The 114,373-nt window shown below is 57.0% G+C and carries 112 protein-coding genes, 3 tRNA genes and 2 pseudogenes (1 of these 117 cut by a window edge); 47 read left to right on the forward strand and 70 right to left on the reverse strand.

The window, feature by feature from the left end:
- The 6 genes from BM029_RS06795 to BM029_RS06820 form a co-directional block, all read right to left on the reverse strand.
- On the reverse strand, positions 1 to 1,294 hold a 1,294-nt coding region (locus tag BM029_RS06795), incomplete at its 3' end, for an IS1182 family transposase (RefSeq protein WP_092433889.1).
- Positions 1,295 to 1,540: 246 nt separating this feature from the next.
- Complete coding sequence (locus tag BM029_RS06800; RefSeq protein WP_092433895.1) at positions 1,541 to 2,083, reverse strand: PaaI family thioesterase; 543 nt, start codon at positions 2,081 to 2,083, stop codon at positions 1,541 to 1,543.
- 87 nt (positions 2,084 to 2,170) lie between these two features.
- Entirely contained in the window at positions 2,171 to 2,977 is an 807-nt protein-coding gene (locus BM029_RS06805) for an oxidoreductase (RefSeq protein WP_092433898.1), read from the reverse strand.
- Positions 2,978 to 3,018: 41 nt separating this feature from the next.
- Entirely contained in the window at positions 3,019 to 6,087 is a 3,069-nt protein-coding gene (locus tag BM029_RS06810) for an efflux RND transporter permease subunit (protein ID WP_092433901.1), read from the reverse strand.
- Entirely contained in the window at positions 6,084 to 7,193 is a 1,110-nt protein-coding gene (locus BM029_RS06815; RefSeq protein ID WP_092433903.1) for an efflux RND transporter periplasmic adaptor subunit, read from the reverse strand. The genes BM029_RS06810 and BM029_RS06815 overlap by 4 nt, the downstream gene beginning before the upstream one ends.
- Positions 7,194 to 7,276: 83 nt before the next feature.
- Entirely contained in the window at positions 7,277 to 7,894 is a 618-nt protein-coding gene (locus tag BM029_RS06820) for a TetR/AcrR family transcriptional regulator (RefSeq protein WP_061542328.1), read from the reverse strand.
- A 100-nt stretch (positions 7,895 to 7,994) separates the two neighbouring features.
- On the opposite strand from BM029_RS06820, the gene BM029_RS06825 reads away from it, so the two are divergent.
- From BM029_RS06825 to BM029_RS06830, 3 genes and pseudogenes are all read left to right on the forward strand, one after another.
- Positions 7,995 to 9,455, forward strand: a complete 1,461-nt coding sequence (locus tag BM029_RS06825) for an efflux transporter outer membrane subunit (protein ID WP_092433906.1) — start codon at positions 7,995 to 7,997, stop codon at positions 9,453 to 9,455.
- Positions 9,456 to 9,489: 34 nt separating this feature from the next.
- Positions 9,490 to 9,675, forward strand: a pseudogene (locus BM029_RS25565) (LysR family transcriptional regulator); the annotation flags it as partial.
- A 45-nt stretch (positions 9,676 to 9,720) separates the two neighbouring features.
- Entirely contained in the window at positions 9,721 to 10,389 is a 669-nt protein-coding gene (locus tag BM029_RS06830) for a nucleotidyltransferase domain-containing protein (RefSeq protein WP_139217206.1), read from the forward strand.
- A 63-nt stretch (positions 10,390 to 10,452) separates the two neighbouring features.
- On the opposite strand, the gene BM029_RS06835 is transcribed toward BM029_RS06830, so the two are convergent.
- Positions 10,453 to 10,962, reverse strand: coding sequence for a GNAT family N-acetyltransferase (locus BM029_RS06835; protein WP_211482450.1), 510 nt, complete (start codon positions 10,960 to 10,962; stop codon positions 10,453 to 10,455).
- Between the two features lie 266 nt (positions 10,963 to 11,228).
- On the opposite strand from BM029_RS06835, the gene BM029_RS06840 reads away from it, so the two are divergent.
- From BM029_RS06840 to BM029_RS06855, 4 genes are all read left to right on the forward strand, one after another.
- Positions 11,229 to 11,510, forward strand: a complete 282-nt coding sequence (locus tag BM029_RS06840; protein WP_092433911.1) for a KTSC domain-containing protein — start codon at positions 11,229 to 11,231, stop codon at positions 11,508 to 11,510.
- 99 nt (positions 11,511 to 11,609) lie between these two features.
- Positions 11,610 to 11,879, forward strand: a complete 270-nt coding sequence (locus BM029_RS06845) for an acylphosphatase (protein WP_092433917.1) — start codon at positions 11,610 to 11,612, stop codon at positions 11,877 to 11,879.
- A 232-nt stretch (positions 11,880 to 12,111) separates the two neighbouring features.
- Positions 12,112 to 12,753, forward strand: coding sequence for a thiopurine S-methyltransferase (gene tmpT, locus BM029_RS06850; RefSeq protein ID WP_092433920.1), 642 nt, complete (start codon positions 12,112 to 12,114; stop codon positions 12,751 to 12,753).
- 128 nt (positions 12,754 to 12,881) lie between these two features.
- Positions 12,882 to 13,736: an NAD(P)-dependent oxidoreductase gene (locus tag BM029_RS06855; RefSeq protein ID WP_092433922.1), complete on the forward strand. Its 855-nt coding sequence runs from the start codon at positions 12,882 to 12,884 to the stop codon at positions 13,734 to 13,736.
- Positions 13,737 to 13,779: 43 nt separating this feature from the next.
- Here the strand turns inward: BM029_RS06855 and BM029_RS06860 are convergent, their stop codons facing one another.
- Positions 13,780 to 14,601 carry a ParB N-terminal domain-containing protein gene (locus tag BM029_RS06860; protein ID WP_092433925.1) on the reverse strand — a complete coding sequence of 274 codons (822 nt, stop codon included), beginning with the start codon at positions 14,599 to 14,601 and terminating at the stop codon, positions 13,780 to 13,782.
- Positions 14,602 to 14,908: 307 nt separating this feature from the next.
- Here BM029_RS06860 and BM029_RS06865 point away from each other — a divergent pair, with 307 nt between their 5' ends.
- On the forward strand, positions 14,909 to 15,352 hold the full coding sequence (locus tag BM029_RS06865) for a cupin domain-containing protein (RefSeq protein WP_092433927.1): 444 nt from the start codon (positions 14,909 to 14,911) through the stop codon (positions 15,350 to 15,352).
- Between the two features lie 20 nt (positions 15,353 to 15,372).
- On the opposite strand, the gene BM029_RS06870 is transcribed toward BM029_RS06865, so the two are convergent.
- Positions 15,373 to 16,050: a methyltransferase family protein gene (locus BM029_RS06870; protein WP_092433930.1), complete on the reverse strand. Its 678-nt coding sequence runs from the start codon at positions 16,048 to 16,050 to the stop codon at positions 15,373 to 15,375.
- Positions 16,051 to 16,379: 329 nt separating this feature from the next.
- On the opposite strand from BM029_RS06870, the gene BM029_RS06875 reads away from it, so the two are divergent.
- Both BM029_RS06875 and BM029_RS06880 read left to right on the forward strand, forming a co-directional pair.
- A complete protein-coding gene (locus tag BM029_RS06875) occupies positions 16,380 to 16,913 on the forward strand; it encodes a GNAT family N-acetyltransferase (protein WP_092433933.1) in 534 nt (177 codons plus the stop codon).
- Positions 16,900 to 17,802: a LysR family transcriptional regulator gene (locus BM029_RS06880; RefSeq protein WP_092433937.1), complete on the forward strand. Its 903-nt coding sequence runs from the start codon at positions 16,900 to 16,902 to the stop codon at positions 17,800 to 17,802. Before BM029_RS06875 ends, BM029_RS06880 begins: the two co-directional genes overlap by 14 nt.
- A gap of 63 nt (positions 17,803 to 17,865) precedes the next feature.
- Here BM029_RS06880 and BM029_RS06885 read toward each other — a convergent pair whose 3' ends face one another.
- Both BM029_RS06885 and BM029_RS06890 read right to left on the reverse strand, forming a co-directional pair.
- Positions 17,866 to 19,086 (reverse strand): MFS transporter, encoded by a 1,221-nt coding sequence (locus tag BM029_RS06885; protein ID WP_092433940.1) that lies wholly within the window; start codon positions 19,084 to 19,086, stop codon positions 17,866 to 17,868.
- Positions 19,083 to 20,303, reverse strand: a complete 1,221-nt coding sequence (locus BM029_RS06890) for a serine hydrolase domain-containing protein (protein WP_092433945.1) — start codon at positions 20,301 to 20,303, stop codon at positions 19,083 to 19,085. Before BM029_RS06890 ends, BM029_RS06885 begins: the two co-directional genes overlap by 4 nt.
- Positions 20,304 to 20,414: 111 nt before the next feature.
- Here BM029_RS06890 and BM029_RS06895 point away from each other — a divergent pair, with 111 nt between their 5' ends.
- The 6 genes and pseudogenes from BM029_RS06895 to BM029_RS26560 all read left to right on the forward strand — a co-directional run bounded on the left by BM029_RS06895 (position 20,415) and on the right by BM029_RS26560 (position 24,211).
- Positions 20,415 to 21,368, forward strand: a complete 954-nt coding sequence (locus BM029_RS06895; RefSeq protein WP_092433949.1) for a LysR family transcriptional regulator — start codon at positions 20,415 to 20,417, stop codon at positions 21,366 to 21,368.
- Positions 21,369 to 21,433: 65 nt separating this feature from the next.
- Positions 21,434 to 21,778: a zinc ribbon domain-containing protein YjdM gene (locus BM029_RS06900; protein ID WP_092433950.1), complete on the forward strand. Its 345-nt coding sequence runs from the start codon at positions 21,434 to 21,436 to the stop codon at positions 21,776 to 21,778.
- Between the two features lie 125 nt (positions 21,779 to 21,903).
- Positions 21,904 to 23,199 carry a TAXI family TRAP transporter solute-binding subunit gene (locus BM029_RS06905; protein ID WP_244544947.1) on the forward strand — a complete coding sequence of 432 codons (1,296 nt, stop codon included), beginning with the start codon at positions 21,904 to 21,906 and terminating at the stop codon, positions 23,197 to 23,199.
- Between the two features lie 387 nt (positions 23,200 to 23,586).
- On the forward strand, positions 23,587 to 23,712 hold the full coding sequence (locus BM029_RS26445; protein ID WP_092414880.1) for a hypothetical protein: 126 nt from the start codon (positions 23,587 to 23,589) through the stop codon (positions 23,710 to 23,712).
- Positions 23,713 to 23,808: 96 nt separating this feature from the next.
- Positions 23,809 to 23,949, forward strand: a pseudogene (locus BM029_RS26555) (hypothetical protein); the annotation flags it as partial.
- Between the two features lie 34 nt (positions 23,950 to 23,983).
- Complete coding sequence (locus BM029_RS26560; RefSeq protein WP_371329098.1) at positions 23,984 to 24,211, forward strand: hypothetical protein; 228 nt, start codon at positions 23,984 to 23,986, stop codon at positions 24,209 to 24,211.
- A gap of 90 nt (positions 24,212 to 24,301) precedes the next feature.
- Here BM029_RS26560 and BM029_RS06920 read toward each other — a convergent pair whose 3' ends face one another.
- The 12 genes from BM029_RS06920 to BM029_RS06975 all read right to left on the reverse strand — a co-directional run bounded on the left by BM029_RS06920 (position 24,302) and on the right by BM029_RS06975 (position 38,063).
- Positions 24,302 to 24,961 (reverse strand): energy transducer TonB, encoded by a 660-nt coding sequence (locus BM029_RS06920; RefSeq protein ID WP_092433958.1) that lies wholly within the window; start codon positions 24,959 to 24,961, stop codon positions 24,302 to 24,304.
- A gap of 182 nt (positions 24,962 to 25,143) precedes the next feature.
- On the reverse strand, positions 25,144 to 25,473 hold the full coding sequence (locus tag BM029_RS06925) for a DHCW motif cupin fold protein (protein WP_092434258.1): 330 nt from the start codon (positions 25,471 to 25,473) through the stop codon (positions 25,144 to 25,146).
- 147 nt (positions 25,474 to 25,620) lie between these two features.
- The gene (locus tag BM029_RS06930; protein ID WP_092433961.1) at positions 25,621 to 26,640 is read right to left on the reverse strand and encodes an XdhC family protein; all 1,020 of its coding nucleotides are present in this window, start codon (positions 26,638 to 26,640) and stop codon (positions 25,621 to 25,623) included.
- 196 nt (positions 26,641 to 26,836) lie between these two features.
- Positions 26,837 to 28,117 carry a c-type cytochrome gene (locus BM029_RS06935; RefSeq protein WP_092433964.1) on the reverse strand — a complete coding sequence of 427 codons (1,281 nt, stop codon included), beginning with the start codon at positions 28,115 to 28,117 and terminating at the stop codon, positions 26,837 to 26,839.
- Positions 28,117 to 28,668, reverse strand: a complete 552-nt coding sequence (locus tag BM029_RS06940; protein ID WP_092433967.1) for a (2Fe-2S)-binding protein — start codon at positions 28,666 to 28,668, stop codon at positions 28,117 to 28,119. The genes BM029_RS06935 and BM029_RS06940 overlap by 1 nt, the downstream gene beginning before the upstream one ends.
- On the reverse strand, positions 28,665 to 31,493 hold the full coding sequence (locus BM029_RS06945) for a xanthine dehydrogenase family protein molybdopterin-binding subunit (protein WP_092433970.1): 2,829 nt from the start codon (positions 31,491 to 31,493) through the stop codon (positions 28,665 to 28,667). Before BM029_RS06945 ends, BM029_RS06940 begins: the two co-directional genes overlap by 4 nt.
- 316 nt (positions 31,494 to 31,809) lie before the next feature.
- Positions 31,810 to 32,661 carry an ABC transporter permease gene (locus tag BM029_RS06950; RefSeq protein WP_092414864.1) on the reverse strand — a complete coding sequence of 284 codons (852 nt, stop codon included), beginning with the start codon at positions 32,659 to 32,661 and terminating at the stop codon, positions 31,810 to 31,812.
- A gap of 59 nt (positions 32,662 to 32,720) precedes the next feature.
- The gene (locus BM029_RS06955) at positions 32,721 to 33,530 is read right to left on the reverse strand and encodes an ABC transporter ATP-binding protein (RefSeq protein ID WP_092433973.1); all 810 of its coding nucleotides are present in this window, start codon (positions 33,528 to 33,530) and stop codon (positions 32,721 to 32,723) included.
- 133 nt (positions 33,531 to 33,663) lie between these two features.
- Entirely contained in the window at positions 33,664 to 34,701 is a 1,038-nt protein-coding gene (locus BM029_RS06960) for an ABC transporter substrate-binding protein (protein WP_092433979.1), read from the reverse strand.
- A 201-nt stretch (positions 34,702 to 34,902) separates the two neighbouring features.
- Positions 34,903 to 35,499: a recombination mediator RecR gene (recR, locus tag BM029_RS06965; RefSeq protein WP_170851012.1), complete on the reverse strand. Its 597-nt coding sequence runs from the start codon at positions 35,497 to 35,499 to the stop codon at positions 34,903 to 34,905.
- A 40-nt stretch (positions 35,500 to 35,539) separates the two neighbouring features.
- Complete coding sequence (locus tag BM029_RS06970; protein WP_092414859.1) at positions 35,540 to 35,860, reverse strand: YbaB/EbfC family nucleoid-associated protein; 321 nt, start codon at positions 35,858 to 35,860, stop codon at positions 35,540 to 35,542.
- 73 nt (positions 35,861 to 35,933) lie between these two features.
- Positions 35,934 to 38,063, reverse strand: coding sequence for a DNA polymerase III subunit gamma/tau (locus tag BM029_RS06975; protein WP_092433984.1), 2,130 nt, complete (start codon positions 38,061 to 38,063; stop codon positions 35,934 to 35,936).
- A gap of 227 nt (positions 38,064 to 38,290) precedes the next feature.
- Between BM029_RS06975 and BM029_RS06980 the strand changes: the two genes are divergently transcribed.
- Positions 38,291 to 39,937, forward strand: a complete 1,647-nt coding sequence (locus BM029_RS06980; protein ID WP_092433989.1) for an isovaleryl-CoA dehydrogenase — start codon at positions 38,291 to 38,293, stop codon at positions 39,935 to 39,937.
- Positions 39,938 to 39,953: 16 nt separating this feature from the next.
- Here BM029_RS06980 and BM029_RS06985 read toward each other — a convergent pair whose 3' ends face one another.
- From BM029_RS06985 to BM029_RS07005, 7 genes are all read right to left on the reverse strand, one after another.
- The gene (locus BM029_RS06985) at positions 39,954 to 41,972 is read right to left on the reverse strand and encodes an alpha/beta hydrolase family protein (RefSeq protein ID WP_092433992.1); all 2,019 of its coding nucleotides are present in this window, start codon (positions 41,970 to 41,972) and stop codon (positions 39,954 to 39,956) included.
- A 244-nt stretch (positions 41,973 to 42,216) separates the two neighbouring features.
- Entirely contained in the window at positions 42,217 to 44,649 is a 2,433-nt protein-coding gene (locus BM029_RS06990; RefSeq protein ID WP_092433994.1) for a penicillin-binding protein 1A, read from the reverse strand.
- Between the two features lie 314 nt (positions 44,650 to 44,963).
- Positions 44,964 to 45,761: an alpha/beta fold hydrolase gene (locus tag BM029_RS06995; protein WP_092433996.1), complete on the reverse strand. Its 798-nt coding sequence runs from the start codon at positions 45,759 to 45,761 to the stop codon at positions 44,964 to 44,966.
- Between the two features lie 135 nt (positions 45,762 to 45,896).
- Positions 45,897 to 47,519, reverse strand: a complete 1,623-nt coding sequence (locus BM029_RS07000) for a DNA internalization-related competence protein ComEC/Rec2 (protein WP_371329089.1) — start codon at positions 47,517 to 47,519, stop codon at positions 45,897 to 45,899.
- 8 nt (positions 47,520 to 47,527) lie between these two features.
- Positions 47,528 to 47,782: a hypothetical protein gene (locus tag BM029_RS26565; protein WP_371329090.1), complete on the reverse strand. Its 255-nt coding sequence runs from the start codon at positions 47,780 to 47,782 to the stop codon at positions 47,528 to 47,530.
- Positions 47,755 to 48,288, reverse strand: a complete 534-nt coding sequence (locus BM029_RS26570) for a ComEC/Rec2 family competence protein (RefSeq protein WP_371329091.1) — start codon at positions 48,286 to 48,288, stop codon at positions 47,755 to 47,757. The genes BM029_RS26565 and BM029_RS26570 overlap by 28 nt, the downstream gene beginning before the upstream one ends.
- Positions 48,289 to 48,349: 61 nt before the next feature.
- Complete coding sequence (locus BM029_RS07005; protein WP_092433999.1) at positions 48,350 to 49,147, reverse strand: TatD family hydrolase; 798 nt, start codon at positions 49,145 to 49,147, stop codon at positions 48,350 to 48,352.
- 176 nt (positions 49,148 to 49,323) lie between these two features.
- Between BM029_RS07005 and BM029_RS07010 the strand changes: the two genes are divergently transcribed.
- From BM029_RS07010 to BM029_RS07030, 5 genes are all read left to right on the forward strand, one after another.
- Positions 49,324 to 50,322: a flavin reductase gene (locus tag BM029_RS07010; RefSeq protein ID WP_170851013.1), complete on the forward strand. Its 999-nt coding sequence runs from the start codon at positions 49,324 to 49,326 to the stop codon at positions 50,320 to 50,322.
- An 83-nt stretch (positions 50,323 to 50,405) separates the two neighbouring features.
- Positions 50,406 to 51,356: a LysR family transcriptional regulator gene (locus BM029_RS07015; protein ID WP_092414786.1), complete on the forward strand. Its 951-nt coding sequence runs from the start codon at positions 50,406 to 50,408 to the stop codon at positions 51,354 to 51,356.
- A 243-nt stretch (positions 51,357 to 51,599) separates the two neighbouring features.
- The gene (locus BM029_RS07020; RefSeq protein ID WP_092434002.1) at positions 51,600 to 52,886 is read left to right on the forward strand and encodes an MFS transporter; all 1,287 of its coding nucleotides are present in this window, start codon (positions 51,600 to 51,602) and stop codon (positions 52,884 to 52,886) included.
- A 91-nt stretch (positions 52,887 to 52,977) separates the two neighbouring features.
- A complete protein-coding gene (locus BM029_RS07025; protein ID WP_092434004.1) occupies positions 52,978 to 53,664 on the forward strand; it encodes a DUF2848 domain-containing protein in 687 nt (228 codons plus the stop codon).
- A 50-nt stretch (positions 53,665 to 53,714) separates the two neighbouring features.
- The gene (locus tag BM029_RS07030) at positions 53,715 to 55,073 is read left to right on the forward strand and encodes an amidase (protein ID WP_092434006.1); all 1,359 of its coding nucleotides are present in this window, start codon (positions 53,715 to 53,717) and stop codon (positions 55,071 to 55,073) included.
- Positions 55,074 to 55,154: 81 nt separating this feature from the next.
- On the opposite strand, the gene BM029_RS07035 is transcribed toward BM029_RS07030, so the two are convergent.
- From BM029_RS07035 to BM029_RS07045, 3 genes are all read right to left on the reverse strand, one after another.
- Positions 55,155 to 55,952, reverse strand: coding sequence for a DUF1223 domain-containing protein (locus tag BM029_RS07035; RefSeq protein WP_092434009.1), 798 nt, complete (start codon positions 55,950 to 55,952; stop codon positions 55,155 to 55,157).
- 101 nt (positions 55,953 to 56,053) lie between these two features.
- On the reverse strand, positions 56,054 to 56,848 hold the full coding sequence (locus BM029_RS07040; protein WP_092434263.1) for an SDR family oxidoreductase: 795 nt from the start codon (positions 56,846 to 56,848) through the stop codon (positions 56,054 to 56,056).
- 29 nt (positions 56,849 to 56,877) lie between these two features.
- Positions 56,878 to 57,213: a 4a-hydroxytetrahydrobiopterin dehydratase gene (locus tag BM029_RS07045; RefSeq protein ID WP_371329094.1), complete on the reverse strand. Its 336-nt coding sequence runs from the start codon at positions 57,211 to 57,213 to the stop codon at positions 56,878 to 56,880.
- A 377-nt stretch (positions 57,214 to 57,590) separates the two neighbouring features.
- Between BM029_RS07045 and BM029_RS07050 the strand changes: the two genes are divergently transcribed.
- The gene (locus tag BM029_RS07050) at positions 57,591 to 57,845 is read left to right on the forward strand and encodes a hypothetical protein (RefSeq protein ID WP_092434017.1); all 255 of its coding nucleotides are present in this window, start codon (positions 57,591 to 57,593) and stop codon (positions 57,843 to 57,845) included.
- 104 nt (positions 57,846 to 57,949) lie between these two features.
- On the opposite strand, the gene BM029_RS07055 is transcribed toward BM029_RS07050, so the two are convergent.
- The 3 genes from BM029_RS07055 to BM029_RS07065 are packed head-to-tail and all read right to left on the reverse strand — an operon-like array spanning position 57,950 to position 61,911.
- The gene (locus BM029_RS07055; RefSeq protein ID WP_092434266.1) at positions 57,950 to 59,350 is read right to left on the reverse strand and encodes an L-serine ammonia-lyase; all 1,401 of its coding nucleotides are present in this window, start codon (positions 59,348 to 59,350) and stop codon (positions 57,950 to 57,952) included.
- A gap of 8 nt (positions 59,351 to 59,358) precedes the next feature.
- The gene (locus tag BM029_RS07060) at positions 59,359 to 60,525 is read right to left on the reverse strand and encodes a M20 aminoacylase family protein (protein ID WP_092434023.1); all 1,167 of its coding nucleotides are present in this window, start codon (positions 60,523 to 60,525) and stop codon (positions 59,359 to 59,361) included.
- A 45-nt stretch (positions 60,526 to 60,570) separates the two neighbouring features.
- The gene (locus BM029_RS07065) at positions 60,571 to 61,911 is read right to left on the reverse strand and encodes a DUF3100 domain-containing protein (RefSeq protein WP_092434025.1); all 1,341 of its coding nucleotides are present in this window, start codon (positions 61,909 to 61,911) and stop codon (positions 60,571 to 60,573) included.
- Positions 61,912 to 62,108: 197 nt separating this feature from the next.
- Between BM029_RS07065 and BM029_RS07070 the strand changes: the two genes are divergently transcribed.
- Together BM029_RS07070 and BM029_RS07075 are read left to right on the forward strand one after the other, a co-directional pair.
- The gene (locus tag BM029_RS07070; RefSeq protein ID WP_092434029.1) at positions 62,109 to 63,047 is read left to right on the forward strand and encodes a LysR family transcriptional regulator; all 939 of its coding nucleotides are present in this window, start codon (positions 62,109 to 62,111) and stop codon (positions 63,045 to 63,047) included.
- A gap of 75 nt (positions 63,048 to 63,122) precedes the next feature.
- Entirely contained in the window at positions 63,123 to 63,662 is a 540-nt protein-coding gene (locus tag BM029_RS07075; RefSeq protein ID WP_092434031.1) for an NADPH-dependent FMN reductase, read from the forward strand.
- Positions 63,663 to 63,680: 18 nt separating this feature from the next.
- Here the strand turns inward: BM029_RS07075 and BM029_RS07080 are convergent, their stop codons facing one another.
- Together BM029_RS07080 and BM029_RS07085 are read right to left on the reverse strand one after the other, a co-directional pair.
- Positions 63,681 to 64,040 carry a DUF1304 domain-containing protein gene (locus BM029_RS07080; protein ID WP_092434032.1) on the reverse strand — a complete coding sequence of 120 codons (360 nt, stop codon included), beginning with the start codon at positions 64,038 to 64,040 and terminating at the stop codon, positions 63,681 to 63,683.
- Positions 64,041 to 64,106: 66 nt separating this feature from the next.
- Entirely contained in the window at positions 64,107 to 64,757 is a 651-nt protein-coding gene (locus tag BM029_RS07085; RefSeq protein ID WP_092434035.1) for a glutathione S-transferase family protein, read from the reverse strand.
- A gap of 369 nt (positions 64,758 to 65,126) precedes the next feature.
- On the opposite strand from BM029_RS07085, the gene BM029_RS07090 reads away from it, so the two are divergent.
- The gene (locus BM029_RS07090) at positions 65,127 to 65,528 is read left to right on the forward strand and encodes a hypothetical protein (RefSeq protein WP_092434036.1); all 402 of its coding nucleotides are present in this window, start codon (positions 65,127 to 65,129) and stop codon (positions 65,526 to 65,528) included.
- An 81-nt stretch (positions 65,529 to 65,609) separates the two neighbouring features.
- Here BM029_RS07090 and BM029_RS07095 read toward each other — a convergent pair whose 3' ends face one another.
- The 5 genes from BM029_RS07095 to BM029_RS07115 all read right to left on the reverse strand — a co-directional run bounded on the left by BM029_RS07095 (position 65,610) and on the right by BM029_RS07115 (position 71,456).
- Entirely contained in the window at positions 65,610 to 65,846 is a 237-nt protein-coding gene (locus BM029_RS07095) for a hypothetical protein (RefSeq protein WP_092434039.1), read from the reverse strand.
- 100 nt (positions 65,847 to 65,946) lie between these two features.
- Positions 65,947 to 67,803 carry a S53 family peptidase gene (locus BM029_RS07100; protein WP_092434043.1) on the reverse strand — a complete coding sequence of 619 codons (1,857 nt, stop codon included), beginning with the start codon at positions 67,801 to 67,803 and terminating at the stop codon, positions 65,947 to 65,949.
- Between the two features lie 559 nt (positions 67,804 to 68,362).
- A complete protein-coding gene (locus BM029_RS07105) occupies positions 68,363 to 69,343 on the reverse strand; it encodes a DMT family transporter (RefSeq protein ID WP_092434046.1) in 981 nt (326 codons plus the stop codon).
- Positions 69,344 to 69,464: 121 nt separating this feature from the next.
- Positions 69,465 to 70,217 (reverse strand): 2OG-Fe dioxygenase family protein, encoded by a 753-nt coding sequence (locus BM029_RS07110; protein WP_092434048.1) that lies wholly within the window; start codon positions 70,215 to 70,217, stop codon positions 69,465 to 69,467.
- On the reverse strand, positions 70,218 to 71,456 hold the full coding sequence (locus BM029_RS07115) for an argininosuccinate synthase-related protein (protein WP_092434051.1): 1,239 nt from the start codon (positions 71,454 to 71,456) through the stop codon (positions 70,218 to 70,220).
- Positions 71,457 to 71,611: 155 nt separating this feature from the next.
- Between BM029_RS07115 and BM029_RS07120 the strand changes: the two genes are divergently transcribed.
- From BM029_RS07120 to BM029_RS07220, 20 genes are all read left to right on the forward strand, one after another.
- Positions 71,612 to 72,565, forward strand: coding sequence for a LysR family transcriptional regulator (locus BM029_RS07120; RefSeq protein WP_092434054.1), 954 nt, complete (start codon positions 71,612 to 71,614; stop codon positions 72,563 to 72,565).
- Positions 72,562 to 73,272 (forward strand): N-acetylmuramoyl-L-alanine amidase, encoded by a 711-nt coding sequence (locus BM029_RS07125; protein ID WP_092434057.1) that lies wholly within the window; start codon positions 72,562 to 72,564, stop codon positions 73,270 to 73,272. The genes BM029_RS07120 and BM029_RS07125 overlap by 4 nt, the downstream gene beginning before the upstream one ends.
- 304 nt (positions 73,273 to 73,576) lie before the next feature.
- Positions 73,577 to 73,825: a hypothetical protein gene (locus BM029_RS07130; protein WP_092434060.1), complete on the forward strand. Its 249-nt coding sequence runs from the start codon at positions 73,577 to 73,579 to the stop codon at positions 73,823 to 73,825.
- Positions 73,826 to 73,840: 15 nt separating this feature from the next.
- Entirely contained in the window at positions 73,841 to 74,785 is a 945-nt protein-coding gene (gene dapA, locus BM029_RS07135) for a 4-hydroxy-tetrahydrodipicolinate synthase (protein WP_092434063.1), read from the forward strand.
- Between the two features lie 118 nt (positions 74,786 to 74,903).
- Positions 74,904 to 75,986: a calcium:cation antiporter gene (locus tag BM029_RS07140; RefSeq protein ID WP_092434066.1), complete on the forward strand. Its 1,083-nt coding sequence runs from the start codon at positions 74,904 to 74,906 to the stop codon at positions 75,984 to 75,986.
- 380 nt (positions 75,987 to 76,366) lie between these two features.
- Entirely contained in the window at positions 76,367 to 77,620 is a 1,254-nt protein-coding gene (gene urtA / locus BM029_RS07145; protein WP_092434068.1) for an urea ABC transporter substrate-binding protein, read from the forward strand.
- 515 nt (positions 77,621 to 78,135) lie between these two features.
- Positions 78,136 to 79,740, forward strand: coding sequence for an urea ABC transporter permease subunit UrtB (gene urtB, locus BM029_RS07155; protein ID WP_092434072.1), 1,605 nt, complete (start codon positions 78,136 to 78,138; stop codon positions 79,738 to 79,740).
- Positions 79,737 to 80,876: an urea ABC transporter permease subunit UrtC gene (gene urtC, locus BM029_RS07160; RefSeq protein WP_092434075.1), complete on the forward strand. Its 1,140-nt coding sequence runs from the start codon at positions 79,737 to 79,739 to the stop codon at positions 80,874 to 80,876. Before urtB ends, urtC begins: the two co-directional genes overlap by 4 nt.
- Complete coding sequence (urtD, locus tag BM029_RS07165; RefSeq protein ID WP_092434078.1) at positions 80,873 to 81,739, forward strand: urea ABC transporter ATP-binding protein UrtD; 867 nt, start codon at positions 80,873 to 80,875, stop codon at positions 81,737 to 81,739. The genes urtC and urtD overlap by 4 nt, the downstream gene beginning before the upstream one ends.
- A 6-nt stretch (positions 81,740 to 81,745) precedes the next feature.
- Positions 81,746 to 82,444 carry an urea ABC transporter ATP-binding subunit UrtE gene (gene urtE, locus BM029_RS07170; protein WP_092434080.1) on the forward strand — a complete coding sequence of 233 codons (699 nt, stop codon included), beginning with the start codon at positions 81,746 to 81,748 and terminating at the stop codon, positions 82,442 to 82,444.
- Positions 82,445 to 82,450: 6 nt separating this feature from the next.
- A complete protein-coding gene (locus BM029_RS07175) occupies positions 82,451 to 83,368 on the forward strand; it encodes an urease accessory protein UreD (protein WP_092434082.1) in 918 nt (305 codons plus the stop codon).
- 52 nt (positions 83,369 to 83,420) lie between these two features.
- Positions 83,421 to 83,723 carry an urease subunit gamma gene (locus BM029_RS07180; RefSeq protein ID WP_092356730.1) on the forward strand — a complete coding sequence of 101 codons (303 nt, stop codon included), beginning with the start codon at positions 83,421 to 83,423 and terminating at the stop codon, positions 83,721 to 83,723.
- A 12-nt stretch (positions 83,724 to 83,735) separates the two neighbouring features.
- Positions 83,736 to 84,047, forward strand: coding sequence for an urease subunit beta (locus BM029_RS07185; protein ID WP_092434083.1), 312 nt, complete (start codon positions 83,736 to 83,738; stop codon positions 84,045 to 84,047).
- The gene (gene ureC / locus BM029_RS07190; RefSeq protein WP_092434087.1) at positions 84,044 to 85,744 is read left to right on the forward strand and encodes an urease subunit alpha; all 1,701 of its coding nucleotides are present in this window, start codon (positions 84,044 to 84,046) and stop codon (positions 85,742 to 85,744) included. The genes BM029_RS07185 and ureC overlap by 4 nt, the downstream gene beginning before the upstream one ends.
- Positions 85,745 to 85,765: 21 nt before the next feature.
- Positions 85,766 to 86,284, forward strand: a complete 519-nt coding sequence (gene ureE, locus BM029_RS07195) for an urease accessory protein UreE (protein WP_092434090.1) — start codon at positions 85,766 to 85,768, stop codon at positions 86,282 to 86,284.
- A gap of 14 nt (positions 86,285 to 86,298) precedes the next feature.
- A complete protein-coding gene (locus BM029_RS07200; protein ID WP_092434093.1) occupies positions 86,299 to 86,979 on the forward strand; it encodes an urease accessory protein UreF in 681 nt (226 codons plus the stop codon).
- 40 nt (positions 86,980 to 87,019) lie between these two features.
- On the forward strand, positions 87,020 to 87,649 hold the full coding sequence (gene ureG / locus BM029_RS07205; protein WP_092434096.1) for an urease accessory protein UreG: 630 nt from the start codon (positions 87,020 to 87,022) through the stop codon (positions 87,647 to 87,649).
- A gap of 73 nt (positions 87,650 to 87,722) precedes the next feature.
- The gene (locus tag BM029_RS07210; RefSeq protein WP_092434100.1) at positions 87,723 to 88,325 is read left to right on the forward strand and encodes a HupE/UreJ family protein; all 603 of its coding nucleotides are present in this window, start codon (positions 87,723 to 87,725) and stop codon (positions 88,323 to 88,325) included.
- A 220-nt stretch (positions 88,326 to 88,545) separates the two neighbouring features.
- Positions 88,546 to 89,418 carry a pirin family protein gene (locus BM029_RS07215; protein ID WP_371329095.1) on the forward strand — a complete coding sequence of 291 codons (873 nt, stop codon included), beginning with the start codon at positions 88,546 to 88,548 and terminating at the stop codon, positions 89,416 to 89,418.
- Positions 89,419 to 89,744: 326 nt separating this feature from the next.
- Positions 89,745 to 90,437: an alpha/beta hydrolase gene (locus BM029_RS07220; protein WP_092434106.1), complete on the forward strand. Its 693-nt coding sequence runs from the start codon at positions 89,745 to 89,747 to the stop codon at positions 90,435 to 90,437.
- Between the two features lie 82 nt (positions 90,438 to 90,519).
- Here BM029_RS07220 and BM029_RS07225 read toward each other — a convergent pair whose 3' ends face one another.
- On the reverse strand, positions 90,520 to 91,413 hold the full coding sequence (locus tag BM029_RS07225) for a DMT family transporter (protein WP_092434109.1): 894 nt from the start codon (positions 91,411 to 91,413) through the stop codon (positions 90,520 to 90,522).
- Between the two features lie 133 nt (positions 91,414 to 91,546).
- On the opposite strand from BM029_RS07225, the gene BM029_RS07230 reads away from it, so the two are divergent.
- A complete protein-coding gene (locus tag BM029_RS07230) occupies positions 91,547 to 91,990 on the forward strand; it encodes an Lrp/AsnC family transcriptional regulator (RefSeq protein WP_092434112.1) in 444 nt (147 codons plus the stop codon).
- Between the two features lie 391 nt (positions 91,991 to 92,381).
- Here the strand turns inward: BM029_RS07230 and BM029_RS07235 are convergent.
- The 26 genes from BM029_RS07235 to plsX all read right to left on the reverse strand — a co-directional run.
- Positions 92,382 to 92,457: transfer RNA gene (locus tag BM029_RS07235), tRNA-Gly, on the reverse strand.
- A 10-nt stretch (positions 92,458 to 92,467) separates the two neighbouring features.
- A tRNA-Cys gene (locus BM029_RS07240) sits at positions 92,468 to 92,541 on the reverse strand.
- Between the two features lie 121 nt (positions 92,542 to 92,662).
- Positions 92,663 to 92,738, reverse strand: a tRNA-Gly gene (locus BM029_RS07245).
- Between the two features lie 113 nt (positions 92,739 to 92,851).
- On the reverse strand, positions 92,852 to 93,454 hold the full coding sequence (gene pgsA, locus BM029_RS07250; protein ID WP_092416341.1) for a CDP-diacylglycerol--glycerol-3-phosphate 3-phosphatidyltransferase: 603 nt from the start codon (positions 93,452 to 93,454) through the stop codon (positions 92,852 to 92,854).
- Positions 93,455 to 93,572: 118 nt separating this feature from the next.
- Positions 93,573 to 95,468 (reverse strand): excinuclease ABC subunit UvrC, encoded by a 1,896-nt coding sequence (uvrC, locus tag BM029_RS07255; protein WP_371329092.1) that lies wholly within the window; start codon positions 95,466 to 95,468, stop codon positions 93,573 to 93,575.
- A gap of 35 nt (positions 95,469 to 95,503) precedes the next feature.
- On the reverse strand, positions 95,504 to 96,508 hold the full coding sequence (gene nagZ / locus BM029_RS07260) for a beta-N-acetylhexosaminidase (protein WP_092434117.1): 1,005 nt from the start codon (positions 96,506 to 96,508) through the stop codon (positions 95,504 to 95,506).
- Between the two features lie 89 nt (positions 96,509 to 96,597).
- Positions 96,598 to 96,990: a holo-ACP synthase gene (acpS, locus tag BM029_RS07265; protein WP_092434125.1), complete on the reverse strand. Its 393-nt coding sequence runs from the start codon at positions 96,988 to 96,990 to the stop codon at positions 96,598 to 96,600.
- 11 nt (positions 96,991 to 97,001) lie between these two features.
- Entirely contained in the window at positions 97,002 to 97,760 is a 759-nt protein-coding gene (pdxJ, locus tag BM029_RS07270) for a pyridoxine 5'-phosphate synthase (RefSeq protein ID WP_092434128.1), read from the reverse strand.
- Between the two features lie 117 nt (positions 97,761 to 97,877).
- Positions 97,878 to 98,768, reverse strand: a complete 891-nt coding sequence (gene recO / locus BM029_RS07275; RefSeq protein ID WP_092434130.1) for a DNA repair protein RecO — start codon at positions 98,766 to 98,768, stop codon at positions 97,878 to 97,880.
- A 10-nt stretch (positions 98,769 to 98,778) separates the two neighbouring features.
- Complete coding sequence (era, locus tag BM029_RS07280) at positions 98,779 to 99,699, reverse strand: GTPase Era (RefSeq protein ID WP_092434133.1); 921 nt, start codon at positions 99,697 to 99,699, stop codon at positions 98,779 to 98,781.
- Positions 99,696 to 100,751, reverse strand: a complete 1,056-nt coding sequence (gene rnc, locus BM029_RS07285) for a ribonuclease III (protein ID WP_092434135.1) — start codon at positions 100,749 to 100,751, stop codon at positions 99,696 to 99,698. Before rnc ends, era begins: the two co-directional genes overlap by 4 nt.
- Before the next feature lie 95 nt (positions 100,752 to 100,846).
- Positions 100,847 to 101,215 carry a DUF4845 domain-containing protein gene (locus tag BM029_RS07290; RefSeq protein ID WP_092416333.1) on the reverse strand — a complete coding sequence of 123 codons (369 nt, stop codon included), beginning with the start codon at positions 101,213 to 101,215 and terminating at the stop codon, positions 100,847 to 100,849.
- 18 nt (positions 101,216 to 101,233) lie between these two features.
- On the reverse strand, positions 101,234 to 102,151 hold the full coding sequence (gene lepB / locus BM029_RS07295; protein ID WP_092434138.1) for a signal peptidase I: 918 nt from the start codon (positions 102,149 to 102,151) through the stop codon (positions 101,234 to 101,236).
- Positions 102,148 to 103,941 carry a translation elongation factor 4 gene (gene lepA, locus BM029_RS07300; protein WP_092416331.1) on the reverse strand — a complete coding sequence of 598 codons (1,794 nt, stop codon included), beginning with the start codon at positions 103,939 to 103,941 and terminating at the stop codon, positions 102,148 to 102,150. The genes lepB and lepA overlap by 4 nt, the downstream gene beginning before the upstream one ends.
- A gap of 488 nt (positions 103,942 to 104,429) precedes the next feature.
- On the reverse strand, positions 104,430 to 104,708 hold the full coding sequence (locus BM029_RS07305) for a glutaredoxin family protein (protein WP_092434142.1): 279 nt from the start codon (positions 104,706 to 104,708) through the stop codon (positions 104,430 to 104,432).
- Between the two features lie 108 nt (positions 104,709 to 104,816).
- Complete coding sequence (locus BM029_RS07310) at positions 104,817 to 106,328, reverse strand: DegQ family serine endoprotease (protein ID WP_092434272.1); 1,512 nt, start codon at positions 106,326 to 106,328, stop codon at positions 104,817 to 104,819.
- 16 nt (positions 106,329 to 106,344) lie between these two features.
- Positions 106,345 to 107,388, reverse strand: coding sequence for a MucB/RseB C-terminal domain-containing protein (locus tag BM029_RS07315; RefSeq protein WP_244544948.1), 1,044 nt, complete (start codon positions 107,386 to 107,388; stop codon positions 106,345 to 106,347).
- Positions 107,375 to 108,007 (reverse strand): sigma-E factor negative regulatory protein, encoded by a 633-nt coding sequence (locus BM029_RS07320; protein WP_092434148.1) that lies wholly within the window; start codon positions 108,005 to 108,007, stop codon positions 107,375 to 107,377. Before BM029_RS07320 ends, BM029_RS07315 begins: the two co-directional genes overlap by 14 nt.
- Before the next feature lie 67 nt (positions 108,008 to 108,074).
- On the reverse strand, positions 108,075 to 108,677 hold the full coding sequence (gene rpoE, locus BM029_RS07325) for an RNA polymerase sigma factor RpoE (protein ID WP_014006857.1): 603 nt from the start codon (positions 108,675 to 108,677) through the stop codon (positions 108,075 to 108,077).
- A gap of 81 nt (positions 108,678 to 108,758) precedes the next feature.
- Positions 108,759 to 109,262, reverse strand: a complete 504-nt coding sequence (locus BM029_RS07330) for a protein YgfX (RefSeq protein WP_092434151.1) — start codon at positions 109,260 to 109,262, stop codon at positions 108,759 to 108,761.
- A 64-nt stretch (positions 109,263 to 109,326) separates the two neighbouring features.
- Positions 109,327 to 110,568, reverse strand: coding sequence for a beta-ketoacyl-ACP synthase II (gene fabF / locus BM029_RS07335; RefSeq protein WP_092434157.1), 1,242 nt, complete (start codon positions 110,566 to 110,568; stop codon positions 109,327 to 109,329).
- Positions 110,569 to 110,598: 30 nt separating this feature from the next.
- Positions 110,599 to 110,841, reverse strand: coding sequence for an acyl carrier protein (gene acpP / locus BM029_RS07340; protein ID WP_038487422.1), 243 nt, complete (start codon positions 110,839 to 110,841; stop codon positions 110,599 to 110,601).
- 178 nt (positions 110,842 to 111,019) lie between these two features.
- Entirely contained in the window at positions 111,020 to 111,793 is a 774-nt protein-coding gene (gene fabG, locus BM029_RS07345; RefSeq protein WP_092434275.1) for a 3-oxoacyl-ACP reductase FabG, read from the reverse strand.
- Between the two features lie 2 nt (positions 111,794 to 111,795).
- Entirely contained in the window at positions 111,796 to 112,728 is a 933-nt protein-coding gene (gene fabD, locus BM029_RS07350; RefSeq protein WP_092434159.1) for an ACP S-malonyltransferase, read from the reverse strand.
- A 132-nt stretch (positions 112,729 to 112,860) separates the two neighbouring features.
- On the reverse strand, positions 112,861 to 113,847 hold the full coding sequence (locus BM029_RS07355; RefSeq protein WP_092434162.1) for a beta-ketoacyl-ACP synthase III: 987 nt from the start codon (positions 113,845 to 113,847) through the stop codon (positions 112,861 to 112,863).
- A protein-coding gene (plsX, locus tag BM029_RS07360; RefSeq protein ID WP_092434165.1) for a phosphate acyltransferase PlsX crosses the window boundary here: on the reverse strand, positions 113,844 to 114,373 show its 3' portion. Its footprint extends 586 nt past the window's final position; 530 of the gene's 1,116 nt are visible here — the last part of the coding sequence; its start codon lies off the right edge, out of view; it ends in the stop codon at positions 113,844 to 113,846. The genes BM029_RS07355 and plsX overlap by 4 nt, the downstream gene beginning before the upstream one ends.

The following is a 114,373-nucleotide window of genomic DNA, read 5'->3' on the forward strand; positions in this document are numbered from 1 at the left end:
ACTTCACGGTTCCAAACACATGCTCCACCGTGCATCGCCTGAGTTTCATCTTGTCGCGGCTGTTGTCGATTCGGGTCTGCATGGTATCGAGCACACCTTCGTGTTCCCAGCGTCTGACTCTGCGTTGCTTCCCGGTTGTGCACTGCGATTTCTGTGGACAGGTCGTACAGTCTGAAGCGATGTAAACGTGGATATTCATGCCGTCTTCAATAGTCGAATGACTATAGCCCAGGCTCTGTCCTGCAGGGCATCTGTACGCGTTGTCTTTGGCGATATAGACGAAGTCCAGTTTGCTGTACCGGCCCTGTGCCTTGCTATTGGAGGTCATGGGCTTGGGGACGTAGGTATTGATGCCCTCCAGTTCACAAGCCCGTATCTCGGTGCTTTTGAAGTAACCCCTGTCTGCGATGGCTTCCAATGAATCATCTCCAGTTGCCTCGCGCGCCTTGAATGCCATATTGGCGAGTTGACCCCTGTCGCTACCGCTGGTGATTACGTCGTGGGCAACAACCAGATGATGTTTGGTATCTACAGCAGCTTGGACGTTGTACCCAACCAGACCCGTGCCAATTCTGCTTGAGACCATGGACCGTGCCTCGGGATCGGTCAGAGAGATTTGACCGTCAGGTTGTTGCGCCAGACGCTCGCCAATATCACGCAACTCCTGCATCTGTTTCTTGAGAAACGCGATCTTGTCTTGCAGCCGCTGCGTGTTCGTCTCTACTTCTGGCTGTTGAGTTCGGTCGGCCGTTTCCAATTCACGCATGTAACGTTCGATGCTCTCATCGACTTGCTTCATTCGTTGTTCCAGCTTGTGCTGCGTGAAGTTCTTGTCACGGTTGTTGACTGCCTTGAACTTGCTGCCGTCAATGGCCACGATGACCTGGGCAAACAACTTGAGCTGGCGACACATGGCTACAAACCGGCCGCACACATTGCGGATGCCAGTGCCATTGTTATGGCGGAAGTCAGCGATCGTCTTGAAGTCAGGTACCAGGCGCCCAGTCAGCCACATCAACTCCACATTGCGCTGGGCTTCGCGCTCCAGCCTCCGGCTGGACTGCAGACGATTGAGATAACCGTAGATGTAAAGCTTGAGAAGCATGGCTGGGTGATAGCCGGGCCGACCTGTTGCAGCAGGTTGCATTCTTTCAAAGCCCAGTTCAACCAGATTGAGTTCGTCTACGAAAACATCAATAACGCGCACCGGATTGTCTTCGCCAATGAAGTCGTCAAGGCACTCCGGCAGCAAGGTCACTTGGTTTCGATCACTGCCTTGGATGTATCGCGTCATCTTCCTGTCTCCATCAATGTCAGTACATTGATATCAACGCGAACCATGCCCTTTGGGACGACAGAATGAACGGGTTTTCACACAGGCTCGACTGGTTGCGGTCGCTGGGCTTCGATCGAGCGCCAATCTGTTCTATGCGGGCTCGGCCCAGGCGGCTACATTGCTCCACTCTTCCGAGCTTTTGAGCCGCTCTGCCGCAAGTCAGCCCGGGGCCACTAGCTTGCAGGCAGCTGGCGCCACTTGCCATCAAGCTATCGGTACGTCGAAGACAAAGCAGGTTGTAGTCGCATGAGCGTATAGCTTGCCTTTTTCGTCTTCGATACGGGCCTCTGCGGTGGCGATTTGTCGGCCAACGTGGATAACCGTGCCGACCGCACGCAACGGGCCGGTCTTGTGCGAGGCTGGCCGCACAATGTTTATGCTGAGTTCGGCCGTCGTGTAGGAACGCCCGGCCGGTAGCGTGGTTTGCACTGCACAGCCCAGAGCTGAGTCCAGGAGCGTGGCAAACCACCCGCCATGCACCGTGCCCAGCGGGTTGTAGTGCTGCAGCAGCGGGATACCTTGGACCACGGCGCGTCCGTCGCCCACCTCCAGCAACGTCATGTTCATGGTTTCGTTCATGGGTGGATACGGCAGCTCGCCAGACATCATGGCTTCGAGAATCTCTCGCCCGCTCTTGCCTGCGAGTTGCTCCATTCTGGCGAGACCAGGCTTGCCGCCGCCTGCAATCGAACGTTGCAGCGAAGCTACTTGCTGAACGCTCCAATCAATGGTCGGTGTTACGGTCATGAAATAATTCCGATAATTAGGTATGCCAGGTTCGGCAGAGCAAAGCCCGTTGAGTTCGGACCTTGACGTCAAAGCAGGGAACCGATTTCAGGCGAGTCCAAATGTTTTCCTGATACCTGCCCCTACCGGGCCAGCTGGCATGAAGCGGCGCAGTTTGGCCAAAAGAGAGGCCTCGACTTTAGGCGTACGGCGCATCTTCCACGCGCCCAAAGCGGCATCGACAATCGTGCTGGCGACCTCATCGGGCGCAGGTGCTTTTTGGACATTTTTTTGAATTGCCTGGGAAACCACGCTGCGCTCATCGTCATAGGCTGAAAGCTGGGAAACCGCATGAGGTGCATTGAGGTCCAGACTGGTCTTGGTGAAGGACGGCTCGACAAGTGCCACGCGGATTCCGAACTTGCGTACCTCATGATCCAAGGTCTCAGACATCCCCTCAACAGCATGCTTGGATGCTGAATAGAGCCCCATGTACGGAGCCGGAAGGAAGCCCAGCACTGAGCTGATGTTGACGATTCTTCCCGAACGTTGCTCGCGCATGTGCGGCAACACCGCTTGTGTTGTGCGCAAGATGCCAAAAACGTTGGTATCGAACAGCGACTGAGCCTCGGCAATCGACGTTTCTTCAGTCGCCCCGAGCAGGGTCACGCCTGCACTATTGACAAGCACGTCAATGCGCTTGGCCTCAGCGATGATGGTCTGGATTCCATGTTGTACTGACGCCTCGTCACGGATATCCATTTCGACCAGCACGACACCAGGTATTGACTGTGCTTTTGCAGTATTGCGTACGGTGCCGAATACTCGGCATCCACGCTTGACAAACTTCTCTGCGGTGACACGCCCGATGCCTGATGACACGCCGGTAATAACGACTACTTTAGAATTCGACATAACAGTTCCTTTTGCATGGGTGAATTGGGATGAACGGCAGTTCAGCTTTGCGAAGGGACTGGCTTGATCTTGAACCAGATGGAATACATCGCTGGCAAGAACACGAGGGTCAGAATCGTCCCTGCCAATGTGCCGCCGATCAGCGTGTAAGCGAGCGTGCCCCAGAACACCGAGTGGGTAAGCGGAATGAAGGCCAGGATCGCCGCCAATGCGGTCAAGACCACTGGTCGGGAACGCTGCACGGTTGCCTCGACAACCGCATGGAATGGACTCAATCCCGCCTGTTCGTTGTGGCGGATTTGCCCGATCAGAATCAGTGTATTGCGCATCAAGATACCCGACAGTGCAATCAGGCCGACCAGCGCATTGATGCCGAATGGCTGCTGGAACAGAATCAAGGTTGGCACCACACCGATCAGCCCCAACGGGCTGGTCAGGAAGACCATGACCATCGCGGAGATCGAGCGCACTTGAAAAATGATCATGAGCAGGGTTATCGCCAGCATGATTGGAAAGAGAGGCAACATAGCTTTTGTCGCTTTGCCTGATTCCTCGATGGACCCTGCCTCCTCGATGCGGTAGCCGTCAGGCAGCTTGTCCATGATGGGCTGGAGCTTCTGGGTGATGGCTGCTGACACATCCGGCGGCTGCAAGCCATCCGCGATGTCGCCCCGGACGGTGATTGTCGGCATGCGGTCGCGACGGCGCATGATTGGTTCCTCCATGCGCACGTCGACCTTACCCACCTGCGACAGGGGGATACGTTGCCCATTGGCGCCAGCCAGCGTGAAGTCCGCGATCTTGGCCGGATCAAGCCGGCTGTCGCCAGCCGAACGGGCCGTGACTTGCACTGTGCGAATGTCCTCACGGACGGCGGTGACGGGCACACCGCTGAGCAAGAATTGCAGTTGCTGCGCCACGGCGCTGGAGGTCAGCCCGACGGCCTGCAAACGGTCTTGCTGCAACGTGAAGTGCAGCATGGGCGTGCGCGTGCCCCAGTCAGCGTTGACTGTGCGCATCATCGGACTGGCATCCATGACCCGTTGCACATCAGTCGCGATACTGCGTAGCTTGTCCTGGTCCGGGCCAGTGACCCGGTAGGCGACCGGAAACGGCGAGTAAGGGCCGAATACGAGCTGGGTGACACGCACGCGCGCCTCAGAGGCGAGGCCGTCGGCGATTGCCTTGCGTAACCGGTTTTTCAATACCTCGCGCTCATCCTGGTTGTCAGTTCGGACCACGATCTTGGCAAACGACGGATCAGGCAATTCTGGTCCCATCGCCAAGTAGAAGCGTGGCGCGCCTTGACCAATATAGGCCGTGACGATCTTCGCTTCCGGCTGTTTAGCCAACCATGCTTCCACCTTCTCTGTAGCGGCGCTGGTCTGGCCGATCGAGGTGCCATAGGGCATCTGCACCTCGACCAGCACTTCGGGGCGGTCGGAGATCGGAAAGAATTGCTTCTTGACCACTGCCATGCCTAGCACTGCCACAACGAAAAGGCCCACTACAGTACCGGCGACCAGCCACTTGCGTGAAATAACGCGCTCCAGCACTTGGCGGAAGCGGTTATAGCGTGGCGTATCGTAGAGTGCATCGTGGCCGCCTTCGACTTTTTTGAGGTTGGGTAGCAGCTTGACACCAAGGTAAGGTGTAAAGACCACGGCGACCACCCAAGACGCGATCAGTGCGATGCCGACAATCCAGAACATGTTGCTGGTGTATTCACCCGCAGTGGAACGGGCGAAGCCATTGGGCATGAAGCCGACGGCCGTCACCAGCGTGCCCGAGAGCATTGGCGCGGCAGTATGGCTCCATGCATAGGCAGACGCGGCGATACGGTCGTAGCCCTCCTCCATCTTTACCACCATCATTTCGATGGCGATGATGGCGTCGTCCACAAGCAGGCCCAGCCCCAGGATCAGCGAGCCCAGCGTGATGCGGTCGAAGTTCTTTCCGGTCGCGGCCATCACGATGAAGACTGCCGCCAGCGTCAGCGGCACAGCCGCAGCAACGACGATACCCACACGCCAACCCATGCTCACGAAACACACCAGCATGACCACCAGCAGCGCGACAAAGAACTTGACCATGAACTCATCGACCGCCGAGCTGATATTGACGGCCTGGTCTGTGACCTTGGTCAGGCCCATACCCTGCGGCATGTCGGCGTTGATCGCACCGACCTCTTTATCCAGCGCCTTGCCCAAGTCTAACCCGTTCCAGCCATCGCGCATGACGATGCCCAGCAGCAGTGCGGGTTCGCCGCCATTGCGGATCATGAAAGTCGCAGGATCCTCATAGCCACGCTTGATCGTGGCGATGTCCGACAGTTTCAATGTGCGACCTTGCGCCACGACCGGCGTATCGCGGATCTTTTGCAATTGATCGAAAGCGCCGTCCAGGCGAATGAACACCTGCGGCCCCTTGGTTTCCACGGAGCCAGCCGGCGTTAGCGCGTTCTGATTATTGAGTGCGGCGAATACTTCCTGTGGGCTGACGCCCAGCGTTGCCAGGCGCTCATGCGAAAACTCGACATAAATGCGCTCAGGCTGCTCGCCAACGATGTTGACCTTCTTTACACCGGGCACGTGCAGCAGGCGCTGGCGCAACGTCTCCGCGTCGCGTACAAGCAGGCGCTGTGGTTCGCCCTTGGCCTTGAGGGCGAATAGGGCAAAGGTGACGTCCGCGTATTCGTCGTTGACCATCGGTCCGATCACGCCAGGCGGAAGGTTGTTTACCTCATCGCTGACTTTCTTTCGGGCTTGGTAAAACTCTCCCTGGACCTCCGAAGGTGGCGTACTGTCGAGCAAGGTCAAGGTGGTGAAGGCCAGGCCAGGTCTTGTGTAGGTCTCGGTACGTTCATACCAGCGCAGCTCCTGCATGCGCTTTTCGATCTTCTCGGCGACCTGGTCCTGCATTTCCTGTGCGGTGGCGCCTGGCCAGGCAGTCACGATGGTCATCACTTTGACCGTGAACGCGGGGTCTTCCGCCCGGCCAAGTTTGAAGAAGGAGATGAACCCGGCCAACGAGATCAGGCAGATCAGAAACAGGGTGACGGAGCGCTCGCGCACGGCGAGCGCCGACAGGTTGAAACGACCTTCGCTCATGGCCGCACCCCCACGGTTGTGGCGGCGACCTGGTCAGCCACACGGACCAGTTCGCCTTCATGCAGCAGATGAGTGCCGAGTGCGACTATCCGGTCATCTGGTTTGAGTTGACCTGCAATGTACGCGCCGTCGTCGTCCAGTCGCTGGACCGCGACCGCCCGCCAGGAAACCTTGGTCGGCTTGCCTTCGATGACCCAGACTCCCGAACCCTTACCCGCGTCGAACAGGGAGCCAATCGGTACCCACAAGCCGCCTTGTTCAGCGGGATGTGCGTCCGGGATCTGAACGGTGACCGTTGTGCCCAATGGGGCGTTAGACATCTCCCCGTCCAGCACATACCGCGCCTCGAAGGTACGTGTTAGTCGGTCTGCGGCATCCGAGAGCTGCCTGAGTTTGGTTGGAACGGTAACGCTCTCTTTGCCAAAGAGCGTGGCTTGGCCGACTGAACCGATGGCAGGGCGCAAGGTTTCCGGCAATTGGATGACGGCCTCGCGGCGTCCAGCATGGGCAACACGTACTACGACTTGCCCCGCGTTGACGACTTGACCGGGTTCGACCAGCGTTTCCATGACGACGCCATCGGAATCCGCCACCAGCTCCGTGTATCGGCTCGCGTTGCGAGCAACTTCGGCTTGGGCTTCGGTCGCATTGAGTTGGGCTTTGGCAGTATCTGCCGCAGCCTTGACCTGGTCGTAGGCTGAAGCCGATATCGCGCCTGTTCCGCGCAGGTCGCGGTAACGGGCTTCATCGTCCGCCGTTTGCTGCGCCCGTGCTCGGGCTGCGGCGACCGCTTCCTGTTGAGCATGAGCGGCAAGCTTCAGATCGACAGGGTCGATGCGCATGAGCGGTTGCCCACGCTTAACGGTTTGCCCCGCGTCCACAAGCCGCTCCAATACCTTGCCAGAGACCCGGAAACCAAGATCGCTTTGTACCCGAGCGGCTACGGTTCCGGTGAACGTACGTGATGCGGCGACCGCGCCCTGAATGGTAGCCGCACGTACCAACGGCGCTTCGGTACGTGGATCGGCTTGCGGTTTTTCGCCACAAGCGACCAGTGCAAACGGCAATGTAGATAGGGCGGCAGAGAAAACGAGGCGGCGGAGCATAGAAATCCCATAAAGAGCTAAACAGGATTTCTATTTTGGGACTAGTGACTAATTATGTCAATGGTCACTGTGATATTTGGCATTTATGGCGATAGACTGCGCAACACCAGATTAGATAGTTGTGCTGGAGCATCATCCGCCGAATCAAAGCTATGCTGCAAAAGCAACGGATTGAGATAGGGGCGAATGACCAAGTAAATCGCCGTCGCCGTTTCATCGAGCGGCGTTTTGCGCTCAAACTCCTCTGTCTCGCGCCCCTGGCGCAGGATGTCCTGCAGCATTGCCTGAATGCGCTCCTCAAAGGCGCGCACCGCCTCCCAACGCTCGGTGGCAGCCGAAGCCGCAATGTCATAGAGCTTGCGATCTTCAAAAAACAGGCGAAGGCATGACTCGACGCCTGTTTTGAACATGCGCCGAAGCTTCTCTGGCGGACGGTCGACTCCGTCAACAGCTGCTCTGACATCCGTTTCGATCTCGTGCAGGCAATTTGCGCAAATCAGTTCGCCAATGGCCTGCTTGGACTCGAAGAACTTATAAATATAGGCTTTGGAAAAGCCAATAGCCTTGGCAAGATCAGAGACGGTGGTCTTTTCGTAGCCGTACAGGCGGAAGTGCTCGGTAGCTGCGACAACAATTTGATCTCGCACTTCGTGATCGACTGGGCCTCGGGCTGGGCCCGGATTAGTGGTTGCTTTGCTCATATTCAACAGCTTACCTCTTCTGTTCGATTTGCACAACGAGTGACTATTTCATGATATAGTCACATCATGATTTCTCCCTTTCACGTCACGGAAGATACCCATGCTACTTAAACGAACTCTCTTCACGTTAGTCGTCGCCAGTCTTTCAGCGGGTTGCGCCGTCGGGCCAGATTACATTCGGCCCGACACGCCCATGCCAGATCGCTACCTTGGTCAAACGGCAGTTGAGCAACGGCATGCCAACGCCACAGCCGATTTCACTGTGTGGTGGGGAAGCTTTGGCGATCCACAATTGACCCACTTCGTAACGCTTGCGCTGGAGCAAAATTTGGATCTTGCACAGGCATCCGCTCGCGTCGCTCAGGCGCGCGCAGGACTCGGAGCCGCAAATGCCGCGCTGCTGCCTTCCGGCAACATCAATGCCCAGGGGGCACGAGCCTACCAGTCGGTTGAAACGCCATTGGGGCAAGTCTTGAATTCAAGGCCCAATTTCGATCGTTACGGCAACGCCTATGAGGCCAACCTCGGTGTAGGCTGGGAGCTGGACGTATTCGGTGGCGTGCGTCGCGGACGGGAGGCGGCACTGGCCGAGTATCAGGCGTCGGAGGCTGGTGCGGCGGCGACACGATTGGCGGTGGCGGCGCAGACCGCTGACATCTACATCAGTATACGTGGACTGCAAACTCGCCTAGATGTTGCTCACAGGCAGGTACAGACGCAACAGGAACTACTCTCAACTATCAATCTGCTTTATGGCAAGGGATTGGCAGCCGAACTTCAAGTGCGGCAGGTCGAGGGTGCGCTCGCCCAGGTGCGGGCATCGGTACCGGTCCTCGAAACAGGGCTGGATACAGCCATGAATGCGCTGGACGTGATGCTGGGCACACCGCCCGGTACACACAGGAAGGAGCTGGCAAATGCTGGCGTTATTCCGGTCGCTCCACAGATCGCATCAACCGGATCGCCAGGTGATTTGCTCAGGCGTCGGCCCGATCTGATCGTGGCCGAACGCCGTCTGGCTGCGTCGAACGCTCGTATCGGCATGGCAATCGCCGAGTATTATCCCAAGCTCTCCTTTAGCGGACTGATCGGCAGCGCGACATCGTTGTCTAGCGGCAACCTGTTCACCAGCGGCGCAAGTCAAGCCGCCGGCGTGCTGGGGCTTCGCTGGCGTCTGTTCGACTTCGGCCGCATCAACGCGCAAATTGACCTAGCCAAAGGCCAGGAAGCCGAGGCGCTAGCCGGTTATCGGCTCGCCGCGCTGCGTGCTACCGAAGATGTGGAAAACGCGTTCTCGGCCCTGGTAAAACGCGAGGATCAGGCCGACATACTCGGTCAGGGTGTGGATTCGCTCAGTCGAGCGAGAGGGGCTTCGTTTGCGGCATACCAAAAAGGGGTCGTCAGCCTAATCGAAGTCCTGCAAGCCGATGAGAATCTGCTACGTGCCTCCGACATGCGAGCGCAAGCGCAAACCGAATCCGCCCGCGCGGCGGTCGCGGCATTCAAGGCACTTGGCGGAGGTTGGCAACCCCAGGAATCCGAAGCGGTAGCTATCAGATAGCAAAGTATGCGCTAGCGGAGATGTAGGAGAATATATGGAACTTCGCCACCTGCGCTGCTTTGCCGCCGTCGCTGAAGAATTGCACTTTTCCCTTGCGGGCGAGCGATTGCGCATCGAGCAGTCGCCGTTGTAGCGGTCTATCAAGGAACTGGAATCCCACTTGGCCGCGCAGTTGTTCGAACGGACGACACGACGCACGCGGTTGACCTGGGCGGGTAGACCAATCCAGCCTGCCTTTCAAGCTGTGGTCGATAATTTGTGCGACATGCTGTGTGATTGCTCGGATTCGTTGATTGACAGCGTGTACTTGCACGGCAGCGTCGCGAGAGGTGACGCCACGATGGGCAGATCAGACTTGGATGTCACCTTGATTCTGACTCGCGAGCCTACATTGCAAGACAATCAAGCAATTGAATCTGTGCGCCTTTCACTGGAAAGTCGACACCCCGAAGTTACAAAGGTCGACTTCGATGTTGGGTACCTGGCAGACGTCCACGCTCCTGAGAATCTCTGTAAATGGGGTTTCTGGCTAAAGCATCATTGCCGATGCGTCTATGGCAATGATCTTTCGAACCAATTCGCTCTGTTTAAACCGTCCCGATTGATTGCAAGAGCGGTGAATGGAGATTTTCCTGATGTGCTGGCTGCCTACGCGCAAAGCATCGAGGCTGAGAAGAATGACATTTTGACCGAACGTCTCAAGAGAGGGGCATCAAGAAAACTCATTCGCGCTACCAACGTACTTCGCCTGGTCGATGCGTTATCCTGGCCTGAATCACTTGAAGAGCATGTCGATCATTTCCTGGTTATATATCCAGAAATGCAGCCACAAATTGCCTTTTTCCTTTGCCAGCAACAGGTGTCGGATAGCGACCAGGGCGATTTCGTCGAATGGCTGCGATTTTTTTCAGCATGGATGCAACGGCAGATATAACAAGCGCCGCGTATGGGCGGATACTCGAGAGTACGTCGATGCTCCCGGTAAGAGATTACTGATTTAGTGCGTACCAATCAGCAAGGCCATCATCAAGATATCCTCATATTTCTCGTCAAGAAATCTAGCGCTCCTCTTAATGCCCTCCTCAACGAAACCATTTTTTCGATAGAGCTCAATCGCCGCTGTATTACTGGCATACACCTCAAGTTCAATGCGGGCAATGCCATTCTTGACCGCTTTTCCAACAGCCTCAGCCAACAATGCTTTACCTACACCCTTACCGCGCCACGATTTAACGACCCCGATGCCAAGTCCGCCTGTGTGCCTGAAACCCAGGCGTGCGAAAGGGATAATGTCACACCATCCGATGACTTCATTTCCGTTCAACGCAACGAACTGTGCATGATTGTTCTTGATGTTGGTCGCGACAAAATCCTGTGCCCACTCAAGCGAGCGAGCTTCCGTTTGCCCCAAATGGATGCGTTCGCGAGCAACTGCATCGAGCGCTTCGCGAAATCCAGGTGCGTGTTCGAGATGGATTGGCTTGACTGTGAATATTGACTTTTCCACGGAGTGTTATGATTTTGAGGATGATTTATCGGGTTCCAGACTATTATGTCTGAACCAGTTTAGTTACCAAAGAGAAAAATTAAATTGGATGCCTAGTGGTCAAAGCCGTTGGCGCTGAACCAAGCGTTACTTTAATTGATGCAGTGAATCAGTAAATGTTTGAACGCGGACATCTGGCTGGAGCTACAACGCTACCCTGCAACCGCGCTCCTGATAGTGGCCATTTCCACTGGAATCCGTAAAATGCACATATACAGGAGGCAATCATGGAAATGAAACGCATCAATGCCGGAAAGCTACGTGCTATCGGATATGAACCGCGAGAGCGTACGTTGCGGGTCGAATTCGACGATGGAAGCGCAATAGATTATTCGGGTGTCGGGAACGAGGTCTGGCGTCGGCTCTCGACCACGGGTTCGGCGTGGAGCTATTACCGCGACAACATAGAAGATGAATTCACAGGCCGTCGAGGTGTCGCGCGCACCGAAAAGAAACCTACCCCCCTCGACGAACTGTTCAAACCTGCCAGCGACGATGCGGAACCTTAAACAACAGGTCGATATCATCTGCCCGCCAACGCGCTAGCAGCCCAAAACGATCATTGGCCGATGAAAACATTTTATTGAAACGACAAAGCGAGACTGGCGATGGCTAAGCGGCTGATGATAGAAGGACGTGTGCAAGGTGTCGGTTATCGCGCTTCCTTTGCCGATAAAGCAGTTGCCCTGGGTCTTTCCGGCTGGGTGCGCAATCGCCAAGATGGCTCTGTGGAGGCCTGCGTTCATGGCGAAGCGGCGGCGATCGAAGCCATCATCCTTTGGGCAAGGCAAGGCCCACCCGCCGCCCTGGTACGTAATGTGACCATTGAGGACGCTACGGAATCCGCACCTGCGGATGGGACATTCAAGATTTTCTGAAACAGTGAATGATTCAAAATCAGTCATTTTTTTCATAAAATCGTAGCGTTGATGCTGGTACTTCAGGCGCCTTTACAAGCTCAGCTACGTCCCTCATTTCATCTGTCTCAAATAAAGCTTGACCTAAAGTTTACTTGAACTTGTATTCTGGCTCTGAACGCAACTTGGAGCATCGTTCAAATCATTAAATTAGCAGCACGTTATTTACGCATCAAGAATTCAAGGAGCCGATATGGAAGCAAGTTTTTGGCATGAAAAATGGGAACGAGGTGAAATTAACTTTCATCAAAGTGAAGCAAACCCGCTACTGACAGAACATTTTGAAAAACTGAATCTGGTAAAAGACAGTCGTGTATTCCTGCCGTTGTGCGGCAAGACGCGTGATATTGCATGGCTGCTTGCGGGCGGTTATCGCGTTGCTGGCGCAGAATTGAGTGAACATGCCATTAACGATTTGTTTAAAGAGCTTGGCTTAGATCCGAAAATATCCAAAATCGGGAATTTGACCCGCTACAGCGCTAAAGATATCGACATATTTGTGGGTGATATTTTTGATGTATCAGCAGAACATCTTGGCCCCACAAACGCGATATACGATCGCGCTGCTTTAGTTGCGCTGCCCTCTGACACACGAGCGCAATATGCATCGCACCTGATAAAAATAACCGGCGCGGCGCCGCAGTTGCTGATCTCTTATGAATACAACCAACAGCTGATAGATGGCCCACCGTTCTCAGTTAACGAGGACGAAGTAAAGCAACACTATGGCGCTACATACCAGGTTAAATCTGTTGAAAGCAGGAATGTCGCGGGCGGATTAAAAGGAAAAGTTGCGTCAACGGAGACCGTTTGGCTGCTCCAAAAAAAACAATAAGTAACGTGCTAAAGCACAATAGTCAGTCAGGCAACCATTGTAAAACAAGCGATGGCACACACCCGAATTGTTCCAATGTTATATTTCAGGATTCCGTTATTCAGGCTTAATTCAAAAGGAAAACGATCATGGCAAACATAGCTTTTCTCGGTACCGGGTTGCTCGGAAGTGCATTCGCGGAGGCCGCCTCAAAACGAGGCGATTCGGTCACTGCATGGAATCGCTCTCAGGACAAAGTTGCAACCCTTGCACAGTTCGACGTGAAGGCAGCTTCAACGCCCGCCGAAGCGGTGCGATCTGCTACAAGGGTGCATATCGTGCTAAAAGATGACGCGGTGGTCGACGAAGTTATTGCGGCGGCCCGTAGCGGGCTTTCACCTGACGCGGTCCTGATCGATCACACCACGACATTGCCGACACTCACTGCCGAACGTGCCGAACGGTTGCGTGCAGCCGGCGTGAAGTATCTGCACTGCCCCGTCTTTATGGGACCGGCGGCCGCTCGCAGCGCTCAGGGCTCGATGATGGTCGCGGGGCCAAAAGCGCTGTTTGAATCGGTCCAGGCGGATCTCGCCAAAATGACCGGGCGTCTCGAATACATGGGCGAGCGCGCCGACCTTGCCGCGGCCAACAAATTGTTTGGAAATGCCATGATCATCGGCCTCTCCGCGACGATAGCTGACATCCTTACCCTGGCGCAGGCTAGCGACGTCAGTGGTGAGGACGCGATCAAGCTGCTTGGGCTGTTTGATTTGAATACGATGGTGGCGGGTCGCGGGCTGAACATGGCAAAGGGTAACTTCACCCCGAGTTTCGAGTTGGCGATGGCGCGCAAGGATGTCCGGCTGATGTTGGAAACCACAGGGAATCGGCCGATGGCGGCATTACCATCAGTCGCCGCCCGGATGGACCAGCTCATTTCAGCGGGACATGGCGCCGAGGATGCCAGCATCATTGGTATCGACGCAGTGCGGCGGCCTTGATTCCCTTGGTCCTTAGGCCGTTCACCAAAATATGCGCAGCGGATTATTGTCCGCTGCGTGCCTCCGAAAGCGCAATCGTCAGGTGCTGCACCTTCTTTTTCAATTGATCGCGCTCTTCGGCGAGTTCAGCAACCAATGATGTCAAACGGTGGATTTCAATCTGATCGGGCGTGGCGTCGCTCGGCGGCGGTTCGCGCTCTGGCTTGGGCGGCAGACGGGCCTCACGCACCTGCCTTGCTGCCTGGCGCAACTCCTTCTTGCCGCCGGCAACAGCCGCTATTTGCTCCTCGCTAGGCAAGGAAGCTACGGCAGCGGCCGCATTGATAGAAATAATGCCCGACTTGACGGCGCCAACCAGTTCAGGCGCGGCCGTCTTCTGGATTTTTTCAATCTGCCCCAGGGTCGCGCTGCTCATCCGCGCGGCACGCGCAACAACCTCCCGGGTCCATGGCGGCTCACTCTCGGACGGGGCAGAGACCTCAGTCCCGTCCGCTTCTGCGGGCGAGCGCTGGGATTGCGTCTGTGCCTGGCGCGCCGATACGATTTCTTTCTTGCGCAATGCAAGCACGCCGCGCTGAAAATCCGATACGCTGCGCCGCCCAAGGTGATTATCGATCATCCACAGATGCACATCTTCCATGGATTGAAACGTCTGGTTCTGCATGGTCTTGAACGGAATCTCATGCTTCTGGCAAATACCGTAGCGGTTGTGGCCGTCCACCAAGAGATCGCCCCACAACACCAGCGCGTCGCGGCAGCCTTCGGATAACAGGCTGCGTTCCAGCGCGGTATATTCGTCTTCGGTCAACGGATCGATATAGGCGCGGAGGTCTTCGTTGATGGTGATAGCGTTGGTGTTGGTCATTGATCAAAAGAAATAAAATGAGGGCGCAGGTAGTGTACGTACCCCTGCAATTTTACGCTAGACGCTAACTCCGCATTTTAAGAGTTCGTACGGAAATTGCGTATTGGCATTGAAGTTAGCGTTTGGCCGAGCACTAAACCTTCCCGGCAGGCATATCACCACCTTGCCACCTTGCTATTTCGATATTCACGGGCTAGTCTCGTATTGCAACAAGTAAAAGCACATCGGCGTGCTTTGCGGCACGTTGTTGATGCTGTTTATGGTGATACGCGCGCCGACAAAAATTTGATCGGACAAGGAGATCGGAATGACGTTAAATGTTGCGGAATCAGCTCAAGAATTGATCCTGATCGGTGGAATCGGCATCCGGTATCTCATTGACGGCACCGCCACTGGCGGCATGGGCGTCTTTGAATTGAGCGTGTCACCGAATTCCAATGTTCCGCCACCCCATAGCCACACGGACAACGAAGAGTGCGTGTATGTGTTGGAGGGCAAGCTTCGGTACTCGGTAGATGGCGCAGAGCGCGACCTGAGCGCAGGAGAGTGGATGTTCACGCCTCGCGGGTCAGTCCATCAATTCAGCAATCCGCACAGTGAAAAAGCCCGGGCGCTGATAGTGTTGACACCCGATATCGGCGCCCAGTATTTTCGCGATGTCGGTTCCATCTTCAATGCGGGCGGCCCTCCTGACCGGGAAAAGCTGCTTGGCGTCATGTCCCGATATGGATTGGTTGCGGCATCGAATTAGCATTTTTTTCCTGTCAAACGCTACCAGACAAAAGGCAGCAAACGGTAGCGAACCTTCCGGCAATAGTCTGCATATCCTGCCAAATTCTTCTGCAAAAATTTTTCTTCATCAAGAAGCCGCCATATAAGAGCCGGCACGAACAATATAAGAACGAACAGCCCCCACCACGAGCCAAGCGCCAGCGGCATGCCTATAAGCAGAGGAAATGCTCCGGCATACATGGGATGCCGCACGAGCGCGTATGGCCCGGTCGAAATCACCTTCTGACCTTCGGCTATCTGAATCGTGGAGGCCGCGTAGGTATTTACCTTGAGCACAATGAAAACCAGGAAAAAGCTGACCAGGATGAGTGCGTCTGCCGCCAGGGATATATATGCCGGCACCGGTGACCATCCGAAGCGATGATCGAATCCGGGAAAAACAAGCAAGCCGATAAACCCTGCCATCGCAAAAAACATCAGGATTTTTTGGACCGGTTCTTTTTCTGCAGTCGGCCCCGCGCTCATGCGCCGCTCAAGGAGCTTTGGGTTTTTGATCGCCAGGTATACCGTGATAGCCGTCGTGTCTCCCACAAAGACAGCCATGAACAACCAGCCCTGCCAGTAATCAATGGTTCCGGCGGATGTGAAAAGAAGAACCGCCATGACGATGGCGCCAAGCACGCTGGATCGAAATGCGCGAAAGTTCAGCCTATTCATTTTTCAATATTTCAATCCGGCCTGCCCCACTGGGCAGAAGTATTATCGTTATGGATTGCCCCGCATTGATATTCAACATAAGAACTCACTGCCGCAGCAACCATCAAGGCGATGGCTATAGCGCTCCAAAGTGTAGACTTCATATCTGCCACTCTTTCATCCTGTCGGATATACCATATTACGCTTCCTGGTTAAATACGCGTGGCCCGGCCATGCAAATCTCAAAATTGCTTTGCGAAGCTATCCGTGGCACGATCCAACACGATCGACTTTGGGTATTGATGACCGCCCTCTCTACAATTTCTACAATTGATAGCCAGACAATCCATATGACCATACTGACCACGCAGCGCCTGCGCCTTGAACCGTTCAACGACTCGCACCTGGCAGGGCTCAATGCCGTCAACCGCGATCCGGAAGTGATGCGCTACATTACGGGAAAACCGGAAACGCTTGAGAACACCGCTGCGGCGATTGCTCGCGTCAAGAAACGCTGGGCCGAATGGGGATTCTCCTGGTGGAGTTTTATCGAGCTTGAGACCGAAGAAATCATCGGCTCCGGTGCCATTCAATATTTAGGAGGGAATACTGCGAATCCATTGGAAATCGCCTGGCGTCTCCGCCAGGACAAATGGCGCCAGGGTCTTGCTTCCGAGGCGGCGCGCCGGATGGCTGCTTTCGCATTCGAGACGGTTGGCGGCGACAGCTTGTGCGCAGTATGCCATCAGGAGAACGCCGGTTCAGCGCGCGTCATGCAGCGCCTGGGAATGCAGTTTCAGGGTATCGAAAGATGGTATGACATGGATACCTCTGTCTACGCCATGACTCGCAGCGATTGGGAATCCGGCCATGGACAGGCTTGAAGCGATGCGCCTCTTCACCCAGATCGTTGATCTGGGTAGCTTTACCAAGGCCGCGGGATTGCTGGAGATTCCACGGGCAACCGCCACCCACGCCATGAAGGAACTGGAACAGCGACTCGGAGTACGGCTGTTGGAACGCACCACCCGCAACGTCAAGCCGACGCTGGACGGCCGAGGCTTTTACGAGCGATGCTGCCGGATCCTGGCGGACGTGGAAGATGCCGAAGCCTCCCTCGACATCAGCTCGGCAAATCCGACCGGTGTGCTGCGCCTGGGTTTGCACGGCACGCACGCGACCCAGATCATCTTGCCGCGGCTGGCTGAATTTCGGCAGCGTTATCCGCGGCTGGACATAGTAATCAGTAGCGGCGACCGGCTGGTCGATCTGGTCGGGGAAGGCATCGACTGTGTGGTGCGGGTCGGCGTACCCAAGGATTCTTCCCTGGTGGCGAAACGGCTCGCCTCCTTGCCTGAAGTTATCTGCGCCAGCCCGGAATACCTGGCCCGCTGCGGCACTCCCCTGCTCCCGGCAGACCTTGGCGCCCATCAGGCGGTCGGCTTTTTCACGCGCAATCATAATATTCAATATCCCTTCACGTTCCTGCAAGACGGTCAGGTAAAAGAATACAAAGCCGGCAGTTGGATAGCAGTCGACAACGCCGATAGCTACACCCAGTGCGCGTTACTGGGATTCGGCCTGATTCAGGTACCGTGCTTCCGGGTAGAAAAATACTTGCAGACAGGTCAGCTGGTAGCGGTATTGAAAGATCAAACCTGTCCCGAGCTGCCTGTTCTGGCGCTATACCCATCCCATCACCAGCTGGCACCCAGGGTCAAGGTGTTCGTTGAATGGGTGTCCAAAGTCTATGCCGACTATTTCTCCGCCTAGCGCTCCGCCTAGCGTTCCACCTAGGATCAATGCAGAGGTTCGTTGTTGCGTTCGTTGTTGCGTTCATTTTTGCGCGCTGGCCGGAAAGCCATGCATCGATGCACGCCACGTCATGAACCCGGCCAGCAGCAAGAGTGGCAACAGCGCCCATGGCAAGCTTGATGCCCCGTAGGTATCCAGCAGCAAACCACCCAGCGCACCGCCGCCGGCGATCGCCAGATTCCACACGGTGACCATCAACGCCTGGCCAACATCCGCCGCCTCGCCGGTCGCATTGGCAGAGGCAGCCTGGAACAAGGTGGGCACACCACCGAAGGCCAGCCCCCACACCCCGACGCTGATGAAGATTGCGGCCGGATTCAGATTCCAGACACCGAGCGCCACCGACGCCAGCATGAAGAGGGCAACGCTAAGCAGAACCAGGCGGCGTGACCAGCGGTCGATGCCGACGCCGATCACCCAGGTGCCAACAAACGCCATGACGCCAAAAACGAACAACACCAGATCGATGCGATCCGACATGCCCGGCGGCGCAAGGAATGGCGCAATGTAGGTGTATAGAATCGTATGGGCCAGCACAAAGGCGAAGGTGACGCCCAATATCGCTTTGACGCCAGGCATGCCGAACACCTTGGCAACCCTGAGCTGGCTGCTGGCAGCCTTGCCGGAAAAATCCGGCACCGCCGATTGCACCCAAACCAGCAGAATCAAGGTCAACAGGCTCATTACGCCAAACGTAAAGCGCCAACCAATCCAGCTAGCGAGCAAGGTACCAAGCGGAATGCCAAGCGACAACGCCAGTGGAGTGCCGATCATGGCTATCGCAATCGCGCGTCCCCTGAGTGAATCCGCCACCATGCGGCTGGCAAAACCGGCCAGCAGAGCCCACAGCAAACCTGCGAACACACCGGCAAACAAGCGTGCAACCATCGTCAGCACATAGTTGTCGGAGAGCGCGGTGATCGTATTCACGATAAAGAAACCGCCGATCGCGGTTTGCAGCAATGGACGCCTGCGCCAGCCGCGCGTAGCGGCAACCAGCGGGATAGCCGCCAGCAAGGAGCCGATGGCGTAAATCGTGACAAGCTGGCCGACCAGCGATTCCGATACCGCCAGATCCTTGCTCATCTGCGTCAACAAGCCGGCCGGCAAAGCTTCCGTGAGAACGGTGATGAATCCTGCCATCGCCAGCGCCAGCAGTCCTGCCAGTGGCAAACCGGTAGCTGCCGTGTTTGCCGCATCCGGCGCAATCGGCTCGATTGTTTGAAACTCGATGGCTTTCATGCTGACCGCTCTGTGATTTGCACAGCGGGTTGGCAGCCATAGACGGCATCTCGCACATCAGTCACGAAACGACCGGACATGCCCTCGTATAAGGTATTGGTAAAGGCAACCACGCTTAGGCCACGAGTACGGTCGACAAACCAAGAGTGGCCGTAGGCGCCGCCCCAGCGCCAGGTGCCGATCGACTCTGGCGAATTTGCTGCGAGCGGATCGCGCAACACAGAAAATCCCAGGCCAAAGCCAAACCCGGGCGCATTCGGAAGTTCCAGATCGCCTGTATGATTCTTTGCCATTTCATCGACCAGCGAGCGCGGCAACAAATCACGGCCGCCTTCACGCAACAGCTCGAGCAGCTGCAGAAAATCGCCGGCGCTGCCAATCATGCCGGCGCCGCCCGACGGGAACGCATGGGCTTGGAGCGCGCGCGCTGGCTGGTAGCGGATTCCCACTGCGCCATCGAAAGGCGAAACGGTATCGGTCTCGTGCATGCGTCGCGGCGGCATACCGTGGCTCACATCGTTCACGTAAGCGCTGCTCAAACGCGCCGGTTCCACCGCAAAAAAAGCGGTGTCGCGCAGAGCCAAAGGTGCAGTCACCAAGCTCTGCACAGCTGCACCCAACGGCAGTTGACAGACACTTTCAATTACTGCGCCAAGGATATCGGTCGCCAGCGAATATCCCCATGCCTTGCCCGGCTGATATTGCAGCGGCACGCTGGCGATGCGCCGTAGATTTTCAGCCAGCGTGATGCCGGATTCATCCATGCCGTCGGAAACGCCGGCCAGGGCATACGGACTGTTCTCATCGGCTTCAAAAAACCGGTAACCCAGACCCGCCGTATGGGACAGCAATTGCCGCACTGTGATTTGCGCTGCCTTGCCGTCCGCCAGACATGGCCGGAACTCGGGCAACCAGCGATCAAGGGTGTCGTCCAGCGCCAGCCGCCCCTGCCCCACCAACGTCATGGCCGCAACGGAAACGATGGGCTTGGAGACTGAAGCCAGCCGAAACAGCGCATCGTCATGCATCGGACGCATGGCCTCGCGATCGGCGAAACCTGTTGCACGGCGGTAGACCAGCTTGCCGTCCTGCGCAACCAGGACTACGGCGCCGACCAGCCGTTGCTCATGCAAAGCTGAATCCAGAGCAGCATCAAGGCGTTTTTGCAGTGCGGCGGATGATTCGAAAGGACTCAGGACTGGGATTCGTGTTGGCATGGTGGCTCCTTCTTTTGTGTGGTTGGCAAATGATAGGAGGCGGTCAATTAAAGATAAACTAGGCTATAGTTCCACTCTATAAGGACATAAATGTCCGTAATCGGAATGCATATGGAAAGCCTGAGTGGATTTGCGGTATTTGTCCAAGTCGCCGAAACGCGCAGTTTTGTCGCCGCCGGCCGCTTGCTGGGCGTCTCGGCATCGGCTGTCGGCAAACGCGTGGCGCGGCTTGAAGAGCGGCTCGGCGTGCGCTTGTTTCATCGCAGCACTCGCAGCATCACGCTGACATCGGAGGGAATGCTCTTTCTGGAGCGCAGCCGACGCGTACTGGCTGAAATTGAGGCCGCTGAACAGGAACTATCGCTTAGCACCGGAGCGCCGCGCGGACGCCTGCGCGTCAGCCTGCCGGCAGTCAGTTCGCTGGTACTGCCGGTGCTGGCGGACTTCATGCTGCAGTACCCGGAAATCGAACTGGATCTTGATTTCACCGACCGCAGTGTCGACGTGATCGAGGAAGGATTCGACGCCGTGGTGCGTACCGGCGAATTGAGCGATTCGCGCCTGTCAGCGCGTTTGCTTGGCTCTTTTGGCGTATTGCTGGCCGGTTCGCCCGACTATTTCGCACGGCACGGCACGCCGCGGAAACCGTCCGACCTTGCCAACCATGCTTGCCTGCATTACCGTTACCCGAATAGCGGCAAACTGGAAGTCTGGCCCCTACGTCGCGCGCCTGACGAAGCCGAAATCGTCCTGCCCACTTCCATGATTTGCAACAATATCGAAACCCGCGTCTGCTTCGCGCAACGCGGACTGGGGATCGCCTGCCTGCCCGACTTTGCCGCCCGCGACGCCATCGCTGACGGCCGCCTGTGCACGGTACTGGACGACTACGTCGAGCGCACTATTGCGTTTCGGGTGCTATGGCCGACCAGCCGGCATGCGTCGCCCAAGCTACGGGTGTTCATCGACTTTCTTGTGGCGCGGATGTTCGTGCAGGAAGCCGGTGAAAAAAAACATCCGGTCCAGGCGGGTAGCGCGCACCCGTCAACGACATTTCAGTCCTGACATCGACATCACACAGTATACTGTCTCACTTTGTATAGCTCTGGCCTTATCCGAAAGAAGACATCATGAACGCTTTACCACCATGCCCGAAGTGCAACTCCGAATTCACCTACGAAGACGGCGGCCTTTTCATTTGCCCGGAATGCGCCCATGAATGGTCGGCCCAGGCTGCTGCAGAATCAGGTGCAGACGGCGCCAAGGTTTACCGCGACGCAGTGGGTAACATACTGCAAGATGGCGATACCGTCACCGTGATCAAGGACCTGAAGTTGAAAGGCTCCGGCGGCGTGGTCAAAGTGGGCACCAAGGTAAAGAATATCCGCCTGGTCGACAGCGATCACGATATCGACTGCAAAATCGATGGTTTCGGCGCCATGAGCCTGAAATCGGAGTTCGTCAAGAAGGTGTAGTTGTGTGGGGAACGGTAGCTCTGCTCCCCAAGAGATAATCGGGTTTTCGAGTCGTCCAACAAAACGCCGCCTGCACACCCATGCCCAGACAAAATCCAGCACTGCATCGTATACACAAAGCCCCCATGACCGCGAAGCGCCTGCGGCTTCTTATCATCGGCGCAATAGTGTTGCTGGCGGCGCTGGGCTGGGGTCTGGTAATCATGCTCAAACCCGCGATCCAGCGCACGATTGTCATCACCGCCGGCGCCGATAAAGGCATCTATAACAGTTTTGCATTGCGCTACGCGCCACTCTTGAAGCGCGAAGGCATTACCCTGGATATCCGTAGCTCCTCCGGCTCGGTGGAAAATTACCAACGCCTGAAAGACCCCGATAGCGAATACGAAGTAGGTTTTATCCAGTCCGGCACCACGACCCCGACCGAAAACGACCAGCTGCAGACCATCGCTGCCGTTTCATATGAACCAATCTGGGTGTTTTATCGCGGCGACACGGTCATCAACCGGCTGGCGCAACTAAGCGGCAAACGGATTTCCATCGGCGTGCCGGGCAGCGGTCTGCTGAAAGTTTCGCGGGTTTTGCTGGGCCACAGCGGCATCAGCGCCGATAACGCTACGCTGCTGGAGATGGATGCCTACAAGGCTTATCAGAATCTTGAAAACGGCCAGCTGGACGCCGCATTTTTTATCGGCCGGCCGGATGCCGACATGCAGCAGACGCTGCTGAACAGCGATTTGAAGTTGATGAGCTTTGCACAGGCAGACGCGCTGGTGCTGAAGTTCCCGTCGCTCTCCAAGATCATTTTTCCGCGCGCCTCGACCAGCGTTGCCAACGATCTGCCGCAAGCCGACGTTACTCTGCTGGCCGCCACCGCACTGCTGGTTTCCAAGGATACCCTGCACCCTGCCCTCACTTACCTGTTACTGGAGGCTGCAAATTCGGCCCACGCCCGTGAAGATTACTTTACCCCGCGCGGGTCGTTCCCCAATCTGAATTCAGATGATTTTCCGATTTCCGATGAAAGCATTCGTTATTTCAAATCCGGCCGTCCTTTCCTGCAACGTTATCTGCCGTTCTGGCTGGCCAGCTTCGTCGAAAGACGCTTGCTGATCCTGCTACCCTTCATGGCCTTGTTATTCGGCCTGCTGCAAGCGTTGCCGCGCATGGTGGAAGCGCGCATGAAAAACCGTCTGGTGGTCTGGTATCGCGAGATCAAATCGCTGGAAGATGAAATATGGGCGACCAAAAACCCCACCAGGGAGCAAGTTGCGCAATGGCGCGATGATATCGAAAGCATTGACGCCAATGCCAGCCAGATACGTATCCCGCAACGTTATTTCCAGGATGTGTATGCGCTCAAACAAGCTATCCGGGTGGTGCGGGAGCGGATTCTCCAGGTAGCCCAAAAAGTCGGGTAATGAATTGATGTTGATTCGGCATGTTCCGACGCCCGGAAGTTGAATGTTCCTCCCGGGAAACTCGATGTCTGAGTTTCCCTCTGTTTTTGAGAGATTCAACATCCTGCTTTTAAAGAACGATGACTTACCCTGTTTCTTTGCTCGCAAAATTACCCCTCTGCAACTAACCCACCTTCCATTGCCGCGCAAACGCGGCAACACGTGCATGAGAGCTCTGATGCATTGAAGTTACGCCTGCATTGACAAGAAAGTTGCTCATTTTCACAAAGCCGTGAGATCGCATACAGCCCGGTAATCAAAACTTACAAGCGATACAAAACTGAATCACCTGCAGAGCGTAACGGGTGGCACCATAATTCTCATGTCATTCAATGAAAAGAGATCAACATGAAAAAGCTCATTAGCTTAGTGGTAATCGGAATTGTTCTCAGCACAGCATTATCCGGATGTATCGTCGTACCGGTTGGTGGTGGCGGTTATTATCACCATCGCGACTATTACTATGGTCGCTAATACGGCGCTCACTCAAAAGGTGTAGACATGAAACGTATTTATTTAGCTGCTGTACTTATCGCTATTAGTGCCAGCACTTTTGTATCAACGCAGGCCATGGCGCAAATCGGCGTTGACATCACCGTTGGGAGACCTCCGCCACCCCCAAGATATGAACCGGTTCCTCCGCCACGATATGGTTACGTGTGGATTCCCGGCTTCTGGGATTGGCGCCACGGCCGGCATGTGTGGGCTGAAGGTCATTGGGAACAACCACGTCCAGGTTATGTATATGCGCACCCTGAATGGCGCCAAGGTCCTAACGGTTGGATACTGCAATCCGGCGGATGGCGTGAAGACCATCGGCGACACGATGAACGTCGTGACCACGACTATCGGGACGGTGACCGGCACGACCATCGGGACGGTGACCGGCACGACCATCGGGACGGCGACCGGCATGACTATCGGGATGGTGACCGGCATGACGATGGAAGATACGAAAATCGTTGAGTCCTGACAGGCGGGCGATGGCGTTGACGTCACAACTGATATCCGGGGACAAGAGCTAAGTAGCGGATGCAGAAAGTGTCGGCAACGCCAATTTTGTTCATTCCAACTTCCACACATACTGCATTCGTGTCGTGGACTGTACCGGCTGGCCATCGGCCATGGCAGGTGTGAAATGGCAAAGACTCCAGGCTTTCAACGTTGCTCTGTCCAGGTCTTTGAAACCGCTGCTTTTTTCAATCGCGGCATCCACCACGCTACCGTCGGCGCCGATAGTCAGCTTCACATTCACGCTGCCCTGCTCTTCATTGCGCAAGGAAGTTCTCGGATATTCCGGCTTTTCGCAATTCCCGGCGACCCTGGCGCTGGTATGCGCCGGCGGGCCAGGCGCCTGCGTTACTGCGGCTGACGGTTGCGCTACAGAGGTAGGCAAATCGTTGGTCGGCGGCTTGACATTGGTTACCGCCGCAATCACGTTTTCCTGGGGCGGCGGCTGTACCTTGACCTCTGGCGGCGGCACGTAGGGCGGCGGCGGTGCAGCGGTTTTCGGTGCTGGCGGGGTAGGTTTGTCTGGCGGCGGCGGTGGCGGTGGTTTGATTTCTTCGATGATCTTGGTGATCACCGGCTCCTGGACGACATCGACGACTTTCCGGGCCAAGCCGGTGACCAGTGCATACACAACCGCTATATGCATCAAAACAACGATACTGACGCCAACCCATTTTCTACCAGGGTCGGTCCCATCAAGCGTGAAATCCATTTAAGGACTCCTGTCTGCCTGCCCGCTCATTCGCTTTTTGCGGCAATCATCTTGTCGACGGCAACGCCCTGCCCGCCGGCACGCTAATTTCTTATCGGATTGCCTAGTTTCATATTAGCATCTTAGCGGCAACAGTAAAGATATCCGCTACAAACTTGCGGCCAGAAGCGTCGCTCAGTCGCTCAGTCGACCACGAACAGCTTGGCGCCGGTCGTCGTAAAAGACCGGTGCGGCTCGGCGTCGTCTGCAACCTGATAGCTCATTCCAGCTTGCAGGAAAAACCTGCGGCCATCTTCCAGTTCGGTGTGCAACTCGCCTTCAAGGCAAAACAGGATATGTCCCTTGGTGCACCAATGGTCGGCCAGATAGCCTGGCGTGTAATCGACCATGCGAACCCGAATCCCGCCGAAGTGACAGGTGCGCCAATACGCCATCCCGGTTTCGCCTTTGTGCTCGGTGCGCTCAACCGTCTCCCAGTCCGTGGTGCCGAACGGAATATCAGTCATCTTCATTTTTTGCCCCTCGCGCTTGTTTGTTTCTTTCGGTTTTACTGCTTCTGCTTCGTAGTCCACTAAGCAGGGTCAGAGTGAAGTTTCGGCGGCAAAACATACCGAAAGTTCACTCTGCCCCGGTTAGTTCGTGCTGCTCGCGGCAGCCAGTCAGGGCCGCTCGACCATCCGCAGATCACTGACGCCGTTGTCGCCGTTAGCGCCAATGGCACAACTAGATGGCGACACAGTCACACTGCCGCGATTGCGCAACATCACCAGTTCGGCCAGTACCGACACCGCAATCTCTGCCGGTGAACGGCTCAGGATAGACAAGCCGATCGGTGCATGCAAGCGTTCGATTTGCGCGTGGCTTAAATCCAGCATCAGCAGCCGTTCCTTGCGCGCCTCTGTGCTTGCCATCGAGCCGATTGCGCCGACATAGAAAGCGTCCGTCTTGAGTGCTTCCATCAGCGCCATATCGTCGACTTTGGGATCATGGCTGAGCGTGACGATCACAGTGCGACGGTCAGGCTTGAAAGTCAGCACGGCATCGTCCGGCATGCCATCCAGCCAGGTCACGCCGTCGGCCTGCCAGTTGCGGCGCTGCTCTTCGCGCGGGTCGTTCAGATAAACTGAAAAATCCAGCGCGGGCGCCATCTGCGCCAGATATTCGGAGACCTGGCCGGCGCCAATGATCAGCAGGCGCCAGCGCGGGCCGAATACCTGCACCAGTTCTTCTTCATCGAAACGTAATGCAAAATCGGCATCGCTGGCTTCGATGCTGGCCTGGCCGCTGCGCATGTTCAGGCGGCGCTGCACCAGATGGCGGCCGGCCACTGCTTCAAGCAACGGCGTCAGCGAGGCGGCGTCGGTCAGCGGTTCGATCACCAACTCCAGCGTACCGCCACAAGGCAGGCCAAAGCGGCGCATCTGCTCTGCGCTGATACCGTAGCGCACCAGTTCGATCTGATGCGGGAAGGCTGCGGAAAAGCGCTGCATCAGGTCGTCTTCGATGCAGCCACCCGATACCGAGCCGGTAAAATCGCCATCGTCCGTTATCGCAAACAGTGAACCAAGCGGACGCGGCGCCGAACCCCAGTTGCGCACTACCGTCACCATGGCTACCCGTTTTCCTTGCTGTAGCCAGCTGACGGCGCTTTTCAATACTTGATAGTCGACTGCGTTCATGGCATACCTGATCTCATTTGATACTTATCAGTGTAGTGAAAAACAAGATCGGCTGCTCGCACGACCTAGGACGTAGGGTGGACACATCGTGCCCACGCGTGACTGCGATAACCGGAGTCCACATCCGTCCGACACCGAATCGGCATGAATGTGAAGTAGCTCCAGCGTGGGCACGATGTGCCCACCCTACGCGTACTTAATGTGCCGTCGTCAGCCGCATCGCCTTGATACGATCCGGCGTGATGTCGGCCGCCCGGCCGCCCCAGGTCGCGCGCAGGAAATTGGTCAATTGCGCCAGTTCCTTGTCGCTCAGCTGGCCGCTGAAAGAGGGCATGTCCTGCAGACTTTCGGTGCCAGGGAATTTTTGCGCCTCGATTCCATCCAGCATCGCTACGATCAAGTTATGCGGATCGGCATTGCGTACCGTCGAATTGCCCTTCATCGCCACCGCCACGTGCGGCTTGCCGTCGCCCTGGAAGCCATGGCAACCGGCACATACAGCTGTGTACAAGCGCCTGCCGGCATCCAGTTCAGTCGCATCTGCGGTGATGGTCTTGACTGGTTCCGGCGGCACCGGTTTGTCGCCCATCAGATAGGTGGTGACCGCGATCAGATCTTCCTTGCTCAGATACTGCGTACTCAGATGCACCACAGGGAACATCTCGCCGTATGCCGAACCCTGAGGGGCGATACCGGTCGAGAAAAAGGTTTGCAGATCCGCGGCAGTCCAGCCCACCGCCGCCAAACCGGCAGGCGTGATATTCGGCGCTGCAACGCGACCGAGGGCGGCCCCGGTCAGTGGCTTGGACAAATCGAGCTGACCGAAGACACCGCGTGGCGAATGGCATTCCGCACAGTGGCCGAGCGCATTGCTCAGATACTGGCCGCGCAGCCACGCCGGCGACTGGCCGGTTGAAGCGTCAGTCAGCGAATTCTTCAGGAACGGTACGTTCCAGAACATCATGCCGAAGCGCATGTTGTACGGGAATTTCAGGTCCGCTTCCTTGCTAGGCACCGCGACTGGCTTTTGCTGCATCAGGTAGGCGTAGATGGCGTCGCTGTCGGCGCGCGTCATCGAACGATACGAGGTGTACGGCATAGCCGGGTACAGATGCTTGTCCGGCGTCACGCCATCATGCAAAGCCTTATAAAACTGATCAGCGCTCCATTTGCCGATGCCGTGCTGCTTGTCCGGCGTGATGTTGGAGCCGTAGAATTTACCGAACGGCGAAGCCAGTTCGACTCCGCCGGCGAATGCTGCGCCGGTGGTAGTAGTGTGGCAGGCAGCGCAATCGGCGGCTTTGGTCAGGTAGCGCCCAAGGGCCAGCTGATCGGCGCTGCCAGGCTTGACTGTGCTTTGGCTGGTGGCCTGGGCAGCAGAACTGCTGCCGCCATCGCAAGCCGCCAGCAACGCGGCCGCCAGCAGCGGAGCACCCGCAATGCGCAATGCATTACGGAAATATCGGGCCTTAGTCATCACTTGGCATCCTTTACCAGTCCTGGCGTTGTCAGCGCCACTTCCTTGACCGCTTCGAAGTAGCGCACATAACCGGTGCAACGGCAGATATGATCGTTCAATCCGTCGGTGATAGCCTGATCGAGCTGATCCTTGCCGATCGGCTGGCGCTTCAATTTTTCCAGCAGTACCGTGGCCGCATTAACGAACCCCGGGGTGCAGTAGCCGCACTGGAAGCTGTAATGCTCAAGGAATTTCTGCTGGATCGGCGACAACGCAACCACCTCACCCTGCTCGTTGCGCTGGGCGTGGCCTTCCACGGTACGTACTTTCTTGCCTTCAAAAAAATGCGCTCCGGTGATGCAGGAACGCACTTCTTCGCTGGTGCCGTCCGGCTTGTCGAGAATCACCACGCAAGCGCGGCAGATGCCCTGCCCGCAGCCCAGGCGCGAGCCGGTCAGGTCCAGGTATTCATGCAGGAAATCGATCATCATGATGCCGTCCGGCACCGGCACCGGGCCGACCGGCTTGCCGTTGATATGCATGGTGATGGGGTGGATAGTCATGCTCATGCCAGAGCCTCCTGAATTTTTTGTTGAGTTACCGGCAGATCGGTGAAGCGATGGCCGATGGCGTGGGCGATGCCGTTGACGATGGCGCCGACTACCGGAATCATCACCACTTCGGCGATGCCTTTGGGTGGATCGGTCTCGGTCAGCGGCGGCAGCACCTCGCCGGTTTGGGTCCAGACCGCGACATCCTTGGCGCGCGGCAGTTCGTAGCGATTGAAGTTCCAGCTGCCGTTGCCCGGGCCGTCTTCATAGAGCGGCAGAAATTCGTGCAAGGCGTGGCCGATGCCCATCGCCAAACCGCCCTGCAACTGTCCTGAGACCAGTTGCGGCGATAGCTGGTTGCCGCATTCCATGATCGAGTGATGTGTCAGCAACTCGACCTTGCCGCTGGCTTCGTGCACCGCCAGTTCGACCAGTGTGCCGACTGCGCTGTAGTAAGTCACGGCGGCGTTATTGCGCTGGGTCGGCGGGATGAATACCTTCTTGCGGTTGAGTACTTCATAACCGCCGGCGGTGCTCATCTTGGCCTTGCGCGTCTTGTCGGCGCCGTCGCCATAATGCACCGACAAACCGTCAAGTGGAATCCGCACCACATTGCCGAGAATCTCGAACTCGGCTTCAGTCCATTGCCAGCGATTGAAGACGTGCACGGTGGCGCCTGTCACCAGTCCCAGCTCATGGGCTTTCTTCACCAATTGGTCATAAGGCAGCGCTTCCAGGCCTGCAGCGGACAGCTTGCCGTCGACCCAGCGTGCATCTTCAACCCGCACCACCAGCGGTGCCGCCTGGCCACCGCCGATGCCTGTGCTCCAGATCGCCATCGCTGCCGGCCACAGGCCGTGCATGAAGACCACCCGCGCCGCTTCTCGCGTGCTGTGGGTAAAGTAGAAAGCCGAATTGGTAGCGCTGGATGGCGAGACATATCCCGGCGACCAGCGCGGATTGGCCGCCAGCTTGTCTTGCTCGGCCTGGCTCATGATGTAAGGATCGCCACTGGTGACCACTGGCAAATCGCCCCAGTCGGTGATTGAGGTGCGCACTTCATGTGCCGGCTTGCCCAGCCATTTGGCGCAGGCGAGCGCTTGCGAGGTTGACATGCCGGTACCGATTTCGGCGCCGCTGTGCGACAGGTGAATCTGGCCGTCGGCGCCGATTTCCACCTTGGCGAACGAGGTCTCGGCGCCGGTGCCGAAATCCTTCTGTACGCAGGCAAAGCCGACACCGTAGCGATAACCGGGATGACCGGCTTCGTACTCCGTTTTTTTCTTGGCGCGATTGATCCACAAAGGATGGTTCTTGGCCTTCTGCAGCACCTCGTCAACCCGGATCGCGCCGGCAGGAATCGCTCCCTGGGTATTTTTCATGCCAGAACGCAGCGCATTCGTCAGACGAAAATCGATGGCGTCGAGACCAAGCTTTTCTGCCATTTCATCGATCATCATCTCGGTCGCCGCCATGCTTTGCAGCGTGCCGTAGCCGCGCGCGGAACCGGCATCAATTGCACGGGTTGCGATGGCGACAGCGGCCAGGTCGTTTTTCGGGAAATAGTAAATCGATTGCGCTGCGGTAGCACCCACCATCGCCACCGATGGCGAGAAATTGGCGCGACCGCCGCCATTGGCTTCGAACTCACCCTTGAACGATTGCAGCAGACCGGTCTTGCGATCGACCGCGATGCGGTAATGCATCTTGAAGGCGTGACGCTTGATGGAAGTCTGGAACTGTTCGTAGCGATCATTCGCCAGCCGTACCGGTTTGCCATCGGCATAGAGCGAGGTCACCAGGCCGTAGAACGGGAAATTGTAATGATCCTTGGAGCCGTAACCGACCGTGTAGCAAGGATGGAGGAATAGCTGCTTGAGCGGAAATTTGCCCTTCTTCATCATCTCGATGGCGCTCTCCACCACTTCGCTTGGCGACTGGGTCGGCACCACCATGTGCAGGGCCTGGTTGGCGCTGTCGTACCAGCAATTGGCGTTGTCCGGTTCCAGCGCCGCGGTATCTACCGACTGCGTGCTGTAGTCGCGTTCCATGACCAGCCAGTCGGCCGGCGGGTGATCCAGCTGATCCTGGATCTGGGCGGCGTAAAACATGCCCTGCTCGCCCAGCTTGCCGTGTTCCTGGCCGTCCGGCCATACCGACTGGTGCTTGCGCATCATGCTCGGGAATACCGGCGCATTCTTCAGGCTGGAGAAAACGTCATCGTCGAACGATGTCGCACCGCCTACCCGCACGAAGCGGAACGTGCCCCAGGGATCGCGTTCCAGCGGGCCGGTGACCGGGCCGTACTGGATGATTTCATCCTTGAACTGCAGCTTGTCTTTGGCAAAACGGAAACGGGCGAAATCGTTATAGATCAGGATCGCCACGGCATGTCCCAGGTAGGCCGGCGTCTTACCGGCCGGCAGCAACATGTCTTCACCGTAAAACGCCGGGAAAGCCACCCCGTCACGCACCAGATCGTCGGCAGTGACTACCCGGTCCGGCTTCAATTCGTCGCCGAGCAATCCCAGGTCGAAGCCGAGGAAAGTGCGGTCGGCCTTGGTGGCGCGCAGGATGAATGCATGCGCTTGCTGGTTCGGCCAGTGCGGCATGTCGCGTGCGCGTACGTCGCGTGCGAAGACCTTGGCACCGGTTACCTTGGCAATACCATCAATACGGAATTTGACCTGGCCGTTGCTGCTATCCCACTGGATGGGCGTCAGGATTTTTTCTTCAAACAAGGCAGCAAACGCTTTGCCACCGATAGGCGCTACGTAAACCGATACGCCGGCCACTACGCTAGCCTTCAAAAAACTACGACGCGAAAGGTCGAGTTTTGTCATTTATTTCTCCTCAAAAGCCAAGGAGCAACCCAACCGTTGTTCGCTAGCGGTTGTTACAGATGCTCATCGGATCCATCAAAAGCCCCTGCCGGGCATTCATCTGGGGGTCGGCATTGTAAAACATTGGAGAACTAGCAACATAATCAGTTTGACATGTTGAGAATAGATGATTTGATGGCTTTCGTAATGCGTTTTGTACCTATTTTACTGAAATAATTATTAAAACAATTATTTAAATAATTGTTAAAAATATATGATTGCGACCGGCTTTTTACTCGAAAGTAAATCAATTACCGGTACGCGATCGCAGCACTGCTCACAAACGCTCAGTTTCGCCGCTCTTGGGTTGCCACTTCATCAAGCGTTTCTCAATCATCCCCACCACCGTATCAAGCACCAGCGCAAAGGCGGTCAGCACCAGAATTCCGGCAAACACGGTATTGATATCGAACGCGCCTTCAGCCTGCAAGATCAGATAGCCGACACCGCGTGCCGAACCAAGGTACTCACCGACGATGACACCGACAAAAGCCAGTCCGACCGACGTATGCAGGCTGGAAAACACCCAGGAGGTAGCTGACGGCAGGTAAACCGTGCGCAACAGCTGGCGCTGGTTAGCGCCCAGCATGCGGGCATTGGCAAGCACCACCGGGCTGACTTCCTTGACACCTTGATAGACGTTGAAAAATACGATGAAAAATACCAGCGTCACCGCCAGCGCCACCTTGGACCAGATGCCAAGCCCGAACCACATCGCAAAAATCGGCGCCAGGATCACCCGCGGCATCGCGTTGGACGCTTTGATGTAAGGATCCAGAATGGCGGAAGTCAAAGGCGACAGAGCCAGCCATAGCCCGACCGCAAGACCGAATACCGTACCTATGCCGAACGCCAGCATGGTCTCGGTCAGTGTGATCAGCAGGTGCGAATAAATCTCCGCCGGGAACGTCATGGTGAACCAGGTGTGGTCGCCGAAACCGACTTCCAGCGAACCGCTGCCGACCGTAAACCACTGCCAGACACGTTGCAGCACCTTGATCGGCTCACCAAAGAAAAATGCCGTTTGCGGATTGCGCGTCGCCAGGTGCCAGATGATGAAAAATATCACCAGCACCAAGGCTTGATATACCCGCAGATTCTTATAATTCGGCTTGATGGCTTTCCACATGGTTCCGCTTTACCTTCGTTATCTATTCTTGTTATTCCAGATTGCACCGCTCTGAGCTTCTAAGCGACTTTCTTTTGCTGCTGGTAACCCTTCAGCACTTCATCCCGCAGCACGCTCCAGATCTGCTGATGCAGCTCGACAAAACGGGGCTCGTTACGGATTTCAGCCACATCGCGCGGACGCGGTAAATCAATCACGAACTCACCTATCGGATGGGTTCCCGGCCCGGCTGACAGCACTACCACCCGGTCCGACATGGCGATCGCCTCATCCAGGTCGTGGGTGATGAACAGTACCGCTTTGCGTTTGGCGCTCCATAATTCCAGCACTTCGTTTTCCATCAGTTGCCGGGTCTGGATATCCAATGCCGAAAACGGCTCATCCATCAAAATGATGTCAGGATCGAGAATCAAGGTCTGCGCCAGCGCCACCCGCTTGCGCATGCCGCCCGAGAGTTGATGCGGATAACGATCGCCGAAGCCTTGCAGGCCGACTCGCGCCAGCCATTCTTCGCCCAACTGGCGCGCCTTGGCTTCATCGGTTTCCCGATACTGCAAGCCGGCAATGACATTCTGCAGCGCACTGCGCCACGGCATCAGCGCTTCGGCCTGGAACATGTAACCGGCACGGCGATTGATGCCAACCAGCGGCTCGCCAAACACCTTGACGCTGCCGGATGAAGGCTGCAGCAAACCGGCGCCGACATTCAGCAAGGTCGATTTACCGCAGCCGGTCGGCCCGACCACGGAAACGAATTCGCCCGGCGCAATCGACAAATTGGTGTCAGCGACTGCGGTGTAACGCTGGGAGCGATCGTCTTTGGAGATGAAGGTGCAACTGACGTTGTCGAGATGGAGGGCTGGAATCATGAGAGTGGGGATTGGCTTGTTACTGCTGGCTGGCAGGGTGGGCAAGTTTTTTTGCCCACGCGTTATCGAGACGAGCATGACGACGAATTTGAGGTCACGCGTGGGCAAAAGAAACTTGCCCACCCTACCCGTATTATTTGTACTTGGCGTTAGCTTTTTTTACAAACTCATTGGTATAAGTTTGCGACAGGTCGATATTTTTTCCGGCCAGCTCGGGATCGAATGCTTCCAGTGTATGCAGCGCCACTTTCGGGCCAGCGTCAGGAATCGTGCCGTCCGGTGACAGCGCTTCACGCACTTTCATGAAGGCTTCGATGTACAACGCGCGATCACCCAGCTGATAACTCTCCGGCACCGTTTTGACGATGTCCGACGGGCCGGCTTTCTGCAGCCATTTCAGGGCGCGCACCATGGCGTTGGTCAATGCCTGCGTGGTATTCGGATATTTCTTGATGAAATCGGCGGAGGCGTACAAGGTGGCTGCCGGCATCGGGCCGCCAAACACGGCATTGGTGTCTTTCAGCGTGCGCGTATCGGCAATGATCCTGATCTCATTATTTTGCTGCATCATGGTGATCAGCGGATCGAGATTGACGATCACGTCGATAGAGCCGGTGCGCAGTGCCGACAATGCGCCAGCCGAGGCGCCCACGCCGATGTAGGAGACGTCGGTCGGCTTCAGGCCGCCCTTGGCCAGGACGAAATTGGACATCATGCTGGTCGAGGAACCCGGCGCGGTAACGCCGATCTTCTTGCCTTTCAGATCCGCAATCGACTTATAGTTTGGCATGGTCTTGTTGGACACGCCCATGACGATTTGCGGCGCCCGGCCCTGCAGCACGAATGCGGTGATGTGCTGATTCTTGGCCTGCATGCTGATGGTGTGTTCGAACGCGCCGGAGACTACGTCGGCACTGCCGCCGATCAGCGCCTGCAGCGCTTTGGCGCCGCCGGCGAAATCGGAAATCGTCACATCCAGGCCTTCATCCTTGAAATAACCGAGCTGCTCGGCAATCGTCAGCGGCAGGTAATAAAACAGGTTTTTGCCACCCACCGCGATCGATACTTTGGTTTTCTCCGGCGTCTGCGCAAACAAATTTCCATTGAATGTCAGGTACCCCGCCAAGAACAAGCAAAGGGCGATGCCAAACTGCTTCCAGCTGAACTTCATATTGTCTCCTCGTATATCCAGGGTTATTTCACTACTGCTAAATTTATGTTTATGTCAGTAATGGTTCTTTTCTTTGCCATCTTGGTGTGGCTGTTCGGAAATCCGGTTACTTGCGGACTCTATGATAATACTGTCTGCGTGGAAATTAGTAGCCTCTCGTCATTATGTTTTTTTAGCATGACATATCAGCCATATCAGATGCTAGGTTGCACGCCTGTCCAGCATCGCACGGGCGATGGTGCCGGCGTCAACATACTCCAACTCCCCTCCCACCGGCACGCCACGCGCCAGGCGGCTGACTTGCAGGCCGCGGGCTTTCATGGTTTCGCTGATGTAGTGGGCAGTGGCCTCCCCTTCATTGGTGAAATTGGTCGCCAGCACGACTTCCGTCACCACGCCGTCGGTGGCGCGGCCGATCAGTTTTTCCAGCTGGATGTCTTTTGGACCGATGCCGTCCAGCGGTGACAAGCGTCCCATCAGGACAAAATACAGGCCCTTGAAAGTCAGGGTCTGTTCAATCATCAGTTGGTCTGTCGGCGTCTCCACCACGCACAGCAAGGCAGGATCGCGATCAGGATCGAGGCAGGTTTCGCAGACCTCGTTTTCGGTGAAGGTATTGCATAGCGCGCAGTGGCGGATCTGGTCGACCGCCTGGGTCAGCGCCCGCCCCAGCAACGCCGCGCCGTCGCGATCATGCTGCAACAAGTGATAAGCCATGCGTTGCGCCGATTTCGGACCGACGCCGGGCAGATGACGCAAGGCTTCGGTGAGTAAAGTAAGACTGGAAGGAATTTTCACGTCAAGCCTTGAATCATGCTGTGCTCAAAAACGAGGTTGGTCAGAATGGCAATTTGAAACCGGCTGGCATGCCTGCAGTCAGACCGGACATTTTTTCCGCCGACAATGCTTCAGCTTTACGCACTGCATCGTTGAACGCGGCAGCTACCAGATCTTCCAGCATGTCCTTGTCGTCGGCCAGCAAGGAAGCGTCGATCGCTACCCGCTTGACGGAGTTCTTGCAAGTCATCACGACTTTCACCAGGCCGGCGCCCGATTCGCCTTCGACTTCGATCAAGGCCAATTGGTCTTGCATCTTCTTCATGTTGTCTTGCATTGCCTGGGCTTGTTTCATCAGCCCTGCTATTTGGCCCTTCATCATGACGCTTCTCCTATGAAAACAAAAAAATTCATTACAAAAAAATTGATCACAAAAATTGACTACAAAAAGTTGATTACCCCAGAGGCTTGATCGATCCAGGCACGATCGAAGCGCCGAATTCGCGCATCATGCTCTGAATGAAGGGATCGTTTTGCGCTGTCTGTTCTGCCAGACGCTGCCGCTCTGCCTGTGCCGCCATGGCCTGCGCATTGGCGGTATGGCGGACCGTGCCGAGCTCGGTTTCCACTTTTACGTTACGGCCGAAATGCTCGGTCAGCGCTACTTCCAACTTATCAACACTGCCGGCCGAGCGCAAGGTATCGAAAGGAATCCGCAGATGGAATTGCACTGCCGCGCCGCTACTGTCAGATTTGATCAGTTCGCTCTGCTGTGCCAATTGATGCGCTACTCCGCGCACCGCCAAATTGGCGGCCAGCAACGGCCAGTTGCCGTCCCAGTTCAGGTTAGTATCTGGTTGCAGGACCAGCGGCGGTAACGGTTCTACCGGAGCCGCAGGCTGCGGGGCAACAGGTTCGGGACGCGCGGCCTGACGGTGATTGTTAGCCCCCCCGTTTGCCGCTCCGTTCACTCCGCCGGTGGCTGCAGGTGGACGTGAGGGTGCGAATTGTGCGTACGATTCAGTTTTTTTTTCAGCCACCGAACTGGAAAATTCGGTATCTGGCAAATCCGTGGGCAAAGGAATCTCTTCTTCCCAAGGCGGCACGGAAGAATTTTGCGGTACCGGCTTCACATAAGCCGGTGCTGCAGGCTTGGCTTCCGCTACGGCTGGCTGGCTGGCTGGCGCTACTTGCGCCTGGCTTGGCTGTGGCCGCGCCGCAGCGCCACCCTTGCGGGAAGATGCAGCAGCGCGCGCCGCTTCCAGCGCGGCTCTTGCCGGACTCATGGCGCTTGTGTCCGGACGCGCTACCGGTGCGCTGGTGCTGACCGTCTGCGGTGCGCTGCTTAGACGCGCTGCCGCAGGTGCTGCTGCCGGAGCTTGCGCTGCGGCCGGCCTGGATGCAGGAGCTGGCTGCGGTGCAGGCGCCGCACTAACCTGAGGGCGCGGCCGGCTGACTGGCGGCGGTGCTACCGTGCTGCCGTCGGCTTGCGGCCGGAATGCCAGCATGCGCAGCAAGGTCATCGAGAAACCGGCATATTCGTCCGGCGCCAATCCCAGTTCATTACGGCCATGTACGGCGATCTGGTAAAACAGTTGTACTTCCTCGGCATCGAACAAGGCCGCCAGCCGGATCACTTCTTCGCGTTCCGGCAAATCGTCGGCCAAGGCGGCGGGGACGCTTTGCGCCAGGGCTACCCGATGCAACAAAGTACCCAGGTCCTGCAGCGCAGCGTTATATGACAGGCTGCGGCTGGCCATGTCGTCGGCAACTGCCAGCAAACCGGGGCCGTCTTTTTGCGCCAGCGCATCGAGCACACGGATCAGATAAGACTGGTCAAGCGCGCCCAACATGCCCTGCACCGCGTCCAATGTCACTTTGCCGGCGGCATAGGCGATCGCCTGATCGGTCAGCGACAGCGCATCGCGCATCGAGCCGTGTGCCCCTTGCGCCAGCAAACGTAAAGCGGGAGTTTCGAATTCGATTTGTTCCTGGCCCAGGATATTATCCAGATGGCTGATGATATGGCCGGGGGGCATCTGCTTCAGGTTGAACTGCAGGCAGCGCGACAGCACCGTTACCGGGATTTTTTGCGGATCGGTGGTCGCCAGGATGAATTTGACATGTTCCGGCGGCTCTTCCAGCGTCTTCAACATCGAGTTGAAGGCATGGTTGGTCAGCATGTGCACTTCATCGATCATGTAGACCTTGAAGCGCGCATTCGACGGTGCATAGACCGCTTGTTCCAGCAGCTGCGCCATTTCGTCGACGCCACGGTTCGACGCCGCATCCATCTCGATATAGTCGACGAAACGTCCGGCATCGATCGCCACGCAGGCTTCGCACACACCGCACGGTGCTGCGGTAATGCCGCCGTTGCCGTCGGCTCCGATGCAATTCAGCGATTTCGCCAGGATCCGCGACAAAGTAGTCTTGCCAACACCGCGGGTGCCGGTGAACAGATAAGCATGGTGCAAACGCTGTTGCTCCAAGGCGTGCGTCAAGGCCCTAACGACGTGTTCCTGGCCGACCAGCGTATCGAAACTTCTGGGGCGATATTTACGGGCGAGAACTTGGTAGGACATAGGCGACGAATATGGGCTGCAGGTTGTGAAATACAAACAGCATTTTACCTGACAGACGAGGTTAATACGGTTTTTAAACTTGGCGGCCAAATTCGGCCCTTGTAGGGTGGGCACGGTGTGCCCACGTAGCGCCCCGCCGTCTTATACTCCGGTTATAACGCAAACGCGTGGGCACACCGTACCCACCCTGCAAATTGCCAAATAACACTGTCATCAGGAGATCAATCATGCAAGGGCAAATCCATGAAGTGACAAATCAGGTGCCTGAGCTGTATGGCAACAATCTATTCCTCGACGATACCATCCTGCAAGCTGGCGTAAAGCGCCTGCAGGGGCAATGGCACGCCGACCAGCTGGCACGCTACGGCGCCGAGCTGGGCAGCAAGGAAACCTGGCAGCTGGCGGAGCTGGCCAACCGCCACCAGCCCGAACTGAGTGCCTTCGATCGCCTCGGCAATCGCATTGATGTCGTCGATTTCCATCCGGCCTGGCATGCCTTGCTGGGCTTGCTGCGACGCGAAGGCCTGCACGCCCTGCCCTGGATCAAGCCGCAAAGCGGCAGCCATGTGGCGCGGGCGGCTGGTTACTTCCTGCACGCCCAGGTGGAAGCGGGGTCGCTTTGCCCTACCACCATGACATTCGCCTCGATTCCGGTGCTGCAGCAAGAACCGGCGCTATTTGCCGCCTTGCAGGCAAAACTGTTGTCATGTGAACATGATGGCCGCGATCTTCCACTGGATCACAAAGGCTCGATGCTGATCGGCATGGGCATGACGGAAAAACAAGGTGGCTCCGATGTCCGCAGCAACACTACCGCAGCCATACCGCTGACAGGCGGTAGCGGCCGCGGCGCCGGTTACCTGTTGACCGGCCACAAATGGTTTTTCTCGGCGCCCATGTGCGATGCGCACATGGTGCTGGCGCGCACCGAGATGGGCTTGAGCTGCTTTTTCGTACCGCGCTGGCGCCCGGACGGCAGTAAAAATCCGGTGCAGATACAGCGTTTGAAAGACAAACTCGGCAATCGATCCAATTCCAGCAGCGAGGTGGAATTCCGGGATGCCTTCGGCATCATGGTCGGCGACGAAGGCCGCGGCATCCCGACCATTATCGAAATGGCCAACCATACGCGCCTCGATTGCGTCATCGGCTCCGCCGGCCTGATGCGCCAGGCGCTGGTGCAAGCGCTGCACCATGCGCGCCACCGCAGCGCTTTCGGCCGCCACCTGGCAGAACAGCCCCTGATGCAAAACGTGTTGTCCGACCTGGCCCTGGAAAGCGAAGCGGCAACGCTGCTGATGCTGCAGCTGGCGAGCGCTTTCGAACAGCCCGACGATCCGCTGCAACGCGCCTGGCGCCGCATCGTCACCCCAGCCGCCAAATTCTGGATTTGCAAACGGGCGCTGGAATTCACCGGCGAATGCATGGAGATCTGGGGTGGCAACGGCTACGTCGAAACCGCACCGATGGCGCGCTTTTACCGGGAAGCACCGGTCAATTCGATCTGGGAAGGCTCAGGTAACGTGATGTGCCTGGACGTGCTGCGCGCGATTGAACGCGAGCCGGCCGGCTTCGGCTTGCTGCTGGCGCAACTGACTGAGGTAGCGCGCGATCATCCCGGCCTTCGCAGCATGCTGGATGATCTGCTGAAGGACCTGGCCACCCCGGCTGAACAGCGCGAGATGCTGGGGCGCCGGTTTGTGCAGCGCCTGGTGCTGACGGTCCAGGGCGCCTTGATGTTGCAGCATGCGCCGGCGGCCATCGCGGAAGCGTTTATCGCCAGCCGCAGCGAGGCGATGGGCGGGCGCGTCTACGGCACCCTGGCGGCGGCGCATCTGCAACAGCAGATTTTGCAGCGTACCTGGGCGATCTAGACTACAAAATTACAAATTATGGTTTGCCGATCTGCTGATTCAGGAATTTCTCTACGCGCGTCCAAAAATCGACATTGTTTTTCTGCAGCCGCCAGCCGTGCCCTTCTTCCGGATACTCGATCCATTCGACGTTCGGATTACTTGCCTTGACGGCATCGCGGAATTTGGTTCCGTGCACTATGGGAACGCGCACATCGGAGCCGCCGTAAGCCAGCAGCAACGGTTGCCTGATGCGCGCCGCGTTGACCAGCGGCGAGGTAGCTTTCAGTTGTGCCGCATCCTTCTCCTGATCGCCGACCAGCAATGGCATGCCGTATTTCAGATACTCAACGGACATATCGCTCCAGTTGACGTCATACATCAGGTTGATATCGGTAACGCCGACCCATTCGACTCCGCAACGATACAGCGAAGGATCGTTGATCAATCCCATCAACGTGGCATAACCGCCGTAGCTGGCGCCAGCGATGCAAATCCGCTTCGGATCGGCGATACCTTGGGCGATCGCCCATTTGGCGCCATCGGCGACGTCATCCTGCATGGCCAGGCCCCATTGCTTCCAGCCGGCTCTGAAATGCTTCCAGCCAAAGCCGGTGCTGCCCCGATATTCCGGCTCCAGCACCGCATAGCCACGCGACGCCAGAAACTGCACCTGACGATTCCAGCGCCACGAGCCGCCACGCACAAACGGCCCGCCATGCACCAGCACCACCAGCGGCAGATTCTTCTTGCCAGCATTCTTAGGCATGGTCAGATAGGCTGGGATTTCCAGGCCGTCGCGCGCTTTATATCGCACCATATCCTTGGCCGACATTTGCTGCGGATCGATGTGCGGCATGGAGCTGCCGAGCAGCGTCAATTTTTTCGCCGCACTGTCATAGAGAAAATATACCGCCGGCTGGACATCGGAAAACGATTGCACCAGCACATACGGCGTCTCCGGATGATAGGCAACGCTGATCTGGTTGACCGTCGACGGCAGCAAGTCGTTGACCGATTTTTGTATCGCCTGCATTTCCGGAGTCAGCCATTTGGTATCGTCGGCGTCGGTTTCAAATCGTACGCCCAGGATTTTCTTATCGTTATAAACGATGCTTCCGGAAAAATCGTAATCCTTGAGCGATACCACGGGCTCCGGATCAATGCTCTTTTTATTCAGGTCATAACGATATAAGGACACTTTGTCGGTACCGTGGCGTGCACTGACATACAGCGTACCGTCCGGGCCAAAAAAGTAGGGAGTGAACCCGTCACCGGTATAGGCATTGAACTCTGTCAGCTTGCGCCATTGGTTCTGCTCCGGATCCCGATAAAACACCGACGCCATTTCGCCATCAGTCGTGGTGGCTACGCGGGGCTCTCCTTTTCGGTCTATCAGCCAGGCAGTGGTCACGCCGGGACGTTCAATCATGGTGGAGCGACCTGTCTTGGTATTGAGGCGCAGTAAACCTACCGGTCTTACTGCCTGACTTTTTGCGACATTTCCCCAAGTCACGTCAAATTGGAGAAGATAGATATCGCCCGAGTCGTTGATCGTCGCGTAGAACAGATTATTTGCCGACAACGGGCCGTGTACGTTATTGCTACGTGCAGCCAATAGCTGGAAAGAACGTTCTACCAACTGCCTGAACTCAGTGCCATCACGATTGATTGCATACAAGCCCGAACCCCGATGTTGGTCACCAACGCCGATCGACCTGTCTCCGGCTTCAAACACCAGCCTGTTGTTGTTGATCCAATGGAATCCGCTGACATCGGCGTCGTCGAAACTCGCAACTACCTTCGGAATCCGCTCGACAACATCCATCACGCCAAGCCGCACATAGCCGCCCTTGAGCGGCACCAGCATCGCAACGTAACGGCCATCGGGAGATAACTGCGCGCTGCTCAGAGTTGGAAGCTCGAAGAAACTGGCAACGCTGGGTAAGCTGGCTGGGGCTTGTGCCCCGGCTGTACCGCACATTACGGACAACGACAGCATCAATATCGCGGAGAACCGCCGGATTCCTTGCAAGTTACGAAAACCATGAGGCATTGAATCTTCCTTCGGGCTGGCTGTTGGTTAACTACCGGGGCGGGTCTTCACTACTGATTACAACTATTTGACGCTTGCAGAAATGCACGTAGTTTAGTTGCCTTTCGGCAAATAAACTACGTGATTATCGATGCGGCATCAAAATACTTTGATGACCGCTGCCCGATTTACAAAAAAAACCGGCAATACCCTTAACGAGTATTGCCGGTCTGTTTTCAGACTGTCTTACAGACTTCGCGTCGCCTCAATGGCCGCCAAACAACTTGAGAATATTTTGCTTCTCATCCTCTTGCGGAGTAATCGGCATCACAGGCCCGGGTACCGGCAGGCCATCAGGGCCGATTTCGACAGGAGCCGCAGCACCTGCTCCCAGCCCGAGCGAAGCGATGAAGCCATTGCCCGGCGTGAAATTATCGAAGTAAAACTCATTGTTGATGGTAGTGATGCCATCCGGCATAGGCATTTGATAGGTCGGCACGCCGCGCAAGGCGCGCCCCATGTACTCGGTCCAGATCGGCAAGGCCAGTTGCGCACCGAACTCGCGGCTACCCAGAGTCTTGGGCTGGTCATAACCCATCCAGGCCACCGCCACCAGGCTGTTCTGATAACCGGCAAACCAGCCGTCAAAGGCATCGTTGGTGGTGCCGGTCTTACCAGCCAGGTCGGTACGGTGCAATACGTTGGTGCCGGCGCCGGTGCCGCGTTGCGCCACCGATTGCAGCAGGCTGGTCATGATGTAGCTGTTACGGGGATCCAGTACCCGCGTGGCATTCTGGCCCGCAATCTGCGGTTCGACCTTGGTCAATACGGCGCCGCGTGAGTCGGTTACCTGGGCGATCAAATAAGGATTAACCTTGTAACCGCCATTTGCCAGCACCGCGTAGGCGCCCACCAGTTGCAGCGGCGTGACTTGTCCAGCACCCAGAGCCAGCGGCAGATAAGGCGGAGTCTTGTCGATATCGAAGCCGAAATGGCTGGTGACGAATTCCTGCGCGTATTTGACGCCGATCGCATCCAGCAAACGGATCGATATCAGATTCTTCGAACGTTGCAAGCCGGTGCGCAGCGGCATCGGGCCGTCCGGCTGATCGTCGTCTTTCGGTTCCCAGGCGGGCTGGCCCGGTCCACCGGGATACGATACCGGCGCGTCGTTAATGATGGACGCCGGTCCGAAGCCCTTTTCCAGCGCTGCCGAATATATGAACGGCTTGAACGTCGAGCCAGGCTGGCGCCAGGCCTGGGTCACATGGTTGAATTTATTCTGGTTGAAATCGAAGCCGCCTACCAGTGCGCGGATAGCGCCGCTTTGCGGCGTCAGCGACACCAAGGTGGCTTCGACCTGCGGCAATTGCGTGATTTGCCAGCCTTTGGCGGTATTGATGACGCGGATCACGGACCCTTTTTGAATCCGCAGATTCTTGCCGGCTTTCGGGCTCAACGCAGCTGCGGCAAGGCGCAAGCCCTCGCCGCTGATGGTGACAGCATTATCGTTGCGCAACATCACCTGCACCTGCTTGGCGTCGGCGCTCAACACCACGGCCGGTACGATGTCGTCATTGTCTGGCTTGTCCTGCAAGGCATCTTCGACCGCCTGGTCACGCTCGTCGCCAGGGGCCGGCAACTCGATGCTTGCCTCCGGACCGCGATAGCCGTGGCGCCGGTCGTAATCCATGACGCCCTTGCGTACCGCGTCATACGCCGCCTGCTGGTCGGCTGCATTGAGGGTGGTGATGACGCTCAGGCCGCGGGTGTAGGTGTCTTCCTTGAATTGCGCGTACAACATCTGGCGCACCATTTCGATGGCGTACTCGGCATGCACGCTGTAGTTGTTACCCTTGGTCTTGACCTGGATATCTTCCGTCACCGCCTGATCATACTGTTCCTTGGTGATGAACTCGAGGTCGAGCATGCGCTTCAGGATATATTGCTGGCGTATGTGCGCGCGCTTCGGATTGACCACCGGATTGTAGGCAGAAGGCGCTTTCGGCAATCCGGCCAGCATCGCTGCCTGGGCCAGGGTGATGTCTTTCAAGTCCTTGCCGAAATAGGTACGTGCCGCGGCGGCGAAACCGAAGGAACGCTGGCCCAGGTAGATCTGATTCATGTAGACCTCAAGAATCTGATCCTTGCTCAGCGCCGTCTCGATCTTGTAGGCCAGCAGAATTTCATAGATCTTGCGCGAATAGGTTTTTTCGCTCGACAAGAAAACGTTGCGGGCTACCTGCATGGTGATGGTGCTGGCGCCTTGCGAAGCGCCGCCATGCAAGATATCGGTCAGGCCGGCACGCAGAATGCCGATGACGTCGATGCCGCCATGCTGATAAAAGCGCGCATCTTCAATCGCCAGCACCGCATTCTTCATGTCCGCCGGAATATCATCCAGCTTGACCAGGCTGCGCCGTTCCTCGCCAAACTCGCCGATCAAGACATGGTCGGCGGTGTAGATGCGCAGCGGCACTTTCGGCCGATAGTCGGTGATCGCGTCGAGCGCCGGCAATTGTGGCGTCATGACTACCAGCGCATACGTCACCAGCAAGCCGCCGATGACCACGCCGGCCGCAACCAGGCCGCCGATGGTGAGCAACAGCGCGTGCGCAACGCTGCCCTTGCCGTTTTTCCCGGTCTGGCCAGAGCGGGACTTATTTGGATCTTGCTTGGTTTTCTGTGTTGATGACATAGCAATATTCGATGGAAATAGCCCTGTATCCTACAACATGCCGGGCACTGGACCTCGAATGGCTACTAATTGTTACCAATAAATAAGCGCCCCGCCTACCCAGATGACCACTAAATTTCGGTTCTTCACGGATTACCGATAAGCAATGGTAAAAATAGGACGGACGTAGGGTGGGCACGCTTTTGTGCCCACGCGTGACCGCGATATCCGGAGTAAGGGCCTCCGCGGCACGGAAATAGGCCAGTGCGTGGATTGAATTCACGCGTGGGCACAAAAGCGTGCCCACCCTACGAATAAAAAGGGTTCTTCACAGATTAGCGAGAGCCCAACAGGGACTGAATCATCTGACGCGTGGTAGCCGCAGCCAGTTCCGGAGTTTCCATCGGAAACAGGTGGCCGCCAGGGATCTGCCTGAAATATTTCCCGACCAGGCGCTTGGTCGCGTCGAGTCCGGCCTGCCGGCATTCGACCGAGTCGACGCCGCCGACAAAACCTATCGGCACCGGAAAACCGCCCTTCAGGACGTTACCCATATTGTGCGGCAGGGTCCGGTAGACAGCAGTTTCAATATCGCGCCGAAAGCGCAGGACCATGTTGCCCTGGTCTTCTTCCAGCCCGTAGGTAATGTAATCGCGCAACACTTCCGGCGCCCAACTGGCAAACACCTGCTTGCCGGCGAAGTGTTGGTAGGCAGCTTCGGCGCTGGGCCACAGATTGCGCCGTTTGGCCGAGAACCTGGCTTGCGATACCCGGTTATCCAGTCCCAACGCTTTCGCGCCGCGCAACAAGCTTGCACGCCAGCCGACCACTACCGGCGTGTCGAGCATCACCACGCAACTGACCAGGTCAGGACGCTGGTGCGCCGCCAGCAAGGCCAGGCCGCCGCCCATCGAATGACCGACCAGGATCACCGGCTGCGAATAACGCGCCGCCAGTTCATCAATCAATTCCTGCACCAGCGCCGGCCAGCCGTCGGTGACGGGATACTTTGGATTATGGGCGTGGATGTCGAGCGAGCGCACGTCGTAATCGTATTCCAGATACTCCAGGAACTGCCGATAAGTTCCTGACGGAAAGCTGTTGCCGTGAATGAAGTGCAAAATCGGGTGCATAAGGTTATTTCATGTATTTCATAAATAAAACAGCGGACCTGTCTTGATGGGGTCTCATTTAAAACCCAAAACAGCTATGTTCCAAAGGGAATTTTAGAGCTGGCGCTCAGAACCGCATTGCTACCGCTTGCACCGTCAACGGCCATACCAATAGCGCCGGTGCTGCTCACGATACGTATCGGCGACAATGTTTTCACCGAATTTCAACATGATTGCGCCATCCTGGTCATTGCGTAAGGTCTCAATCCCCAAAGCCTGGTAACGCTCCAGCACTTGTCGTTGCGGGTGGCGGAAGCGGTTGCGATAGCCGACCTGGAACATGGCGATTTGCGGATCGACTTCCGCCAGGAACGCAGCGGTAGACGAAGTACCGCTGCCATGATGAGGCGCTAACAATACGTTGGCCTTCAACTGTCCGGCGTGACTGGTGATGATTTTCCTTTCCTGTGCCGTTTCCAGGTCTCCCGGCAATAGAACGACGTGTTTGCGGTGGGTGATTTTCAGGGTGCAGCTGTCGGCATTCGGATTATGTCTCCTCGACGCTGCCTGCGCCGCTTCCCGCACCGAATAGTGATCGAGATCCGGATACAGCATGTCAAATTTCATGCCTCCCCATTGCCAGTCTTGACCGCCATGGCAGCGCCGGTGATCTGCTGCAGCCTTGACAATCGGGTGCTCCAGCGGCAGGGATGAATACACGGTGTTCACCTTGACGCTATTCATGATCGACAATGCACCGCCGGAATGGTCATCGTGGTTATGCGACACCACCAGCGCATCCAGCCCGGTGATGCCGCGCGCTCTCAGGTAAGGAACAATGACGCGGCTGCCGGCATCCGATGCGGGTGAATAAGCCGGACCGCTGTCGTACAGCAAGCGGTGATCGGCGGTTTCTATCAGTACCGCCATTCCCTGGCCGACATCCAGCGCCGTAACCCACATTTCACCGGCGCCGGGACGACTGCCGTTATCCAGCAGCAAAGGCAGCCAGCCGATCGGCGCCAGCCAGCGCAACGGCCATCCGCGCGGCGCCAGCAACCACAAAGTAGCCAGCAGCGCCAATGCAAAAGTCCATGGCTGTGGCAGCGCCGCTTGCCATACAGCAAATGGCAAAGCGCTTAACCAGTTCAGAAAAACCGCCAGCTGCTCAATCAATGCATGCGCGCCACGCCACAGCCAGGTCGACAGCGGCGCCGGCAGCACGCTGGCAAACAACGTCAACGGCGTGACCACCAGACCGACCAGCGGAATCGCCAGGGCGTTAGCGAGCGGGCCGATCAACGATACCCGGCCAAACAATAACGTCGTCAACGGCAGCAAGCCGATGGTCACTGCGTATTGGGTGGCGCCGGCCATTTTTAATACGCCCAGGAAGCGCACGATGCGTGATTTCCCTTCTACAGCCACGTTCTGGCTACGGCCGACGCTGGTGTACAGGATCACGCCGACAGCACAGAACGACAGCCAGAATCCCGGCCATAACAACGCCCAGGGATCGACCAGCAAGACCACCGCCAGGGCGACGCACAACACATGCGAAACGCTGGCGATGCGGCCACTCCACAAAGCCAGCGCGACTGTCAGCAACATGTATAAGGTGCGTTGCGCCGGTATGCCGAATCCCGCCAGCAGTACGTAACACAGCGCCGCCAGCGCTCCGCTCAATGCGGCGACCTTTTGCGCCGGCAATAGCAAAGGCAAGGCTGCTTTGGTGAAGAAGGAGCGGCGCCACAGCGCCGCCATGATTGCCGCGAACATGCCGGCAATCATCGTGATATGCAGTATTGTACGACCAGGTGGCTGATGCCGGTACGATTGAATACCTCCCAGTCGGACTGATCGATGGCACGCTGGTCACCCACTGCAAGCGCCACCAGCACGCCGGCATAACGATGTTCTGGCAAGGCTCGCAAAATCCGCTCGCGCAAACGGCTGCGCAATACTTGAATCAGGTTGCCGGGACTGAATACGAATGCCTGCAACTGCCGGTTCTTCAACGCCAGCTTCTGATCGGAACGCACGTAGCCGGTGGCGCGCAGATTGCGCTCCAGCAGCCATGCTTCATAGTCGAAAACGGCGGATTCGCGTTCCCGTGCGGACGCTTCAAGCGCACAGTCAGTTGCCAGCGTGCGCCGGGTTGTACTTGAACCGGCAGCGGTTGACCCGCAGTCTGGTACCAGGCCAGTGCCAGGCGTTTTGGAACGATTGGTGAAACGCCGTCCTGATCCAGAACTTTCTCTACGGCAAAAGTAAAACGGGCACCTGATTCGAAATAAGACGGCAAGCTGTCAACCGTGCCAATCACGGAGATGTCGCGCCCTTCCCATGCCGACGGCAACTCATGCTGTAGGTAATATTGGGCAAGCAGTGCTGCCCAGGTTATACCGAACAAGGCGCCGGCCAGCATGTTCACGGCTGATTTGAGGCATGGATGACCGATTTTGCGGGCGGTCACGGCCGGCAATATCGCCAGCAGCAGCAATCCGCACAATAGCCAAACGTCTGGCAGCGACGCCCTGGTTTGCAAAAATGCAACACCTAGCACGAACCCTATGACGGCGCTGCGCAGACTCGCCGCCTTGCGCTACTTAAACCAGGGCCGCCAGACGCGGCAATGCGGCGCGGGCGTTGGCGGCAGTTGCCTGCGCAAGTTCAGGTACGGCCATCCCGCGCAGCTCGGCCAGTACAGCGCCTATGCGGGGAATCTGTTGAGGATGGTTAATGCCGGGATGGAGCCAGGCGGGCGACATGTCGGGCGCGTCGGTCTCCAGCACCAGCGCGTCCAATGGCAATTCGACTGCCAGACGGCGGATTTGCAGCGCACGCGTAAATGTCATCGCACCGCCAAAGCCGAGCCGGAAACCCAGGCCAATGAACGCCTCGGCCTGCTGGAAACTACCGTTGAATGCATGGGCGATGCCACCCTGGACTTTGATCCGGCGCAAATGTTTGAGAAGAATGTCTTGCGAGCGGCGCACGTGCAGCAAGACCGGCAAATCGAATTCGCGCGCCAGTTTCAGCTGTTCAACGTAAAAATGCTCCTGCTTTTCACGCAAAGGGCCGCTTTCCATGCCGGGGACAAAAAAATCGAGGCCGATTTCGCCGATCGCTACAAAACGCCGGTCGGACACGGCGGCAGCGATCGTATCGCGCAATGCCAGCAAATCGGTTTCTTCGGCCTGCGGCACGTACAAGGGATGTATGCCCAGCGCATAAGTACAATTAGGCAGTTGCGCAGCCAGTGCGGCGACCGTCGCGAAATTGGCACGTTCCACCGCCGGAATCACAATCCAGCTGACGTCCTGCTGCTGCGCCGCCGCCGCGACCAGCGTCTGTTCACCGGCAAATTCAGCGGCATCGAGATGGCAGTGGGTATCTATCCACATCGGATGATCTTTTCAAAAAAATAGGAAGAGCAAATAGTAAAGACAAGGCTTGATAGATTGTTATCCTAGCATGCGCTGATAATGCACTTATATAAGCATCCGGATAAACAATCCGTCGCTCCGGCCCATAGCCTGATAACATGATGCCAAAAAGTATTTGTTAGAAAGCAATGCAGATGTCCACAGCACACCAGCCGTCACCCCCGTTCGACCAGCGCGAATTCCGCAATGCCCTGGGCACCTTCACCACCGGCGTCACCATCGTTACCGCTTGCTCGTCCGATGGCAAACTGATTGGCGTCACCGCCAACAGCTTTAATTCGGTCTCGCTCGATCCGCCATTGGTATTGTGGAGCTTGTCAAAATCGTCCAATAGCCTGGCGGCTTTCGAAGCCGCCGAATATTGGGCGGTGCATATCCTGTCGCATGACCAGGACCAGCTGGCCACCCATTTCAGCAAGCGCGCGCACGACAAATTCGCCGGTCTCGACCTCGAAACCGGCATGGGCGGCGCGCCGCTGCTGGACGGCTGCACTACCCGCATGCAATGCAAGACCGCCTACCGCTACGATGGCGGCGACCATATCATCATGGTCGGCGAAGTCATGCACTTTGAACATTCCGACATCGCCCCTCTGGTTTACCAGCGCGGCAATTACGCCATCGCCACCCGCAAGGAACTGGCCGATGAAGCAGAAGCCTTGATCAAGGCGACCGCTGCTTCCGACAGTTTCGATGAAAATTCGATGAGTTACCTGCTCGGCAGCGCCTATTTCCATTTATATGGGAAGCTGCGTGAATTCGGCGCACTGCAGGGCTTGAACGATGCCGAATTTTTCGTGCTGAACACGCTGGCCGCGCGTAACGGCCGCAGCCTGGCGGAGCTGAACCGCCTGTTCGTCTACGCTGGCCACACGCCGCTGATCAATGTGCTGGACGACATGACCGCGCGCGGCTTGTTGCAAGTGGTGGTGGATCAGGGCGAGCGCAACGAGCGCGGACTGTTTTACCTGACTGCCATCGGCCAGGCCCTGGCGCAAGAAATTGCCAATGCAGGCAAGCAAACCGAGCTCGCATTGCTGGGCAGCCTGGGCGCAGTCGACACCATCGCCTTGCGCACGCTGCTGCGGCGCTTCATTACGCTGACCGACGAAGGCAAGTTGCCGGGTGAGTGAGCAAGAAGCATGAGCAAGAGCGTGCAAAGAACGGCAATGCGCTACACTAAAGTTTTACCCATGATCGACTCTCGACAGCGCCGATGAACATCCGCTTCCTCGAAACTTTCGTCTGGCTGGCGAAATTGAAAAATTTCCGGCTGACGGCGGAAAAACTGCATACCACCCAGGCCGCGGTATCTAGCCGCATCGCCACGCTGGAACAGGATTTCGGCGTGCGCCTGTTCGATCGCGGCGCGCGCGAAGTTGCCTTGACCACCGATGGCAGCAAGGCATTGGTGTATGCCGAACGCATCGTCAAGCTGATGCGCGAAATGAAGGAAGACATGTCGGCCCGCGACAACTATTCGGGCGTGCTGCGGATAGGCGTGATCGAATCGATCGTCCATAGCTGGTTCCCGGACTTGATCGGCCGCATCCACAAACTGTTTCCGCAACTGGAAATCGAAATCGCCAGCGACACCACCATCCACTTGCGCGAGCAGTTCAGCAAGGGTGATCTGGATCTTGTACTGCAGGCGGAACCGGTGATCGCGCCGAATATCCGCAATCTCAAATTGTGCGAATTGCCGATGCGCTGGGTCGGCAGCAGCAAACTGGAAATCGGCAACGAAACCCTGAGTCTGTCCGATCTGGCGGCCTTCCCGCTGGTCAGCTTTGCCCGCAACTCCGGGCCCCATACCATCATCGAACAACTGTTTTCCAACAGCGAACGCGGCTCGCTGCACATCAATTGCATTACTTCGGTGGCGACCATGATACGGCTGGTCAGCGATGGCTTCGGCGTTGCCGTGGTGCCGCCGGCGATCATCCAGCGCGAGCTCAATGACGGCAGCTTGCAACTGCTGCGGGTCGACGCCGATTTCCCGGCTTTGTTGCTGATGGCCTCCTTCCGCAACGATCCGGAAAATGCGCTGACTGAAACGATTGCCAGCATCGCCCAGGAAACCGCTTCCGAATTCGCACTGAATTGGGGACCTGAAATCGCCAGGCTGCCGGCCGGTCCGCTGGAACTCCCCTTTCCGCCTGCCTAGGCAGGTGTGGCACCATTTGTGCGCGCATCCCTCCCTAGCGCCCCACTTTTGCTCATAAGATTTTCCATTCAATCGCGCTGACAATTTCTTGTTGGACAGCCGTTAATCGACTGCGCATACTCAAATCGTCCGGTAGCCAAGATTGTTTGCAATACATCTGGCCATCGGTGACGGTCGTCACAGAAACACCGCGCCATCCTTCGCCAATTGCTGCGAAGCAAATCCATTTTCGGGTGACATCAAATGAGCAACAACATCAATAATGCAGCGATTGCGCTGGAAGATACCTACAAGAAAATCGCCTGGCGGCTGATTCCATTCCTGGTATTCCTGTTCGTGCTGGCATGGATAGACCGGGTCAATGTCGGCTTTGCCAAGCTCCAAATGTTGCAGGACCTGCAATTCAGCGAAGCCATCTACGGTCTCGGCGCCGGCATCTTTTTTATCGGCTATTTCCTGTTTGAAGTACCCAGCAACCTGCTGCTGGAAAAAATCGGCGCCCGCAAAACCCTGGCCCGCATCACCATTCTCTGGGGCCTGACCTCAATGGCCATGGTGTACGTCAAGACACCGGCGACATTCTATGTAATCCGCTTCTTCCTGGGTGTGTTCGAAGCAGGCTTTTTCCCAGGCGTGGTGTTGTACCTGACCTACTGGTTCCCGGCTGCACGGCGGGCTCGCGTCAACGGCTTGTTCATGACCTCGTTCGCAATCGCCGGCGTGGTCGGCGGACCGATTGCCGGTTTCATCATGAGCCGCATGGATGGCGTCGGCCACTTCGCCAACTGGCAATGGCTGTTCCTGCTGGAAGGTATTCCGTCGGTCCTGGCCGGCATCCTGGTACTGCTTTACCTGCCGGAAAAGCCGCACAACGCCAAATGGCTTAGCCAGACTGAGCAGCAAGCCGTGACCCGCGCACTGGCCTCTGAAAATCACGATAACAAACACGCTTCGCTGCGCGACGCCTGCCGCAATTACCGGGTCTGGATTTGCGCTGCGGTGTATTTCTGTGTGGTCAGCGGCAATGCCACGATCGCCTTCTGGTCGCCCTCGATCATCAAGGAAATCGGCGTCGTCGGCAATCTGCAGATCGGCCTGATCTCGGCCATCCCGTTCCTGGCCGGCACCATCGCCATGATCTGGAACGGCATCCACTCCGACCGCAGCGGCGAACGTCGCCTGCACTGTGCACTGGCGACGCTGGTGGCCAGCATCGGTTTGATACTGACAGGATTTTTCATCGGTAATGCGGTGGTGGCGCTGTGTGCGTTGACACTGGCTGCCATCGGGATCCTGGCTGCATTCCCGGTATTCTGGTCGATTCCCGCCGCGTTCCTGACCGGCACCGCGGCCGCCGGCGGCATTGCGCTGATCAATTCGATCGGCAACCTGGCCGGCTTCGCCGCACCGTATCTGATCGGTTCGCTGAAAACCACCACCGGCAGCGTGGCTTCCGGTCTCTACTTCGTAGCGGCGCTAGAGTTTTGCGCGACGATTTTGGTTTTACTGTTCATCAAAAAAGTCCGGTAGTTACAAACCCTTTTCTTTTCCTCATTCATTTTAAATCCGCGCCGCTCGGCTTAAACGCCGGGCCGGTTGCCTCTTTATAGCTGGAATCACCATGCATATCTCTTTTCAAATCGATACCGAACAAGGCCCGCGTCAGCTGGACACCGACATCAACACCCTGATCGTAGCCGGCTGGGCCGGGCGCGACCACGCCGCCATCGAACATCACATCGAAGAACTGGCAGCACTCGGCATCTCGCGTCCAAGCGCCGTTCCGCTGTATTACCGCATCGCCAGCAACCAACTGACCCAGGCGCAGCAGGTGCAGGTAGTCGGCCCCGATTCATCCGGCGAAGTGGAAACCTTTGTCTTTGCCGCGGATGGCGAACTGTATGTCAGCATCGCCTCCGACCACACCGACCGTAAGCTGGAAGCGCACAGCGTAGCGCTATCGAAACAGGCATGCGTGAAACCGGTCGCAACCAGTGCCTGGCGTCTGGCCGACGTAGCTGACTATTGGGATGAACTGGTGATCCGCTCCTACATCGAAGAAAACGGCGAGGAACTGCTGTATCAGGAAGGCCCGCTGGTGTCGCTACGCACCCCGCAGGATTTGATCGCCGGCTACACCGGTGGCGCCGCCATGCTGCCAGCAGGCAGCGGCATGACCTGCGGCACCGTTGGTGCAATCGGTGGCATCCGCCCGGCACAGTCATTTACAATGGAACTGTTCGATCCGCGCCGGCAACGCACCTTGCGCCATCATTACCAGGTTGAAGTACTGCCTGAAGTTGCTTAAACCCGCTGTCAAATGTCGGATATCAAATTTCATTTATTTCCCGAGGCCGCATGACTACCACGCCCCCTACCCTGCACACCCTGTCAGAAGCCCTGCGCCAAAATAGCGTCAGTTCGGCGGCACTCACCGAAGCTGCACTGGAACGTGCGCTCGCGCCATCCGGCGAAGGCAGCCGGGTGTTCACCGAAGTTTATGCCACGGCGGCGCGCGCCGCGGCGCAAGCATCCGATCTGTTGCGCGCCAGCGGCCAGGTGCGCTCGCCGATAGACGGCTTGCCGATTTCGGTCAAGGATTTGTTCGATGTTGCTGGCAGCACCACGCGCGCCGGTTCGGTAGCGTTGCGCGATGCAGCGCCGGCCAGTGTTAGCGCGCTGGTGGTGCAGCGTCTGGTGGCAGCCGGCGCAGTCATCGTCGGCCGCACCAACATGACCGAATTTGCCTATTCCGGCCTCGGCATCAATCCCCATTACGGCACCCCGCGCAATCCGTGGGACAGGGCCAACGGCCGCATCCCGGGCGGGTCCTCGTCCGGCGCCGCGATCTCAGTCACCGACGCCATGGCGGTTGCAGCCATTGGTTCCGATACCGGCGGCTCGGTGCGGATTCCCGCTGCACTGTGCGGACTGACCGGCTTCAAGCCGACAGCGCGCCGGGTTTCATTGCAAGGCGTATTGCCGCTGTCGACACAACTGGATTCGATCGGCCCTATCGCCAACAGCGTCGCCTGCTGCGCTACGCTTGATGCGATCCTGGCCGGTGAACCGGTGCCAGAGCTGACGCCAACTTCCCTGCGCGGTTTGCGTCTGGCGCTGCCGACCACGGTGGTGCTGGATGGTATCGATAGCCACGTCGCTGCGACGTTCGCCAACGCGCGCCAGCGGTTGCAAGCGGCCGGCGCGCTGATTGAGGAAGTCGAGATACCTGAATTTGCCGAGCTGGCTGCAATCAATGCGAAAGGCGGATTCACCGGCGCCGAAGCCTATGCCTGGCATCGGGCGCTGATCGCCGAGCAAGCTGCTGCCTACGATCCCCGTGTAATTTCACGTATCTTGCGTGGCAAGGAAATCAGCGCAGCTGACCTGATCGACCTGTTCGCCGCACGCAAGCAATGGATCGCGGCGGTCGAACAGAGAATCTCCGGCTACGATGCATTGCTGATGCTAACCGTGCCAATCGTGGCGCCCACTATCGCGGTCCTGGAAGCCAGCGACGATGCGTATTACGCTGCCAATGGCCTGATCTTGCGCAATCCGTCTGTAATCAATTTCCTCGATGGCTGTGCGCTATCGTTGCCTTGTCATGCCGCCGGTGAAGCGCCGGTCGGATTGATGCTGGCTGGCGCTGGCGGCAATGATCGAAAAATCCTGGAAATCGGGTTGGCGGTGGAAGCTGCGCTGGCAAGTGCCTGAAGCAGGTTTAGTGTCAGCAAAAAAACGCCGGATCAAATTATTTGATCCGGCGTTTTTTTCATCGCATCTTCAACCGCACGATCAACGATCAACCGCCAGCCTGGCCACCTGCAACACTTCACCGCTGCTCGCATTCTGAACGAAGGCAACAATCCCGAAACGATCCGCGCGAACGTCCTTGCCGATGCTGTCAAGCGCGATTTTTTCATTGATCTGCACCGCACCGTCCTTCAGCGCAAAGGGCCCCAGCCAGCGCCGCACAACATAGTCGTGATGCAGCGTCACGCCACCGTTCTCCCCTGCCGCAACGTTGGATACCAACTGGTTTTCGTAGACGGCAATGTAAGCATTGTGCCCGTCCCCGGAGGATTGCCGCAGCTTGACCTTGGTCGACAAATCAAACGTGCGCGCTGCCGTACCTGATAATTTGATGGCAATATCGGCCGGCGACGGTTGCTCTGCTATTTTTCCAGCCGCAGCGTCAAAATCGTTTTTCACATTCCAGTGCCGTAATTCGCGGCCGCCAACAAATATTTCCGGCGTATACACCACACGGTTTTTGGTAAATGCCGCCAATTCCTGCTGCCGTACGGTAAACCGGTGGTCGCCGAACCGATCCTTCCAGCCGAGATTATCCCAATAATCGACATGCAGCGCGAGCGGCACCACCTTGTTTGCCTTGGCCTGGGCACCAAGCCTGGATAGCCATTGGTCGGCCGGCGGACAGCTATTGCAGCCTTCACTGGAATACAGCTCGACCAGCGCCACCCGGTAGGCCGGGCTTTGCGCTGTATAGTCCTGCGCCTGGGCGATGGAAGAAATGCCGAGTGCAAGCGCAGTTAGCGCGAGCTTTTTTGTTACATTATTAAGGATTTGCACTTGAGTCTCCTGGCTGATCGTATTTCATGGTGCTTGGTCGCACTGACAGCCATTTCCTTACAAATCAGATCAAGAATCAGCTTAAATCCGAGCCAGACTACCTACGGAGCCCGATATAAGTTAATCACATCGCGCTCCACCCGCACCAGGTTTTGCCCTGCATCCACGACAAATTCAGCACCGTTAAAAGATGGCCTGGTCAGCAACAATATGGCGTCGGCTATTTCCGTAATCGGGGCGATGTAACCGAGCGGTGTCGAGCGGGCCGCAGAATATTCGAAATCGGCCTGGCTCTGATCGCCGCTGGTCGTCATCAAACCAGGGTACAGCGCATTGACGCGCAGTACCGGCGCAGCCGACATGGCCAGCATCGCGGTCAGGTTACCCAATGCCGCCTTGGCCACGGTGTAACTGAAATCCTCTGGATGAAAATTGGCGTGCACCTTCTGATCCACCACGTTGATCACGACTCCCTGCTGTGAGCGCTCCTTGGCATGCTGGTGAAACGCCTGGGTCAGCAGCAGCGGCGCCCGGCAATTCACCTGCCACGAACGCTCCAGATCCTCCAGCGCAAAATCGGCCAGCGTATCCGGAAAAAAAATCGCCGCGCAATTGACCAGCACGTCCAACCGGCCGAACCTGGCATAGATGGCTGTCATCATTGCGGCCAGTTGATCCGGCGACTGCAGGTCCGCTTGCAGGGCGACGGCAATGCCGCCGCCGGCTTCGATCGCCTGCACCGTATCCTGCGCCTCCTGTTGCGAGCTGCCGTAATGCACCACCACAGCATAACCGGCTTGCGCAAACCGTTCGGCAATCACGCGCCCGACCCGCTTGGCGGCGCCGGTAATCAACACGACGGCTGGAGTTGCAACATCCTTTACGCCATTCGTCATGTCGCCCCTTTGCGGCTTTGCATGTTTGTTCAATTTTTGACTGCAGCGCCGGCGTGACGGTCCATGAATTGGGCCAGGCGCACATCAAGGTCGGTGACACCATTCTTATCATGGGTAGTCAGCACCACCACCACGCGATTATAGACATTCGACCACTCGGGATGATGGTCCATCTTTTCCGCCAGCAAGGCCACCTGGGTCATGAAACCAAAGGCGGCATTGAAATCGGCAAATTTGAAAGTCTTTTGAATCGCATCGCGACCGTCCACCGCAGTCCAGGTGGTGAGGCCTTGAATGGCGGCGGCAGCGCCGATATGGGTAGAGCTTGGCATTGAAGTATCCGTTCGTGAAAACTCCAATTCTATAACTGGAAGCGTCGGAACGCTTAAAAGATGCGCCACGAAAGCTTACTCAGTCCGATTTGGGTAATTTTCGGTCAAAGAAATCAACAATTTCAGCATTTAAATGGATCGAACGGGAAACAACTATTCGTTGTATCTGCTGCAGTCGCGATTGTTGCGACAATTGTATGGCGCGGCCGGATCCGGCACCAGACCGGGATTGCTAATTTGCATAAAAATCATAGCTTAGCCGACAGGCAGAATGCACGGCACTTGATCTATCCATTTGAAAGGTGAACAATTGTGACGCAGACGCCTTTCCATAAGGCGTTGTCAACCGGTTGCCCAGCCCATTGCGTTAATGATCAGCGACAAGTCTCTTCATCTTCAAAGGAAAAACCATGAACTCGAAAATCATCGCCGTAACGTTATGCGCGCTGGCACTGGCTGGTACGGCCGGCGGCGCCAATGCCAAGGGTTGCATAAAGGGTGCCGCGGTAGGCGCAGTAGCCGGCCACTACGCGGGTCATCACGCGGTGATCGGCGCGGTTGGGGGTTGTGTCGCGGGACGCCACCTGGCTAACAAGAAAGCCGCTGACCAGGCTACCGCAGCGCACGCCACCGCTCCGGCAACACAACCTGCCCTCGCGAAATAGACAAGAAAATTCAAGGTCGAGCTTGATGCCGTATTTTGCCCTTGAACCCGCGCGCCCTTCGGTCCGCGCGGGTTTTCCATTTCTATCCGGATCGTTTCCCTGCGCTAACACTCCACCACGTTGACCGCCAGGCCGCCAAGCGACGTCTCCTTGTATTTCGACTTCATGTCTTCGCCAGTCTGCATCATGGTCTTGATAACCGCGTCAAGCGAGACATAATGACTACCGTCGCCGCGCAGCGCCATGCGAGCCGCGTTGATGGCCTTGACCGCCCCCATCGCGTTGCGTTCTATGCAAGGAATCTGCACCATGCCGCCGACCGGGTCGCACGTAAGGCCCAGGTTGTGTTCCATGCCGATCTCGGCCGCGTTCTCGACTTGTGCCGGCGTGCCGCCCATCGCGGCGGCCAGCGCGCCGGCCGCCATCGAACAGGCTACGCCAACCTCGCCCTGGCAGCCGACCTCTGCGCCGGAAATTGATGCGTTGGCCTTGTAGAGCATGCCGATGGCGCTCGCGGTCAGCAGGAAATCGACTATGCCGTCGTCCGAGGCGCCGGGAATGAAGCGTTCGTAGTAGTGCATCACAGCCGGCACGACGCCTGCAGCGCCGTTGGTCGGTGCCGTGACGACGCGGCCGCCGGCGGCATTTTCTTCATTGACCGCCATTGCAAACGCGTTGACCCAGTCCATCGCCGCAAGCGGATCTTCCCCATCGGCGCTGCTAGCGCGCGCATTGAGGTCCCGATGCAACTCCGGCGCGCGGCGCCGAATGCCAAGCAGGCCTGGCAGCCGGTCTGCTGCTTGCGGGTTGCCGGTGCCAAAGCCTCGCTGCACACACTGCTTCATCACCTGCCAGATGCGCAGCAATCCCTGTCGCACTTCGGCCTCCCGGCGCCACATGCATTCGTTCGCGAGCATCAGCGTGGCGATCGACAGTCCGCTTGTTTTGGCCTGTGCGAGCAATTCGTCGCCAGTGCTAAACGGGTATGGCCACGCGTGGGCGGCGGCCTGGATGCCGGGTTCGGTGGCGGCAGCGTTGCCTTCGACAACGAAGCCGCCGCCAACCGAGAAATAGCACGCATCTGCCAGCGTCGCGCCATCGTCTGCCAGCGCAGTGAAGCGCATCGCGTTGGGATGTTCCGGCAAGGATTCGTGACCGAGGAACGCGATGTCGCGCTCACGGTTGAACGCTATCGGATGACATCCGAACAGCATCAATTGCCCCGAGCGGCGCAACGCATCCAGACGAGGCTGCACGGTGTCGGGTTCGACCGTATCGGGCGCATCACCCAACAGACCGAGGATCACGCCCTGGTCCGTCGCATGGCCGCGTCCGGTTGCGCCGAGCGAACCGTAGAGATCGATCCGCACCCGCGCCGTGCCGGCCAGCAGTCCATCGCGCTCGAGCGCCTGTGCAAACATGTGGGCCGCGCGCATCGGCCCGACCGTGTGCGAACTCGATGGCCCGATGCCGATCTTGAAGATATCGAAGGCCGACAGCATCACAGCGTCATTCATGCCGCAAGTTGCCGCTTTACGAGCGCCACCCAGTAAGCGGCGCCAAGTGGCAGGATGGCGTCGTTGAAGTCGTAATACGGGTTGTGCAGCGGATGGGGGTTCTCGCCCTCCCCCGCGCCGATGCCGATGTACGCCCCGGGGCGTTCCTGCAGCATGAAGGCGAAGTCCTCCGAGCCCATCGCCGGTTTGATATCGATATCCACCTGTTCGCTGCCGACCAGGCTCGCGGCGGCGGCCACCGCTGCAACTGTCTCGCCCGGCGTATTCACCACGCCGGGATAACCGCGCCGGTAGTCCAGCGCGATACTGGCGCCGCTCATCTGCGCGACGCCGGTGCAAACCTGGCCCATCATGGCCTCGACGTTGTCCTGGATCGCCGCGTCGAGCGTGCGTACGGTGCCGCGCAGCACGACGTTTTCGGGTATCACGTTCCAGGTATCGCCGCCATGGATCTGTGTGACGCTGACCACCGCCGACTCGGTCGCGGACGTGCGGCGGCTCACGATAGTCTGCAACGCATTGACCAGTTGCGCCGCAATCACCACCGAATCGACACCGGTTTCGGGCATCGCGCCGTGGCAGCCTTTACCGGTGATGTCGATCTCGAAAGTGTCGAGGTAGGCGGTCATCGTGCCGGTCCGGATCCCGAACTGGCCGCGCGGCATGCCAGGGAAATTGTGCATGCCGTATACCGCGTCGGCCGGGAACAGATTGAACAGGCCTTCTTCGACCATCTTGCGGCCGCCGCCTTCGTTTTCCTCGGCCGGCTGGAAGACAAAATGTACCGTACCCTTGAACGGCTTGTGGCGCGACAGGTGCTCGGCCGCACCTAGCAGCATCGCGGTGTGGCCGTCGTGGCCGCAACCGTGCATCTTGCCGTTGCAGGTCGACTTGTGCTCGTGGTCGCCCAACTCCTGCATGTTGAGTGCATCGAGATCTGCGCGCAAGGCGATGCCGGGTCCCTCGCCGTTCTTGAGCGTGCCGACCAAGCCGGTGCCTCCTAGCCCGCGGTGCACGGACATGCCCATCAGTCTAAGCGCCTGCGCGACGATGTTCGCCGTGCGATGCTCCTCGAAAGCGGTTTCCGGATGGGCGTGGATGTCGCGGCGCCAGGCCAGCATTCGAGCGCGGGTATCTTCTGCGATTTCAGGTTCACGGTACATAAGGTTCTCCGTCAGCAATGTGTGGGATGTATTGGGGGTGTGGGATCAATGGAAAAGCTCGGCGACCAGTGTCGCGCCGAGGAAGGTGCCGGCGGTCGCAGTCAGGGAGACGACTACGATGCGCCAGCCCAGTTGGCGGAAAATCGGCAGGTCCTTGGCGACCGAGAATCCGGCTATGGCCAGCACCGGCGTCGTGAATGCGAGGAAGTTGAGCTCGCGCGTCAAGGCTATGACGGTGTCGGAAAATGGGAACAGCCCTGGAACGCCAACCGCCGTAGCCACAATCGACAGCACAAGGATCATCGGCATCTTCGGGATCAGGCGCTTGACGACTTCGACGATGGCGACGATTGCGACGATGACCGCCATGCCGGTCAGCGACCGCACCGGTGCCACTTCGAACGAGAGCCAGTTGCCGAGCGTCGCGCCGACGGCGATCAGCATCCACGAGACGGCCTTGTCGGTGAACGGCAGTTCCTTCATTTCGCCTCCGGCGCCGGCCAGTTCTGCAGTCTCGATCTGCTTACGCTTCGAGAAGCGTCCCAGGATAGGTTCGAACTTGTTATAGAGCCAGGACGTAGCCGGCAGCGACAGGAACAGCGTGAAGTAAAAGCCGAACACCACGGTTATCAGGTTCGCCGCTGCTGCAATCGCGGTCAGCTGCGGCACTAATTCGGCCGGCTGCTGCGCGGCGATGGCGCCCATGGCGGCTGCCATCAGGCTGCCCGAGCCGACCCCGGCACCCATGGCGAGCGAGCGCGGATCGAAGATACCCAGGCTGGTAATGAAGCCGGCGAACACAGTGATGAACAGCGCGCCGAGCACCGTACCTGTGATGTATTCAGCCAGCACGCCACGGCCTTCGGGCGAAGCCATGCCGTATTTTTCGCCGATGATCACCAGATTGCCTTCACGGCCGACCGAAAAGGTCGCGCCTACTGCCTCGCGCTTGATGCCGAGCAGCAGCGCCAGCGGTAACGCCAACAAGAGCGTACCAAATGCGTGACCGAACTCCTGGAACACCAGCGCCCAGCCGGCCTGGCGAACCTCTGGCAGCGCGCCGCCGACAGTCAGGCCAAGCTTCACGATAAACAACAGCAAACCCGCATTGAGCAGGCCGCCGGCATAGGACTGCAGGCCGGTCGTGATGCGCGCGTACCCAGGAACATATCGTTGCGCGATGCCCCAGGTCGCCGCTACGAGCAGCGCCCAGAGCATCGGCAGCAGCACGACCTGGCCTGGCCCCAGCTTGAAACTGGTCTGGCCGATGGCTTCGGCCAGCGCGACCACGATCAGCACCACGATGAAAAGCTTGCATTTGCCGATGCCGGTGACATCAGTAGAAACGGTTGGCGTGGCAGGCAAGATGGCGGCAGTGTCGGCCATGTGTGTCTCCAAAAAGTAGTTTTTATTCGACCGTCAAAAACGACCGTCTGCGCATCAGCCCGGTGAATGGTTCGCGTTGATATTGATGCCAATGCACTAATATTGTTAAATAAACAATCAATTGCGTCAATGATCGTATTAAATATATTTTGATGCAAAAAAGGCTACACTCGATGTGTCACAAATCTGGGAACCGTATGAGCGACAAGCTGGAAACACGACGGATGCGCTACTTCATGAAGGTCATTGAGTGCGGATCGGTGCGCGGCGCCGCCGATGAGTTGAACATGGATCCATCCGCCCTGAGCCGCGCCATCGCAACTCTCGAGCAGGACTGCGGCGCCCGGCTGCTGGATCGCCATGGCCGCGGCGTGGTAGCCACCGACGCCGGGGAACTGGTTGCCGCGCATTTCCGGCGCCAGGAAAACATGAATCAGCAATTGCTGACACAACTAAACAGTTTGCAGAAAGGCGAAAGCGGTCACATCGACATTGTCGCCGGAGAAGGCTTCGTGGACTGGCTGATGCGCGACGTGATGAAGGCCTTCATTGCCGGACATCCCGAAGTCAGCGTGACCCTGGACGTCTGCAGCACCGACGAGATCGTGCGGCGAATCACTGAGGAGATTGCTGACATCGGGCTACTGTTCCAGCCGCCGCGCGACGACCGGTTGCGCTCGCATGTTTCTCACCCCGGCCCGATCCACGCCTACGTGCTGAAGGGGCACCCGCTGGCATCGCATGCTTCGAACACCGGACCGCTCAAGCTCGCCGATCTGCTGCCATACAGGGGCGCCACGCTACACCGGACTTTCGGCGTGAGGCAGCACATCGAAGCGGCCCAGGTCAGTGAGTGCGTTCGGCTCAATACGATGTTAACCACAAACTCTTTCAGTGCGCTGGGTCTTTTCGCAGCGATGGGGACTGGCTACGCGCTGACACCTCACGTCGCGGTTCCGCAGCATCTCCGGGGCGAAATTCTGATCGGGTTGCCGATGAAGAATCCGCTGTTGAGCCAGGGACGGTCGCACGTCATATCCCGCCAGGGGAAGACACTGTCGCGGGCAGCATTCGAATTGCTCTCGCATATCACGCAGGCGATGGAGACCTGGGCTACCGCCGCGCGCGAAGGCTAAGCGCCGGACAGCTGCCGCTGCGGCATCAGCCAAGAGTTGGCATAATGAACGCCCTTGCAAACTCCCTTGAGAATCATGAAATTCCTCGCAATCTCGGGTAGCCTGCGCGCAGCCTCTCATAACTCTGACCTGCTCCGCGCCATGGCGCGTCTGGCGCCGGCCGACGTCAGCGTAGTGCTGTATCGCGGCCTGGGTGATTTACCGTTGTTCAATCCCGATATCGAAGCCAGCGACCCCGCCGCCGTTGCCGACTTGCGTACCCAGATCATTGCGGCTGACGCCTTGCTGATCGCCAGCCCGGAGTATGCGCACGGCATCACCGGCGTCATGAAGAACGCTCTCGACTGGATGGTCGGTTGCGAGGCTTTTGTTCTCAAGCCGGTGGCGTTGCTGAACGCCTCGCCAAGGGCGGTGCACGCGCAGGCCTCTTTGACGGAAATCGTAACGATGATGTCAGCGCGGATTGTCGACGACGCGTCGGTCACGGTACCCATCCTCGGATCGAATCTCAACGAAGACGAGATAGCCCGGCATCCGGATATTTCCGCAGTGCTGCAAAGTGCGCTGCGCGCATTGCGTGCGGCCGTGCTGGCGACACGCCTGGAGCGTCAATAATTTTCAGGCAAAGCAGCGTTATCGGCTGATCACCAGCAAAGCCAGCGCGACGACCGCCGGCACGGCTTGAATGTACAAGATCTTGCGACTGACGGTAAGTGCGCCGAAAATGCCCGCAACGATCACGCATGCCAGGAAAAACACCTTGATCGAGAACCCTGGCGCCCCCATACACAAGCCCCAAGCCAGGCCTGCCGCCAGGAAGCCGTTGTACAAACCCTGGTTGGCAGCCAGGGCTTTCGAGGCTGCGGCGAACTCCGGCGTAAGCCTGAAAGTCTTCATGCCGAAAGGTTTATCCCACAAGAACATTTCGAGAATCAGAAAATAAACGTGCAGTAAAGCGACCAAGGCAATCAACAGGTTGGCGACAGTATTCAAGGCAAACTCCACTTTCTTAAAATTTTTGTTGAGCTGGATGGCAGATGCTACAAGGTGACGCGCTTGTTACGTTTTCGATTCAAGCTGTCTGGCATGCTGTGCGGCCAGTTCAGCCTCAAGCGCGGCGACGCGCTGCACTGCCGGACGGGCATTGATCCTGTCGATATAGGCCTGGATCACCGGCGACATCGGCACCAGCTGGAAACCCGTAGTCCACTTTAACGCCGTACCCCACAAAACATCGGCGGCACTGAATTTCTCACCCAGGATATACGGCCCCTTCTCAAGCTGATCGGTCAAGGTCTTCAGCATGGTCTCGAAATCGCCGTAGGGACAGGTCGATGGCGCCGCAGGTGCATGCTTTTGCGCGCGGTCGACCACCGCCGGTTCGAAGCAGGAGCCGTAGTAGACCATCCAGCGCAGATACGGACCGCGCAGCGGATCGTCCAACGCCGGCGCCAGTCCTGAGTCCTGGTACAAATCGGCAAGGTACAGGAAGACCGCGACCTGCTCGGTAATCAGCGCCTCGCCGTGTCGCACCGCAGGCACTTTTCCCATAGGGTTGATTGCCAGATAAGCCTGCTTGCGCTGCTCTCCCGCTTTCATGTTGAGAGCATGCAGCTCATAGTCGGCTCCCAGTTCTTCGAGCAGGATCCGGGCGCCCGTGGAACGCGTATTCGGCGAATGGAAAAATGTTACGCGGCGGCTCAGTGCCATGATGTCTCCTTGTTTTGTTATTGGCGGCGCTTCGATTCAGTAATATAGCCCAAGCTCTGCCGACACACTGCGAAACAAACAGACAATATTTTGCGCTTGCAATAGTCGAAATCCTCTATTCCCCCCCCTGAAAACATGTTTCATTATTTTATTCGCAAGTCTGTTCCGGTTGACGCGACCATGTAGGAAGCGTCGTTAAAACATGGTGTTTCATAGGAGAATTTCATCTTGGCGGCGCTCCGCACGCGATCGATATAGCGGAAGGAGGCTGTAAGAGATATGTGAAAAGTGTAACCAAATGCACGGGACACATCTCAGCAACTCCTGCTTCGTACAATCGACAGCACTGAAAACATTCAGGAGCGCAAATTGAAATATCCACTCAGCATCGCAGCGATCATTGCCGGCCGCTTTTCATCTTTTATCCGCCCGCCGCAAAAAAGCCAGGTCGAAACCAATGTAACACTCAAAAATGCGCCGCCGGCGCCGAAGGAAGAAGTCGAGCCAAGTCCGCGCGCCGGCCTGGTCTGGAGCCCTGGATTCTGGAATTATGTGGGCGGCTGGTATGTATGGGAAGCCGGCCATTGGGAGCTGGAACGGACCAACCAGCTTTACCTGAAACCTGGCTGGCAAAAAGTCATACGCGGCTGGCAGTTGCAGCGTGGAGAATGGCGTGTCACCTCGGTCAGCTTCGTCAAGAAAGGGGCCGCCAGCAAAGATCAGGATAGCAGCCCGGAACAGCATTACGATCCGCTGGCGGCATTTCGCTAGTGCAATCGCTGCAGATAAGCGTTCATTGCCGATTCCTCTTGCATTACCTGGCCGGTTTAAATCCCCCTGAATCTGCGGTAGTTATTTTCCGAACGGATTGATATTGACGGCATCTTGCGCTTTGCCTGGCGACGAAGTGGCCGATGCCGCCAAACCCGTCGCCAATGGACTGAACAAAGAATTGCTGTTGTCCTGAGCCGCAACCACATGTCGCGTCTTGTCTTGCGCTGCCGAATCGTCCAGCGAGAAAACGGCGTATATGCCGCCCGTGCCCAAAACAAGGGCTGCAATAGTCCAGGCTAAATTCGTTCTATTCATGTCAAGGTTCTCCTTACCGCTTCGTCGCCGCTACGAATCAATTCGATCCGTAGCGGCGATTGCCGACAATTTAGCTATCGACTAAAAATACTCCCTACGATTAACGCGCAAAGTCCGACGTATTTTTGACGAAGGTATTGAGATTGGCAATGTTCAGGCTACCAAAACCTGTAGTGGCGTCCCACCCTGCGGCCGCTTTGTAGCCGTAGGAAATGCTGGCGCCATTCGTACCTGAGGTGACGTCATGCAGCAGCGAGGCGTTGGCGGCCAACCGGAAATACTTGTAGAAGCTGGCTGCAGGGAATCCCAATGCATTGCTGTTGGCCGTTTGCAGACGCGCCCAGACGCCAGTGAAAATCGGCGCTGCAAGGCTGGTGCCGCCTACCGTACCGGTCTGGCCGTTGTAGTAGATGGTGGCGCCGCTGGCGCTGGCGGCATCGAACGCAATGTCCGGCAAGCCACGGGTGGTTTTGCCGGAGGCAATCACGCCCGATTGATAAGAAGGCGCCGCTTCATACTTGCTGTAGCCGCCGCCGGTTGCCCACAGTCGTTTGGTCGGATCGGAGTCACCCTGGGCGTCGTACACGCCAATCGCGCTCAAGCCTTCGTTCCAGACAGTTTCACTACTGTAGGCGCCGGAGTTTGTGTACAGCGTAGTGCCGCCGACTGCAATCACATAAGGCGAACTGGCCGGCTCGCTAACGTCATAGGTCGATTTGTTTTTCGGTACGCCAGGGGCGCCGGAAATCGAACTGGTCTGGCAGTTATAGGCGCCCGCGTCTCCGGTCGAAATGGAGAAAGTCTGGCCTTGCGCCACAGCTTGTTTGAAGACATTATCGTCGGCTGCCTGAGTACCGTCGCTATGGGTATCCGATTCGCAACCGCCGAGTGAAACGTTAATGACTTTAGCCACATTGTCAGTCACCGCACGGTTGTAGGCAGCAGTGATGCCGCTATAGCTCATGTCGGGCGATGCGTAGAATACCAGTTGCTTGACGGCGCCGCCGGTGGTGCCGGTGATGGTCTGGCTATCCAGGTTCCATTCGACCTGGCCGGAAGTGTCGCTATAGTCGCTGCCGGCAGGACCGGTTTGCACTACAGCAGTATTGACGGTAGCAAAACCCTTGGCCGACGTGAATGCCTGCAGATCGGTAATGGTCGGGCTGATGTCACCTGCAGAAATAATGCCGACTACGGTGTTGGAGGCAGTTGGCGTAGCGCCGGCGTTATAGATCGCGGGGAATTGCGTCGGGCTATGCGGCGTGGCGATTGGCGTTGCATTGGTGCGGGCCTGCGCCTGCGAGGTTGCTGCAGCCTCAGTATTGGCTACCCAGCGATGATGAGTGTGGGCAATCGCCACGTTTTGCAAACCCAGCACCGAGCCGACAATAACGCTCAACGCCGGCGGCACTTGCGCTGCATCGGTATTGGCAAATACACTGCGGCCGTCTTGCTGGAAGCGTTTCAGCGCCGTGCGGAAACCGGTTTGCACTGTCGCTGCCGTGCCGTCGGCCGTCACCAGCTGACGATTCGGGGTGACCCGGATGTTAACAAAGCCAGACTTGCTCAGATGCGCGACCACTGCCGCCACATCTTTTTCCGTAGGCGCATATTCTGCCGCGAATTGTGCCGGGGTCAGGAATTTTCCGTAGGAAGCAGTGCCTTGAGTGTGCAAATCTTGCAGAAATTTATCGAGCTTGGCTTCGTTGCGCAAATTTAAACTAAGCGTCACATGTACCGGCTCGCCTTGCGCTAATTGCACTGCAGATGCCGCTGGCGTGACTACGCTGGTATCGGCTGCCAGGCTCCTTTGATTGGCTTCTACTTGCGGCAAAAACGCCTGGGTCCTGGTTGCGACCCAAGTGCTGTTGTCCACCGCAGCGGCGTGAGCGGTCCCCGACAAAGATGCAAACGCCAGGGAAAGCGCCAATGACAGTGCCGACGCTTGGGGAATCATAAAATTTCCTGCTGATACGTTCGATTTCATATGGCTAATTCCTCTTGAATGGAGCAGATGAAAGACGCCGCAGCCCGGCACTGCGATCAGCAATGCAAAGTTGACTTGGCGCTGGAGCCTGCATCACCGGTTGTGATGCAGTGCATAACGAGACGTAACGTCCTGGCGTAACGTCCGTTAACTGGATGGCCGCGGCGCTAACGCTGGCCGTGCCGGAAGATAGGAAGAGCTGCAAAGAGCTGCGCCTGAAGCGTAGCGGAAAAGAATGAAAGCTGGATAAGATCTGATGCAAATCATGGGACTTCCCTCTTGAGGATTAACAACGGCGCCGGCGACTCTTTTGGAGTGCATGCCGTGTAAAAAATCAACGCTTTACATCCTGGGTTTTACTTCTCATTTCACAATTCACAATTCACAATTCACAATTCGTCTGTGTGATGATTCAGGATAAATAAATTATTTCCATACGGCAATAGTAAAAGCACTAATATTTCCTTCTATCGAAACACGGTTTTCGTTGGGTTTATCAGGAATTCAATTGCAGATAAAATCAGCGCTCTTACTGACTCGAATCGGCCCCGGCGCCGATGACCGGCACGCTTTCAGGCTTGATATTGCGCGCAGAAAAAATCGCACCAAAATTAAACACCGACCGCGGCAAGGTCGCCCACAAAGTGGCGCCGACAATCAGCGCGCCGCCGATCCAGGACAGCGCACCGAGTTTCTCGCCCAGCCAAAAAGAGGCGAATAGCGCACCGAATACCGGCTCGCTTCCCATCAGCAAAGAAACCCGGGTAGGATTGCTGCGCCGGAGACTGTAGTTCTGTGCAAAAAAAGCAAAGATCGTGCAAAACAACACCAGATAAACCGTGCTCACCCAGAAGCTGGGATCGCTGGGCAGCGGTGGCAGGCCACCTTGCATGAACAAGCTGGCAACCAGCAAGCAACCAAATCCCACCACCCCGGACTGCACCGCGGTCAAGGTCAGATTGGACATGTTCTTGTTGACCGTCAGACGCTTGGTCATGACCATCATGAAGGCGCGCAGCAATGCCGCCGCCAGCATCAGGCCGTCCCCCAGATTGAAAGTCAGGTCGCTGCCGATGGTCAGCAGCCAGGTGCCGAAGAGCGAGATGAAAGCCACCGCGAACGCGCTGGCCTTGGGGCGCTGCGCCATCACCAGCCACTCTACGAACGGTGTAAAGACCACGCACAGGCTGATCAGGAAAGCGGCATTCGAGGCCTGGGTCAGGGCCACACCGAAGGTCTCGCAAATAAAGATGGCAAGCAAAATCAAACCCAAAGGCAATCCGGCCCGCACTGCGGCCCTGCCTTCCGGTCTGGCCAGTTGACGCAGGCTAGGCAGCAATAGCAGGAAGGTCATGCAAAAACGAATCGCCACAAAACCCAGCACCGGGTAAAACACTAACGCATCCTTGGCGACACCGTAACTGGTGCCCCACACTATCGCGACCAGCAACAACAGCAAATCGGCGACCCAGAGACCTTTGGTAGAAGAGTTGGCAGAAATATTTGTCACTTCGTTTTACTCCGGATAGCGCTAACAGCGCTATCAGTTAAGAAAAAAAACGTTCCGCCTAGGTGGAGGCTGAGCGGAACAAACGGCGGGAGCACCGAGGATATTGGTCAGGTCTGTTGCGTCAGGAAGTCCTGGTATAGGCGATCACCAGCACATCCCGGAATGCTTCACGTCTTTCTTCAACCGGCAACACCTTGGTCACGCCGTGCATGGTACGGGCATCGTCGGCCAGCATCAGGTCCATCGGATCGGTCAAGGTATAACGGCACATCAGTTTACCGGCGACATCGGTAATATAGGTTTCACCGCCAGCCACGTTGTGACGGCGCACCATCATGGTGACGATGTAGTCGACACCATCGCGATGCAACCCTTCCGGCGTCGGATTGCCGGGGGTATGGGAACTGGCGCGTATCCGGTAAGGATGCAGGCGGATATCCCATTTACCGCTGCCGCCATCAACCTGGTCAAACACTTGCGCCAGAGACAGCAGCAATCCCGACAGGAATGGATTATCGACAAAATGCTGCTCCAGCGGTTCGAAATGGCGCGCGATGTCGCCATTGAGTTTATTGATGTAGCTCGGCTGCACGTAAGGTCCGTGCGGCAGTTGCTGCAGCACGCCGTCGGCCGCGTCCAGCTCGAATGCACCGTAACGGCGGAATCGATAGCTGCCGTTGTCGCCCATGTACTTGTCTTGCGGCAGATTGTTCCAGCAAGCCGCGAACTCGTTCCAGGCCGCAAGATCGACATCGCAGGCGGCTTGCACGGCGCGGCCGGAGAGCACGGTAAAGAGCCGGCTGCGCAGCTCGCCGCTGAGATGATCAATGATGAGCGGCACAATCTTGATTGGCGCCGAGGCCTCGATTTCCATCTAATTTTCCTCGGCCAGCAGCTTGCTCGCGTCCAATACGGAATCGGAAGACAATGACAGGTGACGGCTGGAACGTTGCGCGGCAATTTCTTTTTCCCAGCTGTCGCGGTCGGTCAGGTACAGCGGCGCATCGGCGCGGATCGCGCAGACATCGGCAGCGCCGGCACGCAAGCGATAACTGACAGTACCGCTGACATGTTGCGCGGTTTCGAGGATGAAACGATCTGTGGCGGTGCGCAACGGTGTGAACCAGCGGCCCTCGATCGCTTCGCGCACCCACAGTTGTTCAAGCTTGAGCTTTTCGCGCAGCAGTTCAGCATCCAGCACCGCCGTTTCCAGGTGTCGATACGCTTCCAGCAAAGCCATGGCGGCCGGCGCTTCGCGTACTTCAAGCACCTTCTCGCCCTGCTCCAGGTGTTCCAGGCCGCAATAACGGCCGATGCCGAATGCGCCGACACGCTGGTTAAGGCGCGCGATCAATTCCACCAACGGCAAAGCCTCGCCATCGATAGCAACCGGACGGCCGACGTCAAACCTGATCGATATTTCTATACTGGCAGGCGCCGGATCGATTGCGGCGGTCCAGTCAAACAGCGATTCCGGGACCCAGAACGATTCCGGATTATCGAGCGAACCTGATTCGAATTCTCGGCACCACAGATTGGCGTCGCCACTGATGCCGCGTGCCTGGAAGTGCGGCAAGCCGGCAGCGCGCAAGGCTTCGATTTTTTCTTCGCGCGAAATCGCAGTGTATTCATAGGGCGTGCCGTAATACCCGGCGTACCCAAGTTGGGCGATCGCACCATTCAAACGACGCAGCGTGTTCTGCGACTGATTAGCGGTATGGACGATGGCGTTGCAGCCCAGGCGCAATGCGGTTTCGACGGCGAAACGGGCGATGATAGGACGCGACAGCGATGAACTGATCGGATAGATGCCCATGTATTTGGCATTGGCGCGAATCGCCGGTAGCACGGCATCCTCGGCAAACGCCTGCTGGCCGTCGATCACCAGCAATTCAGCGCCAAAATGCGCCGTGATCTGCTGCAGGTCCGCGGCGTTGACGCCCTCGCCCAGATCGATTGTCAGCGCAGTGACGCGGCAACCACTGTCGACCAGGCATTTCAAGGCGTAAGTGCTATCCAGTCCACCACTGAACAAAGTCAGGACATGCTCGCAATGGCCGGCGACCAGTTTCAGGTCGTCGATGCTGCGTATTCTTTTTAGCGGCTGAATCATAGGCGCTCCGGCACTGGGTGGTATGAGTAAATTAATAAAGACCTATATTTCGACAAATACGAATAAAAACATCGTTATTGATAGTTATTATGTTTTATTCCGGCAAATACGATAATCTATCAATTCAGAACAACACTTGTGCGCGGCGGGAATGAATGGGAGCTAACCGATATATCAAGCTGATGCCTGACATGGCTGTGTTTGTGCGGGTGGTGGAAACCGGCAGTTTTTCGACGGCGGCCCTGGAACTTGGCATGACGCCCTCGGCTGTCAGCCGCCAGGTATCGCGTCTTGAGCAGGCATTATCGGTCAGATTACTGGAGCGCACCACGCGTAAATTGCGGCTGAGCGAATCCGGCAGCGAAGCTTATCAGCGCTGCCTGGAAATGGTGAACGCGGCCAAGGCGGCGATGGACGTCGCCGATAAATTCGTGGCGGTGCCGCAGGGACTGCTGCGGGTCGGCATGCCAAAAGCCTTCGGCAAGGGCGTGGTGACGCCATTGATTCCCAGTTTCCTGGAAAAATACCCGCAAGTCGATGTACAGCTGATACTCACCGACCGCCACGTCGACCTGATCAACGACGACGCCGACCTGGTGATCCGCATTACCAGCCAGCCGGCCGACGGCCTGGTGGCGCGGCCGCTGATGTCGATCGACCAGGTGTTGTGCGCTACTCCCAGCTACCTGGCCCAGCACGGCACGCCGAAACAGCCGCAAGACCTGTGCAGCCATAGCTGCCTCTACCTTGGTGAAAATCCCGGCGATTCCGACTGGCATTTCATGCACCAGGGCGAAACCACCATCATCAAGGTGCGCGGCCGTTACGTGGTCAACCACAGCGAAGCACGCCTGGACGGCGTGCTGCAAAACCTGGGCATCGGCTGCCTGCCCTACTTCATCGTCCGCAACGCACTTGAGCAAGGGCTGGTCAAAGCCGTGCTCACCGATTGGGAATTCATCGCAGCCTACCAGGGCACGGCTTTCATACAGTACCTGCCGACCCGCTACCTGGCGCCCAAAATGCGCGTCTTCATCGACCACCTGGCGAGCCACATGGAAGCCGACCTGAAACCCCTGGACCGGCGGCGCCTGGCATCCGACAAATGAGCAAGACCGCCATCTGCCGGCAGCTCCTGGCGGTGGCCGGCCTGATCTGCTGGTACAGCCTGCCGCTTGCCCCCTGCAGCGCACAGCAAGTCGTGGTCGATACCGGCCATACGACCGAAAATCCCGGCGCCACCGCCCCCGGCGGCAACCGTGAATTCGACCTCAACCGGCAATTCACCATCGCCCTCGGCAAGGCATTGCAAGCGGAAGGACTGGAGGTGGTCGACGTCGCCGCGCAAGGATCGCCGGTCTCCTTGCAGGCACGCACCAAAGCCAGCGCCAAGGCGGCGCTGTTCGTCTCTATCCACCACGATTCGATGCCGCAAGCCTGGCTGGATGCGGGCCGAAGCCGCGAATTCTCCGGTTACGCCCTGTTTGTTTCCGCCAGCAAGCCGCACTACGCGCGCAGCCTCGATTGCGCCAGAAGCATCAGCCTGCGCCTGCAAGACATCGGCGAACACCCGTCGCTCTATCACGCCACTCCCGTCCCGGGCGAAAACCGCCCCTTGCTTGACCGGCAACTGGGGATCCATCGCTTTGACGACCTGGTGGTGCTGAAAGCCGCCGAATCGCCCGCACTGCTGATCGAAGTCGGCGTGCTGGCCAATCCGGACCAGGAGCCGCGTCTGGCCTCGCCACGGTTTGCCGGCAAGGCTGCCCGCGCCGTCGCCACCGGCATACGGCAATGCTTGCCTGCGACGCCATAGCGGTATACAAACGGTACATATATAGAGCTGGCGGACAGCCGGCAGAACATAGGCAGCGCGGCAATTTTTACGCCGCTTTTACGGGCCTGCCAGTCCTTTTTAGAGAATCTTTACGTCCTGCCTGCTAACCTGTAATCACCAAAACGACCAGTAGACATCCTCTATGAATCAGGTAATTTCAGCAGTATCGGTATGGCGTTTCTCATCTCTTCCGGCTGCCGTTTCAAAAAAAATCCAGCCCCCCGCCTTACCTCTTTCGCTACGTTCCAGTCGCAAGCAGGCGCTCCCTACCCACAAAGATCTCATGATGTGCATCACCGTGGAGGCGGCATCGGTCGCCGAACTGCGGCGCGTCATCGTCAGTACCTGCGGCGACCTGATGGTCTATATGCGGATCAAGCCGGTCGAGCACGCCAGCAAGATGAAGTTCTGGCTGTGCCTGAGTAAAACCTCGGTCGACGCCGTCATCGGCAACATCATGCGGACCCTGCCGCAGGCAGAGTTCGGCCGTATTACGCCACTGCCAACATCAAACCCATCCAACACCAACTGAAAACAAAACATCACCATGTCCACCTTTGAAGGCATCTGGGTTCCTCTCGTCACGCCTTTCCGGCAAGGCAAACTTGATCTTTACAGTGCGCAGCAACTCGCCCTGCGCTTGTCAACCGCCGGCGTGCATGGCCTGGTGGTCTGCGGCACCACCGGCGAAGCCACGACATTGAACGAGCATGAGCAAGACCGGATGCTGTCCGGCGTGATGGAAGCAGTGCAAACCCGCTGTCCTGTCGTGATGGGTGTCAGCGGCAGCGACACGCGGCTAGTTACGGAAAAAATCGTGCGCCTGAATGCACTGCGCCCGGCCGGCTTCCTGGTCTCGGCGCCGTCTTACGTGCGCCCCTCGCAAGAGGGCATACGAATGCATTTCGAGGCGGTAGCGACAGCGGCAGAGAGTCCGGTCATCCTGTACAACATCCCGGCCAGGACCGGCGTCAATATTGATGTCGCCACCGTAGCGGCTCTGGAACAGCATGCAAATATCGTGGCAATCAAGGAATCCAGCGGTAACCTGATGCAGACCATGGAACTGATCAGCCGCACGAATTTGAACCTGTTGTGCGGCGATGACGCCATGTTATTCAACACACTCTGCCTGGGAGGACACGGAGCCGTCTCCGCCGCGGCTCACATCCGGCCGGATTTGTTCGTGCACTTGTTTGAACTGGTCCGCGCGGGACAAATCGACCCCGCCCGCGCCCTGTTCAAGCAGTTGCTGCCGACGATCCAGCTGCTATTCTCGGAGCCGAATCCCGGCCCGGTGAAAGCCGCCCTAGCCATGCAAGGAGAGATTCAGGATGAACTGCGCCTGCCAATGACACGGATGACGGCAGCAGGAAGAGTCAAACTGGCCAAGACGCTGGAGAAACTGATGACGATTTCGGTCGCAGGCAAAACCGCAAAACCGGAATCCGCCACTCTCGGGAAATCCCGGCGGTTGGGCCTTGTCAGATGACCGCGCCTATACCTGGCGACGACTGATTTTCCATACCGATGCCACCTGGTGGCGTCTGCAAAAGATTGCCATTCACGTAAGACTTGCAAAAATTGCTTGATACGTGTCCAATCTGCGTATGAAAATTTCTCCTACACTCCCCATATGGTCCATTGCGGCTCCGATCGCCGGCTGGCTCTTTCTTGGCGGCGCGAGTTTTAATTTCGGCAGCGCTTATACAATATTACTCGTGGCCGGCTTGCTCGGCAGCGTGCTGGCGGCGGTGTACCACGCCGAGGTAGTGGCGCACAAGGTTGGCGAACCTTACGGTACCCTGGTACTGGCGCTGGCGGTGACCTTGATTGAAGTGGCGCTGATCGTATCGCTGATGCTGGCCGGCGGCGAGGAAACCACCGGGCTGGCACGCGATACCGTGTTTGCCGCCATCATGATTATTCTCAACGGCATCGTCGGCATATGCCTGCTGGTTGGCGCCAGCCACCATAAAGAACAAAGCTTCGGCTTGCTGGGCGTCAGCGCCTCGCTCGCCACGCTGGCGGCAATTGCGGTGCTGACACTGGTATTACCCAACTACACCTCATCTGCGGCGGGTCCGATCTACAGCCCTAGCCAGCTGGCGTTCATCGCCGTCATCTCATTGATACTTTACGGCACCTTCGTACTGGTGCAAACCGTGCGCCACCGTGACTACTTCCTGCCGGAAGAAGCGCTCAACGATGAAGATGCCCATGCGGCGCCGCCATCGAACAACGTAGCAATAATCAGCGGCGGCCTGTTGCTGGTTTGCCTGGGCGCAGTGGTTCTGCTGGCGAAGTCGCTGGCGCCGACCCTGGAAACTGCGGTCGCAAGCGTCGGTGCACCCAAGACCCTGGTCGGCATCATCATTGCCGCTGTGGTGCTGCTGCCGGAAGGACTGGCCGCCGTGCGGGCGGCGCGCGCCAATCGCCTCCAGACCAGCCTCAACCTGGCACTGGGTTCGGCGCTGGCCAGTATCGGCCTGACCATTCCGGCGGTGGCGATCGTCTCGCTGACTACCGGTTGGACATTGTCGCTCGGCCTGGATATCAAATCCACGGTGCTGTTGCTGCTGTCGTTCATCGTCGCCGCTTTTTCACTCGGCACCGGGCGCACTACTGTCATGCAAGGGACTGTCCACCTGGTGATTTTTGCTGTCTATTTGTTTACTACCATCGTTCCCTAAACCGGCCGCGTCGCGCAGTCGACGGCAGGGCAGAGATCCGGGGCAGCGTAAGCTGCCCTTTTTTTGCACTAATCAAGTTCATTTTCACACCGGCGCCGTGCCATCGCATTACCCGGCACCACACTGGTGCACACAAGCAACGCCAAAATCCCACCTCACCAAATACGGGCATCGACAATCTCGTTTGCGCCAACATTGCTCGAAATTCAAGTAAGCCTTCTTGAAACTGGCGCGTGGCGCCGCCCTCCTCACTGGCACGCATTCTGCTAAAGCTATTACGCAATCAATGCATTCCCGGTATCTGATTTCTACCTGCTTTCTTAGTCCGTGCTTAATTTTGTGTTTCTGTTTTTTATCGCTCACAACTGGAGGAGAAATTCATGTCACGTCGCACCGTTTTGAAAGCTACCGCACTCGGCGCTTTCGCACTTGCCGCCAGCTCATGGCTACCATCCGCGTTTGCTGCGGACACCATCAAGGTAGGCGTTCTGCACTCCTTGTCCGGCACCATGGCCATCTCGGAAACATCGCTGAAAGACGTCGCCCTGATGGCGATCGAAGAGATCAATGCCAATGGCGGCGTATTAGGCAAAAAGCTGGAACCTGTAGTAGTCGATCCGGCCTCCAACTGGCCGCTGTTTGCCGAAAAAGCGCGCCAGCTGATTTCGCAAGACAAGGTATCGGTAGTATTCGGCTGCTGGACTTCGGTATCGCGCAAATCGGTGCTACCGGTATTCAAGGAACTCAACAGCCTGCTGTTTTATCCGGTGCAATATGAAGGTGAAGAGTTAGAGAAAAACGTCTTCTACACCGGCGCTGCCCCAAATCAGCAAGCGATCCCGGCGACTGAATACCTGATGTCGAAAGAAGGCGGCGGCGCCAAGCGCTTCGTGCTGCTCGGCACCGACTACGTATACCCCCGCACCACCAACAAGATCCTGCGCGCCTTCCTGCACAGCAAAGGCGTGAAAGACACGGACATCGACGAAGTCTACACGCCGTTCGGTCACTCCGATTACCAAACCATCGTCGCCAACATCAAGAAATTCTCCGCCGGCGGAAAAACTGCCGTGATCTCCACCATCAACGGCGACTCCAACGTCCCGTTCTACAAAGAACTGGGCAACGCCGGTCTGAAAGCCACGGACGTACCGGTGGTAGCGTTCTCGGTTGGCGAAGAAGAATTGCGCGGCGTGGATGCCAAGCCGCTGGTAGGTCACCTGGCAGCATGGAACTACTTCGAATCGGTGAAAAATCCAGTCAACACCGCCTTCATCAAAAAATGGAAAGCCTACGCACTCGCCAAGAACCTGCCGAACGCCAGCACCGTAGTCACCAACGACCCGATGGAAGCAACCTATGTCGGCATCTACATGTGGAAACAAGCAGTAGAAAAAGCCAAGTCCACGGATACAGACAAAGTCATCGCCGCGATGGCTGGGCAGAAATTCAAAGCCCCGTCCGGCTATGAGTTGGAAATGGACGCGACCAATCATCACCTGCACAAACCGGTAATGATTGGCGAAATCAAAGCTGACGGCCAGTTCAATGTGGTGAACAAGACAAAGACAACAATCCGTGCGCAGCCTTGGAGTCCGTATATCGCGGGAAATGAAGGCAAGCAAAAGCTCTAACGCCAGCGTAACGAGGCTGTTGTTTTTGACGTAGCAGTTGTAGTTGCGGTTGCGGTTGCGGTTGCGGTTGCGGTTGCGGTTGCGGTTGCGGTTGCAGTTGCAGTTGCTTTTGAAGTGCATTCCGCATGGGGACGCTGCCAAATGTGGCGCGTGTCAGTCGGGAATTGTGGGAAGACATGTTTGAGCGCAGCGAGTTGGTCTTTCCACCCGACTGATACGCACCGCATTTGGGGACCTGACCGGAGGGAAGGCAGTGGCTTTGCGGTCGCCTTCTTTTGGTTACTTTTCTTGGCGAAGCAAGAAAAGTAACTAGCCGCCGGGCTACCCCCGGCATGCATCCACGGAGCAGCAACCGCTTTAAGTAACGAGAATTTCGTATCAAACGCGAGAACACGTACTCCGTGGCCCGTTAAATAGGGTCAGAGTAATTTTCGCAAAGGGCGCGAAAAAAAACTCTGACCCTATTTAACTGCTTCCGTTTAACGCCACGCATAAACCGGCATGAAAACTGACTGATGAAAATCTCACGAAAAATTCTTCTGATTGCTAGTTTGTGCCTGCACATCACGCTAGCACACGCCAAGATCGACCCTGCGCTGCTCAAGCCGCTGACCGGCGACGATCCAGACGCACGCATTGTCGCGGTCAACCAGATCGCCGCGCTCGCCAATGAAGACGCACTGAAGATTCTCAACGCCCTGAACACCGACGCGCTGTACGCCCAGCCCGACGGCACAGTACTGATCGTCGACGACACCAAGGCATTCAACCCAGCCACCGACCAAACCATAACCACCCCTGATGACGCAGAAGGAATCAGCGTCAACAACCGCCTGCGCGGCACAGTAGAAGGCGCCCTGTCCGGCCTGAAACTATTCTCACCCAACCGCAAACTGCGCATGGCCGCCGCCACCGACCTGATGAAAACCGCCGACCCAGCCCAAATCCCGCTGATCAGCAAAGCACTCCACAAAGAAAGCGATCCCGAGATCCAGGCCACCCTGCAACAAGTGATCGCCACCGCCAACCTGCACTCCCCCGACGCCGCCACCCGCAAAGCCGCAGTGCAAACCCTGGCCGCCAGCACCAACGCCAATCTACGCCCCGCCCTGCAAAACCTGCTCAACAAAAACCCCGACGGCAGCTACATCGAAACCGACGAAGCAGTCCGCATCGAAGCCGTGCGTACCCTCGGCGTACTGGACCGCCACCTGGCAACCGTCGACTTCATCGGCAAAGTGTTCTACGGCATATCGCTCGGCAGCGTCCTGCTGCTAGCCGCACTCGGACTGGCGATCACCTTCGGCCTGATGGGCATCATCAACATGGCGCACGGCGAACTGCTGATGATCGGCGCCTACACCACCTATGTCTGCCAGCTGCTGTTCCGCCAATACTTCCCGGCCGCGCTGGACGGCTACCTGCTGGTAGCGCTGCCGGCCGCCTTCATCGTCACCGCCGCCGTCGGCATCGTGCTGGAACGGCTGGTATTGCGCTGGCTATACGGCCGCCCGCTGGAAACTCTGCTCTGCACCTGGGGTATCAGCCTGATCCTGATGCAGCTGGTACGTTCAATTTTCGGCGCGCAAAACGTCGAAGTTGCCAATCCCAGCTGGATGTCCGGCGGCGTCACCGTGCTTGGCTCGCTGGTGCTCTCGTATAACCGCATCGTGATCATTTTCTTCGCGCTGTTCGTGGTACTGGCAGTCTGGCTGATACTGAACAAGACCCGGCTTGGCCTGTTTGTACGAGCCGTCATGCAAAACCGGCGCATGGCGTCTTGTGTCGGCGTCTCGACCGGCAAGATCGACATGATGACCTTCGGCCTCGGCTGCGGCATCGCCGGGCTGGGCGGCGTAGCGCTGTCGCAACTGGGCAATGTCGGGCCAGATCTCGGCCAAGGCTATATCGTCGACTCCTTCATGGTGGTGGTACTGGGCGGCGTCGGCCAGCTGGCGGGCACCGTCATCGCCGCCTTCGGCCTCGGCGAAGTCAATAAATTCCTGGAACCGATGGCAGGCGCGGTGCTGGCCAAAATCGCGATCCTGGTATTCATCATCGTCTTCATTCAAAAACGTCCGCAAGGCCTGTTTGCACTGAAAGGCAGGAGCGTCGAATGAAAGCCGCATCTCAAAACATCTCTCAATACATCGCCGCAGCCAAGACACCTCTGTTCTCGCGCCCGGCATGGAGCGGAATCATCTTCTGCAGCGTGATCCTGGCGCTGCTGCCGATACTCAACCTGGCATTCCCTGCCGGCCATGTACTGCACATTTCCAGCTACACGGTGGCGCTGGTCGGCAAGTTCATGTGCTACGCCATGGCGGCGCTGGCACTGGACCTGGTGTGGGGTTACACCGGCATCCTCTCGCTCGGCCACGGCGTCTTCTTTGCGCTGGGCGGCTATGCCCACGGCATGTACCTGATGCGGGCGATCGGCCGCGACGGCGTCTATCAGAGCAACCTGCCTGACTTCATGGTCTTCCTCGACTGGAAAACCTATCCCTGGTTCTGGTCCATGACCGACAACTTCTGGTACTGCATGGCGCTGGTGGTGCTGGTGCCGGGCGTGCTGGCCTTTGTGTTCGGCTACTTTGCCTTCCGCTCGCGCATCAAAGGCGTGTATTTCTCGATCATCACGCAAGCCATGACCTTCGCCTTCATGCTGCTCTTCTTCCGCAACAACACTGGTTTTGGCGGCAACAACGGTTTCACCGACTTCAAGCGCATCCTGGGTTACTCGATCACCGCGCCGTCGACCAAGGCGGTGCTGTATCTGATTACGCTCGCATTCCTGCTCGGCGCCCTGCTGTTGTGCCGCTGGATCGTCACGTCCAAGCTGGGACGGGTGTTGCAGGCAGTGCGCGATTCCGAATCACGCCTGATGTTCATCGGCTATAACCCGCTCTGGTTCAAATTGTTTGTGTGGACGTTGTCGGCAGTGTTGTGCGGCATTGCCGGCGCTTTGTATGTGCCGCAGGTCGGCATCATCAATCCGTCCGAGATGTCACCGGCCAATTCGATTGAAATGGTGATCTGGGCAGCCGTCGGTGGCCGCGGCTCGCTGCTGGGGCCGATCATCGGCGCCTTCTCTGTCAACGGTCTGAAAAGCTGGTTCACCGGCGCGTTTCCCGATTTGTGGCTGTATGCACTGGGCTTGATTTTCATCCTGGTCACGCTATTCATGCCGCAAGGGATCCTGGGTCTGGTGGACAAGCTGAAAAGCAAATCAAAGAACAACAAGGAGGCCGTATGAGCCAGCCAATCAGCCCGATCTATAATCCGGCGCAGCCATCCGACAAAGTCGATAACGCCCTGCATGCCGACTACGGCACCTCGTACGCGCGGATCAAGCCGGAAGGCGTCGACACCACCCACGGCGCTATCCTTTACCTGGAAAACATCACGGTCTCGTTCGACGGCTTCAAGGCGCTCAACAATCTGAATCTCGATATTTCGGTAGGAGAACTGCGTTGCATCATCGGCCCTAACGGCGCCGGTAAAACCACCATGATGGATGTCATCACAGGCAAAACCCGGCCCAGTGCCGGCACCGCCTTCTTCGGCCAAAGCATAGACCTGACCAAGCTGACCGAATACGACATCGCCCACGCCGGCATCGGCCGTAAATTCCAGCGGCCGACGGTATTCGAACAGCACACGGTATTCGAAAATCTCGAGCTGGCCATGAAGATGGACAAACGCGTCAAGACCACCTTGCTTTCCAGGCTCAGCTCGGAGCAGATCGACAAGATAGATGCCTGCCTCAGGCTGATCCGCCTTAACGGTAACGAACGACGGTTAGCTGGCCTGCTGTCGCACGGCCAGAAGCAATGGCTGGAGATCGGCATGCTGCTGATGCAGGAACCACAACTGCTGTTGCTGGATGAACCGGTGGCAGGCATGTCGGATGCGGAAACCGCACGCACTGCCGAGTTGCTCAATGAACTGCGCGGCAAACACTCGATCATGGTGGTCGAGCATGACATGGGTTTTGTCGCCGAAATCGCCCAGCAGGGCAAGGTCACGGTCTTGCACGAAGGTTCCGTGCTGGCGGCCGGCAAGATGTCCGAAGTGCAGGCCGACGAGCGTGTGATTGAAGTCTATCTCGGGCGCTAGAATAATATGTTAAACGTTGAACAACTGAATCAGTACTACGGCTCTTCGCACACCTTGCGCGGGATTTCGCTATCCCTGGAAAAAGGAAAATGCCTGGCTCTGCTGGGCCGCAACGGCGTCGGCAAAACCACCTTGCTGAAATGCCTGATGGGCGTGCTGCCCAGCGCCAGCGGCAAGGTCATGCTGGAAGGCCGCGACATCACCAGCCTGAAACCGCACCAGCGCGCCGCACTGGGGATTGCCTATGTGCCGCAGGGACGCGAAATCTTCGCCCGCCTGTCGGTGGAAGAAAACCTGTTGATGGGGATGGCCACCAAGTCGGGAAAAAAGGCATTGCTGATCAAGGATGAGGTCTACGAATTATTCCCGGTGCTGAAGGAAATGCTGCAACGGCGCGGCGGCGACCTGTCCGGCGGCCAGCAACAGCAGCTGGCGATAGCGCGCGCTTTGCTGGCGGAACCCAAGCTGATCATCCTGGATGAACCGACCGAAGGTATCCAGCCATCGATCATCAAGGATATCGGCCGCGTGATCCGCTTGCTGCGCGAGCGCGGTGACATCGGCATCCTGCTGTGCGAACAGTACTTCGATTTTGCGCGTGACCTGGCAGATAATTTTGTGGTGCTGTCGCGCGGTGAAGTGGTTGCCGCCGGCGGCCAGGAGAACATGGATGATGACAGCGTAAAACGACACTTGGCGGTATAGTGCCGCATGGATAATCTGATTAGCCTGCCACCTTTGTCGGCAGCCGGACTTGCTCCGCCTGTGCCGGTTATGTCTGTCGCCGAAGCAACCCGGCGCAGCGGCGACCAGGCCTGGCTGTCTTTGGCATTTGCCGACGACCGCGGCACCACGCGCTTGCTGGATCGCGCCCACTACGGCCCCTTGCGCGTGCAAAAGGCGCTCTATCCGGAACACCCGTCGATCTGCCATGCCATCATCGTTCATCCACCTGGTGGCGTGGTTGGCGGCGATCAGCTGAGCATCAGGGCCAGCGTCGGCGAACGCGCGCATGCCTTCCTCACCACACCCGGCGCAGCCAAGTGGTACCAGGCCAACGGCAAGATTTCGCAACAACAGGTAACGCTGCAGGTTGCCAACTCCGCCACGCTGGAATGGCTGCCGCAAGAGACCATTTTTTTCGACCAGGCCCATGTCACGCTGGAACACCAGGTAGAGCTGCAAGGCGACGCCCGCTATATCGGCGGCGAGATACTGTGCTTCGGCCGCACGGCTTCCGGTGAAACATTCAACAGCGGTCGTATTTCGCAGCTCACCAGCATCCGTCGCAATGGTAAATTATTATATTTTGAACAAGGTATGCTGAACGGCGGCAGCGACGCCATGCGCAGTCGCCTGGGATTGGCGGATTGCACGGTCTGCGCTACCTTGATTGTGGTCGGAAAACCATTCCCTGGCAGCTTCGTACAGCAGTTGCGCGAGCTTGCCAACCAACTTGCAGGAGACCAGGCCAGCGTCGGTGCAACCCAGATGAAATCGGTGCTGGTGCTGCGCCACCTGGGGCACTCCAGCGAACTTGCGCGGCGCTGGATGATGCAGACGTGGCAGCTGATTCGTCCGCAATTGCTGGGGCACGAAGCACTGGTGCCACGGATCTGGAACACCTGATAATTAATCTGAACATCGATCTGAAAATCGATCTGAATGAAAGAATAGAACCATGGACCTGACGCCAAGAGAGAAAGACAAGCTGCTGATTTTCACCGCCGCATTGCTAGCGGAGCGTCGCCTGGCGCGCGGCTTGAAATTGAATTATCCGGAAGCGGTGGCCTTGATCAGCGCCGCCATCATGGAAGGCGCGCGCGACGGCAAGAGCGTCGCCGAGCTGATGTCCTACGGCAGCAAGATCTTGACGCGGGCCGATGTCATGGACGGCATCGCCGAAATGATTCCCGATATCCAGGTTGAAGCCACCTTCCCCGATGGCAGCAAGCTGGTCACCGTGCATCACCCGATTCCCTAGACTGGAGCCGCCATGATCCCAGGAGAAATGTTCATCCAGCCAGGCGACATCGAACTCAATGTCGGCCGCAAGTGCACTACTGTCAGCGTCGCCAACAGCGGCGACCGGCCGATCCAGATCGGTTCGCACTTTCATTTTTACGAAGTCAACCCGGCCCTGCTGTTCGAGCGCAAGGACGCCTACGGCATGCGGCTCAACATTGCGGCCGGCACCGCAGTCCGCTTCGAACCGGGCCAGAAGCGCACGGTAGAACTGGTCGAACTGGCGGGCGACCGCATCGTCTACGGATTCAATGGCAAGGTCATGGGAGCATTGCAGAAATGAGTAAAATCACACGCCACGCCTACGCCGAAATGTACGGCCCGACCATCGGCGACCGGATCCGCCTGGCTGACACCGAGCTCTTCATCGAAATCGAAAAGGATTACGCCACCTACGGCGAAGAAGTAAAATTCGGCGGCGGCAAGGTGATCCGCGACGGCATGGGCCAGTCACAGCGCATGCACAAGGATGTGATGGATACCGTGATCACCAATGCCGTGATCATCGACCACTGGGGCATCGTCAAGGCCGACATCGGCATCAAAGGCGGCAAGATCGCGGCCATCGGCAAGGCTGGCAACCCGGATATCCAGCCGGATGTCACCATGGTGATCGGCGGCGCCACCGAGATTATCGCCGGCGAAGGCAAGATCGTGACCGCCGGCGGCATCGATTCGCACATCCATTTCATCTGTCCGCAGCAAATCGAAGAAGCCTTGATGAGCGGCGTCACTACCATGCTCGGCGGCGGCACCGGCCCGGCCGCAGGCACCGCGGCCACCACTTGCACGCCCGGCCCCTGGCATCTGCATGCGATGCTGTCGGCGGCCGATGCTTTCCCGATGAACCTGGGATTCCTGGGCAAAGGCAATATCAGCTTGCCGGGACCACTGGAAGAGCAGGTACGTGCCGGCGCAATCGGCCTCAAACTGCATGAGGACTGGGGTTCGACTCCGGCCGCCATCGACAATTGCCTGAGCGTCGCCGACCGCATGGATGTGCAGGTCGCAATCCATAGCGACACCCTGAATGAAGGCGGCTTCCTGGAACACACGCTGGCCGCGTTCAAGGATCGTACCATCCATACGTTCCATACCGAAGGCGCCGGCGGCGGCCATGCACCGGACATCATCGCCGCGGTGGGTAACAGTAACGTACTGCCCTCCTCGACCAATCCGACCCGGCCGTTTACCGTCAATACGCTGGATGAACATCTCGACATGCTGATGGTCTGCCATCACCTCGATTCGGCGATTGCGGAAGATGTAGCGTTCGCCGAATCGCGCATACGGCGCGAGACGATTGCTGCCGAAGATATCTTGCATGACATAGGCGCCATCAGCATGATGTCTTCCGATTCGCAAGCCATGGGACGGGTCGGCGAAGTCATCATGCGTACCTGGCAAACCGCGCACAAGATGAAAGTCCAGCGCGGCACGCTGGCTGAAGACAGCAGTAAATCGGATAATTTCCGGGTCAAACGCTACATTGCCAAATATACGATCAACCCTGCGATCACGCATGGCATCGCGCATGTGGTTGGGTCCATCGAAGTCGGAAAAATTGCCGACCTGGTCTTATGGAAACCGGCTTTCTTCGGCGTCAAGCCATCCACCATTTTGAAGAGCGGCATGATCGCAGCGGCACAGATGGGCGATCCGAATGCTTCCATCCCGACGCCGCAACCGGTGCATTACCGGATGATGTTCGGCGCCTACGGCGGCGGCCTCAGGACTTCGCTGACCTTCGTTTCGCAAGCCGCGTATGACGACGGCATCGGCGAACGCCTGAAGCTGAACAAGCCGGTGGTGCCGATCAAGGATGTACGCCATCTGCGCAAGCACCACATGATTCACAACGGCGCCACGCCGCGCATGGAAGTCAATCCGGAAACCTATGAAGTACGTGCCGACGGCGAACTGCTGATATGCGAGCCGGCCAGCATATTGCCGATGGCGCAGCGTTACTTTCTATTTTGATTTTATTTTAACGAGAGCCAGATGTTAATTCTCAACACAAAAGTGGAACACGCCGATGTGGTGCAAGGTGAACTGATCCTGCCCTATGAACTACGCGAAAAAAGCCGCCTGCGCGCGGCGCTGACCAGCGGCGAAGAAGTGGGCGTATTCACCGTGCGCGGCACCGTGCTGCGGCATGGAGACTTGATCAAGGGCAGCGATGACGACGGCAACGAACGCGTGGTCAGGATACTCGCCGCCGCCGAAGCCACTTACCGTATCGAATGCGCCAGTCCGCACGCCCTGTTGCGCTGTGCCTTTCATCTTGGAAACCGGCACACGCAAGCCCATGTCGGCGACGGCTTCCTACGCATACGCAAGGATCCGGTGCTGAAGGAAATGCTGGAAGGATTACACGCCACGGTTACCGAGGAACTGGCCGCGTTCGAGCCGGAATCCGGTGCTTACGGCGGCGGCCATCACCATCATCACGACGGTTTGCTGGCGCCGGTGCCGTTGCGACAAAAGATCCATCGCCCCGGCGACGAAACCGCGGTCTGACTTTGGCAAACACCATGCATGCAACAGCACTGCTTCATTTACTGCAACTAGCCAGCCCGTCGCTGCCTATCGGCGCCTATAGCTATTCGCAAGGACTGGAAACGGCGATCGACAAGGGTTGGGTCAAGGATCCTGAATCTGCACGCAACTGGATCTGCGACAACTTGCAGCAAGTGGTCGCGCTGTTTGAAGCGCCGATCTTGTGGCGTCTGCTGCAAGCGTTCGAGCGACGTGACGGCGCAGCAGTCGAACTTTGGACTGAACGTTTCATCGCCGCCCGCGACACTGCCGAGTTTCGCGCCGAAACCATACAGATGGGATTTTCGCTGGGTAAGCTGGCGATCGAATTGCAGATTGGCGACGCCGAATTGCTAGCCATCTTGCAAGCCCAGCCGGAACTGCCGTTGCCGACTGCTTACGCCTACGCCGCGGTGGCCTTGCAAGTACCGCACGAGGCAGCATTGCTCGGCATGCTGTTTTCCTGGGCGGAAAACCAGGTGCTGGTATGCGTCAAAACAATACCTCTTGGTCAGGTTGCCGGCCAGCGCTTGCTGCTGTCGCTGCAAGCTGAGTTGCGGCTGGCAGCCGAGAACGTACAACACCTGGCCGATCATGAACTCTGCAACTGGTCGCCCGGATTGTCGCTGCTGTCGATGCAGCACGAAGAACAATACAGCCGTCTCTATCGCTCCTGAAATCAAACCCGACATTCAATATTTTTAAGCGAACCTCAAAATGAGCACTTCCTCAACCTCCAATCCACTCCGCGTCGGCATCGGCGGCCCGGTCGGTTCCGGCAAAACCGCGTTGTGCGAAATGCTGTGCAAAGGCATGCGCGACCACTACGACATGGCGGTCATCACCAACGATATCTACACCAAAGAAGATATGGAGATCCTGTTACGCGCCGATGCCCTGCCGGCCGAGCGGCTGATGGGCGTGGAAACCGGCGGTTGCCCGCACACGGCGATACGCGAAGACGCGTCGATCAACCTGGAAGCGATTTCCCGCATGAGCGCCGATTTCCCCAACCTCGATCTGATCCTGCTGGAATCCGGCGGCGACAACCTGGCGGCTACCTTCAGCCCGGAACTGTCCGACCTGACCATCTATGTGATCGACGTTGCCGGCGGCGAAAAAATACCGCGCAAGGGCGGCCCTGGCATCACCCGCTCCGACCTGCTGATCATCAACAAAACGGATCTCGCGCCCTATGTCGGCGCTAATCTCGATGTGATGGCGCATGACGCAAAAAAAATGCGCGGCGAGCGACCGTTCATCTTCACCAATCTGCGCAGCGGCGACGGGGTTGAGCAAGTGATCGCTTTCATCCGCAAACAGGGTCTGCTTGATCAACCTAAATAAGCAACCTAAATAAGCAACCTGAATAAGCAATCTCAATAAGCAATACCAACAACCTTTATCAAGGAGCCCTGCCATGCCCTATCCATCCGCCCGCACCTGTGGCCGCGTCAGCGCGCTCGTCATCGCTACCCTCAGTATCGGCTCCGCATTTGCCCATCCCGTCCATCCTGACGCGTTCGGATTCAACGACGGTTTTGCCCATCCATTTTCCGGCATCGATCATTTGCTGGCTATGCTGGCCGTCGGCCTGTGGGCGGCGCAAAACAAGCGCTCCGCGCTCTGGGTGCTGCCGCTGGCGTTTCCGCTGATGATGGTGGTTGGCGCACTGCTGTCATTTTCCGGCCTGCAGATGCCCGGCGTCGAAACCGGCATCGCGGCCTCGGTCGCCGTGCTGGGCCTGCTGATCGCTTGCGCCATCCGCATGCCGGTCTGGGCCAGCGCCGGCGTGGTTTCTGTCTTCGCGCTATTCCACGGTTATGCGCACGGCAGCGAATTACCGCACGGCGCCTCGGCGCTTTGGTATGGCGTCGGTTTTGTGGCGGCGACAGCGCTACTGCATTTGCTCGGGCTGGCAATCGGCTTGGTCGCCGGCCAGAAAATGGCGGCGCAAGCGGTACGGCTGGGAGGCGTTGCGATTGCGGCGGTCGGTGGCTACTTGCTCACGGTTGCATTCTAAGGCACGACTCTAGAGCTTTTGCCTGATCGCAGCGCGCGATTACTAAAACATTTGATCAGAGTCAGGTTCATTCGCAGTTGTGCTGCGAATGAACCTGACTCTTTTTTGTTCTCGGCCCGGAACATTCAAATATGCTAATGTCTCCAACCTGTGCAAGTCGTTTTGTTGCAGCGGCCTTGTTTTTTATTTCTTTAAACCAGGACACACTATGACAACCCCGATCACATCCCCGATTGCCTACCGGATTCCCGGCCGCGCCCGCGATCTCGGCGAACTGGTAGTGCGCCGCGTATTGCCCGCGGGCCGCCATCAAAGCGTTGGTCCCTTTCTATTTTTCGACCACATGGGACCGGTCGATTTTGCCAGCGGCCAGGGCATCGATGTCCGGCCTCATCCGCATATCGGCCTGGCAACCGTCACTTATCTGTTCGAAGGCGCAATCCGCCACCATGACAGCCTGGGCAACGACCAGGAAATCATTCCCGGCGACGTCAACTGGATGACAGCCGGACGCGGCATCGTCCACGCCGAGCGCACGCCTGCAGCGTTGCGCGCCAGCGGCTGGCGCCTGCACGGCATCCAGACCTGGGTGGCACTGCCGTTGGCCGATGAAGAATGCGCCCCGGCATTCGCCCACCACCCGGCCGCGAGCTTGCCATTGATACAAGGTGACGGTTACCAGCTGCGCATCGTTGCCGGCCGCGCCTTTGGCCGGGAAGCGCCCGTCAAAATCAATTCGCCGACCCTGTATGTCGCCGCCGAAATGCAGGCGGGGGCGCAGTTCACACTTGAGGCGGAGTACCCGCAGCAAGCCGTGTATGTCGCCAGCGGCAGCGTGACTATCGACGGCGAAACGTTGGAAATGGGCGTGTTGGCTGTATTACAAGCAGATCGGGCCGTAAAGATTGCCGCCAGCGAAGCAGCCCAGGTCATGCTGCTGGGCGGTGAGCCCATCGATGGGCCGCGCACCATATGGTGGAATTTCGTTGCCAGCGATCCGCAGCTGATTGAAACCGCCAAAGCCAATTGGCGTGAACAACGCTTTGATCGGGTGCCGGGCGACGATGAATGGATTCCATTGCCAGAAGCATGAGGGCGAGCCTCATCGGCAGCTCCAGATCATGCTGAAAAAAAATAGCGCTTCTTCCACATCAACCCTTTCGACCCGACCAAAGTCTGACCGCACAAGGACTATCCGCTGATGCGGTGCATTTTTTGATTCACGCTTTTTCTGCGTTTTTTTCACTCTTGCAGCGCATAAGACGAACGTTCGTGCGCATATCGATTGCAGACAAAGCTTCCAGGAACGCGCAAACTGACAGCAAAATCCACATCCGCCTGCTTGCATAGTCTGGGATGGTCTAAGCGACGCCTTCCCTCTGTTTTGCATAGTCGCCCGACAGAACAGGAGAATGCAATATGACAGCGAAAATCAACATAGTCCTGGTACACGGCGCATGGGGCGACGGCTCTCATTGGGGCCACGTGATTCCACCGCTTCACGCAAGAGGATATCGCGTGAGAGCAGTTCAGAATCCGCTCACCTCGTTGGCCGACGATATCGACCGCACCACCAAATTGGCCGTAGCGCAGAACGGGCCGACTTTGCTGGTCGGCCATTCCTATGGCGGCATGGTCATCACCGGCGCAGGTCATGCGCCGAATGTGGTTGGCCTGGTGTATGTGGCAGCCTTTGCTCCCGATGAAGGCGAAACCCCGGGAGGTATTTTCGGCATGAGGGAAGCGCCGCCCGGCGCCGCTGGCATCGCGCCGGACGACAACGGTTTCCTGTGGATCGACCCAGATAAATTCCACGACAATTTTTGCCAGGACCTCGGTGAAACAGAAGCCTTGGTGATGGCATTGACGCAGAAACCGATCGCCGCCCGTTGCTTTGGCGACGCCTCCGGACCGCCGGCCTGGAAGGTCAAACCATCCTGGTATCAGGTCTCCAGCAACGACCGTATGATACCGCCCGCAACGGAACGCTGGTTTGCCGAACGCATGAAACCCAGAATGAGCATCGAGTTGGCGGCAAGCCACGCTTCCATGGCTTCGCACCCTGACGAAATAGTCGCCTTGATTGAAGAGGCGGCGCGCGCTTTGGCGTGACCCGTCATCGAAACGCCACAACGGCCGGTTGCATATCGGCTGACTGTGGCGTAGTCACATTGTCGTTGCAGCGCGTGAATTCTTAACTTGAGCCGACACACCTCTTCGGCTTCCACAACGACCAGCCTAGATTCATGCCGGCCGCTGCGATCAGAATGGCGGCAGCCCCGATCAATTGGGTTATTTGCAGCCGATGGCCGAAGGCCAGGTAATCAACCATGATCGCCACGATGGGATAAATGAACGACAGCGATCCGATCAAATGCGTCGGCAACTTCTGGATCGCACCGTAGAGCAGGATATACATCAGTCCGGTATGGATCACACCGACCGTAATCAGGATGCCCCATGTGCCGATTTCGTTGGGCAGCGTCGACAGGTGCGCAAAAGGCGCCAGCATCACCACGCCGACACAAACCTGGATCAGAGCAATCAGATGCGGCGGCGTACCGACAAGCTTTTTAGTAATGATGGCGGCGACCGCATAGAAAAAAGCCGCGCCTAGCGCCATCAGGATCCCTGCCAGATAATCGCTGCCGCTATTGGCCGCTCCAGGCTGCGCCAGTACGATCAACAACATGCCGGCAAAGGCGATGGCGAGCCATGTCAATTTATTGATCGTCAGGCGCTCGGAAAAAAATACCGCTCCGAGGCCGACCAGCATGAATGGCTGGGTGTTGTAGACCGCAGTAGCAATCGAAATGGATGCCCGCGAATATGAGGTAAATAGCAGCAGCCAATTGATCACTATCGCTACGCCGCCAAGCGCCGCCAGAGCCAGCAAGCGCCAGTTGATTGCGCCGCGCAGCAGGCCCAGTCCGGCACAAACCAGCAACAGGGTTGCCGCGCCGAAGACGCAGCGCCAGAACACCACATCCAGGATAGGCTGGCCTGAGACCACGACGAACCAGCCTATAGTTCCCGAAATGATCATAGCGGCGGTCATTTCAACTGTGCCGCTTACCTTCTTGTTCATATAAAGCTCCTAAAAACCGTCACGGCCTGATAATCTCACTTTGCAATCCCGATTTCCATGCTTAATATAAGGAAATATTAATAATATTCCTTACTATATAAGGCAATATCAGCAATAGCCGGAGAAATATAAAATGCTAAACAATGTCGACCAGCGCATCGTCGAAGTCCTGCTCAAGGACGCACGTATCTCGCTGAAAGAGTTGGGCCTGCAGGTCGGCCTTTCTTCGCCGAGTGTTTCGGAACGCTTGCATCGCCTTGAAGAACGCGGAGTGATTCGCGGCTTCACGGTAGACATCGACCCGCAGGCGCTCGGCTATCAGTTACAGGCCATTGTCCGCATCCGGCCTTTGCCAGGCAAACTGTTGATTGTCCAGAAACTGATCGAGGAAACGCCGGAGTTCTGCGAGTGCGACAAGGTAACCGGAGAGGATTGTTATATCGCGCGCCTGTACGTGCGTTCGATCGCAGAACTGGACCGGATTATCGATCGGATTGCCGACAAGGCTGAGACCAACACCGCGATCGTCAAGGCGCAGCCGATCAAGCGGCGGCCACCGCCGTTGAGGAGTGAATAATTCGGGATCAAGCCTGAAGTTAGTCAGCGCCAAAAGCAAAACGACCCGGTCGCAAAATGCGAACGAGTCGTTGAATAAAGCCTGGCGTATCTGCAGAAATGCATTCTAAACATGCGCCCGACGACAGCATGTTTACCGATAAAGGAGAAGACTCCCGAAACCCAGTCCTATCTGGAAAGTGGCCCCGGCGAAAGGTGAATCAACTCTTGTATCGGTTCGTTGAAGAAGAACGATAAAGAAAACCCGAGAAAGCCCGAGAAATCCTGCAACCCTGAAACTCTCGATAAAACCATGCACACAGAGACGCTGCGAGGCACATCAGGAGAAAAACAAGGAAGGATTTTTTACTGAAACGGCAAGGAAGATAACGTCATCTTCCTTGCCTGGAATATGGAGCGGGAGAAGAGTCTCGAACTCTCGACCTCAACCTTGGCAAGGTTGCGCTCTACCAACTGAGCTACTCCCGCGTATGGAGTCTGGAGGCGGGGGTCGGGATCGAACCGGCGTAAACGGCTTTGCAGGCCGCTGCATAACCACTTTGCTACCCCGCCAGGGGTATACCTACTGCAAAATCAAAGCACTATCAGCTGAATCAACATCACTCAACCAACACGATCAGCTACAGATTTTACATAAAAAAAGGAAGCTTTTTCCAGCTTCCTTTTTTGAATCTGGAGCGGGAGAAGAGTCTCGAACTCTCGACCTCAACCTTGGCAAGGTTGCGCTCTACCAACTGAGCTACTCCCGCATTTGTTTCTTTTTCCGTATCAACTACAGAGACGACATTATAGTTGATCTACAGAGCTTGTCAATAATTTCGAAAAATTTTCATCATATTTTTTCAAAACACCGACTTTCACTTCACTGCTTGTTGTTTTCTTTTGCTGCGGTACTTTCCTTGATCAGTGGCCAGGCTTTACGCAAATAGTAAAACATGGACCAAACCGTCAACACCGCTGCTATCAACAATAACACTTGCCCCCAGAAACGGGTATCAATGCCAAGCAGGTCGCCATAATACAACAACATCGGGATCGCGACCATCTGTGCAGTGGTTTTTATTTTTCCGATCGAACTGACCGCCACCGATTTCGATGCACCGATTTGCGCCATCCATTCGCGCAAGGCGCTGATGGCGATCTCGCGGCCGATGATCACAAACGCGATGATAGGATCGACCCGCTGCAGATGCACCAGCACCAGCAAGGCGCCGGCGACCATCAGTTTGTCTGCGACCGGGTCGAGGAAAGCGCCGAAAGCCGAAGTCTGGTTCCAGCGCCTCGCCAGGAAACCGTCGAACCAGTCGGTCACTGCAGCGACGATAAAAATGATGGTCGAAGCCAGGCCCAACTGGAATATTGAAAAACCATGAAAACCAAGATCGGGAAGGTAGAAAACACCGACCACCAGCGGGATCAAGGCAACCCGCAGCCAAGTCAGTAAAATCGGAAAATTAAATGGCATAAATAGTTTTATAGTTAAGGAGCCAACTGTTCATGTTCTAATTATCTAGGAGTATGCAGCAGTTGGGAAATAAAACCTGCAAAAGCAACAAGCGATGACCCAACATGCAACATTCATGTCAATGAAGCTGCTTGTAGATTTCTTCGGCCAACACGCGGGAAATGCCCTCGACCGAGGCAATATCTTCAATGCTGGCATCCGCCACGCCGCGCAAGCCGCCAAAGCGCGCCAACAGTTTCTGGCGGCGCTTGGCGCCGATCCCTTCGATCTCTTCCAGCCGCGAACTCTGGCGCGCCTTGGCGCGCTTGGCACGCATGCCGGTGATGGCAAAACGATGTGCCTCGTCGCGAATCTGCGCAATCAGCATCAGGGCTGCAGACTCCTTGCCTAACTCGCGTGCGGCGCGGCCATCGGCGAAGATCAGGGTTTCCAATCCTACCTTGCGTCCTTCGCCTTTGGCGACACCGACAATCAGGCTGATATCCAGCCCCAGTTCAGCCAGCACCTGGCGCGCCATTTCAACCTGACCCTTGCCGCCGTCGACCAGCACGATATCGGGCATGACGCCGTCGCCGTTAGCCACTTTTTCGTAACGTCGCATCAGCACCTGGCGCATCGCGGCATAGTCATCTCCAGGCGTGATGTCCTTGATGTTATAGCGCCGGTATTCGCCGTTTTGCATGGTGTGATGATGGAACACCACGCAAGATGCCTGGGTCGCCTCGCCTGAGGTATGGCTGATGTCGAAACACTCGGCGCGCAAGCTATCGATATCTTCGACTTCAAGACCGAGCACTTCGACCAGCGCCCGCGTCCGGGACTGTTGCGAGCCCTGCTCCGACAACAATCTGGCGAGAGAAATTTCAGCACCCTTTTGCGCCATTTCCAGCCATTGGCGGCGTTGCCCTTGCGGCTGGAACAACAGGTTGATGCGATGGCCGCATTGCTCCATGAGCGCCACCATCAGCGCCGGTTCGTCGAACTCGATATTCAGGATCAAGGTGCCGGGAATGAAAGTATCGATGTAGTGCTGCGCAAGGAAAGCCTTGAGCACGGCAAGCTCTATGGTTTCGCCCTGCGCTTCTTCCGGGCTCGACAACGCACCGTCGACATGACTAGGGAAATACGCGCGATCGCCCAAATGGCGGCCGCCGCGCACCATCGCCAGATTGACGCAGGCACGTCCACCCTGGACGATGACGGCAACGATGTCGATATCGCTGTCGCCTACGGTTTCCATGCTTTGCTGATGCAGCACGCGCGACAACGCGGTGATCTGATTGCGCACCGTCGCCGCCTGTTCGAATTTCAATTCGGCGGCGTAGGCGTGCATCTTTTGTTCCAGCGCCGTCAACACTTCGGTTTGCCGTCCGCGCAAAAATTTTGCGGCGTTATCGACGTCGGTCAGGTAATCCTCGTGGCTGATCAGATTCACGCAGGGCGCGCTGCAGCGCTGGATCTGGTGCAGCAGACAAGGCCTGGTGCGATTCGCAAAGACGCTGTCTTCACAAGTGCGTAGCAAGAACACCTTCTGCAAGATCTGCATCGATTCCTTGACTGCCCAGGCACTCGGAAACGGTCCGAAATACTGGTTTTTCTTATCGACGGCGCCACGATAGTAGGCCATGCGCGGAGTTTCCTGGCCGCTGATCTTCAGGTAGGGATAGGATTTATCGTCACGGAAAAGAATGTTGTAACGCGGCTGCAATGACTTGATCAGATTGCTTTCCAGGATCAAGGCTTCAGCTTCGCTGCGCGTCACCGTCGTCTCTAGCCGGGCGATGCGCTCGACCATCATGGCGGTGCGCGGACTGGCAAGGTTTTTTTGGAAGTAGCTCGATACCCGCTTCTTCAGATCGCGCGCCTTGCCGACATACAGGATATTGTCGGCCGCATCGAAATAACGATACACACCGGGCAGATTAGGCAATTTGGCGACGGTTTCCAGCACCACCGCACGTGGATCCGGGGTGTCGGGAATTTCTGGAATTTCCGGCTTTTCAGCTTCAGTCATGATGCAAGGCTCTCAATCATCCATCATCACTGTGATCATAACAATGATTGCACCAGCGACCTCGCAGCCAGGTAATCCGCATCGGCTTGCAGGGTGTCCCAATCCAAGGCCGCCGTTTGCGGCACCAGGCCTGTCAGGCGCGCACGGGATGCGGTCGACTCGTCGCCGGCCATGCTTAGCCCGGCCAGCAGCTGGTCAGCCTTGTCCGGCGAATTGCAGATCAGGACTACATCGCAACCAGCCGCCAAAGCCGCCTTGGCGCCATCCAGCACGCCGCCGGCAGAACCGGCTGCTTCCATGCTCAGATCGTCGCTGAAGATCACGCCGTTGAAACCGATATCCTTGCGCAGGATGGTCAACCACTTCTTGGAGAAGCCGGCCGAGTGCTTATCTACCTCCGAATAAATCACATGCGCCGGCATCACGGCTGCCAGGCTCATGCCGAGCCAGTCGTAGGGCTTGACGTCTTCTTCCATGATCTGCGCCAGGCTGCGGTCGTCGACCGGCAGCGACAAGTGCGAGTCGCCCTGCACGTAGCCATGGCCGGGGAAATGCTTGCCGCAGTTAGCCATGCCGGCCAGCGCCAGGCCATGATTCAAACTCTTCGCCAATAAGGTGACCACGCGCGGATCGCGATGGAAGGCGCGTTCGCCGATCACGCTGGACTCGCCGAAATCGAGGTCGAGCACCGGGGTAAACGACAGGTCGACGCCACAGGCGCGCAACTCGCTGGCCAGCACAAAACCAACCGCAGTCGCTGCCTTGGTCGCGCCTAGTACGTCGCGATCCCATTGCTGTCCGAGCAGACGCATCGCCGGCAAACGGGTAAAGCCGTCGGTCCTGAAACGTTGCACCCTGCCGCCTTCGTGGTCGACCGCAATCAATATGCCGGGGCGCGCCGCATGAATCGCTGCCGTCAAAGCAGTTAGCTGGGCACGGTCCTGGTAATTGCGCGTGAACAGAATCACGCCGCCGGTGAGCGGATGCTGGATGCGACGAATATCGTCGGCGCTCAGGCTGGTGCCAACCACGTCCAGCATGACCGGGCCGAGTGCCGGTTGATTTACAGTGCGATCATTGACTACAACACTACCTGCGCTACTCCTTGCGCTACTACCTGAGCTACTACTCATCTCTTCTCCACAATAACGAAGGCGACCGCGTATTCCACCTCGTCGGTAATCGACACCTGGGCGGTCAAGCCATTCTTTTGCATGTATTCTTCCAGCGCCGGATTAACGACGACGATCGGCTTGCCGCTGGGCGCGTTCAAGGTTTGCATGGCGCGCCAGGTCATCGGCATCCTCATGCCTAGCCCGAGGGCTTTGGAAAACGCCTCTTTGGCAGCAAAACGCGTCGCCAGGAAACGGATCCCGCGTGCCTCCACCTTGGCTTTGCGAGACAGGTATTTTTCCATTTCTTGCGGACCAAGGATTTTTCCCGCAAAGCGGTCACCGTTTCGCTGCAACGCGGCCGCTATCCGCGGAATCTGGATAATGTCTGTGCCGATGCCGTAGATCATCGCAAGCCTCTCTATTTACCCAGACGCGCTTTCACCATCAAGGCCTTCATTTCGCTGACGGCAGCTTTCCAGCCGACGAACACGGCATGCGCCACGATGGCGTGGCCGATATTCAGCTCGGCGATGTCGGGAATCGCGGCAATTGCCTGGGTATTGGTGTAATGCAGGCCATGTCCGGCGTTGACCTTGAGGCCGCGCTTGACGCCTTCCTGCACGGCTATTTGCACGCGTTCCAGCTCGCTGCGTTGCCCGGCCTCGTCATGCGCTTCGGCATAACGCCCGGTGTGCAGTTCGATTACGGGTGCGCCAACTTCGGCAGCGGCTTGAATCTGATCGGCTTCGGGATCGATGAACAAGCTGACGCGGATACCTTCCGCCTGCAATTGACGCACCGCCGCCTGCACCTGGGTGAAATACTTGACGACATCCAGGCCGCCTTCAGTGGTCAGCTCATGCCGGCGCTCCGGCACCAGGCAAGAATCCTGCGGCTTGATCTTGCAGGAAAAATCGATCATTTCCTGCGTCACCGCCGCTTCCAGATTCATCCGGGTACGCAATTGCGGCCGGATGATTTCTACGTCGGCATCCTTGATGTGGCGCCGATCTTCGCGCAAGTGCAGCGTAATGACGTCGGCGCCCGCTTCTTCCGCCTGCAATGCCGCTTGCAGCGGATCAGGGTAAGTAGTGCCGCGCGCATTGCGCAAGGTGGCGACGTGATCGATGTTGATGCCAAGGTCGATGATCGAGGATGTGGGGTTGAGATAGCTCATCGTATGTTCAGGTAATGGAATTGGTTTTGTCGGATATCAAGATTGCACTAAATCTGCAGCGACGGCAACGCTGATGTGGTTGGGTCAGTGAGAAATATTCGTCAATAATCGATACCCTCACAGTTGCATCAGGTCAATCAGAATCTGCCGCGTATTCAAGGGCGCGCCACCCAGATGATGGGCCAGCAAAAAGCGCATCAGCACCTTGCTCTGGGCCTGGGTGACAACGTCGCTGTAATCTTCCCGCTCCATATCCAGCAAGGTCTTGCCGCTGACACGCGGCCAGGAATCGGCCGCCCGCGCAAGGCGCGGACCGCGTTCGGGATCGACTACATAGCTTTCTGCAGGATCGACCGGCTGGCGGCTGCTGGTGCAACGAGTGAAATCGCCGGCCACCCCGGTCTGCTTGAGCAATGCTCTTTCGAATTGGCGCAGGACGATCGGCGCGGGTTCCTGATGCGCCAGCTGGTTCAGGGTGGTGACGTAGTGGTCGAACAATATCGCATGTGGATCGTCGCGCGCCACCAGTTTGACCAGCAGTTCATTCAGGTAGAAACCGCATAGCAATGCCGATTTTTCCAGAGGCAGCATGCCGCCTACCCATTCGGCAGCGATCAAGGTGCGAACTTCGGATTTGCCACTCCAGCTCAGCGACAAAGGCTGGAAGGTTTGCAACACGCCGCGCAATTTTGACAAAGGACGTTTGGCGCCCTTGGCAACTAGGGCAATGCGGCCGTAATCGCGGCTGAAGACATCGATGATCAGGCTGGTTTCGCGGTGCGGGTAGCTGTGCAGTACGAAGCCGGGTTGGCCAGTGACGCGGGTATCGAGCGGTTTGGCCCGACGTTTCGGCGGGCTGGCTGATGTGGCTGCGGTGGTAGAAGTTGAGGCAGGAGCAGGAGTAAAAACAGGAGCAGCATCGCTGATAATCGCGATCGACTGCTCTTCAGCCACGGTCGGCGGCAGGGCTGCTTCTCCGGTGCTATCGTCAGCGATGATCGCGTTCATGCTCTCTGGCTTATTCGTAGCCGTAGGCGCGCAATCCGGCTTCGTTATCGGCCCAGCCGGATTTAACCTTGACCCAGATCTCCAGGTACACCGGGCCGCCGAACAGGCGCTCCATATCCAGCCGCGCTTGCGTTGAAATGTCCTTGAGGCGGGCGCCCTTCTGCCCGATCACCATCGATTTGTGGGTGTCGCGCTCAACCAGGATCGCCGCGAACACACGCCGCAGATTACCCTCAAGCTCGAATTTTTCGATCAGGACGGTGCTGGTATAAGGCAATTCATCGCCGACAAAACGGAATACTTTCTCACGCACGATCTCGGCCGCGAGAAATTTTTCGCTGCGATCGGTAATATCGTCTTCACTGAACATCGGCGGATTTGCCGGCAGATACTTGCGGATTTCACCTTGCAGATTATCCAGCTGGAAGCGCAGTTTGGCCGACACCGGCACCACTGCGGCGAAATCGCGCATGGCGGCGATTTTTTGCGCGAATGGCAGCAACACGGCCTTGTCCTTGACGCGATCCGACTTGTTGATGACCAGGATACATGGCACGTTAGCCGGCAGCAAAGCCATCACTTGCTGGTCGGCCGGACCAAAAGTACCGGCTTCGATGATGTACAAAATGACGTCGGCCGCGGTCAGCGTCGTAGTCACGGTGCGATTCAATGTTTTATTCAGCGCATTCGAGTGGCGCGTCTGGAAGCCTGGCGTATCGACATACACAAACTGCGTGTCGGCCACGGTTTGAATCCCGGTAATCCGATGACGGGTGGTCTGCGCCTTGCGCGACGTAATGCTGACCTTGGCGCCGATCAGCTCGTTCATCAGGGTCGACTTGCCTACGTTAGGGCGACCGACAATAGCTATGTAGCCACAACGGAAATCAGTTGCGGCATTAGTCGATGCCTGGGGTGTAGAGTCTGTCATGCGGTTTTCGATTTACTCGTAGTATGGGGTGTTGCGTTAGAAGGAGTTGCTACCGTGGCCACGCTACCTGCGGCGACGGTTTCTGTAGCGGCATTGGCCGCATTGCTTGTTTTGGATGGCGCGGCTGTTTCGGCACTGCCTACGCTACCTACACTACCGACACTACCGTTAACGGCTGGCGCCTGTGCCTTGGCCGGCGCCTTCGCCGCAGTTACGGCCGTGGTTACTTCCGCCGGACCTTTGTCCTTGACCGGCGCAGCAGGTTTGCTTATGACTTCCTGTGGCGCTTCCGGTGCATCCGGCTGAATCGTCGCAATACCGCTCAGTTTCAATTGTGCTGTACGCGGCTTGGCTTTACGTGGCGCCGCAGGTGCTTTCACAAATGCTTTTTGCACCGCTTCCAGCGCCAGCTTGGCGGCTGCCTGCTCGCCGGCGCGGCGGCTGCCGCCATTGCCGAATACTTGTATATCCAGTTTAGGCACCAGGCATTCAATTTCAAATTCCTGATTGTGCGCAGCACCGTGAGTAGCCACAACATTGTATTGTGGCAACGCGATTTTCTTCCCTTGCAGATATTCCTGCAGCAGGGTTTTTGCATCTTTGCCCAGGGTCTTGGGATCGACGGTATCCAGGATCGGGATATACAAAGCGCGGATCACATCACGCGCCGCATCGAAACCGGCGTCCAGGAATATCGCGCCGAACAGGGCTTCAAGCGTATCGGCCAAAATCGAAGGCCGGCGGAAACCACCGGATTTCAATTCGCCCTCACCCAAACGTAAGAATTGCGACAACTCCAGCCGTTGGGCGATTTCATACAACGATTGCTGCTTGACCAGATTGGCGCGCACCCGCGACAAATCGCCTTCGTCTATCTTGGTATAACGGTCGAACAACAATGAGGCGACAACGCAATTCAGAATCGAATCGCCAAGGAACTCCAACCGCTCGTTATGCAAGGTGCTATGGCTGCGATGCGTCAAGGCCTGCTGCAATAACGTAGCATCCTTAAAAGTGTGGCCTAGCCGATTCTGCAATAACATGAGGTCCATTTTCTTCTTCGACTCTTCGACGTTTACGGTTGTCGTCCGCTTTGATTTTTCAACGCATGCTTCAACGCTGCGTTCAACGCTTCATTCAATACTGATCAAGACTTTGCCGTGCTGCCCGCATAATCGATCAACAGGCTGACAGGGCCGACCAGCGGGATTTTTTTCTGATACGAAAAACTGATCTGGACATTGTCGCCATCCTTCGTGATCTCCAGGTCTTTGCCTGAAATCGTATCGATATAACCAACCTCGGCTTGCTTGTTAAACGCGTTCTGGATTTCCTGTACCGTGGTGCCGGCCGTCCTGGCGCTGGCTATCGCTTTTTTGATAGAAAAATATTCGATCGTAGTCGGCGTCACCTTGGCCACCAGCACCCCGATACAGCCGAGAACCGCCAAAACAACGATCAAGCCGAACAAAGTAATGCCTTGCTGCTTCCGTGTAGATCCGGAAATTCTTGTCATCCCTGACTCCGCAATGGTTTATTTAAAAAAAGTGCCGATACGCTTGAAATTACCCAGGTTCATCCAAACCAAAAATGCTTTTCCGACAATATTCTGATCCGGTACAAATCCCCAATAGCGACTGTCTTCGCTGTTATCCCGATTATCCCCCATCATGAAATAATTGCCAGCAGGAACGGTACAGGTAAATCCTTCCGGATTATAGGAACAGGCGTCTTTGTCAGGAAAATCCATCACACCTTCCAGCGAAATCGGCGGCCGGCCATTACGCACTGCGATCGTATGTTGCACGTTTGACAGGTTTTCCGTGAATTGCTGGGAGTAATCCAGGCTGTCTTCATTCAGGTAATCCGGTAACGGCGTATAAGTAAGAGCTTTACCGTTAATTGTTAAACGTTTGTTTTGGTATGTTATTTTATCACCCGGCACCCCAACCACGCGCTTGATGTAATCCAGCGACATATCCTTGGGGTATTTGAACACCATCACGTCGCCGCGCTGCGGCTGATTCATCTCGATCACTTTTTTATTCAGGATCGGCAGACGAATACCGTAAGTAAATTTGTTAACCAGGATCAGGTCGCCCACCAGCAGCGTCGGCACCATCGAACTGGATGGAATCTTGAACGGCTCATACAAAAACGAACGCAAGAAGAACACCATTGCAATGACCGGGAAAAAGCTGCCTGAATACTCAACCCAGGTCGGTTGACGCAACAGACCTGCTTCCAGCGCCGCGCGGCCGCTGGCCTCGAGCTTGATGCCGTCGGCATTCAGCTTGGCATTGCGGGCATCGAACTCGGCCAGGGCGGTATCGGCCTTGGCGCGCCGTTGTTTGCTCAGGTAGAAGCGATCAAAAAACCAGATGATGCCGGTGACAATGGTCAAGACAAACAGAATTAATGCGAAATTTCCTAAAATTGATTGCAATGTCATTTTTCATCCACTTGTAAGATTGCCAGGAATGCTTCTTGCGGGATCTCGACTGAACCCACCTGTTTCATCCGTTTTTTACCGGCCTTCTGCTTTTCCAGCAATTTGCGCTTACGGCTGATATCGCCGCCGTAGCACTTTGCCAGCACGTTCTTGCGCAACGCCTTGACGTTTTCACGCGAAATGATATTGGCGCCGATCGCCGCCTGAATCGCGACGTCGAACATCTGGCGTGGAATCAGCTCGCGCATCTTGGCGGCGACTGCGCGGCCGCGGTACTGACTGTTGGCGCGATGCACGATGATTGCCAGCGCGTCGACTTTTTCACTGTTGATCAGCATGTCGACCTTGACCACGTCGGCCGAGCGGTATTCCTTGAACTCGTAGTCCATCGAGGCATAACCGCGCGAGGTCGATTTCAGGCGATCGAAGAAATCGAGCACCACCTCGGCCATCGGGATTTCATAGGTCAGCTTGACTTGCTTGCCGTGATAACTCATGTCGATCTGCATGCCGCGCTTCTGGGTGCACAGTGTGATCACCGAGCCCACATACTCTTGCGGCATGTACAAATTGACCGTGACGATCGGCTCGCGCACTTCTTCGATATTGGACGGATCGGGCATCTTCGATGGATTGTCCACCAGCATGATGGTGCCATCGCGCTTCACCACTTCGTAGATCACGGTAGGCGCGGTGGTGATCAGGTCCATGTCGAACTCGCGCTCGAGCCGTTCCTGGACGATTTCCATGTGCAGCAAACCGAGGAAACCGCAGCGGAAGCCGAAGCCCAGCGCTTGCGATACCTCAGGTTCGTATTGCAGCGCAGCGTCGTTCAGTTTGAGCTTTTCCAGCGAGTCGCGCAGCGCATCGTACTGGTTCGCTTCGACCGGGAACAAGCCGGCAAACACCTGCGGCTGCACTTCTTTAAAGCCAGGCAACGCTTCGGCGGCAGGTTTCGACGCCAGCGTTACCGTATCGCCGACCTTGGCTGCTTTCAATTCTTTGATGCCGGCGATGATGAAGCCCACCTGGCCGGCGGACAGCGATTCGCGCGACTGCGATTTAGGCGTGAACACGCCGACGCTTTCGGTCAGATGCTGAGAGCCGGTGGCCATCAGCAAAATCTTGTCCTTAGGACGCAAAGTACCGTTCTTGATACGCACCAGCATCACGACGCCGACATAGTTATCGAACCATGAATCGACAATCAGCGCTTGCAAAGGAGCGTCCGGATCGCCCTTCGGCGGCGGCACTTTGACAATCAGCGACTCCAGCACTTCGCGCACGCCTAGCCCGGTCTTGGCTGAACAATGCACCGCATCGTGGGCATCGATCCCGATCACGTCTTCGATTTCAGCAATCGCGTTATCCGGATCGGCGGAAGGCAAGTCGATCTTGTTCAATACCGGCACGACTTCCACGCCGAGATCCAGCGCGGTATAGCAGTTGGCCACGGTCTGGGCTTCCACCCCTTGCGAAGCATCGACCACCAGCAGCGCACCTTCGCAGGCGGACAGCGAGCGGCTGACTTCGTAGCTGAAGTCGACGTGGCCAGGCGTATCGATCAGGTTCAGATTGTAAATCTGGCCATCCAGCGCCTTGTAGGACAGCGCCGCGGTCTGGGCCTTGATCGTAATGCCGCGCTCGCGCTCAATATCCATTGAGTCGAGTACCTGCGCCCCCATCTCACGATCGGACAAGCCGCCGCAAGATTGGATGATACGGTCCGCCAGGGTAGATTTACCGTGGTCGATGTGGGCGATGATGGAGAAATTACGGATGTTGTTCATTGACAGACGCGATTACAAAAAAGGCGCTCTGAGCCGGGCTCAGTGTAGTGTTTCGTATTTGGCGGCACGAATAAAAGTGAAGGATTTTTGTTCCAGACTAGGCGCGCGCCGGAGCGATAGTGAACTATCGCAAGGATGCGCAACGACGTATGGGGCAAAAAGACGAACTTTTATGTGCCGACAGGTGCGAAACACTGCACTAGTGTCCCAGGCAAGCGCCTTTTATGACAGGTTATTCAGTGCCGCCATTTTACCGGATTTCAGAGGGTAAAACCGACAAATCAAAGGGCTGAAGATATTGCCTTCCGGTATAACAAGGAAAGCGATTCATCTACATACTCCTACAAGTATCTTAAAAGCATCTTAAAGCATGGGCCATAAGAGCCTCTTTTAATCTTTCCTGGCGGGAGTATATGAGTTTTTATTGCAACTTGGAAAGTATAAATGCCATTTTTGCCTTTATATGCCGATACCTGGACTAGGGCAACTCAGCCGCCTTCACTTAAAAATTTCTTTACCGATTCAACATCAAGAAAATAATGACAAAGTTGCATCAGCGCCCCGCCATCCCTGCTTGCTGAAAGCACCGGCACCAGCTCGTCGTACTTAGCCACCAGATCGGGGTGATCATCGACATCGATCACTTCTACGTCAAACCAGCCCGCATTGTTCTCATCAGGCGCTTGCAAAGCCAACAACGCCTGCAACATGTCTTCGCAAAGATGGCAGTAAGATCGGCTATACAGCGTGAAGTGAATTTCTGACATGAATGCTCCGCAACCTCTGAAGACAAAGCCTGGCAAGCCAAGACCGGCAAAAACAAAAAGCTGCAGGCCGTTAGGGCCTGCAGCTCCGGATAACAATCAACAGCCCGATCAGTTACCTGGGCGCAGCGGTACGAATTGCGACGACTCGCCGCGACGCACCAGCAGCACAGCCATTTTCTTCGGCTCCAGCTTGGCAACCAGGGCGTTGAACTGCTTGGCGTCCTTGATATCGGTATTGTTCAAGCGTTGCACCAGGTCACCGGCACGCAAACCGACCCGACCCGCACTACCTTCGGCAGACTCGACCAGCACGCCACCTTCGACGCCCAACTCTTTCTTTTTGGCGTCGGTCAAATCACTGACGATCAGACCAAGCGCATTGGCAACCTGCGGCTCCTTCTTCGGCTTCGGAGTGTCATCCGAGGCGATTTTGTCGGCCGCCAGTTCCGTAATCACGATCGGGAAGTCGCGGCTGCTGCCCTTACGCCAGACGCTGATCGTACCGCGCGCTCCCGGCTTGGTATTGCCGACTAGGCGCGGCAAGTCGTTAGCTTTCTCAATTGCCACACCGTTGAATTTCAAGATGATGTCGCCAGCCTGCAAGCCAGCCTTGGCGGCCGGACCATCAGCCTCGACCCTGGCGACCAGCGCGCCTTCGGCCTTGGGCAAGCCCAGCGACTCGGCCACATCCTTGGTCACTTCGCCGATCTGCACGCCAATCCGGCCGCGAGTAACTTTACCCGTTGTTTTCAGCTGGTCCGACACGCGCATGGCTTCATCAATCGGCACCGCAAACGAAATTCCCATGAAACCGCCGGAGCGGCTATAGATTTGCGAATTTATACCGACCACTTCGCCGCGCATATTGATCAACGGGCCGCCGGAATTACCGGGATTGACGGCGACGTCGGTCTGGATCAAAGGCAGGTAGTCGCCGGTATCGCGCGCTTTCGCCGAAATGATGCCGGCGGTCACAGTGTTTTCCAGGCCGAACGGCGAGCCGATCGCCAATACCCACTCGCCGGCCCTGATCTTGTCGGAATCGCCGATCGTCAAGCGTGGCAAGTTGGCGCCGTCGATTTTCAACAAGGCGACGTCGCTGCGGGTATCCGCGCCGATCACCTTGGCTTTGAATTCGCGCTTGTCGGTCAGCGTTACATACACTTCGCTGGCGCCGTCGATCACGTGCGCATTGGTCATGACGTAACCATCGGCCGAAATCACGAAACCGGAACCCACGCCGCGTGGCACTTCTTCCTGCGGCTTGGGCTCAGCCTTACGGCCGCGTGGCGCCGGAGCCTGCGGGCGCGGCGTATTGGGAACCGGGACACCAAAAAAACGACGGAAGAAATCTTGCATTTCGGCGTCGCTAGGATCGTCCGAATCACCCTGGCCGGAGCCGGCTTTGACTTTTTCCGTGGTGCGGATATTGACTACTGCAGGACCGGTTTTTTCGACGATATCGGTAAAGTCCGGCAATCCGGATACCGGTGCAGCGATCGCCTGGGGGCCGACGCCAGCCATGACAGGAACAAAAAGAGCTGCGGTGACGCCAACGACACCCGCGACACTGACAACCATTGCAGACAAAACGTAACGAACCGGACCAGCCGTTTTCATCATAGTCATATAAATTTTATTTGTTTTTGAGTTCAATCGAATTCGCTACCTGCCGCATCGCCGCCGGCGGTACATCGCCAACAATCGTCAACCAGTATTCCCCCTGGCGCTTACCCACGATATTCAATGCTCCCTGCTGCAAGGATCCTTCGGTACGGCTTTGACTGCCCGGTTCGATAAATATGGAAATCGCCACCAGCCCGTCTGAAAAAATCAGCTGCGAAACCTCGCGCCGCGTTACCGGCGTACCGGGAGCGCTCTTAGCAGCCGGCGCATCTGCCACCATACGCTTGAGTTCGCGTACTTTCTTGAAACCCGGAGGCATGCCGGTAACTGTCCACTCATTCAGGTTGGACGGATTGATTGCACTGTTTTCCGTATGCCAGAAATTAGTGTTGCCAAAGCTCGGCTTCAATAGATTGTGGTCGATATTGCCGATCGCAATTTGGGTAAATGAAATCTGCTCGATGATTTCATTCTTGCCATTCAGCGTTTGCGCCCGCAACAACAAGCCGGATTTTTTTTCTGCCCAGAGCTTGTAACCATAACGCATGTTGTCTCTGGGTTCCAGCAGCACGGCCTGGCAATCAAAACCGGCAACCCGCCCGGTCTCACCCATTTTCACATTGTAATAGTCGGTCAGGTCCGCTGGCAGTGCCGCCAAAATGGCAGGGAAGCCGTCTTGTGTGACGCGCCTCTCGACTATCTTGGTCTTGACCTCCGGCATATAGCAGGTGACATCCTCGTTACGCCGGATATATTCGCGCGGCTGGCCATCGAGGATTTCCAATTTTTCTATTTCATTCCGGCCATCCAGCATATGCGTAATACGCGACGTGCGTATCTGGTTTGCCTGCTGATAGATGAAAGTACCGGAATAATTCAGTCTTTGCGCCGCCGACTGGATTTTTTTCAGCAGCGTCTGCGCCTCCTGCTTGTCGGCTGCATTTGCAGCCGCATTTGCGCCATCGGTGCCTTCCGCTTGCGCGGAAAGCACCATGACCAGCGACAGAACAACTCCTAGCAAGACCCGCGTCTGCCGCATGTTAGTTATTAGCATCAGGTGCGTATGTGGCCGGCCGTGCGTATTGCGCAGCGCTATAGAGGGAGGGAGAGAAACGTTGATGCGCCACCAGATATTCATCCATCCGTGGATCCCGTAACACTTCTCCGTTACGCGTGACGGCGTGATCGTCGCCGACTGCAGATGCCGAAGCCAGGGCCAGTTGCGACGTTGCCGCCCCATTGGACGCCGGGCCGCCGACCACCGCCGTTTGCGGCGTGATAATGAAAGCCGCAGCCGCTACAGCCGCAGCAGCCATGCCAGGCAAGGCAAAGCGCTTGATGGAACGCCCGACGCCGCCCGTGATGCCAAAGCGCATAGACTGGCCGCCACCGACAGCAAGACGCTCGGCAGGCTGCAAAGTGGCGGCCAGGGGCGCAGCAATAATTGCAGGCTCAGCGTCTAACCGCGCCGACATGCGGCTGAAAAAATCCGGACTCATGGTCAACGCCATATCATCCGAACGCATGATGTCGCCTATCTGGTGATAGACGTCCCATGTGTCGCGACCTTCAGTTTGACGCAAAGCAGCCATTGCCATATCCACATAGGCATTAGACAACTCACCGTCAGCCAAGGCAGAAATCTGCTCTTGGGTTATATCTTTGGTATTCATATGTCACCTTAAAACCAGGCCAACCCCTTCGTTCCCGAAAAACCACTATCTTTTTTTTAACGTTTTTTCACCAACGTTTGTCGATGGCCGTATCCAGCAATGGCCTCAACTTATCTGCGATAGCTTCCCGTGCCCTGAATATCCGACTGCGCACCGTTCCTATCGGACATCCCATTGCCTCAGCAATCTCGTCATAACTCAAACCCTCTATCTCACGTAAGGTAATCGCCGTACGCAACTCTGCCGGCAAAGCCTCCATCGCAGTATTCACGGTTTGCGCTATCTGCTTGGTGGCCAGCAAAGATTCCGGGGTGTTTATATCCCTTAGTTGCTCGCCATCGTCAAAAGTTTCTGCTTCTTCAGAATTTGCTTCTGTCGAGGTGGGCGCCCTGCGTCCCTGAGTCACCAAATAATTCTTAGCAGTATTTATGCCAATCCGATACAACCAGGTATAAAAGGCCGAGTCGCCCCTAAACTGAGGCAGTGCCCGGTACGCCTTGATAAAGGCTTCCTGCACAACATCCTCAGCTTCTGCCTGATCGCGTACCAGTCGCGACACAAGACGCATCAGCTTGCGTTGGTATTTAATAACCAAGAGCTCGAACGCCTTCTTATCGCCACGCTGTACGCGCTCGACAAGCAGTTGATCAATTTCGCGTTCTGTCGTCAATCCCCATTCCCTTGTTTTGTTGCGACCTGCATTAGGATGCCGGAGTAGATAGTAAGCAATGACAAAAGTTCAAGAAAATGCTTATTCATTATCCAACCCAACGAGCCCTGTTTTATCCGTACGCGACGCAATCCAGCGGCATGCCACGGATAATCTTCTGAAAGCATCATTAGAAACACTATCAGGCAGTATAGCGATTGTTCGGACCGAGCCGCTATCCAATCGAAGGCGCAGCAGCAGTAAATGTGACCAGAGAGTGGTGCCTTCAAGCAACTTCACTGGTATTGGTATTTGTTTCGCGGCGGGTGCGGCCTTGGCCGTTGCCACATCGACAAGTCTGATATGGCCGTTTCCGGAAATATTGATTTGAACTGCTTGCCTGCTACGAGTGTAGCGCGTTATGCCGTAAATAGCCGCCGACAAACACAGCGCGGCCAGAGCAAGGCGCTCGGATAACGGTAAATCGCCTACAGCACCAACGGCAATCAGGATGCCTGCCGAGCCGGCCAGCAGACACTGCAAGCCCACCAGCGCAAACATCACCTTGGATGGCCGGATTACGGCAGACAGGGCGATCGACATCATGAGAGGTTAAAGCGAAATTCGAACCGGTCTCGACAGAGACCGGTTCGAAGCCTGTTGCAAAATTTTAAATTTTGCCAAAAACCAGGGTGCCATTCGTGCCGCCAAAGCCGAATGAATTTTTGACTGCGATGTCTATTTTCATGTCCCGTGCCGTGTTGGCGCAGTAATCGAGATCACACTCAGGATCTTGATTGAAAATATTGGTCGTCGGCGGCGAGATTTGATTATGCAGAGCCAGCACTGTAAATACCGACTCCAGTCCACCGGCGCCACCCAACAGATGCCCGGTCATCGACTTGGTCGAATTCACCACCAGCTTATAAGCATGATCGCCGAAAGCCGCCTTGATCGCTTCCGTTTCATTCTTGTCGCCCAATGGTGTCGAAGTACCATGTGCATTCAGATATTGCACCTGGTCGGCGTTGACGCCGGCATCGCGCAAGGCATTGCCAACGCAACGACGCGGGCCATCCAGGCTAGGAGCAGTCATGTGATAAGCATCGCCACTCATGCCGAAGCCGAGCAGTTCCGCATAAATCTTGGCGCCGCGCGCCTTGGCATGTTCGTATTCTTCGAGCACCAGCACGCCGGCGCCCTCACCTAATACGAAACCGTCGCGGTCCTTGTCCCATGGACGCGAAGCCGTGGCGGGATCGTCATTACGCGACGACAATGCACGCGCTGACGCAAAACCGCCGACGCCCAACGGCGACACGCTTGACTCCGCACCGCCGGCAATCATCACATCGGCGTCGCCGTACTGAATCATGCGTCCGGCAGCACCGATACAATGCAAGCCCGTAGTACAGGCAGTCACGATCGCCAGATTCGGTCCTTTTAGACCGTATTTGATCGACAGATTGCCTGAAATCATGTTGATGATCGAAGCCGGGATGAAGAACGGGCTGATCCGGCGCGGACCGCGAGCGGTCAGTTCGGCATGCGTTTCTTCGATCAAAGGCAAACCACCAATGCCGGAGCCGATGATGACGCCTATCCGCTCAGCATTAGTTTCAGTTACTTCCAGGCCACTGTCTTGCATCGCCTGCATCCCTGCCGCCATGCCATAGTGGATAAAAGTATCCATATGCCGTGCTTCTTTGGCAGGAATGTAATCTTCGATATTGAAGCCCTTCACTTCTCCCGCAAAACGCGTGGAAAAAGCGGTGGCGTCAAACTTGGTGATGGCTGCGATCCCTGATTTGCCTGAGATAATCGCACTCCACGCATCGGCAATCGTATTGCCGACCGGTGAAATGCAACCCAGGCCAGTTATCACAACGCGGCGTTCACGTGTGCGGCTCAAGCGGTTCTCCTGGATACATTCAAAGCTTGCTTAGGCAGCCTTAACGTGGGCCTTAGCGTAATCAATAGCTTGTTGCACTGTAGTAATTTTTTCAGCTTGTTCGTCAGGGATTTCCATTTCGAACTCATCTTCCAGTGCCATCACCAGTTCAACTGTGTCGAGTGAGTCAGCACCCAGATCGTTAACAAATGACGATTCGATCTTGATGTCAGCTTCTGCGACGCCCAGTTGCTCAGCGACGATTTTTTTAACGCGTTGTTCGATATCGGACATGTGATGCCTCCATTAGGTTACAGAAAGTGCGCGCATTTTAGCAGGTTTGCGCATTGAAAATTTACTTTCGACATTAGTCTTTAACATTTACCAAAACTATGTCAAAAGCTTCTAAATTGGTACTAAATGGTACTACTTACATTTAACTCTGATTTAAGCCCGAAACTGCAAGCCCGTTTCAGCTCATGTACATGCCGCCATTCACGTGCAAAGTGGTGCCCGTGATATAGCTGGCTTGTGGCGATGCCAGGAAAACCACAGCCGCCGCCACATCATCTGCAGCACCCAGCCGCCCCAGCGGAATCTGTTGCAGCAATGCAGCGTGCTGCTGCTCACCCAGATCCTTGGTCATATCGGTATCGATAAAACCCGGTGCAACGCAATTGACCGTAATGTTGCGGCTGCCGATCTCGCGCGCCAGCGCCCGGCTCATGCCGGATACGCCGGCCTTGGCCGCAGCATAGTTCATTTGCCCCGGATTACCAGCCGAACCGACTACCGAGGTGATATTGATGATACGGCCGTGCTTGGCTTTCATCATGCCACGCAGGACCGCGCGCGACAAACGCGCTACAGCGGTCAGGTTGGTGGCGATGACGGCGTCCCATTCCTCGTCCTTCATGCGCATTGCCAGTTGATCCTGGGTAATGCCGGCATTATTGACAAGAATCGACAGGCCGCCGAATTCCTTCTGCGTCAACTCGACGGCCGCCGCACAACCGGCAGCGTCATTCACATTCAACACAATACCGCGGCCCTGGCCCGGCTGACTGGCTTCCATATACTCTGTGATCGCCGCTGCGCCCGCTTCGGAGGTTGCGGTGCCAATTACCTTGGCGCCGCGCCGGAGCAATTGCAATGCGATAGCCCGGCCGATTCCGCGCGAGGCGCCGGTGACCAAAGCCACCTGCCCGGCTAAATTCTGCGAGTCTGAATTTTCTGTATTTTGTATAGTCACTTCAAAGTCTCCAACATTTTATCCAGCGATGCCTGATCGACAATCATATCGCTGATCAAGGTATCGTTAATGCGCTTGGTTAAACCAGCAAGAACCTTGCCCGGACCGCATTCAACCACATGCGTCACACCTTCGGCTGCAATTTTTTGCACTGTTTCCACCCAACGCACCGGGCTGGCCGCTTGCCGCACCAGCGCATTCTTGATGGCTTCCGGGTCGCTGACGATGGCCACATCGACATTATTGATCAACGCGATCTGCGGGGCTGCGAAACTCAGGTCTTGCATGTATTCACGCAAACGATCGGATGCAGGCTTTAACAACGAGGAATGAAATGGGGCCGATACCGGCAATGGCAAGGCACGTTTTGCACCTTTTTCTTTCGCTGCCACACAAGCGCGCTCAATCGCTGCTTTATGACCTGCGATCACCACCTGTGCCGGCGCGTTGAAATTCACCGCTTCGACGACTTCGCCTTGCGCAGCTGCCAGGCAGACTGCGCGCACGTCTTCATCCGACAAACCGAGGATGACGGCCATGCCGCCCTGCCCGACCGGCACAGCTTGCTGCATGGCTTGCGCACGGAAACGCACTAACGGCACGGCATCCTTGAACGCAATCACGCCGGCGGCTACCAGAGCCGAATACTCACCCAGGCTGTGACCAGCCACCAGCGACGGCGCTTTACCACCAGCCGCCAGCCACGCGCGGTAACAAGCAACTGCAGCGGTCAACATGACCGGCTGGGTATTGGTGGTCAGATCCAGTTCTTCTTTCGGCCCCTCGGCAATCAGTTTGCCGAGATCGAACTGCAGCGCTTCGGAAGCTTCTGCAACCGTGTCTTTTACCACCGGGTTATCGGCAAAACCGTTCAACATGCCAATAGCCTGCGAACCCTGGCCCGGGAAAACAAATGCGAATTTATTCATGCCTTACCTAATTGGGTATTAAATTTGTTAAATACACGCTGGCATATAGCCGCGGTCTGGCAGCAACCTGCCGGATAGACGTTAAAGCACCTATGTGCTGCTTATGTCGTTGCTTATGTGTCGCCTATGGTTTTACATGCGCGCCAAGATAGCGCCCCAGGTAAAGCCGCCGCCGACACCTTCCATCATGACGTTATGGCCAGGCTTGACGCGGCCATCGCGTACCGCCTGGTCCAGCGCCAGCGGAATCGATGCTGCCGAAGTATTGCCATGCTGGTCGACTGTCACCACCATACGTTCGGTATTCAGCCCCAGTTTGCGTGCCGTGCTTTGCATGATGCGGATGTTGGCTTGATGGGGAATCAGCCAGTCGATCTCGGAAGCCGACATGCCCGCGATTTGCAGCGTCTCATTGGCGACTTTCTCCAATACCGATACCGCCAGCTTGAAGACGGCCTGGCCATCCATATACAAGAAGGCGCTACCCTCAACCGCACCTGCATTCACTTTGCCGGGCACGCACAGTATGTCTTTATGACGGCCGTCGGCGTGCAGCTTGGTGGCAAGGATGCCTGGTTCGGAGGAGGCGGTCATGACCACTGCGCCGGCGCCATCGCCAAACAAGACGCAGGTGGTGCGATCTTCAAAATTCAGGATCTTCGAAAAAACCTCGGTGCCGATCACCAATACGTTCTTGTGGGCGCCGGTCTTGATAAAGCTATCCGCGATCGATACAGCGTACACAAACCCGCTGCACACCGCCTGCACGTCAAAGGCTGCGCCGCCGTTGGTGATGCCGAGCTTCTGCTGCACCACGCAGGCAGTACTCGGAAAACCGCCGAAATGGTCCGGGGTTGATGTGGCGACGATGACCAGATCGATATCTTCGGGTTGCATGCGGGCCATATCCAACGCCTGGCGGGCTGCGGCCACGGCCAGATCGCTGGATTGCACATCCGCGTCAGCATAGTGGCGCGCTGCGATGCCGCTACGGGAAAAAATCCATTCATGGGATGTCTCGATCCCCTTCGCGGCGAGCTGCTCGGTGAGCTCTTCGTTGGTTACCCGCTTCGGCGGCAAATAGCTGCCGGTGCCGACAATTTTGCTAAATGTAGTCATGCTGTCTTTTGTTGGGTTAATTCAGTATTAACGATTTCACCGGACGCGCCACCCGCACCGGCATCCGCCGGCTTGGAGGCGATATCGGCTTGCGGCATCAGCTCCGCAATCGTAGTCGCAATACGAGACAATACATCATATTTGGCTGCATCGAATGCGCGCTGTATGGCCCATTCGTAACCATATGCGTCAGCACTGCCGTGGCTCTTGAAAACCAGTCCGCGCAAGCCAAGCAGGCTGGCGCCGTTATAACGCGACGGATTCAGGCGGCGCGAGATCGCTTTGATGGCGCCGCGGGCGATGACTGCGCCCAGCATGTTCAAAATGCCGCTCTTGAATTCCGTCGTCAATACCGCCTTGACGAAACGCCCCAGGCCTTCGGAAGCCTTGAGCGTGACGTTGCCGACAAAACCGTCGCAGACGACGATGTCGGTAGTGCCTTCGAAAATGTCATTGCCTTCGACATTGCCGTAGAAATTCAGGATACCTTTTTCGTGATCCGCGCGCAGCAACGCCGCGGTCTGCT

Source organism: Collimonas sp. OK607 (assembly GCF_900111995.1).
Taxonomy (GTDB): Bacteria; Pseudomonadota; Gammaproteobacteria; order Burkholderiales; family Burkholderiaceae_D; genus Collimonas.

Excerpts from the sequence above, each read along its gene's own strand:
- BM029_RS06800 (WP_092433895.1), bottom strand. The coding sequence starts at position 2,083 with ATGACCGTAACACCGACCATTGATTGGAGCGTTCAGCAAGTAGCTTCG.
- BM029_RS06805 (WP_092433898.1), bottom strand. The coding sequence starts at position 2,977 with ATGTCGAATTCTAAAGTAGTCGTTATTACCGGCGTGTCATCAGGCATC.
- BM029_RS06810 (WP_092433901.1), bottom strand. The coding sequence starts at position 6,087 with ATGAGCGAAGGTCGTTTCAACCTGTCGGCGCTCGCCGTGCGCGAGCGC.
- BM029_RS06815 (WP_092433903.1), bottom strand. The coding sequence starts at position 7,193 with ATGCTCCGCCGCCTCGTTTTCTCTGCCGCCCTATCTACATTGCCGTTT.
- BM029_RS06820 (WP_061542328.1), bottom strand. The coding sequence starts at position 7,894 with ATGAGCAAAGCAACCACTAATCCGGGCCCAGCCCGAGGCCCAGTCGAT.
- BM029_RS06825 (WP_092433906.1), top strand. The coding sequence starts at position 7,995 with ATGCTACTTAAACGAACTCTCTTCACGTTAGTCGTCGCCAGTCTTTCA.
- BM029_RS06830 (WP_139217206.1), top strand. The coding sequence starts at position 9,721 with ATGCTGTGTGATTGCTCGGATTCGTTGATTGACAGCGTGTACTTGCAC.
- BM029_RS06840 (WP_092433911.1), top strand. The coding sequence starts at position 11,229 with ATGGAAATGAAACGCATCAATGCCGGAAAGCTACGTGCTATCGGATAT.
- BM029_RS06845 (WP_092433917.1), top strand. The coding sequence starts at position 11,610 with ATGGCTAAGCGGCTGATGATAGAAGGACGTGTGCAAGGTGTCGGTTAT.
- tmpT (WP_092433920.1), top strand. The coding sequence starts at position 12,112 with ATGGAAGCAAGTTTTTGGCATGAAAAATGGGAACGAGGTGAAATTAAC.
- BM029_RS06855 (WP_092433922.1), top strand. The coding sequence starts at position 12,882 with ATGGCAAACATAGCTTTTCTCGGTACCGGGTTGCTCGGAAGTGCATTC.
- BM029_RS06860 (WP_092433925.1), bottom strand. The coding sequence starts at position 14,601 with ATGACCAACACCAACGCTATCACCATCAACGAAGACCTCCGCGCCTAT.
- BM029_RS06865 (WP_092433927.1), top strand. The coding sequence starts at position 14,909 with ATGACGTTAAATGTTGCGGAATCAGCTCAAGAATTGATCCTGATCGGT.
- BM029_RS06870 (WP_092433930.1), bottom strand. The coding sequence starts at position 16,050 with ATGAATAGGCTGAACTTTCGCGCATTTCGATCCAGCGTGCTTGGCGCC.
- BM029_RS06875 (WP_092433933.1), top strand. The coding sequence starts at position 16,380 with ATGACCATACTGACCACGCAGCGCCTGCGCCTTGAACCGTTCAACGAC.
- BM029_RS06880 (WP_092433937.1), top strand. The coding sequence starts at position 16,900 with ATGGACAGGCTTGAAGCGATGCGCCTCTTCACCCAGATCGTTGATCTG.
- BM029_RS06885 (WP_092433940.1), bottom strand. The coding sequence starts at position 19,086 with ATGAAAGCCATCGAGTTTCAAACAATCGAGCCGATTGCGCCGGATGCG.
- BM029_RS06890 (WP_092433945.1), bottom strand. The coding sequence starts at position 20,303 with ATGCCAACACGAATCCCAGTCCTGAGTCCTTTCGAATCATCCGCCGCA.
- BM029_RS06895 (WP_092433949.1), top strand. The coding sequence starts at position 20,415 with ATGGAAAGCCTGAGTGGATTTGCGGTATTTGTCCAAGTCGCCGAAACG.
- BM029_RS06900 (WP_092433950.1), top strand. The coding sequence starts at position 21,434 with ATGAACGCTTTACCACCATGCCCGAAGTGCAACTCCGAATTCACCTAC.
- BM029_RS06905 (WP_244544947.1), top strand. The coding sequence starts at position 21,904 with ATGACCGCGAAGCGCCTGCGGCTTCTTATCATCGGCGCAATAGTGTTG.
- BM029_RS26445 (WP_092414880.1), top strand. The coding sequence starts at position 23,587 with ATGAAAAAGCTCATTAGCTTAGTGGTAATCGGAATTGTTCTCAGCACA.
- BM029_RS26560 (WP_371329098.1), top strand. The coding sequence starts at position 23,984 with ATGCGCACCCTGAATGGCGCCAAGGTCCTAACGGTTGGATACTGCAAT.
- BM029_RS06920 (WP_092433958.1), bottom strand. The coding sequence starts at position 24,961 with ATGGATTTCACGCTTGATGGGACCGACCCTGGTAGAAAATGGGTTGGC.
- BM029_RS06925 (WP_092434258.1), bottom strand. The coding sequence starts at position 25,473 with ATGAAGATGACTGATATTCCGTTCGGCACCACGGACTGGGAGACGGTT.
- BM029_RS06930 (WP_092433961.1), bottom strand. The coding sequence starts at position 26,640 with ATGAACGCAGTCGACTATCAAGTATTGAAAAGCGCCGTCAGCTGGCTA.
- BM029_RS06935 (WP_092433964.1), bottom strand. The coding sequence starts at position 28,117 with ATGACTAAGGCCCGATATTTCCGTAATGCATTGCGCATTGCGGGTGCT.
- BM029_RS06940 (WP_092433967.1), bottom strand. The coding sequence starts at position 28,668 with ATGAGCATGACTATCCACCCCATCACCATGCATATCAACGGCAAGCCG.
- BM029_RS06945 (WP_092433970.1), bottom strand. The coding sequence starts at position 31,493 with ATGACAAAACTCGACCTTTCGCGTCGTAGTTTTTTGAAGGCTAGCGTA.
- BM029_RS06950 (WP_092414864.1), bottom strand. The coding sequence starts at position 32,661 with ATGTGGAAAGCCATCAAGCCGAATTATAAGAATCTGCGGGTATATCAA.
- BM029_RS06955 (WP_092433973.1), bottom strand. The coding sequence starts at position 33,530 with ATGATTCCAGCCCTCCATCTCGACAACGTCAGTTGCACCTTCATCTCC.
- BM029_RS06960 (WP_092433979.1), bottom strand. The coding sequence starts at position 34,701 with ATGAAGTTCAGCTGGAAGCAGTTTGGCATCGCCCTTTGCTTGTTCTTG.
- BM029_RS06970 (WP_092414859.1), bottom strand. The coding sequence starts at position 35,860 with ATGATGAAGGGCCAAATAGCAGGGCTGATGAAACAAGCCCAGGCAATG.
- BM029_RS06975 (WP_092433984.1), bottom strand. The coding sequence starts at position 38,063 with ATGTCCTACCAAGTTCTCGCCCGTAAATATCGCCCCAGAAGTTTCGAT.
- BM029_RS06980 (WP_092433989.1), top strand. The coding sequence starts at position 38,291 with ATGCAAGGGCAAATCCATGAAGTGACAAATCAGGTGCCTGAGCTGTAT.
- BM029_RS06985 (WP_092433992.1), bottom strand. The coding sequence starts at position 41,972 with ATGCCTCATGGTTTTCGTAACTTGCAAGGAATCCGGCGGTTCTCCGCG.
- BM029_RS06990 (WP_092433994.1), bottom strand. The coding sequence starts at position 44,649 with ATGTCATCAACACAGAAAACCAAGCAAGATCCAAATAAGTCCCGCTCT.
- BM029_RS06995 (WP_092433996.1), bottom strand. The coding sequence starts at position 45,761 with ATGCACCCGATTTTGCACTTCATTCACGGCAACAGCTTTCCGTCAGGA.
- BM029_RS07000 (WP_371329089.1), bottom strand. The coding sequence starts at position 47,519 with ATGTTCGCGGCAATCATGGCGGCGCTGTGGCGCCGCTCCTTCTTCACC.
- BM029_RS07005 (WP_092433999.1), bottom strand. The coding sequence starts at position 49,147 with ATGTGGATAGATACCCACTGCCATCTCGATGCCGCTGAATTTGCCGGT.
- BM029_RS07010 (WP_170851013.1), top strand. The coding sequence starts at position 49,324 with ATGTCCACAGCACACCAGCCGTCACCCCCGTTCGACCAGCGCGAATTC.
- BM029_RS07015 (WP_092414786.1), top strand. The coding sequence starts at position 50,406 with ATGAACATCCGCTTCCTCGAAACTTTCGTCTGGCTGGCGAAATTGAAA.
- BM029_RS07020 (WP_092434002.1), top strand. The coding sequence starts at position 51,600 with ATGAGCAACAACATCAATAATGCAGCGATTGCGCTGGAAGATACCTAC.
- BM029_RS07025 (WP_092434004.1), top strand. The coding sequence starts at position 52,978 with ATGCATATCTCTTTTCAAATCGATACCGAACAAGGCCCGCGTCAGCTG.
- BM029_RS07030 (WP_092434006.1), top strand. The coding sequence starts at position 53,715 with ATGACTACCACGCCCCCTACCCTGCACACCCTGTCAGAAGCCCTGCGC.
- BM029_RS07040 (WP_092434263.1), bottom strand. The coding sequence starts at position 56,848 with ATGACGAATGGCGTAAAGGATGTTGCAACTCCAGCCGTCGTGTTGATT.
- BM029_RS07050 (WP_092434017.1), top strand. The coding sequence starts at position 57,591 with ATGAACTCGAAAATCATCGCCGTAACGTTATGCGCGCTGGCACTGGCT.
- BM029_RS07060 (WP_092434023.1), bottom strand. The coding sequence starts at position 60,525 with ATGTACCGTGAACCTGAAATCGCAGAAGATACCCGCGCTCGAATGCTG.
- BM029_RS07065 (WP_092434025.1), bottom strand. The coding sequence starts at position 61,911 with ATGGCCGACACTGCCGCCATCTTGCCTGCCACGCCAACCGTTTCTACT.
- BM029_RS07070 (WP_092434029.1), top strand. The coding sequence starts at position 62,109 with ATGAGCGACAAGCTGGAAACACGACGGATGCGCTACTTCATGAAGGTC.
- BM029_RS07075 (WP_092434031.1), top strand. The coding sequence starts at position 63,123 with ATGAAATTCCTCGCAATCTCGGGTAGCCTGCGCGCAGCCTCTCATAAC.
- BM029_RS07085 (WP_092434035.1), bottom strand. The coding sequence starts at position 64,757 with ATGGCACTGAGCCGCCGCGTAACATTTTTCCATTCGCCGAATACGCGT.
- BM029_RS07095 (WP_092434039.1), bottom strand. The coding sequence starts at position 65,846 with ATGAATAGAACGAATTTAGCCTGGACTATTGCAGCCCTTGTTTTGGGC.
- BM029_RS07100 (WP_092434043.1), bottom strand. The coding sequence starts at position 67,803 with ATGATTCCCCAAGCGTCGGCACTGTCATTGGCGCTTTCCCTGGCGTTT.
- BM029_RS07110 (WP_092434048.1), bottom strand. The coding sequence starts at position 70,217 with ATGGAAATCGAGGCCTCGGCGCCAATCAAGATTGTGCCGCTCATCATT.
- BM029_RS07115 (WP_092434051.1), bottom strand. The coding sequence starts at position 71,456 with ATGATTCAGCCGCTAAAAAGAATACGCAGCATCGACGACCTGAAACTG.
- BM029_RS07120 (WP_092434054.1), top strand. The coding sequence starts at position 71,612 with ATGGGAGCTAACCGATATATCAAGCTGATGCCTGACATGGCTGTGTTT.
- BM029_RS07125 (WP_092434057.1), top strand. The coding sequence starts at position 72,562 with ATGAGCAAGACCGCCATCTGCCGGCAGCTCCTGGCGGTGGCCGGCCTG.
- BM029_RS07130 (WP_092434060.1), top strand. The coding sequence starts at position 73,577 with ATGATGTGCATCACCGTGGAGGCGGCATCGGTCGCCGAACTGCGGCGC.
- dapA (WP_092434063.1), top strand. The coding sequence starts at position 73,841 with ATGTCCACCTTTGAAGGCATCTGGGTTCCTCTCGTCACGCCTTTCCGG.
- BM029_RS07140 (WP_092434066.1), top strand. The coding sequence starts at position 74,904 with ATGAAAATTTCTCCTACACTCCCCATATGGTCCATTGCGGCTCCGATC.
- urtA (WP_092434068.1), top strand. The coding sequence starts at position 76,367 with ATGTCACGTCGCACCGTTTTGAAAGCTACCGCACTCGGCGCTTTCGCA.
- urtB (WP_092434072.1), top strand. The coding sequence starts at position 78,136 with ATGAAAATCTCACGAAAAATTCTTCTGATTGCTAGTTTGTGCCTGCAC.
- urtC (WP_092434075.1), top strand. The coding sequence starts at position 79,737 with ATGAAAGCCGCATCTCAAAACATCTCTCAATACATCGCCGCAGCCAAG.
- urtD (WP_092434078.1), top strand. The coding sequence starts at position 80,873 with ATGAGCCAGCCAATCAGCCCGATCTATAATCCGGCGCAGCCATCCGAC.
- urtE (WP_092434080.1), top strand. The coding sequence starts at position 81,746 with ATGTTAAACGTTGAACAACTGAATCAGTACTACGGCTCTTCGCACACC.
- BM029_RS07175 (WP_092434082.1), top strand. The coding sequence starts at position 82,451 with ATGGATAATCTGATTAGCCTGCCACCTTTGTCGGCAGCCGGACTTGCT.
- BM029_RS07180 (WP_092356730.1), top strand. The coding sequence starts at position 83,421 with ATGGACCTGACGCCAAGAGAGAAAGACAAGCTGCTGATTTTCACCGCC.
- BM029_RS07185 (WP_092434083.1), top strand. The coding sequence starts at position 83,736 with ATGATCCCAGGAGAAATGTTCATCCAGCCAGGCGACATCGAACTCAAT.
- ureC (WP_092434087.1), top strand. The coding sequence starts at position 84,044 with ATGAGTAAAATCACACGCCACGCCTACGCCGAAATGTACGGCCCGACC.
- ureE (WP_092434090.1), top strand. The coding sequence starts at position 85,766 with ATGTTAATTCTCAACACAAAAGTGGAACACGCCGATGTGGTGCAAGGT.
- BM029_RS07200 (WP_092434093.1), top strand. The coding sequence starts at position 86,299 with ATGCATGCAACAGCACTGCTTCATTTACTGCAACTAGCCAGCCCGTCG.
- ureG (WP_092434096.1), top strand. The coding sequence starts at position 87,020 with ATGAGCACTTCCTCAACCTCCAATCCACTCCGCGTCGGCATCGGCGGC.
- BM029_RS07210 (WP_092434100.1), top strand. The coding sequence starts at position 87,723 with ATGCCCTATCCATCCGCCCGCACCTGTGGCCGCGTCAGCGCGCTCGTC.
- BM029_RS07220 (WP_092434106.1), top strand. The coding sequence starts at position 89,745 with ATGACAGCGAAAATCAACATAGTCCTGGTACACGGCGCATGGGGCGAC.
- BM029_RS07225 (WP_092434109.1), bottom strand. The coding sequence starts at position 91,413 with ATGAACAAGAAGGTAAGCGGCACAGTTGAAATGACCGCCGCTATGATC.
- BM029_RS07230 (WP_092434112.1), top strand. The coding sequence starts at position 91,547 with ATGCTAAACAATGTCGACCAGCGCATCGTCGAAGTCCTGCTCAAGGAC.
- pgsA (WP_092416341.1), bottom strand. The coding sequence starts at position 93,454 with ATGCCATTTAATTTTCCGATTTTACTGACTTGGCTGCGGGTTGCCTTG.
- uvrC (WP_371329092.1), bottom strand. The coding sequence starts at position 95,468 with ATGACTGAAGCTGAAAAGCCGGAAATTCCAGAAATTCCCGACACCCCG.
- nagZ (WP_092434117.1), bottom strand. The coding sequence starts at position 96,508 with ATGCTGGACGTGGTTGGCACCAGCCTGAGCGCCGACGATATTCGTCGC.
- acpS (WP_092434125.1), bottom strand. The coding sequence starts at position 96,990 with ATGATCTACGGCATCGGCACAGACATTATCCAGATTCCGCGGATAGCG.
- pdxJ (WP_092434128.1), bottom strand. The coding sequence starts at position 97,760 with ATGAGCTATCTCAACCCCACATCCTCGATCATCGACCTTGGCATCAAC.
- recO (WP_092434130.1), bottom strand. The coding sequence starts at position 98,768 with ATGAACGCGATCATCGCTGACGATAGCACCGGAGAAGCAGCCCTGCCG.
- era (WP_092434133.1), bottom strand. The coding sequence starts at position 99,699 with ATGACAGACTCTACACCCCAGGCATCGACTAATGCCGCAACTGATTTC.
- rnc (WP_092434135.1), bottom strand. The coding sequence starts at position 100,751 with ATGGACCTCATGTTATTGCAGAATCGGCTAGGCCACACTTTTAAGGAT.
- BM029_RS07290 (WP_092416333.1), bottom strand. The coding sequence starts at position 101,215 with ATGACAAGAATTTCCGGATCTACACGGAAGCAGCAAGGCATTACTTTG.
- lepB (WP_092434138.1), bottom strand. The coding sequence starts at position 102,151 with ATGACATTGCAATCAATTTTAGGAAATTTCGCATTAATTCTGTTTGTC.
- lepA (WP_092416331.1), bottom strand. The coding sequence starts at position 103,941 with ATGAACAACATCCGTAATTTCTCCATCATCGCCCACATCGACCACGGT.
- BM029_RS07305 (WP_092434142.1), bottom strand. The coding sequence starts at position 104,708 with ATGTCAGAAATTCACTTCACGCTGTATAGCCGATCTTACTGCCATCTT.
- BM029_RS07310 (WP_092434272.1), bottom strand. The coding sequence starts at position 106,328 with ATGAAAACGGCTGGTCCGGTTCGTTACGTTTTGTCTGCAATGGTTGTC.
- BM029_RS07315 (WP_244544948.1), bottom strand. The coding sequence starts at position 107,388 with ATGCTAATAACTAACATGCGGCAGACGCGGGTCTTGCTAGGAGTTGTT.
- BM029_RS07320 (WP_092434148.1), bottom strand. The coding sequence starts at position 108,007 with ATGAATACCAAAGATATAACCCAAGAGCAGATTTCTGCCTTGGCTGAC.
- BM029_RS07330 (WP_092434151.1), bottom strand. The coding sequence starts at position 109,262 with ATGATGTCGATCGCCCTGTCTGCCGTAATCCGGCCATCCAAGGTGATG.
- acpP (WP_038487422.1), bottom strand. The coding sequence starts at position 110,841 with ATGTCCGATATCGAACAACGCGTTAAAAAAATCGTCGCTGAGCAACTG.
- fabD (WP_092434159.1), bottom strand. The coding sequence starts at position 112,728 with ATGAATAAATTCGCATTTGTTTTCCCGGGCCAGGGTTCGCAGGCTATT.
- BM029_RS07355 (WP_092434162.1), bottom strand. The coding sequence starts at position 113,847 with ATGACTACATTTAGCAAAATTGTCGGCACCGGCAGCTATTTGCCGCCG.